Annotated in this window: 119 protein-coding genes (2 of these 119 only partly in view); 53 read left to right on the plus strand and 66 right to left on the minus strand. The window is 56.1% G+C overall.

Going from position 1 to position 112,533, the window contains the following annotated elements; genetic code table 11:
- Nucleotides 1-732 carry the 5' end (the start) of a phosphoketolase family protein gene (locus SB719_RS08205; protein ID WP_314689489.1) on the minus strand. The gene continues 1,653 nt to the left of window position 1, outside the view, so the window shows 732 of its 2,385 coding nt (coding positions 1-732); the start codon lies at nucleotides 730-732; its stop codon lies beyond the left edge, outside the window.
- A 326-nt stretch (nucleotides 733-1,058) separates the two neighbouring features.
- Between SB719_RS08205 and SB719_RS08210 the strand changes: the two genes are divergently transcribed.
- The 4 genes from SB719_RS08210 (at nucleotide 1,059) to SB719_RS08225 (ending at nucleotide 3,466) form a co-directional block, all read left to right on the plus strand.
- Complete coding sequence (locus tag SB719_RS08210; protein ID WP_304232675.1) at nucleotides 1,059-1,247, plus strand: general stress protein; 189 nt, start codon at nucleotides 1,059-1,061, stop codon at nucleotides 1,245-1,247.
- A gap of 148 nt (nucleotides 1,248-1,395) precedes the next feature.
- On the plus strand, nucleotides 1,396-1,869 hold the full coding sequence (locus SB719_RS08215) for a ferritin-like domain-containing protein (RefSeq protein WP_304232673.1): 474 nt from the start codon (nucleotides 1,396-1,398) through the stop codon (nucleotides 1,867-1,869).
- Nucleotides 1,870-1,923: 54 nt separating this feature from the next.
- Nucleotides 1,924-2,796: a manganese catalase family protein gene (locus tag SB719_RS08220; RefSeq protein ID WP_065649528.1), complete on the plus strand. Its 873-nt coding sequence runs from the start codon at nucleotides 1,924-1,926 to the stop codon at nucleotides 2,794-2,796.
- Nucleotides 2,797-3,172: 376 nt separating this feature from the next.
- Nucleotides 3,173-3,466 (plus strand): hypothetical protein, encoded by a 294-nt coding sequence (locus tag SB719_RS08225; RefSeq protein WP_292971955.1) that lies wholly within the window; start codon nucleotides 3,173-3,175, stop codon nucleotides 3,464-3,466.
- Nucleotides 3,467-3,663: 197 nt separating this feature from the next.
- On the opposite strand, the gene SB719_RS08230 is transcribed toward SB719_RS08225, so the two are convergent.
- The 4 genes from SB719_RS08230 to SB719_RS08245 form a co-directional block, all read right to left on the minus strand.
- Entirely contained in the window at nucleotides 3,664-3,930 is a 267-nt protein-coding gene (locus SB719_RS08230) for a biofilm development regulator YmgB/AriR family protein (protein WP_065650482.1), read from the minus strand.
- 53 nt (nucleotides 3,931-3,983) lie between these two features.
- A complete protein-coding gene (locus SB719_RS08235; RefSeq protein WP_065649530.1) occupies nucleotides 3,984-4,271 on the minus strand; it encodes a hypothetical protein in 288 nt (95 codons plus the stop codon).
- Between the two features lie 156 nt (nucleotides 4,272-4,427).
- A complete protein-coding gene (ycgZ, locus tag SB719_RS08240; protein ID WP_065649531.1) occupies nucleotides 4,428-4,673 on the minus strand; it encodes a regulatory protein YcgZ in 246 nt (81 codons plus the stop codon).
- Nucleotides 4,674-4,885: 212 nt separating this feature from the next.
- Nucleotides 4,886-5,167 (minus strand): hypothetical protein, encoded by a 282-nt coding sequence (locus tag SB719_RS08245; RefSeq protein WP_065649532.1) that lies wholly within the window; start codon nucleotides 5,165-5,167, stop codon nucleotides 4,886-4,888.
- 389 nt (nucleotides 5,168-5,556) lie between these two features.
- Here SB719_RS08245 and SB719_RS08250 point away from each other — a divergent pair, with 389 nt between their 5' ends.
- The 4 genes from SB719_RS08250 (at nucleotide 5,557) to dcuR (ending at nucleotide 9,164) form a co-directional block, all read left to right on the plus strand.
- Nucleotides 5,557-6,072, plus strand: a complete 516-nt coding sequence (locus SB719_RS08250; RefSeq protein WP_304232665.1) for a CinA family protein — start codon at nucleotides 5,557-5,559, stop codon at nucleotides 6,070-6,072.
- 102 nt (nucleotides 6,073-6,174) lie between these two features.
- The gene (gene msrA, locus SB719_RS08255) at nucleotides 6,175-6,711 is read left to right on the plus strand and encodes a peptide-methionine (S)-S-oxide reductase MsrA (RefSeq protein WP_065649534.1); all 537 of its coding nucleotides are present in this window, start codon (nucleotides 6,175-6,177) and stop codon (nucleotides 6,709-6,711) included.
- Between the two features lie 102 nt (nucleotides 6,712-6,813).
- Entirely contained in the window at nucleotides 6,814-8,439 is a 1,626-nt protein-coding gene (locus SB719_RS08260) for a sensor histidine kinase (protein ID WP_304232661.1), read from the plus strand.
- A gap of 5 nt (nucleotides 8,440-8,444) precedes the next feature.
- Nucleotides 8,445-9,164 carry a two-component system response regulator DcuR gene (gene dcuR, locus SB719_RS08265; protein ID WP_065649536.1) on the plus strand — a complete coding sequence of 240 codons (720 nt, stop codon included), beginning with the start codon at nucleotides 8,445-8,447 and terminating at the stop codon, nucleotides 9,162-9,164.
- Here dcuR and SB719_RS08270 read toward each other — a convergent pair.
- Together SB719_RS08270 and SB719_RS08275 are read right to left on the minus strand one after the other, a co-directional pair.
- Nucleotides 9,158-10,123, minus strand: a complete 966-nt coding sequence (locus tag SB719_RS08270; protein ID WP_304232656.1) for an FAD:protein FMN transferase — start codon at nucleotides 10,121-10,123, stop codon at nucleotides 9,158-9,160. The two genes, dcuR and SB719_RS08270, sit on opposite strands and share 7 nt — an antisense overlap.
- A gap of 48 nt (nucleotides 10,124-10,171) precedes the next feature.
- Nucleotides 10,172-12,952: a flavocytochrome c gene (locus SB719_RS08275; RefSeq protein ID WP_412159123.1), complete on the minus strand. Its 2,781-nt coding sequence runs from the start codon at nucleotides 12,950-12,952 to the stop codon at nucleotides 10,172-10,174.
- Between the two features lie 589 nt (nucleotides 12,953-13,541).
- On the opposite strand from SB719_RS08275, the gene SB719_RS08280 reads away from it, so the two are divergent.
- Entirely contained in the window at nucleotides 13,542-15,053 is a 1,512-nt protein-coding gene (locus SB719_RS08280; protein WP_065649540.1) for an anion permease, read from the plus strand.
- Nucleotides 15,054-15,218: 165 nt separating this feature from the next.
- A complete protein-coding gene (gene fumA, locus SB719_RS08285) occupies nucleotides 15,219-16,862 on the plus strand; it encodes a class I fumarate hydratase FumA (RefSeq protein WP_412159124.1) in 1,644 nt (547 codons plus the stop codon).
- A 74-nt stretch (nucleotides 16,863-16,936) separates the two neighbouring features.
- Here fumA and SB719_RS08290 read toward each other — a convergent pair whose 3' ends face one another.
- Complete coding sequence (locus SB719_RS08290; protein ID WP_167350678.1) at nucleotides 16,937-17,086, minus strand: hypothetical protein; 150 nt, start codon at nucleotides 17,084-17,086, stop codon at nucleotides 16,937-16,939.
- 97 nt (nucleotides 17,087-17,183) lie between these two features.
- On the minus strand, nucleotides 17,184-18,704 hold the full coding sequence (locus SB719_RS08295) for an aldehyde dehydrogenase family protein (RefSeq protein WP_412159125.1): 1,521 nt from the start codon (nucleotides 18,702-18,704) through the stop codon (nucleotides 17,184-17,186).
- 247 nt (nucleotides 18,705-18,951) lie between these two features.
- Between SB719_RS08295 and SB719_RS08300 the strand changes: the two genes are divergently transcribed.
- Nucleotides 18,952-19,515: a class I SAM-dependent methyltransferase gene (locus SB719_RS08300; protein ID WP_065649543.1), complete on the plus strand. Its 564-nt coding sequence runs from the start codon at nucleotides 18,952-18,954 to the stop codon at nucleotides 19,513-19,515.
- On the opposite strand, the gene SB719_RS08305 is transcribed toward SB719_RS08300, so the two are convergent.
- The gene (locus SB719_RS08305) at nucleotides 19,494-20,213 is read right to left on the minus strand and encodes a glutamine amidotransferase (RefSeq protein WP_314688210.1); all 720 of its coding nucleotides are present in this window, start codon (nucleotides 20,211-20,213) and stop codon (nucleotides 19,494-19,496) included. The two genes, SB719_RS08300 and SB719_RS08305, sit on opposite strands and share 22 nt — an antisense overlap.
- Nucleotides 20,214-20,464: 251 nt before the next feature.
- Between SB719_RS08305 and SB719_RS08310 the strand changes: the two genes are divergently transcribed.
- Nucleotides 20,465-21,349 (plus strand): DMT family transporter, encoded by an 885-nt coding sequence (locus SB719_RS08310; RefSeq protein ID WP_065649545.1) that lies wholly within the window; start codon nucleotides 20,465-20,467, stop codon nucleotides 21,347-21,349.
- Nucleotides 21,350-21,478: 129 nt separating this feature from the next.
- Here SB719_RS08310 and SB719_RS08315 read toward each other — a convergent pair whose 3' ends face one another.
- The 3 genes from SB719_RS08315 to ghrA are packed head-to-tail and all read right to left on the minus strand — an operon-like array spanning nucleotide 21,479 to nucleotide 23,761.
- Nucleotides 21,479-22,039, minus strand: a complete 561-nt coding sequence (locus SB719_RS08315; RefSeq protein WP_065649546.1) for a molecular chaperone — start codon at nucleotides 22,037-22,039, stop codon at nucleotides 21,479-21,481.
- Between the two features lie 24 nt (nucleotides 22,040-22,063).
- Nucleotides 22,064-22,801, minus strand: a complete 738-nt coding sequence (locus tag SB719_RS08320; RefSeq protein ID WP_065649547.1) for a phosphatase — start codon at nucleotides 22,799-22,801, stop codon at nucleotides 22,064-22,066.
- Nucleotides 22,802-22,822: 21 nt separating this feature from the next.
- Nucleotides 22,823-23,761: a glyoxylate/hydroxypyruvate reductase GhrA gene (gene ghrA, locus SB719_RS08325; RefSeq protein WP_304232549.1), complete on the minus strand. Its 939-nt coding sequence runs from the start codon at nucleotides 23,759-23,761 to the stop codon at nucleotides 22,823-22,825.
- A 204-nt stretch (nucleotides 23,762-23,965) separates the two neighbouring features.
- Between ghrA and treA the strand changes: the two genes are divergently transcribed.
- Entirely contained in the window at nucleotides 23,966-25,645 is a 1,680-nt protein-coding gene (gene treA / locus SB719_RS08330; RefSeq protein WP_065649549.1) for an alpha,alpha-trehalase TreA, read from the plus strand.
- A 67-nt stretch (nucleotides 25,646-25,712) separates the two neighbouring features.
- On the opposite strand, the gene SB719_RS08335 is transcribed toward treA, so the two are convergent.
- Nucleotides 25,713-25,961 carry a GlsB/YeaQ/YmgE family stress response membrane protein gene (locus SB719_RS08335; protein ID WP_039383925.1) on the minus strand — a complete coding sequence of 83 codons (249 nt, stop codon included), beginning with the start codon at nucleotides 25,959-25,961 and terminating at the stop codon, nucleotides 25,713-25,715.
- Between the two features lie 171 nt (nucleotides 25,962-26,132).
- Here SB719_RS08335 and SB719_RS08340 point away from each other — a divergent pair, with 171 nt between their 5' ends.
- Both SB719_RS08340 and SB719_RS08345 read left to right on the plus strand, forming a co-directional pair.
- On the plus strand, nucleotides 26,133-26,864 hold the full coding sequence (locus tag SB719_RS08340; RefSeq protein WP_065649550.1) for a flagellar brake protein: 732 nt from the start codon (nucleotides 26,133-26,135) through the stop codon (nucleotides 26,862-26,864).
- A gap of 89 nt (nucleotides 26,865-26,953) precedes the next feature.
- Nucleotides 26,954-28,081, plus strand: a complete 1,128-nt coding sequence (locus SB719_RS08345) for a mechanosensitive ion channel family protein (RefSeq protein ID WP_065649551.1) — start codon at nucleotides 26,954-26,956, stop codon at nucleotides 28,079-28,081.
- 15 nt (nucleotides 28,082-28,096) lie between these two features.
- On the opposite strand, the gene emtA is transcribed toward SB719_RS08345, so the two are convergent.
- Entirely contained in the window at nucleotides 28,097-28,726 is a 630-nt protein-coding gene (gene emtA / locus SB719_RS08350; protein ID WP_075050745.1) for a membrane-bound lytic murein transglycosylase EmtA, read from the minus strand.
- 164 nt (nucleotides 28,727-28,890) lie between these two features.
- On the opposite strand from emtA, the gene ldcA reads away from it, so the two are divergent.
- Nucleotides 28,891-29,814 (plus strand): muramoyltetrapeptide carboxypeptidase, encoded by a 924-nt coding sequence (gene ldcA, locus SB719_RS08355; protein WP_065649553.1) that lies wholly within the window; start codon nucleotides 28,891-28,893, stop codon nucleotides 29,812-29,814.
- Between the two features lie 23 nt (nucleotides 29,815-29,837).
- Nucleotides 29,838-30,500, plus strand: a complete 663-nt coding sequence (locus SB719_RS08360; RefSeq protein ID WP_065650483.1) for an MBL fold metallo-hydrolase — start codon at nucleotides 29,838-29,840, stop codon at nucleotides 30,498-30,500.
- Here SB719_RS08360 and SB719_RS08365 read toward each other — a convergent pair whose 3' ends face one another.
- From SB719_RS08365 to SB719_RS08375, 3 genes are all read right to left on the minus strand, one after another.
- A complete protein-coding gene (locus SB719_RS08365) occupies nucleotides 30,501-30,914 on the minus strand; it encodes a GNAT family N-acetyltransferase (RefSeq protein WP_304232543.1) in 414 nt (137 codons plus the stop codon).
- Nucleotides 30,915-30,934: 20 nt separating this feature from the next.
- Nucleotides 30,935-31,318, minus strand: coding sequence for a hypothetical protein (locus SB719_RS08370; protein ID WP_065649555.1), 384 nt, complete (start codon nucleotides 31,316-31,318; stop codon nucleotides 30,935-30,937).
- 152 nt (nucleotides 31,319-31,470) lie between these two features.
- Complete coding sequence (locus SB719_RS08375; RefSeq protein WP_065649556.1) at nucleotides 31,471-31,650, minus strand: hypothetical protein; 180 nt, start codon at nucleotides 31,648-31,650, stop codon at nucleotides 31,471-31,473.
- 205 nt (nucleotides 31,651-31,855) lie between these two features.
- On the opposite strand from SB719_RS08375, the gene SB719_RS08380 reads away from it, so the two are divergent.
- From SB719_RS08380 to SB719_RS08390, 3 genes are all read left to right on the plus strand, one after another.
- Nucleotides 31,856-32,185 (plus strand): hypothetical protein, encoded by a 330-nt coding sequence (locus SB719_RS08380; RefSeq protein WP_292972003.1) that lies wholly within the window; start codon nucleotides 31,856-31,858, stop codon nucleotides 32,183-32,185.
- Between the two features lie 62 nt (nucleotides 32,186-32,247).
- Nucleotides 32,248-32,799 carry a hypothetical protein gene (locus SB719_RS08385; protein WP_304232538.1) on the plus strand — a complete coding sequence of 184 codons (552 nt, stop codon included), beginning with the start codon at nucleotides 32,248-32,250 and terminating at the stop codon, nucleotides 32,797-32,799.
- A gap of 122 nt (nucleotides 32,800-32,921) precedes the next feature.
- The gene (locus SB719_RS08390) at nucleotides 32,922-33,170 is read left to right on the plus strand and encodes a CsbD family protein (protein ID WP_412159126.1); all 249 of its coding nucleotides are present in this window, start codon (nucleotides 32,922-32,924) and stop codon (nucleotides 33,168-33,170) included.
- A 37-nt stretch (nucleotides 33,171-33,207) separates the two neighbouring features.
- On the opposite strand, the gene SB719_RS08395 is transcribed toward SB719_RS08390, so the two are convergent.
- Nucleotides 33,208-33,405, minus strand: a complete 198-nt coding sequence (locus SB719_RS08395) for a DUF6404 family protein (protein ID WP_065649560.1) — start codon at nucleotides 33,403-33,405, stop codon at nucleotides 33,208-33,210.
- Between the two features lie 293 nt (nucleotides 33,406-33,698).
- Here SB719_RS08395 and SB719_RS08400 point away from each other — a divergent pair, with 293 nt between their 5' ends.
- Nucleotides 33,699-34,955, plus strand: a complete 1,257-nt coding sequence (locus SB719_RS08400; protein ID WP_412159127.1) for a mechanosensitive ion channel family protein — start codon at nucleotides 33,699-33,701, stop codon at nucleotides 34,953-34,955.
- A 48-nt stretch (nucleotides 34,956-35,003) separates the two neighbouring features.
- Here SB719_RS08400 and icd read toward each other — a convergent pair whose 3' ends face one another.
- Nucleotides 35,004-36,254: an NADP-dependent isocitrate dehydrogenase gene (gene icd / locus SB719_RS08405; RefSeq protein ID WP_039383903.1), complete on the minus strand. Its 1,251-nt coding sequence runs from the start codon at nucleotides 36,252-36,254 to the stop codon at nucleotides 35,004-35,006.
- Nucleotides 36,255-36,385: 131 nt separating this feature from the next.
- Between icd and rluE the strand changes: the two genes are divergently transcribed.
- From rluE to SB719_RS08445, 8 genes are all read left to right on the plus strand, one after another.
- On the plus strand, nucleotides 36,386-37,024 hold the full coding sequence (gene rluE / locus SB719_RS08410) for a 23S rRNA pseudouridine(2457) synthase RluE (protein ID WP_412159128.1): 639 nt from the start codon (nucleotides 36,386-36,388) through the stop codon (nucleotides 37,022-37,024).
- Between the two features lie 27 nt (nucleotides 37,025-37,051).
- Entirely contained in the window at nucleotides 37,052-37,525 is a 474-nt protein-coding gene (locus tag SB719_RS08415; RefSeq protein ID WP_065649563.1) for an NUDIX domain-containing protein, read from the plus strand.
- A 40-nt stretch (nucleotides 37,526-37,565) separates the two neighbouring features.
- The gene (gene mnmA / locus SB719_RS08420) at nucleotides 37,566-38,678 is read left to right on the plus strand and encodes a tRNA 2-thiouridine(34) synthase MnmA (protein WP_292972011.1); all 1,113 of its coding nucleotides are present in this window, start codon (nucleotides 37,566-37,568) and stop codon (nucleotides 38,676-38,678) included.
- 34 nt (nucleotides 38,679-38,712) lie between these two features.
- Nucleotides 38,713-39,354, plus strand: coding sequence for a high frequency lysogenization protein HflD (gene hflD / locus SB719_RS08425; RefSeq protein WP_065649565.1), 642 nt, complete (start codon nucleotides 38,713-38,715; stop codon nucleotides 39,352-39,354).
- Between the two features lie 44 nt (nucleotides 39,355-39,398).
- Nucleotides 39,399-40,769 carry an adenylosuccinate lyase gene (purB, locus tag SB719_RS08430; RefSeq protein ID WP_065649566.1) on the plus strand — a complete coding sequence of 457 codons (1,371 nt, stop codon included), beginning with the start codon at nucleotides 39,399-39,401 and terminating at the stop codon, nucleotides 40,767-40,769.
- A 108-nt stretch (nucleotides 40,770-40,877) separates the two neighbouring features.
- Nucleotides 40,878-41,546: a two-component system response regulator PhoP gene (gene phoP, locus SB719_RS08435; protein WP_065649567.1), complete on the plus strand. Its 669-nt coding sequence runs from the start codon at nucleotides 40,878-40,880 to the stop codon at nucleotides 41,544-41,546.
- A 4-nt stretch (nucleotides 41,547-41,550) separates the two neighbouring features.
- Nucleotides 41,551-43,011 (plus strand): two-component system sensor histidine kinase PhoQ, encoded by a 1,461-nt coding sequence (phoQ, locus tag SB719_RS08440; RefSeq protein WP_065649568.1) that lies wholly within the window; start codon nucleotides 41,551-41,553, stop codon nucleotides 43,009-43,011.
- A 58-nt stretch (nucleotides 43,012-43,069) separates the two neighbouring features.
- The gene (locus SB719_RS08445; protein ID WP_412159129.1) at nucleotides 43,070-44,191 is read left to right on the plus strand and encodes a JmjC domain-containing protein; all 1,122 of its coding nucleotides are present in this window, start codon (nucleotides 43,070-43,072) and stop codon (nucleotides 44,189-44,191) included.
- Between the two features lie 51 nt (nucleotides 44,192-44,242).
- Here SB719_RS08445 and pepT read toward each other — a convergent pair whose 3' ends face one another.
- Nucleotides 44,243-45,472, minus strand: a complete 1,230-nt coding sequence (gene pepT / locus SB719_RS08450; RefSeq protein ID WP_065649570.1) for a peptidase T — start codon at nucleotides 45,470-45,472, stop codon at nucleotides 44,243-44,245.
- Nucleotides 45,473-45,758: 286 nt separating this feature from the next.
- Between pepT and potA the strand changes: the two genes are divergently transcribed.
- The 4 genes from potA to potD are packed head-to-tail and all read left to right on the plus strand — an operon-like array spanning nucleotide 45,759 to nucleotide 49,539.
- On the plus strand, nucleotides 45,759-46,874 hold the full coding sequence (gene potA / locus SB719_RS08455; RefSeq protein WP_412159130.1) for a spermidine/putrescine ABC transporter ATP-binding protein PotA: 1,116 nt from the start codon (nucleotides 45,759-45,761) through the stop codon (nucleotides 46,872-46,874).
- A complete protein-coding gene (gene potB, locus SB719_RS08460) occupies nucleotides 46,867-47,718 on the plus strand; it encodes a spermidine/putrescine ABC transporter permease PotB (protein ID WP_167350687.1) in 852 nt (283 codons plus the stop codon). Before potA ends, potB begins: the two co-directional genes overlap by 8 nt.
- Nucleotides 47,715-48,488 carry a spermidine/putrescine ABC transporter permease PotC gene (gene potC, locus SB719_RS08465; protein ID WP_065649573.1) on the plus strand — a complete coding sequence of 258 codons (774 nt, stop codon included), beginning with the start codon at nucleotides 47,715-47,717 and terminating at the stop codon, nucleotides 48,486-48,488. The genes potB and potC overlap by 4 nt, the downstream gene beginning before the upstream one ends.
- Nucleotides 48,489-48,498: 10 nt before the next feature.
- Entirely contained in the window at nucleotides 48,499-49,539 is a 1,041-nt protein-coding gene (gene potD / locus SB719_RS08470) for a spermidine/putrescine ABC transporter substrate-binding protein PotD (protein WP_065649574.1), read from the plus strand.
- Between the two features lie 32 nt (nucleotides 49,540-49,571).
- On the opposite strand, the gene cobB is transcribed toward potD, so the two are convergent.
- From cobB to lolC, 4 genes are all read right to left on the minus strand, one after another.
- Nucleotides 49,572-50,405 carry a Sir2 family NAD+-dependent deacetylase gene (gene cobB, locus SB719_RS08475; protein WP_314688648.1) on the minus strand — a complete coding sequence of 278 codons (834 nt, stop codon included), beginning with the start codon at nucleotides 50,403-50,405 and terminating at the stop codon, nucleotides 49,572-49,574.
- Nucleotides 50,406-50,550: 145 nt separating this feature from the next.
- Nucleotides 50,551-51,795 (minus strand): lipoprotein-releasing ABC transporter permease subunit LolE, encoded by a 1,245-nt coding sequence (lolE, locus tag SB719_RS08480; protein ID WP_065649576.1) that lies wholly within the window; start codon nucleotides 51,793-51,795, stop codon nucleotides 50,551-50,553.
- Nucleotides 51,792-52,496: a lipoprotein-releasing ABC transporter ATP-binding protein LolD gene (gene lolD / locus SB719_RS08485; RefSeq protein ID WP_412159131.1), complete on the minus strand. Its 705-nt coding sequence runs from the start codon at nucleotides 52,494-52,496 to the stop codon at nucleotides 51,792-51,794. The genes lolE and lolD overlap by 4 nt, the downstream gene beginning before the upstream one ends.
- Nucleotides 52,489-53,688 (minus strand): lipoprotein-releasing ABC transporter permease subunit LolC, encoded by a 1,200-nt coding sequence (gene lolC / locus SB719_RS08490; RefSeq protein WP_293004644.1) that lies wholly within the window; start codon nucleotides 53,686-53,688, stop codon nucleotides 52,489-52,491. Before lolC ends, lolD begins: the two co-directional genes overlap by 8 nt.
- Nucleotides 53,689-54,066: 378 nt before the next feature.
- Between lolC and mfd the strand changes: the two genes are divergently transcribed.
- Nucleotides 54,067-57,519, plus strand: coding sequence for a transcription-repair coupling factor (gene mfd / locus SB719_RS08495; protein ID WP_412159132.1), 3,453 nt, complete (start codon nucleotides 54,067-54,069; stop codon nucleotides 57,517-57,519).
- Between the two features lie 66 nt (nucleotides 57,520-57,585).
- Here the strand turns inward: mfd and SB719_RS08500 are convergent, their stop codons facing one another.
- From SB719_RS08500 to yceD, 21 genes are all read right to left on the minus strand, one after another.
- On the minus strand, nucleotides 57,586-58,128 hold the full coding sequence (locus tag SB719_RS08500; protein WP_039383872.1) for a glycine zipper 2TM domain-containing protein: 543 nt from the start codon (nucleotides 58,126-58,128) through the stop codon (nucleotides 57,586-57,588).
- 289 nt (nucleotides 58,129-58,417) lie between these two features.
- Nucleotides 58,418-59,722, minus strand: coding sequence for an NAD(P)/FAD-dependent oxidoreductase (locus SB719_RS08505; RefSeq protein ID WP_304232504.1), 1,305 nt, complete (start codon nucleotides 59,720-59,722; stop codon nucleotides 58,418-58,420).
- A gap of 243 nt (nucleotides 59,723-59,965) precedes the next feature.
- Nucleotides 59,966-61,006 (minus strand): beta-N-acetylhexosaminidase, encoded by a 1,041-nt coding sequence (gene nagZ, locus SB719_RS08510; protein ID WP_293004642.1) that lies wholly within the window; start codon nucleotides 61,004-61,006, stop codon nucleotides 59,966-59,968.
- 15 nt (nucleotides 61,007-61,021) lie between these two features.
- A complete protein-coding gene (gene thiK / locus SB719_RS08515) occupies nucleotides 61,022-61,843 on the minus strand; it encodes a thiamine kinase (protein WP_304232498.1) in 822 nt (273 codons plus the stop codon).
- The gene (lpoB, locus tag SB719_RS08520; RefSeq protein ID WP_065649583.1) at nucleotides 61,824-62,423 is read right to left on the minus strand and encodes a penicillin-binding protein activator LpoB; all 600 of its coding nucleotides are present in this window, start codon (nucleotides 62,421-62,423) and stop codon (nucleotides 61,824-61,826) included. The genes thiK and lpoB overlap by 20 nt, the downstream gene beginning before the upstream one ends.
- Before the next feature lie 11 nt (nucleotides 62,424-62,434).
- Nucleotides 62,435-62,800, minus strand: coding sequence for a YcfL family protein (locus tag SB719_RS08525; RefSeq protein ID WP_065649584.1), 366 nt, complete (start codon nucleotides 62,798-62,800; stop codon nucleotides 62,435-62,437).
- Between the two features lie 17 nt (nucleotides 62,801-62,817).
- On the minus strand, nucleotides 62,818-63,168 hold the full coding sequence (gene hinT / locus SB719_RS08530) for a purine nucleoside phosphoramidase (RefSeq protein ID WP_065649585.1): 351 nt from the start codon (nucleotides 63,166-63,168) through the stop codon (nucleotides 62,818-62,820).
- A gap of 179 nt (nucleotides 63,169-63,347) precedes the next feature.
- Nucleotides 63,348-64,781, minus strand: coding sequence for a PTS glucose transporter subunit IIBC (ptsG, locus tag SB719_RS08535; protein WP_065649586.1), 1,434 nt, complete (start codon nucleotides 64,779-64,781; stop codon nucleotides 63,348-63,350).
- 281 nt (nucleotides 64,782-65,062) lie between these two features.
- Complete coding sequence (locus SB719_RS08540) at nucleotides 65,063-65,854, minus strand: metal-dependent hydrolase (protein WP_065649587.1); 792 nt, start codon at nucleotides 65,852-65,854, stop codon at nucleotides 65,063-65,065.
- 15 nt (nucleotides 65,855-65,869) lie between these two features.
- Nucleotides 65,870-66,862, minus strand: a complete 993-nt coding sequence (gene holB / locus SB719_RS08545) for a DNA polymerase III subunit delta' (protein WP_412159133.1) — start codon at nucleotides 66,860-66,862, stop codon at nucleotides 65,870-65,872.
- On the minus strand, nucleotides 66,859-67,494 hold the full coding sequence (gene tmk, locus SB719_RS08550; RefSeq protein WP_065649589.1) for a dTMP kinase: 636 nt from the start codon (nucleotides 67,492-67,494) through the stop codon (nucleotides 66,859-66,861). The genes holB and tmk overlap by 4 nt, the downstream gene beginning before the upstream one ends.
- Entirely contained in the window at nucleotides 67,484-68,503 is a 1,020-nt protein-coding gene (gene mltG, locus SB719_RS08555; protein WP_065649590.1) for an endolytic transglycosylase MltG, read from the minus strand. The genes tmk and mltG overlap by 11 nt, the downstream gene beginning before the upstream one ends.
- Nucleotides 68,500-69,312: an aminodeoxychorismate lyase gene (pabC, locus tag SB719_RS08560; RefSeq protein WP_314688578.1), complete on the minus strand. Its 813-nt coding sequence runs from the start codon at nucleotides 69,310-69,312 to the stop codon at nucleotides 68,500-68,502. The genes mltG and pabC overlap by 4 nt, the downstream gene beginning before the upstream one ends.
- 115 nt (nucleotides 69,313-69,427) lie before the next feature.
- The gene (gene fabF, locus SB719_RS08565) at nucleotides 69,428-70,669 is read right to left on the minus strand and encodes a beta-ketoacyl-ACP synthase II (RefSeq protein WP_412159134.1); all 1,242 of its coding nucleotides are present in this window, start codon (nucleotides 70,667-70,669) and stop codon (nucleotides 69,428-69,430) included.
- Nucleotides 70,670-70,753: 84 nt separating this feature from the next.
- Nucleotides 70,754-70,990, minus strand: coding sequence for an acyl carrier protein (gene acpP, locus SB719_RS08570; RefSeq protein ID WP_039383843.1), 237 nt, complete (start codon nucleotides 70,988-70,990; stop codon nucleotides 70,754-70,756).
- 153 nt (nucleotides 70,991-71,143) lie between these two features.
- Entirely contained in the window at nucleotides 71,144-71,878 is a 735-nt protein-coding gene (gene fabG, locus SB719_RS08575) for a 3-oxoacyl-ACP reductase FabG (protein ID WP_065649593.1), read from the minus strand.
- A gap of 10 nt (nucleotides 71,879-71,888) precedes the next feature.
- A complete protein-coding gene (gene fabD / locus SB719_RS08580; protein WP_412159135.1) occupies nucleotides 71,889-72,821 on the minus strand; it encodes an ACP S-malonyltransferase in 933 nt (310 codons plus the stop codon).
- Nucleotides 72,822-72,837: 16 nt separating this feature from the next.
- Nucleotides 72,838-73,791, minus strand: coding sequence for a beta-ketoacyl-ACP synthase III (locus tag SB719_RS08585; RefSeq protein WP_292972055.1), 954 nt, complete (start codon nucleotides 73,789-73,791; stop codon nucleotides 72,838-72,840).
- Nucleotides 73,792-74,832 (minus strand): phosphate acyltransferase PlsX, encoded by a 1,041-nt coding sequence (gene plsX, locus SB719_RS08590; protein WP_065649596.1) that lies wholly within the window; start codon nucleotides 74,830-74,832, stop codon nucleotides 73,792-73,794.
- A gap of 27 nt (nucleotides 74,833-74,859) precedes the next feature.
- A complete protein-coding gene (gene rpmF, locus SB719_RS08595; RefSeq protein ID WP_017348070.1) occupies nucleotides 74,860-75,030 on the minus strand; it encodes a 50S ribosomal protein L32 in 171 nt (56 codons plus the stop codon).
- 14 nt (nucleotides 75,031-75,044) lie between these two features.
- On the minus strand, nucleotides 75,045-75,566 hold the full coding sequence (gene yceD / locus SB719_RS08600; RefSeq protein ID WP_065649597.1) for a 23S rRNA accumulation protein YceD: 522 nt from the start codon (nucleotides 75,564-75,566) through the stop codon (nucleotides 75,045-75,047).
- Between the two features lie 140 nt (nucleotides 75,567-75,706).
- Here yceD and SB719_RS08605 point away from each other — a divergent pair, with 140 nt between their 5' ends.
- Nucleotides 75,707-76,291: a Maf family protein gene (locus tag SB719_RS08605; protein WP_065649598.1), complete on the plus strand. Its 585-nt coding sequence runs from the start codon at nucleotides 75,707-75,709 to the stop codon at nucleotides 76,289-76,291.
- 11 nt (nucleotides 76,292-76,302) lie between these two features.
- Here SB719_RS08605 and rluC read toward each other — a convergent pair whose 3' ends face one another.
- Nucleotides 76,303-77,259, minus strand: coding sequence for a 23S rRNA pseudouridine(955/2504/2580) synthase RluC (rluC, locus tag SB719_RS08610; protein ID WP_412159136.1), 957 nt, complete (start codon nucleotides 77,257-77,259; stop codon nucleotides 76,303-76,305).
- Between the two features lie 299 nt (nucleotides 77,260-77,558).
- Here rluC and SB719_RS08615 point away from each other — a divergent pair, with 299 nt between their 5' ends.
- The gene (locus SB719_RS08615; protein WP_139074200.1) at nucleotides 77,559-77,768 is read left to right on the plus strand and encodes a hypothetical protein; all 210 of its coding nucleotides are present in this window, start codon (nucleotides 77,559-77,561) and stop codon (nucleotides 77,766-77,768) included.
- 64 nt (nucleotides 77,769-77,832) lie between these two features.
- Nucleotides 77,833-81,162, plus strand: a complete 3,330-nt coding sequence (gene rne / locus SB719_RS08620; RefSeq protein WP_412159137.1) for a ribonuclease E — start codon at nucleotides 77,833-77,835, stop codon at nucleotides 81,160-81,162.
- A gap of 176 nt (nucleotides 81,163-81,338) precedes the next feature.
- On the opposite strand, the gene flgL is transcribed toward rne, so the two are convergent.
- From flgL to flgB, 11 genes are all read right to left on the minus strand, one after another.
- The gene (flgL, locus tag SB719_RS08625) at nucleotides 81,339-82,301 is read right to left on the minus strand and encodes a flagellar hook-associated protein FlgL (RefSeq protein ID WP_304232472.1); all 963 of its coding nucleotides are present in this window, start codon (nucleotides 82,299-82,301) and stop codon (nucleotides 81,339-81,341) included.
- 17 nt (nucleotides 82,302-82,318) lie between these two features.
- The gene (gene flgK, locus SB719_RS08630) at nucleotides 82,319-83,953 is read right to left on the minus strand and encodes a flagellar hook-associated protein FlgK (protein WP_314688339.1); all 1,635 of its coding nucleotides are present in this window, start codon (nucleotides 83,951-83,953) and stop codon (nucleotides 82,319-82,321) included.
- A 120-nt stretch (nucleotides 83,954-84,073) separates the two neighbouring features.
- Complete coding sequence (gene flgJ, locus SB719_RS08635; RefSeq protein WP_314688342.1) at nucleotides 84,074-85,021, minus strand: flagellar assembly peptidoglycan hydrolase FlgJ; 948 nt, start codon at nucleotides 85,019-85,021, stop codon at nucleotides 84,074-84,076.
- The gene (locus SB719_RS08640; RefSeq protein WP_065649604.1) at nucleotides 85,021-86,130 is read right to left on the minus strand and encodes a flagellar basal body P-ring protein FlgI; all 1,110 of its coding nucleotides are present in this window, start codon (nucleotides 86,128-86,130) and stop codon (nucleotides 85,021-85,023) included. The genes flgJ and SB719_RS08640 overlap by 1 nt, the downstream gene beginning before the upstream one ends.
- A gap of 9 nt (nucleotides 86,131-86,139) precedes the next feature.
- Complete coding sequence (locus tag SB719_RS08645; RefSeq protein WP_065649605.1) at nucleotides 86,140-86,850, minus strand: flagellar basal body L-ring protein FlgH; 711 nt, start codon at nucleotides 86,848-86,850, stop codon at nucleotides 86,140-86,142.
- Nucleotides 86,851-86,911: 61 nt separating this feature from the next.
- Nucleotides 86,912-87,694: a flagellar basal-body rod protein FlgG gene (gene flgG / locus SB719_RS08650; protein ID WP_039383803.1), complete on the minus strand. Its 783-nt coding sequence runs from the start codon at nucleotides 87,692-87,694 to the stop codon at nucleotides 86,912-86,914.
- 17 nt (nucleotides 87,695-87,711) lie between these two features.
- Nucleotides 87,712-88,470, minus strand: coding sequence for a flagellar basal body rod protein FlgF (locus tag SB719_RS08655; RefSeq protein WP_065649606.1), 759 nt, complete (start codon nucleotides 88,468-88,470; stop codon nucleotides 87,712-87,714).
- A 20-nt stretch (nucleotides 88,471-88,490) separates the two neighbouring features.
- Nucleotides 88,491-89,693, minus strand: a complete 1,203-nt coding sequence (flgE, locus tag SB719_RS08660) for a flagellar hook protein FlgE (protein WP_304232463.1) — start codon at nucleotides 89,691-89,693, stop codon at nucleotides 88,491-88,493.
- Nucleotides 89,694-89,718: 25 nt separating this feature from the next.
- On the minus strand, nucleotides 89,719-90,390 hold the full coding sequence (gene flgD / locus SB719_RS08665; RefSeq protein WP_065649608.1) for a flagellar hook assembly protein FlgD: 672 nt from the start codon (nucleotides 90,388-90,390) through the stop codon (nucleotides 89,719-89,721).
- A 12-nt stretch (nucleotides 90,391-90,402) separates the two neighbouring features.
- Nucleotides 90,403-90,807, minus strand: coding sequence for a flagellar basal body rod protein FlgC (gene flgC, locus SB719_RS08670; RefSeq protein WP_039383794.1), 405 nt, complete (start codon nucleotides 90,805-90,807; stop codon nucleotides 90,403-90,405).
- Nucleotides 90,808-90,809: 2 nt separating this feature from the next.
- Nucleotides 90,810-91,223, minus strand: a complete 414-nt coding sequence (gene flgB, locus SB719_RS08675) for a flagellar basal body rod protein FlgB (RefSeq protein ID WP_039383791.1) — start codon at nucleotides 91,221-91,223, stop codon at nucleotides 90,810-90,812.
- A 153-nt stretch (nucleotides 91,224-91,376) separates the two neighbouring features.
- On the opposite strand from flgB, the gene flgA reads away from it, so the two are divergent.
- The 3 genes from flgA (at nucleotide 91,377) to flgN (ending at nucleotide 92,882) form a co-directional block, all read left to right on the plus strand.
- Nucleotides 91,377-92,036: a flagellar basal body P-ring formation chaperone FlgA gene (gene flgA, locus SB719_RS08680; protein WP_065649609.1), complete on the plus strand. Its 660-nt coding sequence runs from the start codon at nucleotides 91,377-91,379 to the stop codon at nucleotides 92,034-92,036.
- Nucleotides 92,037-92,139: 103 nt separating this feature from the next.
- Nucleotides 92,140-92,445, plus strand: a complete 306-nt coding sequence (gene flgM / locus SB719_RS08685) for a flagellar biosynthesis anti-sigma factor FlgM (protein ID WP_065649610.1) — start codon at nucleotides 92,140-92,142, stop codon at nucleotides 92,443-92,445.
- A gap of 5 nt (nucleotides 92,446-92,450) precedes the next feature.
- A complete protein-coding gene (gene flgN / locus SB719_RS08690) occupies nucleotides 92,451-92,882 on the plus strand; it encodes a flagellar export chaperone FlgN (RefSeq protein ID WP_304232458.1) in 432 nt (143 codons plus the stop codon).
- Between the two features lie 41 nt (nucleotides 92,883-92,923).
- Here flgN and murJ read toward each other — a convergent pair whose 3' ends face one another.
- The 4 genes from murJ to rimJ form a co-directional block, all read right to left on the minus strand.
- Complete coding sequence (gene murJ, locus SB719_RS08695; RefSeq protein ID WP_293004634.1) at nucleotides 92,924-94,462, minus strand: murein biosynthesis integral membrane protein MurJ; 1,539 nt, start codon at nucleotides 94,460-94,462, stop codon at nucleotides 92,924-92,926.
- Between the two features lie 118 nt (nucleotides 94,463-94,580).
- Nucleotides 94,581-95,501, minus strand: a complete 921-nt coding sequence (locus tag SB719_RS08700) for a Gfo/Idh/MocA family protein (RefSeq protein ID WP_065649613.1) — start codon at nucleotides 95,499-95,501, stop codon at nucleotides 94,581-94,583.
- Nucleotide 95,502: 1 nt separating this feature from the next.
- The gene (locus SB719_RS08705) at nucleotides 95,503-96,138 is read right to left on the minus strand and encodes a DUF480 domain-containing protein (RefSeq protein ID WP_304232453.1); all 636 of its coding nucleotides are present in this window, start codon (nucleotides 96,136-96,138) and stop codon (nucleotides 95,503-95,505) included.
- A 14-nt stretch (nucleotides 96,139-96,152) separates the two neighbouring features.
- Nucleotides 96,153-96,749: a ribosomal protein S5-alanine N-acetyltransferase gene (rimJ, locus tag SB719_RS08710; RefSeq protein ID WP_065649615.1), complete on the minus strand. Its 597-nt coding sequence runs from the start codon at nucleotides 96,747-96,749 to the stop codon at nucleotides 96,153-96,155.
- 194 nt (nucleotides 96,750-96,943) lie between these two features.
- Here rimJ and grxB point away from each other — a divergent pair, with 194 nt between their 5' ends.
- The 9 genes from grxB (at nucleotide 96,944) to SB719_RS08755 (ending at nucleotide 103,353) form a co-directional block, all read left to right on the plus strand.
- Nucleotides 96,944-97,591: a glutaredoxin 2 gene (gene grxB, locus SB719_RS08715; protein WP_292972107.1), complete on the plus strand. Its 648-nt coding sequence runs from the start codon at nucleotides 96,944-96,946 to the stop codon at nucleotides 97,589-97,591.
- Nucleotides 97,592-97,699: 108 nt separating this feature from the next.
- Complete coding sequence (locus SB719_RS08720) at nucleotides 97,700-98,263, plus strand: lipoprotein (RefSeq protein ID WP_304232446.1); 564 nt, start codon at nucleotides 97,700-97,702, stop codon at nucleotides 98,261-98,263.
- Nucleotides 98,264-98,410: 147 nt separating this feature from the next.
- Nucleotides 98,411-99,457 carry a dihydroorotase gene (pyrC, locus tag SB719_RS08725; RefSeq protein WP_065649618.1) on the plus strand — a complete coding sequence of 349 codons (1,047 nt, stop codon included), beginning with the start codon at nucleotides 98,411-98,413 and terminating at the stop codon, nucleotides 99,455-99,457.
- Nucleotides 99,458-99,525: 68 nt separating this feature from the next.
- A complete protein-coding gene (gene dinI, locus SB719_RS08730; RefSeq protein WP_065649619.1) occupies nucleotides 99,526-99,771 on the plus strand; it encodes a DNA damage-inducible protein I in 246 nt (81 codons plus the stop codon).
- Between the two features lie 142 nt (nucleotides 99,772-99,913).
- Nucleotides 99,914-100,183: a hypothetical protein gene (locus SB719_RS08735; protein WP_065649620.1), complete on the plus strand. Its 270-nt coding sequence runs from the start codon at nucleotides 99,914-99,916 to the stop codon at nucleotides 100,181-100,183.
- 282 nt (nucleotides 100,184-100,465) lie between these two features.
- Nucleotides 100,466-100,720 (plus strand): biofilm formation regulator BssS, encoded by a 255-nt coding sequence (gene bssS, locus SB719_RS08740; RefSeq protein ID WP_039383762.1) that lies wholly within the window; start codon nucleotides 100,466-100,468, stop codon nucleotides 100,718-100,720.
- Nucleotides 100,721-100,826: 106 nt separating this feature from the next.
- The gene (gene solA / locus SB719_RS08745) at nucleotides 100,827-101,942 is read left to right on the plus strand and encodes an N-methyl-L-tryptophan oxidase (protein ID WP_314688372.1); all 1,116 of its coding nucleotides are present in this window, start codon (nucleotides 100,827-100,829) and stop codon (nucleotides 101,940-101,942) included.
- 263 nt (nucleotides 101,943-102,205) lie between these two features.
- Nucleotides 102,206-102,781: a cytochrome b gene (locus SB719_RS08750; protein ID WP_065649622.1), complete on the plus strand. Its 576-nt coding sequence runs from the start codon at nucleotides 102,206-102,208 to the stop codon at nucleotides 102,779-102,781.
- Entirely contained in the window at nucleotides 102,778-103,353 is a 576-nt protein-coding gene (locus SB719_RS08755) for a YceI family protein (protein WP_292972124.1), read from the plus strand. Before SB719_RS08750 ends, SB719_RS08755 begins: the two co-directional genes overlap by 4 nt.
- A 43-nt stretch (nucleotides 103,354-103,396) precedes the next feature.
- Here the strand turns inward: SB719_RS08755 and SB719_RS08760 are convergent, their stop codons facing one another.
- Nucleotides 103,397-104,452 (minus strand): rhodanese-related sulfurtransferase, encoded by a 1,056-nt coding sequence (locus tag SB719_RS08760; protein WP_412159138.1) that lies wholly within the window; start codon nucleotides 104,450-104,452, stop codon nucleotides 103,397-103,399.
- A 260-nt stretch (nucleotides 104,453-104,712) separates the two neighbouring features.
- Here SB719_RS08760 and SB719_RS08765 point away from each other — a divergent pair, with 260 nt between their 5' ends.
- From SB719_RS08765 to SB719_RS08775, 3 genes are all read left to right on the plus strand, one after another.
- Complete coding sequence (locus SB719_RS08765; protein WP_065649625.1) at nucleotides 104,713-105,636, plus strand: Kdo(2)-lipid IV(A) acyltransferase; 924 nt, start codon at nucleotides 104,713-104,715, stop codon at nucleotides 105,634-105,636.
- Between the two features lie 501 nt (nucleotides 105,637-106,137).
- Nucleotides 106,138-106,404, plus strand: a complete 267-nt coding sequence (locus SB719_RS08770; RefSeq protein WP_065649626.1) for a hypothetical protein — start codon at nucleotides 106,138-106,140, stop codon at nucleotides 106,402-106,404.
- Nucleotides 106,405-106,523: 119 nt separating this feature from the next.
- Entirely contained in the window at nucleotides 106,524-106,922 is a 399-nt protein-coding gene (locus tag SB719_RS08775) for a MysB family protein (RefSeq protein ID WP_065649627.1), read from the plus strand.
- A 2-nt stretch (nucleotides 106,923-106,924) separates the two neighbouring features.
- Here the strand turns inward: SB719_RS08775 and SB719_RS08780 are convergent, their stop codons facing one another.
- The 3 genes from SB719_RS08780 to SB719_RS08790 form a co-directional block, all read right to left on the minus strand.
- On the minus strand, nucleotides 106,925-107,161 hold the full coding sequence (locus tag SB719_RS08780; RefSeq protein ID WP_065649628.1) for a YceK/YidQ family lipoprotein: 237 nt from the start codon (nucleotides 107,159-107,161) through the stop codon (nucleotides 106,925-106,927).
- A gap of 106 nt (nucleotides 107,162-107,267) precedes the next feature.
- Nucleotides 107,268-109,820, minus strand: coding sequence for a glucans biosynthesis glucosyltransferase MdoH (gene mdoH, locus SB719_RS08785; protein WP_065649629.1), 2,553 nt, complete (start codon nucleotides 109,818-109,820; stop codon nucleotides 107,268-107,270).
- The gene (locus SB719_RS08790; protein ID WP_206099914.1) at nucleotides 109,813-111,348 is read right to left on the minus strand and encodes a glucan biosynthesis protein G; all 1,536 of its coding nucleotides are present in this window, start codon (nucleotides 111,346-111,348) and stop codon (nucleotides 109,813-109,815) included. The genes mdoH and SB719_RS08790 overlap by 8 nt, the downstream gene beginning before the upstream one ends.
- Nucleotides 111,349-111,626: 278 nt before the next feature.
- Here SB719_RS08790 and mdoC point away from each other — a divergent pair, with 278 nt between their 5' ends.
- A protein-coding gene (mdoC, locus tag SB719_RS08795) for a glucans biosynthesis protein MdoC (RefSeq protein ID WP_292972131.1) crosses the window boundary here: on the plus strand, nucleotides 111,627-112,533 show its 5' portion. The gene runs 224 nt beyond the window's last position; the window shows 907 of its 1,131 coding nt (coding positions 1-907); it begins with the start codon at nucleotides 111,627-111,629; its stop codon lies beyond the right edge, outside the window.

Here is a 112,533-nt window from a genome sequence, read left to right on the forward strand (position 1 = left end):
ATGCATTAGCTGTGGATCGTCACCACAGACAAAAAGCGGTTCATAACCATACCCGCTGAAAAGCTGCTGTAAGTCCTCGTCGCTGGTGCGTCCCAGCAGCGTTGGGTTAGCGATCTTATAGCCATTGAGGTGAAGAACAGGCAGCACAGCCCCATCACGCTGCGGATTAAGGAAATGGATACCGTGCCAGCTGGCAGCCAGGGGGCCAGTCTCTGCTTCACCGTCACCAATAACGCAGGGCACAATCAGGTTCGGGTGATCAAATACGGCACCAAAAGCGTGAGAAAGCGAATAGCCCAGCTCTCCCCCTTCGTTAATTGAGCCAGGCGTTTCAGGCGCCGCATGGCTCGGTATCCCGCCGGGAAAAGAGAACTGTTTGAACAGACGCTGCATACCCTGCTCATCTTCACTGACCTGCGGGTAAATTTCACTATAGGTCCCTTCCAGCCAGCTGTTAGCCACCATGCCGGGGCCGCCATGACCGGGTCCGCAGACATACAGCAGGTCAGCATTGCGCTGGCGAATAATGCGGTTAAGGTGGGCATAGATAAAATTGAGTCCGGGGGTGGTGCCCCAGTGTCCCAGCAATCGTGGCTTGATATGCTCAGGCAGCAATGTTTCACGCAGCAGCGGGTTCGCCATCAGGTAGATTTGGCCCACTGACAGATAGTTAGCGGCGCGCCAGTAGCGATCAAGCAGTTCCAGTTCAGCCGTTGCGGCAGCGTCGGTCATCAGCTCGTCTCCTCATTTTTAGGGTAATAACTAACCTTAACTGAGAAAGCAGCATGCCGCGAATCAGCGCGCCAAAGATATTACGCTGACGCTTCAATAAATTAATTAATAACCGAAGCGCATACGTATATTTAAGCGATGCGGTAATTGTCGCTGCGCTTAAATATAAAAATATTGCAAAATCAAACTCTACAGATAAATCTTATAAGCAAGTATTTAAACCGCCCCGCTTGCAGAACATAGAAACACGATTACTATTAAATACGCAGCTCGCTTATAACTGGTTAGTTAGATCAGGTCATTATCATCTTATGAAGAGACAATATATGTTGACTCAGCATCAAGGCGGTGCAGGTAATTTCGCAGAGGAAACACGGCGAATATCTGAAGCGGGTAAAAAAGGCGGACAGAATAGCGGCATAGGCCTGAACAATGACCGCGAAAAGTATCTGACGCTGGCAAAAAAAGGACTCAGAATGGCAATTATGGCGCCTGACAACAGGTTTTACGGATGAATCCTGCTGCACAGGGATTGCGCATCTGATTCCTGTTCCGCACCAGAGCACAATAAGCTCTGCTGCCTTAAAAACCTCATCTTAATGAATAAACTGCATACGTCATATGACGCCTGCTTTGCTGTTTATTATTGCACGGAGAACGCTTATGAAAGTTGAATCTCTGCTCGACCTTTTTATTCACGACCTCTCAGATGTTTATAGTGCAGAAAAACAGATAACCCGTGCGCTCCCCAAAATGGCGCGTGCCGCATCTGATGAAAGTTTAAAAGCAGCTTTTAAACAACATCTGGAGGAGACCCAGGGGCAAATTGAGCGTCTGGATCAGGTAGTGGAAGCCCACGACGAATTACGTATCAAACGCATGAAGTGCCATGCAATGGAAGGTCTGGTGGAAGAAGCGCAGGAACTTATCGATGCGACTGAAGCCGGCCCGGTGCGCGATGCAGGCCTGATAGGTGCGGCGCAAAAAGTTGAACACTACGAAATTGCTACCTACGGCACGCTGGTTGCTATGGCCAAAAAACTTGGTCTTGACCAGGCCGCCAGTTTACTGGCAGACACGCTGGCTGAAGAAAAATCTACCGATGAAAAACTCACAAGCATTGCAGAACAGCAATAACACATGATTAAAAAGGCCAGCCCATCGGTCTGACTGTTAACACTGAGGTGAGCTATGTTTCGACACGTTAAAAAATTGCAGTACACCGTCAGGGTAAGCGAACCTAATCCCGGACTGGCTAATCTGCTGCTTGAACAGTTTGGAGGCCCGCAGGGCGAACTGGCAGCAGCCATGCGCTATTTTACGCAGGGATTAGGTGATGACGATCTCGGACGTCGTGACATGCTGATGGACATTGCGACCGAAGAACTGAGTCACCTTGAAATCATCGGTTCGCTGGTAGGAATGCTCAACAAAGGGGCGAAAGGTAAACTGGCTGAAGGCACGGAAGCAGAGGGCGATCTGTATCGCTCTATTACCGGTGCTGGTAATGACAGTCATCTTACCTCTATTCTCTACGGCGGTGGCCCGGCGCTGACTAATTCAGGTGGCGTACCCTGGACGGCTGCCTATATTGATACTATCGGAGAGGTGACGGCTGATTTGCGTTCCAATATTGCCGCGGAGTCCCGCGCCAAAATTATTTATGAACGCCTGATCAACGTTACTGACGACGTGGGTGTAAAAGATGCGCTGGGCTTTCTGATGACGCGTGAAGCCGCTCATCAGCTCTCCTTTGAAAAAGCGCTCTACTCTATCCGCAATAACTTCCCGCCGGGTAAACTGCCGCCGATCGAAGAGTATGCGCATACTTATTTCAGTATGTCCGACGGGGATGATGTGCGTGGTAGCTGGAATTCCGATGAGAACTTCAACTACGTCGCCGATCCTCAGCCAGCCGTTGATGGAGGTGATGGCCATGCATCAGTGGTTCTTGCCGAAGATGAAGCGGCAGCGCTGAAAGCCATGGCTGTCAGAACCGCCTCGAATCCTGATATTAATCCGGAAACAGGTGCTGAACTGGGCAGTGAAAAGCCACAGACGTAAATCCCAAGGAGAGATCAATGCATCTTAAACCTGTACAGCGTGCTCACGCAGGTCATCAGCCTGACAAAGATGAGCCTGATTTACCTGACGATGATACTGGCAGTGCGCCAGAATCGGGTGATAAGCAACCTGAATAAGCTCCCCTTCTTCTGACCGCCTTCGGGCGGTTTTTTCATCATAAGGGAAATTTTTTTAATGACGGGCACCAGCTTCAGCTTCTGCATAAATAAGCCAGACGGCAAAAGCCCGTGAATTAATGCAGCAAACTCAGAAAGTTATAATTTTTGTTTTTTATTCTGGCGTTTTTCTGATTCTGGTCTATGTTCCTTTAGTCAGGTTAGTACCAATAATCACTATAAGAAGTTAAGGAACTTTTATGGATTTCGCTCGTTTTAAAACACGTTTACAGCAATGGGAGCATTTGCACTTTACCAGCGTAGAATTACAGCAGCGCGATGGCAGATATGAAATCTATGCTACTGCAGCAGAGCACCAGACGCTGAGCCAGCTTTTTATCTGTAATGTCAGCAATGAATCTGCTGCGCAGGAAGAGATAAAACAGCTGCAAAGCTGGCTACAAAAGATTAAGTCCGGCCGAAGCAAACGTCTTAATGCGCGCCCGGCTCGTCAGGTAACGGTAAATGTCCCTGGCATGAGCATAAGCCGTTAAACCACGATTCAGACTCTTCAGCGCAAATAGCAGCATGTACAACTTTATCCTGAAATCTTTTAATAACGTAGAATTTCCCTGGTTAGCTGTACATGCCTGCAACTCATGTACAGAAATAAGGGCTGTTTCTTACCGGCAGAAGCGGAGCGGAAGCACAGGAATAAAAGCTCTTCACAGTGGAAGAGCAGAAGGTGTGGTCATGCGTCGTCTGGCGTGTAGCCAACCACTATTTCCAGTGTACGACGTAAAATGTCAGCCTCAGCGCTGTCACTGGTCGACTCCAGCGCCATGATAAGGTAAAGGATAATCGACTTATTGGTTACCCGTCCCTCGGTAGCAAGGATGCTACGTATCACCCCATCCAGCACCCGGGACTCATCGTTTAATGTGTGGCCAGCATCGCGAAAATGCGCAGCCAGTTCATTGTCAGGCAGCACATTGTATAGGTTTTGAAAATCTGCCATTTTGCGTCTCAAGCTGTTGTTGATAAGGCCGTCGTATGCAATACCTGGCTGCATCAATGTTTACGGCTGTTGCCCGATGATCGTTCGTTACCGAACAGGGGGTGGACATTATCCTTTTCCGGTTCATTTCGTTGTTGCTGACCAAGAGAAATGCTGGAGCGGACCTCTTTCAGGGCCATGCTGATTGCTGTGCGATATTCTTCATCGGTAGCCTGCATCTGCATATTCTGTAGCTCTGCCATCAGTGCATGCGTATTGACAGGCCCGGCGCGCTGAAGCAGCGTCAGGGCAGCTTCACCGATGATTTCGTCTATACTCTTCTGGTGTTTGCTCATCTTCATAGTGAATCTCTGTTTGCCGCCGCTTCCAGAGGAAGCGCGACAGTAAAACAGCGCCACGCAATGCGTGGCGCGATACAGCTCGTCACAGGTTATACATGAGATCGTGCACTCTTCCTGTTTGCTTAGACTGAATATAACCTGAACGTAAATCTGGTATTAACTTTCCCGCTCAAAAAGCAATCCAATAAGCTGATGATAATGCTGCTCTTCTTCTGCTTCTGTTGCCAGCTCAAGGCGACGCAGTAGCTTAGTACAGATTGATTTGCGATTCAGGTTGCGGCCTTCACGCAGGATCTCCACAACAACCTGTCCCAGCGTTTCCTGCTGAGAAGGCAGCGATGCTTTACTGAAATAGTTGGCAATCGCCTCAACTGAGTTCGGAGCATATCCGTTCTGGCGCATAAGTGACTCCCGTAAATGTCAAAATTAACAATAAAAAGTGGAAATCTAACCTGTTGTACAGTATTTCCAAAAAAGTTGTACAGAGCATAATGAATGGGAGGGGCAGCTTTTTTTGCAAAAAGTGCTATCGTGGAGGGATTGAGATAACTTTACGCGCAATTTCAGACGGGTAATTGCTCATCGCCGCTACAGAGTGACGATGAGCAGGAAGCTTAATGACGGCGGGTGTCGTTACCAGAGCCGGTGACAGTGACGCTATCTGAACGCTGTAACATCTCTTTTAACGGCGAATCAGAGCGCCGATCGGCCTGTTCTGTCGAGCGATGATCCAACAGCCACTGCTGCGCCTCATGGATCTGACTATCACGTTCCGCATCTGTTTCGCGGCAAGCCATATGTTGCAGTTCAGCCGTGAGTGATGCCAGAGTGACATCTGCGCGTCGCATCATTAGCGCCCAGGCCGCTTCCCCAATAACCGGATACTCATTCTTCATGCTTTACCTCCTGAGAATGTGAGCTTACGCCAGGTTCTCACATTTCAGTATAGACCAGTACTGGCAAATTTCGTTCGCTTTGGCTACCCTCCTTAGCCGCTTTTTACAGTATGATATTTACTATTCTGCCGGCGCTATATTCATCGCCCTGCTCTTACTCCGCTGCGCTTATATTTCTGGTGATTTTCTTAGTAATGCTGACAGAAAACCTTATACCTGCTGTTTAATTCTGCATACCATTCAAACCAGGATTTATTAATACCCGGCGTTGCTGCGCTTATATTAATCAGATAAAAAATATTCACCATCTATAATAAGCATAATCAGGTAGCGCTTATTTAAGCGAAGCATGACTAACTGACCCTCAAATAATATATCGGGATACTTTTATGGATCGGGAATTAATCGAAACGGCAAATACTCTGGGCGCTATTCTGCTTGACCGAAAACTGACTGTCACCACCGCAGAATCCTGTACGTCAGGCTGGGTCGGATCGACCCTGGCCGCCGTCAGCGACAGCAGCCAGTTTTACAGCAGCGGCTTTATTACGTATACCAATCAGGCGAAACAACGGGTACTGAACGTAAGTGAAGAGACGCTGGCTCGTGATAGCGCGGTCAGTGAAGCCGCCGTACGTGAAATGGCTGCAGGCGCTAAAGCGCTTTCAGGCGACGATAGCAGCATTGCCGTTAGCGGTTATGCCGGGCCGGATGGCGGCGAGGATGGTACACCCGCCGGCACCGTCTGGTTTGCCTGGGGCCTGCCTGATGGCAGTATCCAGGCCTGTCGTCAGCATTTCTCCGGTGAAAGCGAAGAGGTTGTCCGGCAGGCAACAAAATACAGTATTGAGCAGCTGACGGCCCGACTCAACGCCCTGTTGAGCCAGTCCGCTCCGGACAGATAAATCCGCTCTGGCTGAACAGGCTGTGCGGTCTGCGATTATCGGGTTGAATTCCGCCCCGTTCGCCCGCACTCTTAAGGTTTCGACCTGACAGGAGTAAATGTAATGGCAACCGAATATGCGATCGTTGCGGGCGGCTGTTTCTGGTGTACTGAAGCCGTTTTTAAAGATGTAATAGGTGTTGAATCGGTTGAAAGTGGTTATACCGGTGGCCAGCGGCCTGATCCGACCTATGAGCAGGTATGCAGCGGGGCAACCGGTCATGCTGAAGCTATTCGTATCGGGTTTGATCCGCAGCAGGTAAGCTACGGCGATCTGCTGGATATCAGCTTTGCCACGCATGATCCTACCCAGCTTAACCGTCAGGGAAATGATATCGGCACACAGTACCGCTCAGCGATTTTCCCTGCTAATGCTGAACAGGAAGCAGAAGCGATCGCAGCCATTGCGCGCGCGCAGGAAGATCATGATGTACCGGTGGTCACGACCGTTGAACCGCTGAAAGCCTGGTATCCGGCTGAAGCCTATCATCAGGACTACTGGGAAGGTGCGGGTCAGCGCAACGGCTACTGCATGGCAGTGATCCCACCTAAACTGCAGAAGCTGCGTAAAAGCTTCGCCAGTCGTGTAAAAACCGCGTAAGTTCTCTATCAGGCCATTATTCAGAATGGCCTGTTAATTTTCCGTAACCCTGTCGCCATTATCCGTCATAATAGGTCCCCTTTCCGCTAAGTGAGCGCCACCATGACGCCTTCAGTCCCTGCCACGCCGATGCGCCGGCGGACAATGAAACTTAATACGCTGGTCACGCTGATGCTGAGCGCCGTCATTGTGCTGGTACTGTTCACCGTACATATGTTCTATTTCTTTCAGATTGGCGCCTCCACCCGATCCCAGCTGGAAGATAAAGCGATGGCGGTGGCCCGTACGCTGGCCACCTCGCCAGATGTTCAGCGAGCGCTGCTGTTATCCCCTGCGGATGCCCATTTACAACCCGTCGCGAAAGCGGTGGAGACCAGCAACAATCTGCTGTTTATTACTATCACCAACATGGCAGGCATACGCTATTCCCATCGTAATCCGGAACTGGTTGGCCAGCATTTCATCGGCAGTGATATCCAGCCCGCCCTGCGCGGTCAGGAAAATGTTTCCGTGAATCAGGGCTCACTGGTTCGGGCGCTGCGCGTTTTCACCCCGGTTTTCAACGCACAGCATCAGCAGATCGGGGTAGTCGCTATTGGGATTTCGCTGGATGCTGTCACCGATCAGATTAACCAGAGTCGCTGGATCATTCTGTGGACTATCCTGATCGGCGCGCTGGCGGGCGCGCTGGGAACGCTGATCCTGGTGCGTGTGCTGAAACGCATCCTGTTTGGGCTGGAGCCCTATGAGATTTCCACGCTGTTTGAGCAGCGACAGGCCATCCTTAATTCGGTAAAAGAGGGCGTGGTGGCGATGGACGATCGGCATGACGTGACGCTGATCAATCAGGCCGCCTGCCATCTGCTGAGCGATGCGGCACAGGCGCATTATGCGGCTGATGAAACCTGGCGCGTTGACACCGCCGCGGTCGAACCGCAGCTGCGCAGCGTGTTGCAGAGCGGTCGGGCGCGGCGTGATGAAGAGATTAACGTTAATGGCCGGCTGCTGCTGACCAATACCGTTCCGGTACGTACAGCGGAACGTATTATTGGCGCGGTCTGTACTTTCAGGGATAAAACGGAAATCAGCCAGCTGATGCAGCGCTTAAGCGGCATGGTAAACTACGTCGACGCCCTGCGAGAACGCTCGCACGAGTTTATGAACAAGCTGCATGTGATCCTTGGCCTGCTGCATATGAAAAATTATGCTCAGGTCGAAGCGTACATCCTGAAAACCGCCAATAACTATCAGACAGAGATCGGCTTTTTGCTGGACAAGATTAAATCGCCTGTGATTGCGGGGATCCTGTTAAGTAAAATCAATCGCGCCTCAGACTGCGGGCATCGGCTTACTATCAGCGACGCCAGCTATCTGCCAGACAGCGGCAGCGAAGCGCAGATGGCCGCGCTGATTACCGTCACTGGCAATCTGGTAGAGAATGCGCTTGATGCGCTGCGCGATCAGACCGAAGGAGAGATCCACCTGATGCTCCATTATCAAAACGGCTGGCTGACCTGCGAAGTGAGCGATGATGGGCCGGGCATTGATGCTGCGCATCTTGCGACCATTTTTGATAAAGGGTTCTCCACCAAAGGCGAGAACCGCGGGGTCGGACTGTTTCTGCTTAAGCAGCAGGTGGAAAGCCTTGGCGGCAGCGTCAGCGCAGAGTCTGAACCCGGCGTATTTACGCAATTTTTAGTCCAGCTTCCCTGGAATAAAGGAAATTAAACCGCATGATTAATGTATTAGTGGTTGACGATGATGCCATGGTTGCCGAACTCAACCGCAGTTTTATCGGTCAGGTGCCTGGTTTTCACTGCTGCGGCACTGCGGCAACGCTGCAGCAGGCGCGCGATTTTTTATTCAACAGCGACACGCCGATCGATCTGCTGCTGCTGGATATCTATATGCAGCAGGAGAATGGCCTGGATCTGCTGCCAGAGCTGCGTAAAGCGCAAAGCCCGACAGAAGTGATCATCATCTCCTCTGCGGCTGATGCCGAAAATATTAAAACCTCGCTGCACTACGGCGTGGTTGATTACCTTATCAAGCCGTTCCAGTTCCCGCGTTTTGAAGAGGCGCTGACCAGCTGGCAGCAGAAAAAATCGCTGATGGATAACCACCAGCACTATCAGCAGTCTGACGTTGACCTGCTGATCCACGGCAATCCGGCAACGCATCACGATAACAAGCGTCTGCCTAAAGGGCTGACGCCACAAACGCTGCGCACGCTCTGTCAGTGGATAGATGCGCATCCGGGACAGGAGTTTTCAACCGATGAACTGGCCGCAGAGGTTAATATTTCGCGCGTCTCCTGCCGCAAATATTTAATCTGGCTGGCGCAGATTAATATCCTGTTTACCAGCATTCATTACGGCGCCACCGGCCGCCCGGTCTATCGCTATCGTCTGCAGCCGGAATATCGCTCGCTGCTGCAGCAGTATTGTCAGTAGCGCAGGTTCCACGTCGTATCGGTGAGCTGAAACCTGTAGTGGCGCGGAGAAGAGCAGATGATCTGCCGATCGCGGGTAACAAAGATGGCGTCAATGTCGGACTGGCTGGCGAGCCAGTTCAGTCCCTGCTCTGTTCCCATGCCATACAGCAGCGTGGTATAGATGTCGCCATCCAGCGAGCGATCGCTAATGACCGTCACGCTTAACAGCTCGTTATCCAGCGGATAGCCGGTACGCGGATCAAAAATATGGTGCCAGCAGCGCCCCTGCTGTTCAAAGTAACGCTCATAGATCCCGGACGTGACGACTGACTTCTCCTGCACCGCTATTACGCCGAGCAAAGCGTTATCATCAGCGAAAGGCTTTTTCAGCCCAATATGCCACCCCTGCGGTTCATGCGGGGGCGAACCCAGCGTCTGCACGTTGCCGCCCAGATTGATTAACGCCTGTGTGATCCCCTGCTGACGCAGCCACTGCTGTACCCGATCGGCAATATAGCCTTTAGCAATGGCACCCAGATCAATCTCCATACTGCGCTGCGGCAGATAGACCGTCTGCGCTGCTGCGTCCAGCACGACCTGATGCGGGTTGGTGAGGGGTAAGAGTGCGGTAATGTCAGCGGCAGGCGGCACGCTATTACCCTGAAAACCAATTTTCCAGCGTTTAACGATGGGACCAATGGCGAAGTTGAACGCGCTATCCGGCAGCGTGCTGACCGTATGGGCTATCTGGATCAGGTTAAAAACCGTCGGGCTGACCGCCACTGGCTGCTCGCCGGCGGCATGGTTAATCGCCATCACTTCTGACTGCGCCCGGTTAACGGTAAAGATCGTCTCCAGCTGCGCAATCAGACGAAACACCTGCCGGGCAAGTCCGGGATTATTTTCAAAGAGTTTAAGCAGAACAGGCGATCCCATCTGAACTGCAGAATAGCTGTAGACACCTGCCTCATTAGCCATAATTGCCTCATCACTGCCGGTGCCCGTACACACGGACACCGGTACAGGTTAGTTACCTAAGGCGAGTTTAGCGGCGTTACGCCCCGCTTTAATCCCGAAGATGATGATATCCGCTACGGCATTCCCGCCGATGCGGTTGGCACCGTGAATACCGCCGACCACTTCTCCGGCAGCCCAGGCGCCGGTGATCACCTGATTCTGTGCATCCAGGACTGCCGTATCCGTGTTGATGGTCACGCCACCCATGGTGTGATGAACGCCAGGTGCCACGCGAATAGCGTAATAAGGCCCCTGATTAAGCGGATGGCGCAGCGCGGTTTTCCGGCCAAAATCTTCGTCATGCTGGTTAATTACGCACTCATTGTAGCGACCCAGCGTACTCTGCAGTGACTCCTGATCCATATTGAGCTTAACAGCCAGCTCGTGCGGCGAAGGTGCGCTGATGACAAACCCTTTGGCAATGTATTCGTCAGCCGCTTTGTTATTGCGCCGTACCTGCTCATCAAAGATGATCCAGGCGCTCTTCTCCGGCAGTGCAATAATCTCCGCAGAGACTTTATCGCGCGTTTCCATTTCGTTATAGAAACGCTTGCCCGCCTGACTCACCAGAATCGCCCCGCCGCCGCGCATCGCTTCTGAAATCAGGTAGGAGGTCGTCTGTTCAACCGTGGGATGGATCTGAATTTCACCCATATCAACCGTACCGGCACCAATATGCTGCAGCATGGCGATACCGCTTCCGGTGGCGCCGGCGTGGTTGGTCGTAACAAAACCATCCAGCTCCGGCCGGTATTTCACCACCATTTCCCGATTGGCGCTGAAGCCGCCGGTCGCAACAATCACACTTTTTGCGTTGAGAATGCGGCTGTCGTTATATTCATCCACGACTTTAACCCCGGTAACCACGCCGTTTTCACACAGGATTTCAGCAACCGAGGTTTCGAGCAGTACCTCAATGTTGCGCTGATTCACGTTTTTCACCAGCCCGCTGATCAGAAAGCCCCCTACCGCCGAGCGATCTTCCGGCCGATGGGTGCGGTCAATGCTCATCCCGCCCGTGATGGTGATATCGCTGAGCTCTATCTGCTTCGCGGCCAGCCACTCAATCGCTTCGGGCGCGTGTTCGACAAACTCATGCAGCAGTTGCGGATTGTTTTTACCTTTACCGCCTTTCAGCGTCTCTCCATAAAACAGCGCCTTGCTGTCCTCAATACCTTTTAACTTCTGATAGCGCGTCTCAGCAGCGTTCATCCCCACTGACGCTTTAATGGTATTTCCGCCAATCGTGGGCATTTTCTCGATCAGCACCACGCGTGCGCCATCGTCATGCGCCTGAATAGCAGCAGCGAGACCGGCACCGCCGGTACCAATTACCACCACATCGTAATTGACCGGTGCATTCGGGTTGCCCCCTTCCTCAATCACATACTCTTTGCTGGAGGTCGCCAGCGCACGCGACACCGCTTTTTTCAGCGCCTCGCTTTGCGTAGTGGCCCCGGTAACCGCATCCACGTGCGGACTGTTTGCAACCAGAATGCGCTCGCGCAGGCTGTCAAACGTGCTGGTGAAGTCAACATCCAGCGCCGGATCCGGCACCAGTTCAATGTCAGTGATACGATCGGTATCCAGCGTGACGTTGATTTTCAGCTTCAGCGCTTCCGCCTCTACCTTCGCCTGATACACCCCGGCTTTATATTTACGATGGCCGTCGCTGACGTCGCGGATCATGGCGTCCACCAGCGAGAAGCGCCAGAGCGGTTCCGGAATTGTCAGCGCCTCACGTTTGGTGCTGTCGATGTAGAGTTCAAGGTGTTCATTATTAATAATGCGATCGGCCCAGTTGGGCCAGGCGATACAGGCTTTCCCGACGGCAACCAGATCGAAGCCCGATTCCAGCGCCAGCTCGGCATCCTCTTTATTCACCACGCCGCCGACGCCAATAACCGGAATGCGCGCCAGCTGAGCCGAGCGCTGCGCAATATATTTGGTAATCAGCGGCGTAGGGTCGCTGGTGTCGACAATGGAAGGACGCAGCAGCTGACCAACGGAGAAGTGCACGTAATCAAGGCCACGCGCGGCCAGTTTCTCCAGCAGATAAAGTGTGTCATCCCAGCGGATACCGGGCACCTCAATCTCTTCCGGTGAAAAGCGATAGCCGATAATAAAGTCTGCAGCAGCAAAGCGATCGGCCATCTGATGCGCGATCTCAAGGACTTCCAGCGGAAAGCGCGCCCGGTTATCGCGACTGCCGCCCCATTTGTCATCGCGCTGGTTAGAGTTGGGCGAATAGAACTGCTGGATAAGATAGGTATTGGCGCCGTGAATCTCCACGCCATCAAAACCCGCTTTAATGGCGCGGTTCACCGCATCACCAAATTTTTTGATCATGACATCGACTTCATCCGCGGTCAGCGCCCGGGGCGTGGTGGCCCCTTCGCGCGGCGCGGCGATGGCGCTGGGTGCGACAGGCGTTTTCCCGCCAATCAGCGCCGGCTCAACCATACGACCACCGTGGTAAATCTGCAGGATAGCTTTTGAACCCTGAGATTTGATCGCGTGCGCTATTCTGGCCAGGCCTGGGATTTTGTTATCACTATCAATAGCGATGGCACCAGGAAATGCCGGACCACGATTATCGATAAACGCACACTCTACAATAACGGTGCCGATTGTGCCGGCACGTACCCGGTAGTACTCAACCAGATCGCTGGTGACGCCACCGTCGTAATAGCCGGTACAGGTTGTCATGGGTGCCATTACCAGACGATTTTTCAGCACGGCACCTTTCGGCAAGGTAAGGGGTTTTAACAGCGGGGTAAGCGTGTTCATGATAAGTGACTCCGAAAATCAAAAATGAAATTCAATTCCTGGCAGTGCGACCCGTTTAATAATTAAAGTGGTCCGACTTCATGCTGTAAATATAACATTTAATTTAGTTACATAACTTAAATTATTAGTTTTAAAAATTAAAAGTGAAAGAAGCGAAGTTTCAAAAAGAAGGCGCTAAATGCGTCATGCTAAGTTTCGTTCAAAAGTTGATTAAAATCAAAGATAATCTAAATAGCTTTAATAAATCATATTTTTCAGTAAGTTAAAAACCACACCCTGCCCGAAACCCTGAGAAAATCTTGCCAAATCCTGCTCAGCGCCTTTTCTCTTGTCTTGAAAAATCTGTCATAACACTCTGAAAGAAGCGCAGATAAAAATAAGCAAAATATTTTATTGATCTGGATCAAAATAGATATTTTAATTAATCGCATCATAGCGGCATAAATTAGATAATTCGCGAAACAAAATTGCTTTCTTTCTTTAGCAAAAGCGTCATGGAATTCCTGTACTGATGCCGCCATCAGGATCGCCCGGATAAAACGGCCGTCAGTACTGATATCGCATTCTTCTCAACGTGCAGACAAAAACTATGAAACTTTCAACGCAATCGCATGACCCTGCTAAAGCGCCGCCTGCGGCGCCGGGTAAAAAAAATCGCCTGCTGATGCTCTGCCTGCCGGTGCTGGTTTCACTCCTGCTGCTGCTGGTGCCTGCACCTGCCGGACTGGAGCCTTACGCCTGGCACTTTTTTGCTATCTTTGTCGGCGTGATTGTTGGTCTGATTTTTGAGCCATTGCCGGGCGCGGTGATAGGGCTGACCGGCGTGGTGGTCATCGCGCTATTTAGCCAGTGGGTGCTGTTTAGCCCGGCAGAGCTGGCCGACCCGGCATTTAAAACGGCAGCGCAGTCGTTCAAATGGGCAGTCAGCGGCTTTGGAAACTCTACGGTCTGGCTGATTTTTGGCGCCTTTATGTTTGCAGCCGGCTACGATAAAACGCAGTTTGGCCGCCGGCTGGCGCTGATTCTGGTGAAATATCTGGGTCGCCGCAGCCTGACGCTGGGCTACGCCATTACGTTCGCTGACCTGCTGCTGGCTCCGTTTACGCCGTCTAACACCGCACGCAGCGGCGGGACCATCTATCCGATTATTGCCAACCTGCCGCCGCTCTATGGCTCTAAGCCCAATGACCCCAGCGCCCGCAAAATCGGCTCTTATCTGATGTGGGTTGCTATTACCGCAGCCTGTATCACCAGCTCGATGTTTCTCTCCGCGCTGGCCCCTAACCTGCTCGCTCTGGCCCTGGTTAAAAGCGTTACTGGCTTCGATATCAGCTGGGGTATGTGGTTCCTCGCTTTCCTGCCGCTGGGGATCCTGCTGATTCTCACCATGCCACTGCTGGCTTACTGGCTCTATCCGCCGGAAGTCAAAGTAAACGACGAGGTACCGCGCTGGGCTACCGCCGAGCTGGAAAAACTGGGCCGCCTGTCACGCAATGAGATCCTGCTGCTGCTGTTTGTCGTCGCGGCCCTGATGATGTGGATTTTCGCAACCGCCTGGATAGAACCGGCCATGGCCGCGCTGCTGGTGATTGTGCTGATGCTCTGGACAGGCGTACTCAACTGGAACGATATCACCAGCAATAAAGCCGCATGGAATACCTTTGCGTGGTTTGCCACACTGGTTGCGCTGGCGGATGGCCTGGCACGTGTCGGCTTTATTGCCTGGCTGGGCAAAGAGGGTGCGGTGCTGCTGCAGGGTTACGATCCTCAGGTCTCCGCGGTGGTGCTGCTGGTTGCCTTTTATCTGCTGCACTATCTGTTTGCCAGCACCACAGCGCATACCACCGCCCTGCTGCCTGCCATGCTGACCATCGCCGCCTCAATCCCGGGCATCAATATGCCGGTGTTCTGTCTGATGATGTGTACCTCGCTGGGCGTGATGGGCATCATTACTCCTTATGGCACCGGTCCAAGCCCTATCTATTACGGCAGCGGCTATCTGCCGACGAAAGATTACTGGCGCCTTGGCACCATCTTCGGCGCCCTGTTCCTGGTGGCGCTGATGGTTATCGCTTACCCCTGGATGGTAATGATGTTCTGATGATGTTGCCTTGATGTTAAAAAACGCAGCCGCGTCAGCCTGTTTCAGTGTTACTATGCTCGCCAGTCAGCTCCTGTTACGGGCTGGCGAGAGAAAATTGCACTACAGATCGCCTAATTTGCCGCCCGCCGCGCAGGCGGGCAACACGAAGCTAAGTGAGCCAACATGTCGAACAAACCCTTCTATTACCAGAATCCCTTTCCTCTCGCCAAAGATGATACTGAATATTACCTGCTGAGCCGCGAGCACGTTTCGGTTGCCAGTTTTGAGGGCGAAGAGGTGCTGAAGGTTGCGCCGGAAGCACTGACGCTGCTGGCACAGCAGGCGTTTCATGACGCCTCTTTTATGCTGCGCGCCTCACACCAGCAGCAGGTTGCCGCCATCCTTGCGGATGATGAAGCGAGTCAGAATGATAAATATGTCGCGCTGCAGTTTCTGCGTAACTCAGAAATTGCCGCCAAGGGCGTATTACCGACCTGCCAGGATACCGGCACCGCCATTATCATGGGTAAAAAAGGCCAGCGTGTCTGGACCGGCGGCGGCGATGAAGCGGCGCTGTCGCAGGGTGTCTATAACACTTATATCGAAGATAACCTGCGCTATTCGCAGAACGCCCCGCTGGATATGTATAAAGAGGTTAATACCGGCACTAACCTGCCGGCTCAGATCGATCTCTATAGCGTGGATGGCGATGAGTATAAGTTTCTCTGCATCGCTAAAGGCGGCGGTTCAGCGAATAAGACTTACCTCTATCAGGAAACCAAGGCGTTAATCACGCCGGCAAAATTAAAAAACTATCTGATTGATAAGATGATGTCGCTCGGCACCGCTGCCTGCCCGCCCTACCATATTGCGTTTGTCATCGGCGGCACCTCTGCAGAAAGCACGCTGAAAACGGTTAAGCTCGCCTCAACGCACTACTATGACTCACTGCCAACCGAAGGCAATGAGCACGGGCAGGCGTTTCGCGATACGGAACTGGAGCAGGAACTGCTGGAAGCGTCGCAGAAGCTCGGCCTTGGCGCGCAGTTTGGCGGTAAGTACTTTGCCCACGATATTCGCGTGGTCAGGCTGCCGCGTCACGGTGCCTCCTGTCCGGTAGGCATGGGCGTCTCCTGTTCTGCTGACCGTAACATCAAAGCTAAAATCAACCGTGATGGCATCTGGATTGAGAAGCTGGAAGATAATCCGGGCCGCTATATTCCGGAAGCGCTGCGCCAGCAGGGCGAAAGCGAGGTCGTCCAGGTCGATCTTAATCGCCCGATGCAGGATATTCTGGCGCAGCTCTCCGCTTATCCGGTGGCAACCCGCCTGTCGCTGAACGGCACCATTATTGTGGCGCGCGACATTGCTCATGCCAAACTGAAAGAGCGTATTGATAATGGCGAAGGGCTGCCACAGTACATTAAAGATCATCCGGTCTACTATGCCGGTCCGGCAAAAACGCCGGAAGGGCATGCGTCGGGTTCACTGGGTCCGACCACTGCGGGTCGTATGGACTCTTATGTCGATCTGCTGCAGTCGCACGGCGGCAGCATGGTAATGCTGGCTAAAGGTAACCGCAGCAAACAGGTCACTGACGCCTGCCATAAGCATGGCGGCTTTTATCTGGGCAGTATTGGCGGTCCGGCTGCGGTACTGGCGCAGCAGAGCATCAGAAGCCTTGAGTGCGTGGAGTATGCTGAACTGGGGATGGAAGCGATCTGGAAGATTGAAGTGGAAGATTTCCCGGCGTTTATTCTGGTGGATGACAAGGGTAACGACTTCTTCCAGCAGATCCACAATCAGTGCTCTGCCTGCGTAAAATAGCGCGCTGAAGCAGACCCTGTAAAAAATCCGCGGCGATATGCTGCGGATTTTTTTATTTTACAGAGAGTTGTTTGTTACGCGCGCAGCGGCATTTCCCGCGCGGCTTCGCGCTCGGTGCCATACTGTGACGCATCATAAGCGGGCAGATTGACGCTGATAATGTCCTGTTCGACCGCATCCAGCACCTCATCGTGCTGCTCCATAAAGTCATATCCTGCGTTCATGATCTCTCCTTTGCGCAGAGGCGTTTCTCATATCCTGCCCTGCAAAGATGACAGGTTTATGAAAATATAGCCTCTGCAGCGACTGCCGGCACGAAAATCAGAAGAACCCGAGCGGCTCCGTGCTGTAGCTCACCAGCAGATTTTTGGTTTGCTGATAGTGATCCAGCATCATTTTATGCGTCTCCCGCCCGATGCCCGATTTCTTATAGCCGCCAAATGCCGCATGAGCCGGATAGAGGTGGTAGCAGTTAGTCCAGACGCGTCCGGCTTTAATTGCCCTTCCCATGCGGTAAGCGCGGTTGATATCACGCGTCCAGACGCCAGCGCCAAGTCCGTAAATCGAGTCATTAGCAATGGCCAGCGCCTCTGCTTCATCTTTGAAGGTCAGTATGCCTACCACCGGCCCGAAAATTTCTTCCTGAAATACGCGCATGCTGTTATTGCCTTTCAGCAGCGTTGGCTGAATGTAGTAGCCGCCGCTCAAGGCTTCACCAATCTGCTCAACGTTACCGCCGTGCAGCACTTCTGCCCCCTCCTGCTGTGCAATCTCAAGGTAAGAGAGGATCTTATCAAACTGCTGCTGCGATGCCTGGGCACCAATCATGGTTTCCGTATCCAGCGGATCGCCGCGTTTAATGGTTTTGATGCGCTTCATAACGGCCGCCATGAAGGGTTCAAAGATCGATTCCTGCACCAGCGCGCGCGACGGACAGGTACAGACTTCGCCCTGGTTCAGGAAGCCAAGCACAACGCCCTCCGCCGCTTTTTCAATAAAGCTCTCCTCCGCCTGCATGATATCTTCGAAAAAGATATTCGGCGATTTCCCGCCCAGCTCCACCGTCGACGGGATCAGGCTTTTTGCTGCCAGCTCCAGAATATGGCCGCCGGTCGCTGTTGAGCCGGTAAAGGCAATTTTGGCAATGCCCGGATGTGATGCCAGCGCTTCGCCCGCCTCTTTGCCATAGCCGTGCACCACGTTAATGACGCCTGGCGGGACCAGGTCTTTAATCAACTCAACAAACAGCGTGATGGAAAGCGGGGTCTGCTCGGCGGGTTTCAGCACCACACAGTTACCTGCGCCCAGCGCCGGCGCCAGCTTCCAGGCCGCCATCAACAGCGGGAAGTTCCAGGGAATGATCTGTCCCACTACGCCCAGCGGTTCATGAAAGTGATAGGCGGCCGTAAATTCATCAATCTCGGCGGCGCTGCCCTCCTGCGCCCGGACACAGCCGGCAAAATAGCGAAAATGATCTACCGCCAGTGGCAGGTCAGCGGCCAGCGTTTCGCGTACCGGCTTGCCGTTATCCCAGGTTTCGTTGACGGCAATATATTCCAGGTTCTGCTCAAGGCGATCGGCAATTTTCAGCAGCACCAGGGAGCGCGCCTGTGGCGAGGTCTTGCCCCACTGCTCTGCCGCCGCCTGAGCCGCCGCGACCGCGTTATCAATATCTGCCCGGTCGGAACGCGGAAATTCGCCAATTGCACTGCCGTTAACCGGTGAGGTGTTGGTAAAATAGTGACCGTTGACCGGCGCGGCAAACTCGCCGTTGATAAAGTTGCCATACTGCGATTGCAGAGTGATCAGAGAACCCTGTTCTCCCGGAGCAGCGTAACGCATGATATTTCCCCTTACAGAGCGAATGAAATTTAACAACTTTTAAACCGTTAATTAACATTGCGCGATCGTGTCCAGCCTGTCAGGTATACAGGCAGGAAACTGTGAGCGGACGCGGGAAATGGTGTGATGGCAATGCACGATCGCACAGGCCGGAAAAGTCTGAGTTTGGCTTTTCTGCAGCGCAAAAGCGAAACCTGAACGTGATATGTGGTCAATACCCTGCAGACCACAGATTCAGGAGAGAAAGATGCTGGCTTCAGCCCTAACGGCAATGCGGTCCAAAGCAAACTTTGTGCAGCAGTTTATTCGCGATCCGCGCAGAATCGGCAGCGTTACCCCGTCATCAGCGGCACTATGTCGCTGTATGTGTAATGCAGTAGCGTGGGAAAAGAGCCTGCGCGTAGCTGAACTGGGCGCCGGTGATGGCGTGCTGACGCGCCATGTGCTGTCGCATATGGTACCGGCCGCGCAGCTTGACGTGTTTGAAATCAATCCGCAGCTGGCAGCAGAACTCCGTCAGTGGCACGATCCGCGCATGCGGGTTCAGGCACACTCAGCGGAGCTGCTGCAGGGGGAATACGACGCCATTTTTTCCGGCCTGCCGCTGCTGTCGCTGCCTGCAGCTACCCGTCATGCCATCCTGAGCGCGGTGCATAATGCACTGGCTCCCGGCGGGGTATTTGTCCAGTTTCAGTACACCTCGCTCACCCGGCACGATCTGTCGCGCTATTTTGTCTGGCAGCGGCAGCGCGTGCTGAAAAATATGCCGCCCGCCTGGGTCTATCGCTGTCAGCGCTGCGACGTTTCCTGAGCCTGATCCTGAAGCCGTACCTGCTGCCAGAAGCGATGCAGCAGCGTACGTGCCCAGTCAGTATCACCCATTACCGCGCTATCTGGCTCTACGCCAGCCGGTGTACACGCCGTCATGATCTCGCGACTGAACTCCGGGTGAAACTGAACAGAAAATGCCTGCGGTGAATAGCGTAATACCTGACAATCATCCTGCGCTGAGCAGGCCAGAATAGTGGCCTGTGGCGGCGGTGCCAGTACCGACTGACGGTGCGACAGCCACGCGGAAAAGTGCGCCGGTAACCCGTCCAGCCAGGGATCAGAAGCCGTGCGCGTGACGGTCTGCAGTCCGCGCTCCCAGCCGCGAGGATTATCGCCGACCTCACCCCCCAGCGCATAGGCCATCAGCTGATGACCATAGCAGACGCCAAGCAGCGGCAGCTGCGCCTCCATTGCGCCGCGTATCCAGGCCGCAGTGCGCTCACTCCAGCCGGCGTGGTCAGTGACCATCGCCCATGAGCCGCTGAGTATAGCGCCGCCAATCTCCTGCCAGCCCGGCAGCGCCTCACCGCGGTGCGGGCGCACAATAATATAGTCGTCCGGCTGCAGCTGCAGCGCATCAATAAACCACGCAGGCTGTTCGCCAGTTTTTGCCACCACATGCGGGGGCGGGACTTCAAGCTGTATTAACGCCAGGGGTAAAGCATAACGCTCCGTCATCGCCGGCAGGCTCCTCTGCTGCGTTCACTGTGAAGCGTTACTGTGACAGTAAATGCCCGCCCTGTCTTATGTTTTTCCGCACCATGCTTATGCAAAGCGGAGGGCCGGAACAATATATAGTTATTAGTATGTTGTAATTATAAAGCAGCGCTTTTGCGGATGAGTGCTAAACCGTCGGGTTCAGGTGTCCTGTGCCGCAGGCTTCATGCCATTATTAAGCGTAAGTTCATTTTTCTGGTAAGGATAACCGCGTGGCCGTACGGCATTTTTTTCTGATTCTGTTTGTAGTATCCATCTGGGCGTTTAACAACGTGGCGGTTAAATGGGGGCTGCTGGAGCTGCCGCCGCTGTTTCTGACGTGGATGCGCTTTGTTGTGGTCGCCCTGCTGCTGGTGCCCTTTTGCCGCATCACGCGCGCGCAGCTGCCCTGGCTTATTACGCTCGCGTTTACCTTTGGCTTTATGCACTTCTCTTTGCTGTTTGTCGGCATGCGCTACACCGATGCCGGCACGGCGGCTATCGTCGTGCAGCTGGGCACCCCTATTGCGATGCTGCTGGCGATGGCCATTCTGAAAGAGAAGCTGCGGCTGGTGCAGCTGTGCGGCATCGCTATCTCTCTGAGCGGCGTGGCCGTGCTCTCCGGCAGCCCGACTATTCCCGCCTGGTGGGTACTCTGTATCCTGCTGTGCAGCGCGTTTGGCTGGGCGGTCAGCAACATGATTGTCAAAAAGTCGCCGCCTATCAGTCCGCTGACGCTGACCGGCTGGATCTCATTTCTCGCCGTGCCGCTGGTCGGCGCCGCCTCATGGCTGACGGAATCACATCAGTTCAGCGCCCTTAAAGCGGCGGGCTGGCACGGCTGGTTCGGCATCCTTTATAGCGCTATCGCCTCTTCGATTGTTGCCTATACGCTGTGGTACGCCCTGCTGAAAAAATATAATGTCAATCTGATCATGCCCTACTCGCTGCTGACGCCGGTGCTGGCTGTGATCATGGGCGTGACGGTGCTGGGTGACAGTATGAACAGCTTTAAAGTGTTTGGCGCATCGCTGGTGGTGCTGGGCACCGCTATTGCCGTGCTTAACCTGCGCAATCTGCGTATGCACGCGCGTTTCCCGCGGCTGCGCCGGCGTTAGTGCTCTCTGCTGAGCCTGTAGCCGTCAGTATCTGCAGGCGTCGCCCAGGTTTCAGCAATGCATCAGCGCGTCTGCCGGAGACGCGGCTTATCTGCACGAGCCTCCGGCAGCAGCGATCCCTGCCAGCGATTACGCCTGCGGCGTATCGTCTTCGCTCAGCTCGTCATACATCGCCTGAATCGCCTCGCGACTCAGCTCAGCCAGCGTGCGATAAAATGCCGTGGTGGCGTGCGCTTCAACTTTGCCAAGGAATGCGCCGCACCACGGCAGCAGATAAGATTCAAACAGCGCGCGCTGCGCGTCAGATTCATCTTCTGCAGACTGATCTTCAAGCCACGACGCCGCCAGCAGCAGTACGCCAAAGTGATCGGCGGGTGCGTCACTGAGCGGCATGCCGCGCGCGCTGAGAAATGCCCGGATCTCCGCTTCCGGTGCGCCTTCCGGCCACTGAGACGCATAAGGCGGCACGCTGCACTCCTGACCGACAAACAGCGCGTTGTAATCCGCTGCCAGCGCCTGCGGATCGCTGCTCTGCTGCAGACGCGTCAGCAGCGCATCCTGCTCCAGCGGCCACTGTGCCTGCATTTTGCCTTCGCGCAGCAGCGTAAACAGCGGCATCAGCAGCGGATCCTGGGGCTGACGGTTAAACAGGGAGCCGATCACCCGGCAAAGCATAGAAAATTCATTCATCTGGCAGCATTCCTCACTACAACATTAAAAATCCAGTAATTCCGCGATCCGTTTACCGCTGCGCTGCTCCAGAAAGTCGAGCAGGCGGCGCGGCGTGACATTTAACACCCGATCTTCAGGGAAATCCACCTCGCGCGTAATGCGCAGGCAGTGCTCAAAATGCCCCAGCGTAAAGGCGGTATGGGAATCGGAGCCGAAGGCCAGCTGCCCGCCCGCGTCACGCACCGCCTCCGCAATCGCACGGCAGTTGGGTTCGCTGCCCGGACGCGAATGGGTAAACGAGGAGTTATTGATCTCCAGCGCCACGTTGTAGTGGGCTGCGGCTTCGGCAATCGCGCGAATATCTACCGGGAATTTGGGATTGCCCGGATGGCTGATGATATGCACCAGCCCGCCTGCCATCGCGGCGATCATCGCCTCAGTATGGTGCGCTTTGTCGCGCGGCGTGTAGACCGGCTCGTGAAAGCCCGCGACGATCAGATCCAGGGCATCCAGCATCGGCCCGCTGCAGTCGATCTCGCCCTGCTGGTTTTTAATGTTCGCTTCAATTCCGCGCAGGATCCCCACGCCGTCAATAACCCGCGGCCAGATGCGCATATTGATGAAATGCCAGTGGTGCGGCGCATCTGCCATATCAGGGCCGTGGTCGGTAATGGCAAAGAGCTTCAGGCCAGTCTGTTTCGCCTGGGCGACATAGTCATGCAGCGTACTGTAGGCGTGCGTACTGGCTACGGTGTGCATATGCAGGTCAACGGGATACATATTTTGCTCCTTTGAGATAAATTAATAGCCGCGCTGGCGATCCACGCGCCCCGGGGGCTGCTGCCCTTTTTCCAGCTGCTGAATGGCGCTGGCAATAGCGTCCATTGCCTGCTCCGGCAGCGTAATAGCGGCACTGTGGGGCGTGATGGTGACGTGCGGATGCTGCCAGAGCGCATCGTCCGCTGGCAGCGGCTCCTGCTGAAAGACATCCAGCGCGGCGGCGGCAAGTTGCCCGCTGTTAAGCGCTGCCAGCAGGTCCGCTTCAACCACGTGCGCGCCGCGCGCCAGGTTGAGAAAGTGTGCGCCGTGCGGCAACGCGCGCAGGAAATCCGCGTTAATAAGATCGGTGGTTTCCGGCGTGGCGGGCAGCAGATCAATCACGACCTGGCAGCCGGCAAGAAAGTCGTGCAGCGCGGCGTCACCGTGGAAGGCGTGCACGCCAGGCAGGGTTTTCGGCGTGCGACTCCAGCAGCGCAGCGGAAACCCCCATTGCTGCAGGCTTTCCAGCACGCTGCGGCCCAGCACGCCCGCCCCGAGAACACCAATGGTGAAGGTGTCGCGCGCCGGCAGCGGCAGCGGCTGCCAGCAGCGCGCCTGCTGCTGGCGCTGATAGTCAGCAAAGCGACGATACCAGCCCAGCACGCACCAGTTCGCGTACTCCTGCATCTGTTGTGCCATGCCGGTATCTTCCAGGCGGTACAGCGGCACCTGGTCACTCAGCCTGTCAGGATGCTGACGCTGCTGCTGCAGAAGTTCGTCGACGCCCGCTCCCATCGCGAACAGTCCCTTCAGGCTTCGCCCCGCCAGCATTTCCACCGGCGGCGAACGCACAATGGCATAATCTGCGCAGGCATCATCGCCTGGCTGCCACAGCCGGATTTCCGCGTCCGGCAGTCGACGGGCAACTCCCGTAAGCCAGCACTGCGCGTCCATTGACGGGTGATACCAGATAATCTTCATACGCTTCCTCATTTTCTTTCAGCCTCCGGGAAACCACGCGGCGGAGCAAGTAAAAAACGCCAGCGGCAACAATTTCCTGCGCAATTACCCGGCAGCGCTTCACATTTCCATCGCCCTGCAGCGCCGGGCGGCGCGATAGCGACTAAAGTTGGTTGAGTGGTCAATACGTTAGCGAACCACGTTTTCGGACAAGGAGAAAAACCGATGAGAAAAAATGTCATATTTATGCCCGCGCGTCTCTCTCTGCTGCTTACCACTGCCCTGCTGGCAACCAGCACGCTGGCGCATGCCGAAACCGGGAGCCGGATGCTGAGCCAGCCGCCGCAGCCGCCCGATGTACGCCTGGGTCCGCTCTTCAGCGCCGTGCAGAAAGCGCAGTTCTATCCCGATCAGAAAACCTTTGCTGACGCGATCCCGAAATATGATCCTGCCTCGATTCTTGCTGACTGGCAGATGCAAAAAAAGCAGCGCAATTTCGATCTCAAACGCTTTGTTGATATGAATTTCACCCTGCCCAAAGCGCAGGATAAATATGTACCGCCTGCCGGGCAGAGCCTGCGTGAGCACATCAACGGCTTGTGGCCGGTGCTGACGCGCAGTACGCCGGATGCCGGCCAGTATGATTCGCTGCTGCCGCTGCCAAAACCCTACGTCGTGCCAGGCGGACGTTTCCGCGAGGTCTATTACTGGGACAGCTATTTTACCATGCTGGGCCTGGCAGAGAGCGGCAACTGGGATCGCGTACAGGACATGGTCGATAACTTTGCCACTGAGCTCGATCGCTACGGGCATATCCCTAACGGCAACCGCAGTTATTATCTCAGCCGGTCGCAGCCGCCGTTCTTCAGCCTGATGGTGGACCTGCTGGCAACGCATAAAGGCGATGAGGTTTACCGGCATTACCAGCCGCAGCTGCAGAAGGAGTATGACTACTGGATGGCGGACAGCGACAGCGTGGCGGCCGGTCATGCCAGCAAGCGGGTGGTGAAATTGTCCGATGGTACCCTGCTCAATCGCTACTGGGACGCACGCGACGTGCCGCGTACCGAATCCTGGCTGGATGATGTAAAGACAGCTGAAAAAACACCGGAACGTGACAAGCCGCAGCTCTGGCGCAACCTGCGCGCCGGCGCGGCGTCAGGCTGGGATTTCAGCTCGCGCTGGTTTACCGATGCGCATCATCTCGCCTCTATCCGTACCACAGAGCTGGTGCCGGTTGATCTCAACAGCCTGCTGTTCCATCTGGAACAGACGCTGTCAAAATCAGCCAGACTGGCAAAACAGGATGACAAAGCGAAAGCGTTTGCCGCGGCAGCCGAAAAACGCCAGGCAGCGATTAATCGTTACCTGTGGGATGAGAAACAGGGCTGGTATGCCGATTACGATTTCAGTAAAAAACAGGTTCATAACCAGCTGACGGCTGCTTCTCTTTTCCCGCTCTATATGCAGCTGGCCGGGGATAAACAGGCTGAGCGTACCGCTTCTGCTGTGGAAAAACAGTTGCTTAAACCCGGTGGTCTGGTGACAACCACGGTCAATAATGGCCAGCAGTGGGATGCACCCAATGGCTGGGCACCGCTGCAGTGGGTAGCAGTAGAAGGGCTGGAGCATTACAATCAGCCACAGCTGGCACGCCAGATTGGCCAGCGCTTCCTGCAAAACGTTCAGCAGACCTATGACAAAGAGCATAAGCTGGTGGAAAAATATGTGGTTGAGGGCGCGCAGCTGGGCGGCGGCGGTGGCGGTGAATACCCGCTGCAGGATGGCTTCGGCTGGACCAACGGCGTGACGCTGATGCTGCTGGATAAATATTGCCCGAAAGAAAAAACCTGTAACAGCGCCAGCGACATACCTGATATGCCGGCGCTGCAGCGCGCGAATTGATTTCGCGCTGGCTATAGCCGAAAAAAAACCGCGGCCCGGAGGCCGCGGTTTTTTTATACGGGCAGAGTTAACTGCGCACTTTGCGGTAGATAAACAGCACCACAATGGCACCGATCACCGCCACAACAAAGCTGCCGAAGTTAAACCCGTCAACTCTGCCGAAACCAAACAGGGTACTGATCCAGCCGCCGACAACCGCACCGATGATACCCAGTACCACGGTCAGGATGAAGCCGCCGCCATCTTTACCTGGCATAATCCACTTAGCGAGAATACCGGCGATCAGACCAAAAATAATCCATGAAAGAATACCCATTTGTTGCTCCTTACGTTATGAATCAAGGTGTTCACTGCGATAAGTATAGACGGGTTTTTTTTACCTGCAGCGCAACTGCCGCTTTAATCAGCAGCCAGCCGCTAAAGCTTCAGCGCGTAACGCCGATAATCGTTACATAACGACGATAAGCGCAGCAGCGGGGAGCAGGATGTGAAAGACGCCGATAACGAACAGTATCTCAAACGAGGTACGTTAGCGGTTTTGAATGTGATGAGGGATCTGTCGCGCTATCAAACTCCCCTGATGGTAACGTTTAATCGCGGACAGTTTATCAGCCGTCTGCTGGTTGCCGATGAAGAGTGCATTATTTTCGATCTGGGCAGCAATGCATTGAGCAATGAGTGGGTGCTGGAGAGTCCCGACTTCAACGTTTGTGCAGAGACCTACGGTGCCAAAATTGAGTTCACCCTGGCCGCCCTGTCGCTGGTTGAATATGAAGGATTGCCCGCGTTCAGTGCCCCGCTGCCGGCGTGCGCCTGGCAAATCCAGCGCCGCGAATTTTTCCGCATTAACGCCCCGCTGGAGCCGGCTTTCTGGTGTTATACCCACTGGCCGGATGGCAGCCCGGCGCGCTTTCGCCTGCAGGATCTTTCGCTGGGCGGGGTCGGGGTATTACCGGAAGGGACACTGCCGGAAGACCTTGCCCGTGGTGATACGTTCCGCCAGCTGCGGGTCGAGCTGGGCGAGTTTGGTCAGTTTGAGGTCACCGCAGAGCTGCTGCATATTGGCGAGCGCAGCGTAGTACGCAAAGGCGAAGCCTGCGTCATACCGCGGCTGAGCTTTCGTTTCACGGCAATTGAACCGGTGCAGGAACGCCAGCTGCAGCAGGTGATCTTTGCCCTTGAACGCCTGGCACGCGATAAAGTGAGTCGCTTTCAGTAACTGCCGCTGCGCCTGCAGGATATCTCAGCCAGGCTATGCTTCTCCTTGCCCTTTATTTTAACCAGCGCCCGGCAAGGAGAACCTCCCCCATGGAAAACTGGCTTTCAGCCTCTGGCTGGCAACGCATTTTTCTTAATCAAACCATCTGGATCAACAGCGCCATCATCCTCTTTGGCACCCTTATCGTCTGGTGGCTGTTGCGCACCGCTATCCGCTTTGTTTCTAACCGTATTGCGCACTACAGCGAACAGCGCCACGTGCGCTTCACCGCCATTCTGGTTGAGATCCTGCGCAGCACCAGCCAGTCGCTGCTGCTGATCTTTTCTCTGCTGATTTCGCTGAAATTTGCTGACCTGCCGGCAAACTGGAGCGTGGCAATTGCCCACAGCTGGTTCCTCGCCCTGATTCTGCAGTTCACGCTGTGGATTGACTGCGGCATCCGTCTATGGCTGAAAAGCATGCTGCGCGATCCGCTGCACGTGCGCAATCCGGTCACCACCGTGATCCTCGGCATTCTGCTGCGGGTGGTGGTATGGGTGATGATGCTGCTGGCGATCCTCTCCAACATGGGGATCGACATTACTGCCCTGGTGGCCAGTTTAGGCGTCGGCGGTATTGCCATTGCGCTGGCGATTCAGACCGTGCTGAGCGATGTGTTTGCGTCGCTGGCGATCGGCTTTGACAAACCGTTTGAGCACGGTGATTTTATTGTGTTTGGCGATATCGCGGGCTCCATTGAGCATATCGGTCTGAAAACCACGCGTCTGCGCAGCCTCGGCGGCGAGCAGATTGTCTGCTCAAACACCATTCTGTTACAGCAGACGATCCACAACTATAAACGTATGCAGCAGCGACGCATCGTGTTTAAGTTTGGTATTAACTACGGTACGCCGGCGGAGAAAGTGCGGCAGATTGGCGGCATGGTGAAAACCATCATTGAAGGCGTGCCGGATACCCGTTTTGACCGCGCGCATTTTCTCTCGTTTGATGAGTCGCAGCTTACGTTTGAAGTGGTCTACTTTGTGCTGAGTGCGGATTACAATGTCTATATGGATATTCAGCAGGAAATTAACCTGCAGCTGATGGCGCAGCTGGAGCAGAAGCAGATCCGCTTCGCCTTCCCGATGCGGCGCGTAGAGTTTACCGGTGGCGTGCTGCCGCGTATCAATCTCAGCGATGCGTCAAACGAAGCACCGGCACAGGGTGCGCAGCGTTAAGCTGCGCACCGCGCGCTAGCCAATCGTGCGGTAGGCCGTGGTCACTTTCCACAGATAGCGCGGTGCCTGCGCTGCCGGATGGTTGTTTTGTACATGCTGATAAAACTCATCCGGCGACATCGCGTTAATCATCGCAATGGCGCGCTCGCGATCGCGTGAGAACGTGCGCAGCAGCGCGCCGGCACCGTTGGCATAGGAGACAATGGTGGCGTAGCGCAGCGTCAGCGGATCGCGGATACCGGCCAGCGCAGACTCCTGCAAAATGCGCAGATAGGCGACACCAATATCGATGTTTCTGGCCGGATCGCGCAGCTCAGCTGTTGAGGGCTGCCCGTGACGTCCCTGCACGCGATAGACTTCGCGCCCCGCCGTCGAGGCTTTGATCTGCATCAGTCCTACCGCGTTAGAGCGGCTGACTGCCGCAGGATTGCCGCCCGATTCGACACTGATAATGGCGCTGATTAACTTCTCATCAACGCCATAATGAGTGGCAGCATCTTCTGTAAACAGCGCCCAGGCATCATTAATTTTCGAGGGCGGAGCCTGAGTGAGAGGCGTATTGCGCTCAGGCACTCTGGGTTTTTCCGGTTCACTGGCGCAGCCTGCCAGCAGTAAAGCAGAGAGCATAAGTAGTCGAAATTTCACTGTTTTTCAGGTTCCGCTATAAGAGAGGCGCAGGCTATCATAGCCATGACGGCCAGCAGTAAAATTACCGTTAATCTGAAAATAGCAAAATTCATTATGCTGTCGTGACGCTGTTCACGCAGTTTGTCACTATGAACCCTTCAGTACAGAGCAGGAAAAGCGCGATGCACCCAGCCCGTTCCTTTCGTTTGATCGCCCCTTCTGGCTATTGCCACAACCAGGACGCCGCCCGGCGCGGCATTGAGCGGCTTCAGCACGCAGGCCACCGGGTAGAGAATAGCGCAGTCGTTACCCGCCGCTTTCAGCGCTTTGCCGGTACGGACGCGGAACGGCTGGCGGATATCAATGCACTGGCCGCGCCAGACACGCTGCCGGATATTATTCTGGCGGTGCGCGGCGGCTACGGTGCCACCCGCCTGCTGGATAAGCTGGATTATAGTGGTATTGCGCAGCGCCTGAGCGGTGAGCCAGTCGCGCTGTGCGGCCACAGTGACTTTACCGCTATTCAGCTGGCCCTGCTGGCTCAGACCGGTCTGATGAGCTTCAGCGGCCCGATGCTGGCCGGTAATTTTGGTGCGGATGACGTCTCAGCGTTTACCGACCATCATTTCTGGCAGGCAATCTCCGCCCCGGAACTGATGCTGAACTGGCGGAGTGAAAGCCCGGACCGCGGCCGCTGGCAGGGCCGCCTGTGGGGCGGCAATCTGGCGATGATCTGCACGCTGATTGGCACGCCCTGGCTGCCACAGATCGAAGGAGGCATTCTGGTAATTGAAGATGTTAATGAACACCCGTTTCGCATTGAACGCATGCTGCTGCAGCTGCAGCAGTGCGGTATTCTCGCGCGGCAGCAGGCAATTGTTACCGGTAGTTTTACCAGTACGTCACTCAGCGCCTATGATAACGGCTTCGGTTTCGACACTGTCTGGCAGCGTCTGCGCGATGAGTATCAGCTGCCGGTAATAAGCGATCTGGCGTTTGGTCATGCGCCCGATACCGTCACGCTGCCGCTGGGTGCACATGCTACGCTTGATATTGATGCCGGCGACGCGCGGCTCAGCATCACCGGACATCCGGTGCTGCGATAATATTGTCTGCAGGAGATCGCCCTCTGAAGCCGCTTTATGAAGACTTATGGATCTCCACGCCGGAATTCCCTGCCGAAGAGACCGCTAATGACCTGATGATGCATGGCTTTATGCTACGGCATCCGCGCGGCAACCTGCTGATTGGCCGGGTGGAAAATCCGCTCGATCATGAGTTTCTGGCGGAGGCAGGCGGCGTTATACGCCATTACCTTACGCACTGGCATGAAGCAGCACCCGGTGCACGGCTGATTCAGCAGCGCTTCAGCAGCGCGCTTTACTGCCACAGCCGATCGCTGGGACCCGTTAGCCTGGTGGTTGAACCGGATGAAACCTTTACCCGGCGGGAGGTGCATTTTGGTGATTTTCATCTGCTGCCCACGCCAGGTCACACGCCGGGCAGCAGCAGCTATCTCTATCACTCCCCGCTCGGACAGACCTATCTGTTTGTCGGCGATACCCTTACCTGCGACTACAACCGCTGGATCAGCGTATTAAAGCCTGACAGTAACCCGGCCGAGCTGCGGCAGTCGCTGGAACTTTACCGTACGCTGCGACCCGATGTGGTGCTGATGAGCACTACGCGCGGCCACCTCTCGTGGGTAAAAACGGATCTGTCCGGCTGGCTGGCGGCGATTGACGAAGCGGAGCAGTCGCCGCTGGATCTGCGACAGCAGCCGCTGCTGTAATCAGAGAACTTTGGTCAGGTAGTGGCGCTGGTGATGACGCGGATAGTTATCCAGGCTGAACCGGAGCTGATAACCCTGTTTTTCGTAGAACGGGCGCGCCTGAAAGCTTGCCGTATCCACCTGCGCATAGAGACAACCCCGCGCCCGCGCTTCGTTCTCTGCCGCCGTTATCAGCCGGGTGCCGGCGCCCTGCCCGCGCAGCGCGTCACTGACCCACAGCATGTCGATACGCAGCCAGTTACCACAGGTTGATCCTGTCAAACCTGCTATTTTCCCGCCGCCTGCATCATGAATAAACACGCCCAGCGCTTTGATCTCGCTGACATCAATAAAGCGGCTGTTGAAAGCATTGAGGCCCAGTCTGATGTCGTCGAGATCCTGCGCAGTAACGCTGTCGGTAACGCTGAGTGACATGGTGTTGTTCCTGTGCGGTGTTAAGAAGAGGCGTGCTGACGATCGTCATAACGATCGAGAGAGACGATGGCGGCATCACGCTTCACTGAACGCTGACAGGGAACCAGTTTGTCGCTCTGCGCATAAACGAAAAAGGTTTCACCGCTCTCTTTATTGATGACCAGTCGATCCCCGTTGCGGAACCGCGTGATGGCCACGCTGTCGCCACCCTCAAGGTGGAGACGCTGTTGTCCGGCGGCCACCTGAAAATGTCGCTGCGGCCACATCAGCGTGCTGAGTCCGTAACTGGCGCGGGATACCGTCATGGTGGCCCGCCCCGCACAGGTGATCTGAAATTCACTTTCGCTCCAGGCCGGAGCAATCTGACAGGCCATCAGGCCCGCGGCTATGACCAGAATTTTCATGCTGTTTTTCGCCTGAGTGTGATGTAGTGGTTCGCAGGGTAACACAGCGGGAAGCAGATTAATGCGTGGCGTGCTGCGACTCAGGGCTGGCGCGCTGAGTCGCAGCATAGCCATAAAGCAGGAGTAAAGCCGATATCGCATCGGCCTGACGTTTACTCAGCGGCCACCTGAGCCGCCACCAGCATCAATGCCAGTCCGGCATCTTCTGGATCGAATTTATGCATAACATCGTGGATCGCCGTGACACAGTTCATGACCTGTTTTTTCTTATCGGCATCCAGCTGATCTATCGCCTGCTGAAGAATCATTAAGCTGGCTTCTTCTTCTCTCATTAATTTACCCTATCTTATACTTGCCTGGTGCACTGCGCTGGCAAGAATACCGTTTATCTGCTACCAAAGTCACCCCCTTAACTTGCCTACCGCTTAACACTTAAACAAATCCCAAATGGGAAGTGCAGCCAGACCTGCTATGCTCATAGCAGCGTTAGGCATTGTCGGGCCACTGTCAGACAGGGAAAGAACCAGGATCAGGACCATGTTAAGACTGACTTATTGCATCATTATTATTGCGCTGACGGGCTGCAGTTCGACCCCGAAAGGAATCGATTGTCCCGGTGAAGTGACCACGATTTATGGTCAGTCACTGGGCAATACGCACGCCTGGATCTTCGACCTGGCTAACGCCTTTTCTGTTCAGCGTGACAACGTCACGGTCAGCAGCGGCCCTCTTCGCTCCACTGACCGCTTTCGCTATGTCCCCTCTGCGATTACTGCTGAAGGTTTTTACGCACAGCGCCTGAGCGACAAACAGTTCCGCCTTATTAATCCCTATGAAAACACGATGATCACCTGGCAGTGTCCATAGCCCGTGCACCCCGCAGCGGGATAGTTTATTGTCAGGGTTTATGCTTCCGGCAGATACCGAAAATGGAAAAGAGTCTCGATAACAACGGCTACATCGATTTCCCCTTCCCGGCCACAACCAATGAAGATGGCTCAGTTAACCCCAGCGGCTTTGATCTGACGCAGCAGCCTGAGCGGATTGATGAAATCAAAGCGGGTAAAGATTCTGAAAATATGCGCCGGCTGCTGGAAGAGGTGAACCTGCAGGAAGGGCTTTTTATGTCGCTCGCCTGCGATCGTCAGCAGCGTCCGGACCGCGTATGCGGATTTATCGACATCGCCTTTCGTCCGGATGTGGTGCATGCGCATGACGAAGCAGAAGAGCTGGAAGCGCGGTTTGAGCACTACCTCGGCTGTCAGGAGAACCAGCATGAGATGCCTGCCGGCACGCTGGTTAACTATGCGCGCGCCGTGCTGGACTGGGGCTGGTCACCGCTGCATCTGCGCCAGCAACACTATGAGAAAATCACCGTCCGGTTTTACTGTCAGCAACCCGAGGATGCTGAGTGGTGTTTCGACCATTTGCGCCATTTTCTGGTGAGCTGGTATCCCGCCTGGCGCTGCCGTCAGAGATAAACTGTACCTAAACAAAAGCCTCGCCACAGAGATTGTTACATAACCTTTACCGCTGTCAGGTTGCCGGTCCGTCATTCTCTGACTACGCTGAAAGTGACATTCACCACTATCAGGGAGTCAACATGACTGACAAAGCGGAAGCAAAATTGAATGAAGCAGCAGGTGCAGTTCAGGAAAAATTTGGCGAACTGACGGGTTCCTCCCGTCATCAGGCAAAAGGTGCAGCACGGCGCTATCCGGCGCAGGCCAGCTATGCCGTACAGGATGCAGCTGACGGCGTGGTGAGGTCGGTCCGTGATAACCCGACTACGGGTCTGGCGGTGGCTGCCAGCATCGGCGTGATCGTCGGTTTCCTGCTGGGCCGCAAATAATCTGGTCAGCGGGGTCCCGGCCCCGCTGCTCCTGCCGTCACGCGGCCGCGCGCCGCGCTTTAAAACGGGCAACCATCGTACGCAGCGCCTGATAAATCAATCCCGCATACAGACTCATCACCACCGCCATACCGGGCTCTTTTCCCTGCGCCTGCCATGAGACAAACCACATAAATACGCCCCACAGCAGTGAAAAAATCAGCCAGCCTTTAACAAACTTCACAATACCCTGCATAGTGTCTCCCCCGAAACTGAGCGCTGACGATAGCGGCTTCTTCGGCAAAAGGCACGGCCATCAGGCTCAGGATGTTAACTGCTTCAAACTATGCGACTGGCTGACACCAATGTTGCCCGGGTAATTACCTGATGCCGCTCGTCAGTCAGGCGGGCTTAGTGGTATAACTGCAGCCGGCAGTCAGCGGTACTGAACTATTTTCTGACTGACACCGCAATTGCGCACGCGTCGCTTATCGCCCCGTACGGCTTTATGCTTGAATTCCCGCCACCCCGGACCGGCTACTGATTAACATGAGCTACTTCTATACATTCCAGAATTTTCTTGCCGGTGACACGGCGCTTGCGGCCACGGTCAGTCTGCTACTGTTGATAGCGTCGGCGATGATTGCGCACTTTATCTGCAAATTCTTTATCGTAAAGATGGTGCGTAACGTCTTTTTCAGCGCGCATAAAAACCAGGTGCCGCTGGATAAAGATGTCCGCCTGTCGGAAAAACTCTCAAATTTTATCCCGGTTATCATTGTTTACTATCTGCTGCAGTTTATGCCGGGCCTGCCGCAGCATCTGCAGATTGCAGTCAAAACCATCTGCGGCATTCTGTTTTTTATCTATCTCTCGCTGTTCTTTACAGAAATACTGGAGATCATCAACATCTCCTATACCAAAAAGTCGCGGCGTAAAAATCACTCGATCAAGGGCTATATTCAGGTCGGTAAAATCCTGGTGCATATCCTCTCGGCGATCATGATCCTGGCGATTATGTCGAATAAGTCGCCTGTGATTATTATCTCCAGTCTGGGTGCAGTGGCAGCCGTACTGATGCTGGTATTTCAGCACACGCTGCTGTCGCTGGTGGCCAATATTCAGGTGTCATCAAATGATGTGTTGCAGCTGGGCGACTGGATTGAAATGCCGGATAACGGTATCAGCGGGGAAGTCATCGACATTGCGCTGCACACCATTACTATCCGCAACTGGGATAACACGCTGTCGCGCATTCCCACGAAGAATTTCCTGACCGAGACGTATACCAACTGGCAGGCGATGTTCTCCTCCGGCGCGCGGCGCATCATGCGCAGCTTCTATCTCGATCAGACCTCAATTCGCTTTCTGGACCATGAGCTGATACAGCAGATGATGCAGATACGCGGTGTCAGTGAGCAGCTTTCTGTGCTGATGGATGGACGTGAACCCAGCGCACCCGGCGACCGCTGGTTTGCCGAAAATGGCCTGACAAACCTCACCATTTTTCGTAAGTATCTGACCGCCTGGCTGACGCAGCGCGATGATATTAAGAAAGATATGTATATTGTGGTCCGGGCACTTAAACCCTCGCCGGAAGGGTTACCGGTTGAGGTCTACTGCTTTACCTCTTCCGTCATGTGGGCTGATTATGAGGATTCACAGTCAGCGATATTTGAATATATTTATGCCATTGTCGGACAGTTCGCACTGCGGATTTACCAGCATCCGGGCGGCCACGATTTCTGGCGACTGTCGCAGGCGCGTGATGAGACGCTGCGTCCGGGCGATGCTGCAGGCGAATAAAAAAAACGGGAGCCAGTGGCTCCCGTTTTATGCTCTGCCTGAAGCAGATTACATGTTGCTGATGATCGCGTCACCAAACTCTGAACATTTCAGCAGTTTAGCGCCATCCATCAGACGCTCGAAGTCGTAGGTCACGGTTTTAGCCGCGATTGCGCCTTCCATACCTTTGACAATCAGGTCTGCGGCTTCAAACCATTCCATATGACGCAGCATCATTTCTGCCGACAGGATCACTGAACCCGGGTTCACTTTATCCTGACCCGCATATTTTGGTGCGGTCCCGTGCGTGGCTTCAAACAGCGCGCACTCGTCACCGATGTTTGCGCCAGGGGCGATACCGATACCGCCAACCTGTGCCGCCAGGGCGTCAGAGATGTAGTCACCGTTCAGGTTCATACAGGCAATAACATCATATTCGGCCGGACGCAGCAGGATCTGCTGCAGGAAGGCATCTGCAATCACATCTTTAACAATGATCTCTTTGCCGGTGTTTGGATTGTTGAATTTCATCCACGGACCACCGTCGATCAGCTCACCACCAAACTCCTCTTTCACCAGCTGGTAGCCCCAGTCTTTGAAAGAACCTTCGGTGAACTTCATGATGTTGCCTTTGTGGACCAGCGTCAGCGAATCACGATCGTTAGTGATGGTGTATTCAAGCGCGGCACGCACCAGGCGTTTGGTACCCTCTTCTGAGCACGGCTTCACGCCGATACCACACTGCTGCGGGAAGCGAATTTTCTTCACGCCCATCTCTTCGCGCAGGAATTTGATCACTTTGTCCGCTTCCGGCGTACCCGCTTTCCATTCGATACCCGCGTAGATATCTTCGGAGTTCTCGCGGAAGATCACCATATCGGTCTCTTCCGGGCGTTTAACCGGGCTTGGCGTGCCTTTGTAGTAGCGTACCGGACGCAGGCAGACGTAGAGATCCAGCTCCTGACGCAGCGCTACGTTCAGCGAGCGAATACCGCCGCCAACTGGCGTGGTCAGCGGGCCTTTGATGGCTACGCGATACTCTTTGATTAAATCCAGAGTTTCCTGCGGCAGCCAGACATCCTGGCCGTAAAGTTCTGTTGATTTCTCACCAGTAAAGATTTCCATCCAGGAAATTTTACGCTCGCCGTTGTAGGCTTTCTTCACGGCAGCATCAACCACTTTCAGCATGACCGGGGAAACGTCAACGCCGATACCATCACCCTCGATATAAGGAATGATTGGGTTATGCGGGACATTCAGTTTGCCCTGATCAAGGGTGATTTTCTGACCTTCTGCCGGAACAACTACTTTGCTTTCCATTAACCTCTCCTTCGAGCGATTTTTTGTTAATGATTTGTAAGATGCGGGTCAATACTACTTGAATATTTCCCCTACGCCAATCACCGTAGTTTCGCGTTATAATGCGCCGATTGTTACTTACTGCAAAGCTCATGCGAAAAACATCTCAGAAAATTCACCCACCTAAACGCACCGCGGTCTCCCGCCATGCTACACGCCGCCCGACACGTGCGGCTGGCCCGCGCCGTGTAATTTTATTTAACAAACCCTTTGATGTGCTGCCACAATTCAGCGATGACGCCGGGCGCCGCACGCTAAAAGACTTTATTCCGGTCAGTGACGTCTACGCTGCAGGCCGTCTGGATCGTGACAGCGAGGGGCTGATGCTGCTGACCAACGATGGCGCGCTGCAGGCGCAGCTCACCCAGCCCGGCAGACGTACGGGTAAAATCTACTTTGTTCAGGTCGAGGGCGTGCCGCAGGAATCAGATTTATCCCTGCTGCGCAGCGGCGTTGTGCTTAACGACGGCACAACGCTGCCAGCAGGTATTGAGCAGGTCAGCGAGCCGGACTGGCTCTGGCCGCGCACGCCACCAGTGCGCGAGCGCAAAACGATCCCGACCAGCTGGCTGAAAATCACCCTGTACGAAGGGCGTAACCGGCAGGTACGACGCATGACGGCGCATATCGGTTTCCCGACCCTGCGCCTGATCCGCTTTGCGCTGGGAGACCATCAGCTTAACGGTCTTGCTCCCGGCGAGTGGCGCGATATCAGCGCTGAATTTCAATAACCGCAGGTTAATCAAAGCGAGTGAACGATGTTTAAACCTCATGTAACCGTTGCCTGTCTGGTGCAGGCGCAGGGTAAACTGCTGGTAGTCGAGGAGCGTGTCGCCGGACGCATTACCTGGAATCAGCCAGCGGGTCATCTGGAAGCGGATGAGACGCTGCAGGAAGCGGCACGGCGTGAGCTGTATGAAGAGACCGGCATCCGCGCGGAGCTGGACTATTTTCTCGGCGTGCAGCAGTGGATTGCGCCGGACAAGACACCTTTTGTGCGTTTTCTCTTTGGCATTGATTTGCCAGTACCCTGCGTGACCACGCCACTCGACAGCGATATCGATTGCTGCTGGTGGCTGGCTCCGGAGCAAATTCTTACGTCCGATCAGTTACGTTCGCCGCTGGTCGCGGAGAGCATACGGCTGTGGCAACAGGGTGCGCGCTACCCGCTGCAGCTGGTGGCGCCGTTCAACTGGCCGTTTCACAAGGGTGCGCATACCGTGACTCCATGATAGAATGCGCCGCCTGTTTTACTGTAATTAAGAGTGCGTCATGTCTGACAACAGCCAGAAAAAAGTAATCGTCGGAATGTCCGGCGGCGTCGATTCTTCCGTTTCCGCGTGGCTACTGCAGCAGCAGGGCTATCAGGTTGAAGGCCTGTTCATGAAGAACTGGGAGGAGGATGACGGCGAGGAGTATTGCACCGCCGCAGACGATCTGGCTGACGCACAAGCCGTGTGTGACAAGCTCGGCATAAAACTGCACAAAATTAACTTTGCGGCTGAATACTGGGACAATGTGTTTGAGCATTTTCTCGACGAATACAAAGCGGGGCGCACGCCCAATCCCGATATTCTCTGCAACAAAGAGATCAAATTTAAGGCGTTTCTTGAATTCGCTGCCGACGACCTTGGCGCAGATTATATCGCTACCGGCCACTATGTGCGTCGGGCCGATGTGGCAGGCAAAAGTCAGCTGCTGCGCGGACTTGATGGCAACAAAGACCAGAGCTATTTCCTCTACACCCTGAGCCACCAGCAGATCGCCCAGAGCCTGTTCCCGGTCGGGGAACTGGAAAAACCGGAAGTGCGCCGCATTGCCGAACAGCTGGATCTGATTACCGCGAAGAAAAAAGATTCGACCGGTATCTGCTTTATCGGTGAGCGTAAATTCCGCGATTTCCTCGGGCGTTATCTGCCTGCGCAACCAGGCGAGATTGAGACAGTTGACGGTGACATTGTCGGTGAGCATCAGGGGCTGATGTATCATACGCTCGGCCAGCGTAAAGGTCTGGGCATTGGCGGCCGTAAAGAGAGCAATGACGATCCCTGGTATGTGGTGGACAAAGATGTCGCGCGCAACCGGCTGATTGTCGCGCAGGGTGGTGACCATCCGCGCCTGATGTCAGTCGGCCTGATTGCCCAGCAGCTGCACTGGGTCGATCGTCAGCCTGTAACCGCCCCGCTGCGCTGCACGGTTAAAACCCGCTACCGCCAGAGCGATATCCCGTGTGAAATCCTGCCGCTTGGCGACGATCGCATTGAGGTGCGTTTTGATGAAGCGGTTGCTGCGGTGACGCCGGGCCAGTCTGCGGTGTTCTATCTGGACGACGTCTGCCTCGGTGGCGGTATTATTGAGCAGCGCCTGCCGCTGCCAGACGCCTGAAACGGCGCCGCTGATTTTTCTGCAGGAGTAGAGCGTGGCTAAAAATTTTTATGATATTACGCTGGCGCTGGCGGGCATTTGCCAGGCCGCACAGCTGACGCAGCAGCTGGCACATCAGGGTCAGTGCGACAGCGCAGCGCTGCAGGTGTCCATGCGCAGCCTGCTTGATCTCAATCCCGCTTCCACGCTGGCGGTGTATGGTAATGACGAAGCCAATCTGCGCCTGGGTCTGGAGACGTTAATGGCGGTGCTGAACAGCGGCAGCCGCCAGGGTGCCAGTGCTGAAATGACGCGCTACACGCTGGGTCTGATGGTGCTGGAGCGCAAGCTCAGCGGCAACAAAACAGCGCTGGCGACGCTGGCACAGCGCATTAGCCAGCTCGATCGCCAGCTGGCGCACTACGGCCCCGAATCCGATACCATCACCAGCGCCATGGCGGGTATCTATGTCGATGTTATCAGCCCGCTGGGTCCGCGCATACAGGTTACCGGCTCACCGCAGGTGCTGCAGAATACTCAGGTACAGAACAAAGTACGCGCTGCGCTGCTGGCGGGGATCCGTTCAGCGGTGCTCTGGCAGCAGTGTGGCGGTGGCCGCCTGCAGCTGATGTTCTCACGCCAGCGTCTGCTGAATGAAGCCAACGCTATTTTATCCCGGCTGGGTCCGGCGTATTAAGCGCCGCCCTGCCCTCATCTGTTAACGTTTCAGGAGTTGCACTGATGGAATTATCCTCTCTGACCGCCGTCTCACCCGTTGATGGCCGTTACGGCGATAAAGTCAGCCCGCTGCGCGCCATTTTCAGTGAGTTTGGTTTACTGAAATTCCGCGTGGAAGTGGAAGTTCGCTGGTTACAGAAACTGGCTGCGACCGCAGAGATCAGGGAAGTTCCTGCATTTGATGCCGACGCAAACGCTTTCCTTGATGCGATTGTCAGCAATTTTAACGAAACTGACGCCGCACGCATCAAAACGATAGAGCGCACCACCAATCATGATGTGAAAGCGGTTGAGTACTTTCTGAAAGAGAAAGTGGCTGATGTCCCTGCGCTGCAGGCGGTCTCTGAGTTCATCCACTTTGCCTGCACCTCTGAAGATATCAACAACCTCTCCCATGCGCTGATGCTGGAAACCGCCCGCCGCGACGTCATCATGCCTTACTGGCAGAAGATCATCACTGCGGTGAAAGGACTGGCGCAGGAGTATCGCGACATCCCGCTGCTTTCCCGTACGCATGGCCAGCCTGCTACGCCGTCAACCATGGGCAAAGAGATGGCCAACGTGGCCTACCGCATGGAGCGTCAGCTGCGTCAGCTGGGCAACATTGAGGTGCTGGGCAAAATCAACGGCGCCGTCGGCAACTACAATGCGCACATTGCGGCTTATCCGGAAGCGGACTGGCATCAGATCAGCGAAGACTTTGTGACCTCGCTTGGCATCACCTGGAACCCTTACACCACGCAGATTGAGCCGCACGACTACATTGCAGAGCTGTTTGACTGTATGGCGCGTTTCAACACTATCCTGATCGATTTTGATCGCGATATCTGGGGCTATGTTGCGCTGAACCACTTTAAACAGAAAACCATTGCCGGCGAAATTGGCTCCTCGACGATGCCGCACAAGGTCAACCCCATCGATTTTGAAAACTCTGAAGGTAATCTGGGTCTGGCAAACGCGGTGATGCAGCACCTCGCCAGCAAGCTGCCGGTTTCGCGGTGGCAGCGCGATCTCACCGACTCAACCGTTCTGCGCAACCTCGGCGTCGGCGTCGGCTATGCGCTGATCGCCTATCAGTCCACGCTGAAAGGCATCTCCAAACTGGAGGTGAATCGCGATCGCCTGCTGGATGAGCTGGATCACAACTGGGAAGTGCTTGCCGAACCGATTCAGACCGTGATGCGCCGTTACGGCATCGAAAAACCTTATGAAAAGCTAAAAGAGCTGACGCGCGGCAAGCGCGTGGACGCGGCGGGCATGCAGGCCTTTATCGACAGCCTGGCGCTGCCGGAAGAAGAGAAAGTGCGCCTGAAGCAGATGACGCCGGCTAACTATCTGGGCCGCGCGGTACAGATGGTCGATGATCTGAAGTAATCCCGTCCGCACAGGCGCGCGCCGCGCGCCTGTTGCGTTGTTCTCTGGTTTAGCTCCCTTCACGTATACTCACTTTATTATCACTGAGTTTGCAGGTAAGGAAAAAGTATGCGTGTTCTGGTTGTGGAAGATAATGCTCTGCTGCGCCATCATCTCGCCGTTCAGCTGCGTGATATGGGGCATCAGGTTGATGCCGCTGAAGATGCGAAAGAAGCTGACTACTTTCTTCAGGAACATCTGCCTGACATTGCGCTGGTTGATCTTGGCCTGCCAGACGAAGATGGCATGTCGCTGATTCGCCGCTGGCGCAGTGACGCGGTACGCCAGCCAATTCTGGTGCTGACGGCGCGCGAAGGCTGGCAGGCAAAAGTTGAAGCCCTGGAAGCAGGCGCGGACGACTACGTTACCAAGCCCTTTCATATTGAAGAGGTTGCTGCCCGCCTGCAGGCGCTGATGCGGCGCAATAGCGGACACGCTTCGCAGATCATCTCCCTGCCGCCGTTTCAGGTCGATCTCTCCCGTCGCGAGCTCTCGGTGAATGAGGTGCCGGTAAAGCTGACGGCGTTTGAATACACGATTGCGGAAACGCTGATCCGCAACGCGGGAAAAGTGGTCAGCAAAGATTCGCTGATGCTGCAGCTCTATCCCGATGCCGAACTGCGCGAGAGCCATACCATTGATGTGCTGATGGGCCGCCTGCGTAAGAAAATCCTTGCACTGCATCCGACCGAAGTGATCAACACGGTACGCGGTCAGGGCTACCGCTTCGATCTCTGACTGCATGAACTGGTTTCGCCGGCTGCGCCCGCTCTCGCTCCGTACCCGCTTTCTGCTGGCGACGGCCGCCGTAGTGCTGGTTATCTCACTCTCTTATGGCATGGTCGCGGTTATCGGCTACGTCGTGAGTTTTGATAAAAATACCTACCGCGTGCTGCGCGGCGAGAGCAATCTCTTTTTTACCCTGGCGCAGTGGCAGGACAACAAACTCACCATCGCGCAGCCAGAGCGCATGACGCTGAATTTCCCGACGCTGGTCTTTATCTATGATGAGCGCGGCAAGCTGCTGTGGCAGCAGCGCGACGTGCCGGAGATCCGGGATAAAATTCAGCCAGAGTGGCTGCTTAAACCTGACTTTTACGAAATTGACACCAGCAACCGCACCAGCCTGACGGCATTAGGCGATAACATACAGGCGCAGCAGCAGCTGCACGCGCTGGACAGTAACAGTAACGACACCTTTACCCATTCAGTGGCGGTGAATCGCTACGACGCGACGGTGAACCTGCCGGCGCTGACCATTGTGGTGGTTGACTCCATTCCGCAGGAGCTGCAGCACTCAGACGTGGTGTGGTCATGGTTCAGCTATGTGCTGGCAGCCAATCTGCTGCTGGTGATCCCGCTGCTCTGGCTGGCCGCACACTGGAGCCTGCGCCCGATTGGCGATCTCACCGCGCAGGTGCGCGAGCTGGAAACCGGTCAGCGGGAAAACCTGGGCGACAACCCGCCGCAGGAGCTGAAAAGCCTGGTGCGCAATCTTAACCTGCTGCTGACCAATGAACGCCAGCGCTACACCCGCTACCGCACCACGCTCTCTGATTTAACCCACAGCCTGAAAACGCCGCTGGCGGTGCTGCAGAGTACGCTGCGCTCGCTGCGCAACGGTAAATCGCTGACGATTGAACAGGCAGAGCCGGTGATGCTGGAGCAGATCAGCCGTATTTCACAGCAGACGGGTTACTATCTGCATCGCGCCAGTATGCAGGCCGATCACAACCCGCTGCAGCGCGATTTTCATTCGGTTTCGGCCCTGCTGGACAGCCTCTGCTCTGCGCTCAACAAGGTTTACCAGCGCAAGGGGGTGGAGATCACCCTCGACATTCCGCCCGAGCTGGTTTTTGTCGGCGATCAGAATGATTTTATGGAAGTGCTGGGCAACGTACTGGATAACGCCTGTAAATATTGCCTGGAGTTTATTGAAGTGAGCACGCGCCAGACTGACCAGGCGCTGCATCTGTTTATCGACGATGACGGGCCGGGTATTCCTGAAAGCAAGCGCGACCTGATTTTTGTACGCGGCCAGCGGGCCGATACGCTGCGGCCGGGACAGGGACTGGGGCTTGCGGTCGTGCGGGATATTCTTGAACAGTATGCCGGAACCGTGATCGCCTCTGCCAGCCCGCTGGGCGGCACGCGCATGGAAGTGGTGTTCCGGCGGCAGGAAGTTACACATCACCGCGAGTAGAACCGGCTGCAGACTGTTATACTTGCCAGCAATTATTGCTCCAACCGGAATGCTTCGTATGGATTATCAGCTCGATATCAACCAGGCCGACTTTATTCAGCGCTACTGGCAGAAACGCCCGGTCGTGCTTAAACGCGGCTTTAAAAATTTTGTGGATCCCCTCTCTCCGGATGAGCTGGCGGGTCTGGCGATGGAAAACGAGGTGGACAGCCGCCTCGTCAGCCATCAAAACGACAAATGGCAGGTCAGCCACGGCCCGTTTGAAAGCTACGACCATCTGGGTGAAAACAACTGGTCACTGCTGGTTCAGGCGGTTAACCACTGGCATGAGGGCTCTGCTGCCCTGATGCGCCCGTTCCGCTTTCTGCCCGACTGGCGCATCGACGATCTGATGATCTCGTTTTCAGTACCGGGCGGTGGCGTGGGGCCGCATTTCGATCAATATGATGTCTTTATCATTCAGGGCACCGGCCGCCGGCGCTGGCGCGTGGGTGAAAAGGTGCCGATGAAGCAGCACTGCCCGCATCCCGATCTGCTTCAGGTTGCGCCGTTTGACGCCATCATTGATGAAGAGCTGGAGCCGGGCGATATCCTCTATATTCCGCCGGGTTTCCCGCATGAGGGCTACTCACTGGACAATGCGCTCAACTATTCAGTCGGGTTCCGGGCGCCTAATGGCCGTGAATTAATCAGCGGCTTTGCGGACTATATGCTGGCCCATGAGCTGGGCAGCTATCGCTATAGCGATCCGGAGGTGCCTCCGCGCAGCTGTCCGTCGCAGATCCTGCCTTCTGAAGTGGAAGGCATTCGCCAGGTCATGCTGGACGTGATCAATCAGCCGGAGCAGTTCAGCCAGTGGTTTGGCGAATTTATTTCGCAGTCGCGCCATGAGCTGGACGTTGCGCCACCGGAGCCGCCTTATCAGCCGGATGAAATTTATGATGCGCTGCAGCAGGGCGATACGCTGACGCGGCTTGGCGGCCTGCGTGTACTGACGCTGGGTGATGCCGTCTATGTTAATGGCGAGCAGATCACCAGTCAGCATCCGCAGGTGCTGGCCGCGCTGGCGCACCGGCACGAACTCGCTCTGGCAGATTTCGGTGACGCGCTGGATGACCCGTCACTGCTGGCCCAGCTGGCCGGCCTGGTGAACAGCGGCTACTGGTTCTTTGCTGATTAAGATCTTTTCCCGCGCCTCTCCTGCGAGCAGGAGAGGCGCGATGCGCCACCGTTACGCCTTCTTCTCTGCCGCCAGCGCAGAGAGCCGCACAATCACTTCTGTCGCTTTTTGCATCACATTCAGTGAAGCAAACTCATGTTTGCCGTGGTAGTTATAGCCACCGGTAAAGATATTCGGACAGGGCAGCCCTTTCCACGACAGCGCAGAACCGTCAGTGCCGCCGCGAATCGGCTTCACGTCAGGCTCAATGCCGCAGTCGCGCATCGCCTGCAGCGCCAGCTCAATAATATGCGGATGCGGCTCCACTTTTTCGCGCATATTGCGATAGCTGTCGCTGATCTCTACTTTAACCGAACATTCGCTCTGCAGCCCTTTGCCCACCCGCTGTCCGATATTCTCCAGCAGCTGTTTGCGCTGTTCATAGCTGTCTGCATCAAAATCGCGGATCAGGTACATCAGCTCAGCGTGCTCCACCGTGCCTTTGATGGAGTGCAGATGGAAAAAGCCTTCGTAGCCATCAGTGAACTGCGGCTTCTCTTTAGCAGGCAGCTCGGCATGAAAGCGCATCGCCAGATCCAGCGCATTCACCATGACGTTCTTTGCGCTGCCCGGATGCACATTATTACCGGTGATATAGACCATTGCGGTTGCGGCGTTGAAATTCTCAAACTCAAACTCACCCAGCCCGCTGCCATCCATCGTATAGGCCCAGTCGGCCGCAAACCCTTCCACGTCGAAGTGCGACGTGCCGCGGCCGATCTCTTCATCCGGCGTAAAGGCAACCCGGATAGCGCCGTGCGGCACGTCGCCCTTCGCCAGCTCCGCCATTGCCGTCATAATTTCTGCAATGCCCGCTTTATCATCCGCGCCCAGCAGCGTTTTGCCATCGGTGGTAATCAGCGTATGTCCGGTCAGCTTATGCAGCACCGGGAACATCACCGGCGACAGCACTTCGTCACCGTTCCCCAGGGCAATGTCACCACCGCGATAGTTTTCCACAATCTGCGGATTAACATTTTTCGCCGTGTAGTCTGGTGAGGTATCCATATGAGAGATAAAGCCGATAACCGGCACCGGCCAGTCGACGTTGGCCGGCAGCGTACCCATTACGCAGCAGTGGTCACTCAGTGATACATCAACAAAGCCCAGCGCAATCAGCTCTTCCTGTAACTGACGCGCCAGGATCCACTGCCCCTCACTGCTGGGCACCTGCCGCGCCTGCGGTTTAGCCTGCGTCTCTATCGCTACATAGCGCAGAAAACGCTCCAGTAACTGTTCCATCTGTTATCCCCCTGTTTAAGCCGGTGTTATTATGGTGGCGGCAACTGTACGCCGCGTTGCGTTATATCACTCTTCTTTAGGTTAGCCTGCCTGCCGGGTACTGTACCAGGTAAATTATTGCCGGCTGACGTGCCATGCATAGTTCGGTAATTTGCCCTCTTTTCCGGGTAATTCAGCGGTAAACCATGGCATTACATAAATTTTCAGGTATTATCCCGCCTTCACTACGGCTCGCTGTCGCCGGCAGCGAGGCGGTATCCTGCTCCCTTCAGACTGAGTGACTAAAATGACGCAAACATGCGCACAACAGGCGCTGGTTACGCTTTCTGGCATCAGTAAAGCTTTCGATGGGAAAACCATCATCTCAGATTTCGACCTGCATATCGGACACGGGGAGTTTATTACCCTGCTCGGTCCGTCAGGCTGCGGGAAAACCACCATTTTGCGCCTGCTTGCCGGACTGGAAAACACCGACAGCGGCCGTATCACACTGGATGGCAGCGATATTACCGATACGCCCGCCGAACAGCGTCATATCAATACCGTGTTTCAGAGCTACGCGCTGTTTCCGCATATGTCCGTGTTTGAAAACGTCGCATTTGGTCTGCGCATGCAGAAGCGCCCCGCCGGTGAAATCGTGCAGCGTGTTGATGAAGTGCTGGCTATGGTGCAGCTGGAGCGTTTTGCCGACCGGCGCCCGCACCAGCTCTCAGGGGGACAGCAGCAGCGGGTGGCTATTGCCCGCGCCGTGGTCAACCGGCCAAAAGTGCTGCTGCTGGATGAGTCTCTCTCGGCACTGGATTATAAGCTGCGTCGTCAGATGCAGAACGAGCTGAAAGCGCTGCAGCGCAAACTGGGTATCACCTTTGTCTTTGTCACCCACGATCAGGAAGAGGCGCTCTCCATGTCAGACCGCATCGTGGTGATGCGCGATGGTCGCATTGAGCAGGATGGCACGCCGCGTGAAATTTATGAAGAGCCGGGCAATCTGTTTGTGGCGCGTTTTATCGGTGAAATCAACGTCTTTGACGCCGAGGTGATCGCGTGCGACCGCGCGCCCAGGATCCGCGCGCGCGTTGAAGGCATCGCCTGCGATCTGCACTGCCCGTTCCCGGTGGCACCCGGTGATAAACTGCACGTACTGCTGCGCCCGGAAGATCTGCGCGTTGAAGAGATTGCCCATGACAGCCGCAGCGAGTATCTGACCGGTTTTGTTCGCGACCGCAGCTATAAAGGCATGACCCTGGAGTCCTCGGTGGAACTGGAGAACGGCAAGCTGCTGACGGTCAGCGAGTTCTTTAACGAAGATGACCCCGATTTTGACCACTCGCTGAATCAAAAAATGGCCATCCGCTGGGTGCCGGACTGGGAGGTGGTACTGCCCTATGAAACTGATGCGTAATCGTCTGCAGAAAGCGATTGTTGCCCTGATTGTCAGCTGGCTGGCGCTGTTTGTGCTGTTACCTAATCTGATGATTATCGCCACCAGCTTTCTGACGCGCGATGATGCGCATTTTGTCAGCATGGTATGGACCTTTGATAACTATCGCCGCCTGCTCGACCCGCTCTACGCCAGCGTGCTGCTGCATTCGCTGAATATGGCGTTTATCGCCACCCTGTGCTGTCTGCTGCTGGGCTATCCGTTTGCCTGGTGCCTGACCCGGCTCTCGCCGCGGCTGCGTCCGCTGATGCTTTTTTTGCTGATTGTACCCTTCTGGACCAACTCGCTGATCCGCATCTATGGGCTGAAGATCTTTCTCAGCACCCGCGGCTGGCTGAACGACGTTCTGCTCTGGCTTGGCGTGACAGACAAACCCTTTCGTATCATGTTCACCTCTGAAGCGGTGATCCTGGGTTTAATCTATATTCTGCTGCCGTTCATGGTGCTGCCGCTCTACTCCAGCCTGGAGAAGCTCGACCGATCGTATCTTGAAGCAGCGCGCGATCTCGGTGCCAGTAAGCTACAGACGGTTGTACGCATTATTCTGCCGCTGACCCTGCCTGGCATTGTCGCCGGCTGCCTGCTGGTGTTTATCCCGGCGATGGGTATGTTTTACGTGGCGGATCTTATGGGCGGTGCCAGAAATCTGCTGATTGGTAACATTATCAAGAGCCAGTTTCTGAACATCCGCGACTGGCCGTTTGGTGCAGCAACCAGCGTGGTGATGACGCTGCTGATGGGCATTATGCTGCTGTTCTACTGGCGTGCGGCGCGGCTGCTGAATAACCGGGTGGATCTCTCATGATGACGCGTCTGCTACGCGGTGGCTTTATGACCGCGATTTACGCCTGGCTCTATATTCCGATGATTATCCTGATCGTGAACTCTTTTAATGCTTCGCGCTTCGGCATTAACTGGCAGGGATTCAGCATGCGCTGGTATCAGCTGCTGCTGAATAACGACAGTCTGATTCAGGCAGCACAGCACTCGCTTATCATGGGTGTGCTATCCGCAACCTGCGCCACGCTGATCGGGGCGCTGACGGCAGTCGCGCTCTACCGCTACCGTTTTCGCGGTAAACCTTTCGTCAGCGGCATGCTGTTTGTGGTGATGATGTCGCCGGATATTGTCATGGCAATCTCCCTGCTGGTGCTGTTTATGCTGCTGGGTATCTCGCTCGGCTTCTGGTCGCTGCTGTTTTCGCATATCACCTTCTGCCTGCCTTTTGTGGTGATTACCGTTTACTCGCGCCTGAAAGGATTTGATGTCCGTATGCTGGAGGCGGCAAAAGATCTCGGTGCCAGCGAAATGACCATTTTGCGTAAAATCCTGCTGCCGCTGGCGATGCCGGCCGTAGCGGCGGGCTGGCTGCTGAGTTTTACCCTCTCTATGGATGACGTGGTGGTCTCGTCATTCGTTACCGGACCGGGGTTTGAGATCCTGCCGCTGAAGATCTACTCCATGGTGAAGGTCGGTGTTTCACCCGAAGTGAACGCGCTGGCGACGATCCTGCTGCTGCTGTCGCTGCTGCTGGTGGCGGTGAGTCAGCTACTGCTCCGTGATAAAACCCAATAGAGGATACCCCATGAAAAGACAATCTTGCTGGCTGGTAGCCGGAGCGCTGGCGCTGTGTATGCAGAGCGCGCAGGCTGATGACAAGACGCTCTACTTCTACAACTGGACGGAATATGTGCCGCCGGGTCTGCTGGAGCAGTTTACCAAAGAGACCGGGATCAAAGTGATCTACTCCACCTATGAGTCCAATGAGAGCATGTACGCCAAGCTGAAAACCTGGAAAGATGGCGCTTACGATCTGGTGGTGCCCTCAACCTATTTTGTGGCCAAAATGCGTAATGAGGGGATGCTGCAGAAGATCGACAAAGCGCAGCTGAGCAACTTTAAAAATCTCGATCCCGACCTGCTTAACAAGCCGTTTGATCCCGGTAACGACTACTCTGTTCCCTATATCTGGGGCGCGACCGCCATCGGTGTCAACAGCGATGAGATCGATCCCAAAACGATCACCCGCTGGGCTGATCTCTGGAAACCGGAGTATAAGCAGAGTCTGCTGCTGACGGATGATGCGCGTGAAGTGTTCCAGATGGCGCTGCGCAAGCTCGGGTATTCCGGCAATACGCAGGACCCGGCGCAGATCACTGCCGCCTGGGAGGAGCTGAAAAAGCTGATGCCCAACGTACTGGCGTTTAACTCCGATAATCCGGGCAACCCGTTTATGGAGGGCGAAGTGAACGTCGGGATGATCTGGAACGGCTCCGCTTATGTGGCGCGTCAGGCGGGCACCCCGCTGAGCATAGTCTGGCCGGCAGAAGGCGGCATTTTCTGGATGGATAATCTGGCGATCCCGGCCAACGCGAAAAACCGGGAGGGGGCGCTGAAGTTGATCAACTTCCTGCTGCGCCCTGAGGTGGCAGCTCAGGTGGCAGAAACCATTGGCTACCCGACGCCTAATCTGGCAGCAAAGAAGCTGCTGCCTGCGGCCGTAGCGCAGGATCCGTCACTCTACCCGCCAGCTGATGTGATCAGAAAAGGCGAATGGCAGAATGACGTCGGGGCCGCCAGCGTACAGTATGAAACGCTGTTTCAGAAGCTGAAAGCCGGCCGCTGATGGCTCAGCCGGGCGCCGCACGGGCGCCCGGTTCAGTGCGCCAGGCTCTCCAGCAGGCGCTGCACAAATGCCGGTACCACTTCGCTTGCCAGACCATACTTTCCTTCAGCAAACTCATTGCCCACCTGACTCGGCTCCAGGTTCAGCTCAACCGTGTGCGCACCCTGCAGCGTGGCTTCATGCACAAAGCCGGCGGCGGGATAGACATGCCCTGAGGTGCCGATGGCGATAAACAGATCGACCTGCTGCATCGCCTCATAGATCTCTTCCATGCCGAGCGGCATTTCGCCAAACCATACTACATGCGGCCGCAGCCGGGCCGGAAACTGACAGCAGGTGCAGCGATCGTCTGCAGTGACGTCGCTATACCACGTCACCACCTGGCCGCTCTCTTCACAGCGTACTTTCAGCAGTTCACCATGCATATGCAGCACGCGCTGGCTGCCGGCACGCTCGTGCAGATTGTCGATGTTCTGTGTGACCAGCAGAAAATTATCGCCCAGTGCCTGCTCCAGTTCTGCCAGCGCCAGGTGCGCGGCGTTAGGCTGGATCTCCGGCTGCTGCAGCTGCTGGCGGCGAATATTATAAAAGCGCTGAACCAGCGCCGGATCGCGACGGAATCCTTCCGGGGTGGCGACATCTTCAATGCGATGCTCTTCCCACAGGCCGTCAGAGGCGCGAAAAGTCCGGATACCTGATTCGGCCGAAATGCCGGCACCGGTCAGCACCACAACGCGCGGCAGCGGATGCGCGGCGAGTTCAGCGCTGCGATCGCGCTCAAAGATGCGCTGACGAAAGCGCTGATGCACTTTACGGCGGTTTTTCCTGTCGCGGGCGAGTCGTAGGCGGCGGCGCTGTATGCGCATAAAAACTCCTTGATCTGCGGCGCGGTACGCCGTGTTTCGGGTGTTGTAGTGGGCAATGGTGTCCCGATAATAACGACTGCGCGGCGATACCGCCCTGCGCAGACGCTGAATCTGTACGCAGCTGCCGGAGCGGCTGCCGGGGTGGCTACTGACCGCTCAGCACACGGGCCGGGTCGAGGCGGCTGGCGCGCCGGGCCGGATACCAGCTGGCAATCAGGCTCAGCACGATAGCAGTTGCCAGTACAGTGACAACATCAAGCCAGTGCAGTTCCGATGGCAGGAAGTCGATAAAGTAGATATCGCCTGCCAGCAGCGTATGCCCGGTCAGATGTTCGATGCCGCGCATCACCGGCGTCAGGTTCAGCGCCACCAGCACGCCGGTGACCACACCGCTGACGCTGCCCAGCAGACCCGCCAGCAGCCCGTACCAGATAAAGATAGCGCGGATAAGCCCATCTTTCGCCCCCAGGGTACGCAGCACGGCGATATCTGCACTCTTATCTTTGACCGCCATCACCAGGGTGGAAACGATATTGAAACAGGCGACGCCAATCACCAGCACCATCGCCAGATACATAATGGCGCGGATCATCTGGATATCGCGATACATGTAGCCGTAGGTGCCAATCCAGCTTTTGATGTAAACATAGGCGTGGGCTACCTCACCGGCCGAGCGCACCAGCTTTTGCGCCTGAAACGGATCGTGCATCTTCAGCGCGATACCGCTGACGCTGTCGCCCAGACCCAGATAACGCTGCGCATCCGCCAGCGGCACCAGCGCCAGGCTGTGATCGAGCATACCGCTCAGCTGCAGAATACCGCTGACCTGCAGCCGGATGCGCTTCGGCTGCTGCAGCTTATTGTCTGCGCTGCTGTTCGGGATCATGATGGTGATCCAGCTGCCCTGCTTCACGTTCAGCGATTTGGCAATGCCGCCGCCTAAAATAATCTGCTGTTTGCCGGCAGCAAACTGTGACCAGGCGTCGCCAGCGACAAACTGCGGCAGTGCGCTGAGTCGCGACTCCTGCTGCGGATCAACCCCTTTTACCTGCAGCGCCTGCAGCCTGGCCCCGCTCTCGATCAAGCCGGTAAAGTTAACATAGGGCGCCGCCGCCGCGATGCCGGGCACCTGCTCCATCGGAGCTATCAGGGATTGCCAGTCGCGCAGCGGTCCGTCGACCGGCTCAATTTCACCGTGCGGAACGACGGCCAGAATGCGGTTATTCAGCTCACGCTCAAAACCGTTCATCGCACTGAGGCCGATGATCAGTACGGCCACGCCCAGCGCGATCCCCACGGTGGAGATCACTGAAATCAGCGATACCATGCCGCCACGCCGCCGGCCCCGGCTGAAACGCAGCCCCAGCAACAGTGAGAGAGAAGAGGTCATGCCTCAGCTCCCGGCGTCAGGCGATCGCTCAGCTGTCCGTCACGCATTTCCATCTGCCGCGTCAGGCGTTTTGCCAGCTGCAGATCGTGTGTTACCACCAGAAAAGCGGTGCCCTGACGCACGTTAAGCTCGCCCAGCAGTTCAAATATTGCATCGGCGTTGCGCGCGTCGAGGTTACCGGTTGGCTCATCCGCCATCACCAGACGCGGACGGTTGACCAGCGCCCGGGCTATCGCCACACGCTGCCGCTCGCCGCCTGACAACTCAGAGGGACGATGCGCGGCGCGCTTCTCCAGTCCGACCGCCGCCAGCATTTCACGTGCGCGGCTCTCTGCTTCCGCTTTGGCCGTTTTGCCAATCAGCAGCGGCATCGCCACGTTTTCCAGCGCGCTGAAGTCAGGCAACAGGTGGTGGAACTGATAGATAAAGCCCAGCTCGCGGTTGCGCAGCTCTGCTTTCGCGGAAGCGCTCATGGCATTCAGCGAGCGGCCATCAAACACCACGTCGCCCGAGGTAGGCGCATCCAGCCCGCCCAGCAGATGCAGGAGCGTACTTTTACCTGAGCCGGAGCTGCCGACAATCGCCGTCAGCTCACCGGGCTGCAGGCTGAAAGCCACGTTGCGCAGCACATCGGTCTGCACGCTGCCTTCCTGATAGCGTTTGCACAGGTCGCGACACTGCAACAAAGGGGTATTACTCATAACGTAGAGCCTCAGCGGGTTGAACGGCGGCAGCGCGCCAGGAGGGATAAAGGGTTGAGAGCAGCGCAACCGTCATGGAGACCAGAGCGATAATCACCACCTGCCAGGGATTAATGTCCACCGGCAGCGCCGCGCCCTCAAGAAACAAACCGATGACCGGCATCAGCGTATTCAGCTGGCTGGCCAGCAGCACGCCCAGCAGCGCACCCAGCAGCGCACCAATGATCCCGGCACTCGCGCCCTGCACCATAAAGACCGCGACGATCTGCCGCCGGGTCAGGCCCTGCGTCTGCAGTATCGCCACTTCGCCCTGCTTCTCCATAATCAGCAGACCCAGCGAGGTAATGATATTGAACGCCGCTACGGCAATAATCAGACTCAGCAGCAGCCCCATCATATTTTTTTCCATGCGTACCGCCTGGAAAAGATCGCCTTTGCGCTCGCGCCAGTCTTTCCACACCGTGCCAGACGGCAGTGGCTGGGTACTCAGCGTATCCACGCTCAGCGGCTTTTCCAGCCAGAGCCGCCAGCCGGTGATGTTGCCTGCCGGATAGCGCATAACGCGCGATGCATCCTGCTGATTAACGAGGATCTGATAGCCATCTACTTCACTATTTGCCGCATAAGTGCCGGCAACGGTAAAGATGCGCTGGCTGGGCAGGCGCCCGACCGGAGTAAACTGGCTCACCGACGGCACCATCAGACGCAGCGCGTCGCCCCGCTTCACGCCAAGCTGTGAAGCGAGCTGCTCACCGAGGATCACATTATAGTGGCCCGCCTGCAGCACCTGCTGCTGCGTGTTGACCAGGTAAGGCGTGAGCGGATCGGGTTCGTCCGGGTTTATCCCCAGCATCACGCCAACCGACACATTGTGCGCACTCTGCAGCACCACATCAGCGGTGGTCAGGGGCGCAACGCGCGTGACGCCCTGCAGCTTCAGGCTGTCAGCCGGCAGCTGCTGCGGATCGATACTGCCTTTGTCGCTGGTGATGAGCGCCTGCGGCATCAGCCCCAGGATATTTCCCTCCAGCTCACGCTCAAAGCCGTTCATCACCGACAGCACGGTCACCAGCGCCATCACGCCCAGGGTAATGCCGATAGTGGAAAGCCAGGAGACGAAGCGACCAAAGCGGTCTGAAGCCCGTCCACGCATGTAGCGTAAACCGATAAATAGCGCAACTGGTTGATACATGAGTTCCGTTCTGGCCATTGCCTGATAATAAGGTAGAGGGATGATAATGGAGCCGCCTGCTTTATGAAACCTCTAACCCACTGAGTGATGAGCGAAGTTGCATCAAAATGCGTCCCTGCCGCGTCGCAGGCCAGATTTCTCTCGCAGCGGCCGGCGCGGCCGGTCACACGGGCGAACAAAAGCTGTACGAACGGCTGCAGCGGGCGGCGCGCGCATACCATCACTGGCATATCGGGACTATTATATCTGTCAGGCTGATAGCGCGGAGTCGCTGTCGCTCCCTTCCGGCCTGCCTGCGGGCACAATGGAGAGATGATCATCAGGGCGGTTTATGGAATGATGACGCCCTGAAATACAAGGAGAGCACGTCGAGACCCTATGTCGGAACAGCATCGTTATACCCTGCCTGTCAAAGCAGGAGACCATCGTCAGCTCGGCCAGCTGGTCGGCGCCGCGCAGGCGGTTGAGTGCGCCAGTATCACCGAACGCCATCAGGGTCCGGTGTTGATGATCACCCCGGATATGCAATCCGCGCTGCGGCTGCAGGAGGAGATCCGTCAGTTTACCGACCTGCCGGTGATTAATCTGCCGGACTGGGAAACGCTGCCCTACGACAGCTTTTCGCCCCATCAGGATATTATTTCAGCGCGCCTCTCTACGCTTTACCAGCTGCCGATGCTGGCTCGCGGCATGCTGATTCTGCCGGTCAATACGCTGATGCAGCGCGTCTGCCCGCACAGCTTCCTGCACGGGCACGCGCTGGTGATGCAGCAGGGACAAAAACTGTCCCGCGACGCGCTGCGCGATCAGCTGGAACAGGCGGGTTACCGCCACGTCGATCAGGTGATGGAGCATGGCGAATACGCCACGCGCGGTGCCCTGCTCGATCTCTTCCCGATGGGCAGCGACCAGCCCTATCGCATCGACTTTTTTGATGATGAAATTGACAGCCTGCGCCTGTTCGACGTCGACAGCCAGCGCACGCTGGAGTCAGTGGATGCGATTAATCTCCTGCCGGCGCACGAATTTCCCACTGATAAAGCGGCGATTGAGCTGTTTCGCACCCGCTGGCGCGAGATTTTCGACGTCCGCCGCGAGCCGGAGCATATCTATCAGCAGGTCAGTAAAGGCACGCTGCCCTCCGGCATCGAATACTGGCAGCCGCTGTTTTTTGAGCAGCCGCTGCCCACGCTGTTCAGCTACCTGCCCGCCAGCACGCTGGTGCTGAACTGCGGCGATCTGCCTGGCAGCGCGGATCGCTTCTGGCAGGATGCGCACGCCCGCTTTGAAAACCGGCGCATCGACCCGATGCGCCCGCTGCTGGAGCCGGCCACGCTCTGGCTGCGGCCCGATGCGCTGCTCAGCGAACTGAAAGCCTGGCCGCGCATGCAGCTCACGGCAGAAACGCTGCCGGAAAAAGCGGCCAATACCAACCTGGCCTATGAACCGCTGCCGGAGCTTACCGTGCAGGCCCAGGCGAAAGCCCCACTCGACCTGCTGCGCCAGTTTCTGGAGCAGTTCAGCGGCCAGGTGATTTTCTCGGTAGAGAGCGAAGGCCGGCGGGAAAGCCTGCAGGAGCTGCTGGCGCGCATTAAGCTACGCCCTCAGCCGGTTGAACACTTCAGCGAAGCGGCGGCTCAGCCTTACAGCCTGATGATTGGCGCCAGCGAGCGTGGCTTTATTGATACGCTGCGCAATCGCGCGCTGATCTGTGAAAGCGATCTGCTGGGCGAGCGCGTCAGCCGTCGGCGGCAGGATAACCGCCGCACCATCAATCCGGACGTGCTGATCCGCAACCTGGCGGAGCTGCATCCCGGGCAGCCGGTGGTGCACCTGGAGCACGGCGTCGGACGCTATATCGGACTCACCACGCTTGAGGCCGGCGGGATTGTGGCGGAGTACCTGATGCTCTCCTACGCCGGCGACGCCAAACTTTATGTGCCGGTCTCCTCACTGCATCTGATCAGCCGCTACGCCGGCGGCGCCGATGACAATGCGCCACTGCACAAGCTTGGCAGTGATGCCTGGTCACGCGCGCGGCAGAAAGCGGCAGAAAAAGTGCGCGATGTGGCGGCGGAACTGCTGGATATCTACGCCCAGCGTGCCGCGAAGAGCGGCTACGCCTTTAAGCACGATCGCGAACAGTACCGGCTGTTCTGCGAAGGCTTTCCGTTTGAAACCACGCCGGATCAGGCGCAGGCGATTAACGCCGTGTTGAGTGATATGTGCCAGCCGCTGGCGATGGATCGCCTGGTGTGTGGCGACGTCGGCTTTGGTAAAACGGAAGTGGCGATGCGTGCGGCGTTTCTGGCCGTGGAGAACACCAAGCAGGTGGCGGTGCTGGTTCCCACCACCCTGCTGGCGCAGCAGCACTATGATAACTTCCGCGATCGCTTTGCCAACTGGCCGGTGCGTATCGAGATGCTGTCACGCTTCCGCAGTGCTAAAGAGCAGGCGCAGGTACTGGAGCAGGCGAGCGAAGGCAAAATCGATATTCTGATCGGCACGCACAAACTGCTGATGAGCGATCTCAAATGGCGCGACCTCGGGCTGCTGATTGTGGATGAAGAGCACCGCTTTGGCGTGCGGCATAAAGAGCGCATCAAGGCGATGCGCGCCGACGTCGATATCCTGACGCTGACCGCCACACCGATTCCGCGTACGCTGAATATGGCGATGAGCGGAATGCGCGATCTGTCGATTATCGCCACACCGCCCGCCCGCCGCCTGGCGGTAAAAACCTTTGTGCGTGAATTTGACAGTCTGGTGGTGCGCGAAGCGATTCTGCGCGAAGTGCTGCGCGGTGGCCAGGTTTACTACCTCTATAATGACGTGGAAAACATTGAGAAAGCGGCGCAGCGGCTGGCGGATCTGGTGCCGGAAGCGCGTATCGCAATTGGTCACGGCCAGATGCGCGAGCGCGATCTGGAGCGGGTGATGAACGATTTCCATCACCAGCGTTTTAATGTGCTGGTCTGTACCACCATTATTGAAACCGGTATTGATGTACCCAGCGCCAACACCATTATCATTGAGCGTGCCGATCACTTTGGTCTGGCACAGCTGCATCAGCTGCGTGGCCGCGTGGGTCGTTCGCACCACCAGGCCTACGCCTGGCTGCTGACACCCCACCCCAAAGCGATGACCACCGATGCCCAGAAGCGGCTGGAAGCGATCGCCTCGCTGGAAGATCTTGGCGCCGGCTTTGCGCTGGCAACGCACGATCTTGAAATTCGCGGCGCCGGTGAGCTGCTGGGTGAAGATCAAAGCGGTCAGATGGAGAGCATCGGCTTTACGCTCTATATGGAGCTGCTGGAAAACGCGGTGGATGCGCTGAAAGCGGGACGCGAGCCGTCGCTGGAAGATCTCACCAGCAATCAGACCGAGATAGAACTGCGGATGCCGGCGCTGCTGCCGGATGATTTCATTCCCGATGTCAGCACCCGTCTTTCACTCTATAAACGGATTGCCAGCGCCGCCGACGAGCAGGACCTGGCTGAACTGCGGGTAGAGATGATTGACCGCTTCGGTAAACTGCCTGACGCCGCGCGCAATCTGCTGGATATTGCCGCGCTGCGCCTCGCCGCGCGCGAGCTGGGCGTGCGCAAAATTGAAGCCAGTGACAAAGGCGGCTTCTTTGAGTTTGCCCCACAGAACCAGATCGATCCCGGCTGGCTGATTAGCCTGCTGCAGAAAGATCCGGCACAGTGGAAGCTGGATGGCCCGACGCGGCTGCGCTTCACGCGCGATCTGGCTGAACGCAAGCTGCGCATGGAGTGGGTTCAGGAGTTCATTACCGAACTGGCAAAGCACCGGCTGCCGGCAGGCTGATACACAATAAAAAAGCGCCTTACGGCGCTTTTTTTATCTGGTTTGCTGTGAAATAGCTTTGCCCAATCAGGCCTGATTCGAATTCAGGATGAGCTGACCATTACGGTCAAGCGGGATGCGGGTGCCAGGGTCATTCTCCATGCGGATTTTGCCCTGCTGGTCGCCTATTTTATAGGTCACATCATAACCCAGCATCTTTTCCTGTTTACTGTATACCGTTCTGCAGCGCTGTTCGCTGGTGGTGTAGGTATCCCGCTCCTGCAGCGCGCCCTGCACCTGATTACCGCCGTAGCCGCCGGCCAGCGCACCCGCTACGGTAGCCACATCGCGACCGCGACCGCCGCCGAACTGATGACCCAGCACGCCGCCAGCGACGGCACCCAGCACAGAACCGGCAATGCGGTTCTCATCCTGTACCGGACGACGGTGCGTCAGCGTAACGTTACGGCACTCCTGACGCGGCTGTTTAATACTCTCTTTAATCGGGGTGGCTGACAGCACCTGAGCAAATTGCGGACCGCGATCAAACACGTTCATGCTGGCGACCGCCGCCACGCCCAGCGCTGCTGCTACGCCGATTCCGATACCCGCAAGCATTGATTTATTCACAGGAATATCCTCCTGACAGTGTTACCGCGCATTCCCGTCGCTACAGGCTGTAGCGGAGGCATAACCGGCGTGCGCGCCGCGCCGTGTTCCTGAAGATAAGTTTTGCAGATGGTCCGGAATTGCAACATCAGATTAATGGAGGAAACGCAGCATAAGCGCAGCAGGGCCAGCTTTTAGGAGAGTTCCGAGCAGCAGGCTGAAGGCAGATATTCTTACGGTGAACTAATGATTTGCAGCGATGCAATGACGGTAAAACAGGCGCGGGCGACATCATGTCGCCCGCGATTAATTAGTGCAGTTTAAGTCGCGGACGCAGTACGCGGTTCAGACTGCCGACCAGCATCATTAACCCGGTCTTGAAGTATCCATGGAGCGCAATCTGATGCATACGATACAAAGAGATATAGACAAAGCGCGCAATGCGCCCTTCCACCATCATTGAGCCGCGCATCAGGTTACCCATCAGGCTGCCTACCGTGGTAAAGCGCGACAGCGAAACCAGCGAGCCGTGATCTTTATAAACATACGCTTTCAGCGGCTTACCTTTACGCTGCGCCAGGATGTTATCCAGCACGCGCGACGCCATCTGATGTGCCGACTGCGCGCGCGGCGGTACGAAGCCACCATTAGGCAGCGCACAGGAGGCGCAGTCGCCAAGCGCATAGATATTTTCATCGCGCGTGGTCTGCAGCGTCTCTTTTACCACCAGCTGGTTAATGCGGTTGGTCTCCAGACCGCCAATCTCTTTCATAAAGTCAGGCGCTTTGATGCCTGCTGCCCACACCATCAGATCGGCAGCAATATACTCACCCTCTTTGGTGTTAAGCCCTTTAGCATCGGCGCTGGTCACCATGGTCTGCGTCAGAACGCGCACGCCCAGTTTGGTCAGCTCCTGATGCGCCGCTGCAGAGATACGCGGCGGCAGCGCGGGCAGAATGCGTTCACCCGCTTCCACCAGCGTGACGTTGAGCGCGCTGCTGTCGAGGCCTTTGTAGCCGTAGCTGTGCAGCTGCTTCACCGCATTGTAGAGTTCAGCGGAGAGCTCCACGCCGGTGGCGCCGCCGCCAACAATGGCGATATTCACTTTCCGCAATTCGCCTTCGCTGGCGGAAAAACGCAGGAACTGATTCAGCATCTCATTATGGAAGCGACGCGCCTGATGCGGATTGTCGAGGAAGATGCAGTGATCTTTCACGCCCGGCGTACCAAAATCGTTGGACGTACTGCCCAGCGCCACCACCAGACGGTCCCACGCCAGCTCACGCTGTGGCACCAGAATCTCACCCTGAGCGTCGCGGATTTCTGCCAGTTCAATGGTTTTGCGGTCGCGGTGGATCTGCGTCAGCGATCCCAGCTGAAACTGAAAGCCGTGGTTACGGGCATGGGCCAGATAGCTCAGCGCATCGATGCCCTCATCCATAGAACCGGTCGCCACCTCATGCAGCAGCGGTTTCCAGAGATGACTGTGGTTACGGTCAACCAGAATAATCTCCGCTTTTTTGCTGCGGCCCAGCTTATGCCCCAGCTGCGTTGCCAGCTCCAGGCCGCCGGCACCTCCGCCAATAATGACGATCTTTTCCACGGTTGTAGTCAATGCAGACCCCTCAAAGTTGTAAACCAAAGGTTAATTAATGGTTAAATAAAACCTTAATAAACATAGGGTTGGCGATAGTTAATCGCGTGCTGAGGGCAGAATATCACGCCGGCAGAACCAGATCATAAGGAAATTGATGCAGATCAATCTTTCACGGGGATTATCAGAATGTTACACATTTTGTGAATAGCATCACACGACAAACGCCGCATTCACAGAGCGGAACGCGGCGTTTCGACATGCTTACGGCTGCGCGTTATGTGCCAGCCAGCGCGTCTGCAGATCGCTGAGCTGACGCTGATTCTGGCGCCAGCGCGCGCTGCCCTGTAGCGCATCCAGCGTGTGCCGGCCGCGATGCCAGAGCCGCGCAATACGCTCTGCCGGACCCGCCTGCAGATTATCCAGTACGCTGATTGCGCCCGCCCGCTGGTTGCAGACCAGGATCATATCGCACCCGGCATCCAGCGACTGCTGCGCCCTTTCGGCATAGCTGCCCATCACGGCAGCCCCCTCCATCGACAGATCGTCGGAGAATATCACGCCGTCAAAGGCGAGCTCCTGACGCAGCACCTGCTGCAGCCAGTAAGGCGAGCCGCTGGCGGGCAGCGGATCCACATCGGTATAGATAACGTGGGCTGGCATCACCGCATCCAGCAGCTGTTCACTGATGAGCTGCTGAAAAATAGCCATATCGTGCTGGCGCAGCGTGGCTGCATCGCGCGTGTCGCGCGGTGTCTCTTTATGCGAATCCGCGCTGACCGCGCCGTGGCCGGGAAAATGTTTACCGGTGGTTTTCATACCGGCTTCGCGCATGCCATTAATAAAGCGCCGTGCGATCTGCAGCGCAATGGCAGGGTCAGCATGAAACGCCCGATCGCCTATCGCAGCGCTGATGTGTCCGATATCCAGTACCGGAGCAAAACTGATATCAATATCAAGCCCGGTCATTTCTGCCGCCATCTGCCAGCCCGCCTGCTGCGCCAGTTCGCCTGCCGTAGTCAGATCGTGCAGGGCAGCAAAGGATTGCATTGCCGGCAGCTGTGTAAAGCCTTCACGGAAACGCTGCACGCGTCCGCCTTCCTGATCAACCGCCACCACCAGCCGGTTGCGGGAAGCAGCGCGGATCTGACGCACCAGCTCGCGGAGCTGAGCAACGTCATGAAAGTTGCGCGTAAACAGAATAAGTCCGCCCACCAGCGGGTGCTGCAGTATCTCGCGCTCTTCGGCGTCCAGCGTGTAGCCGGCAACGTCCAGCATCAGCGGGCCGGGTGCATTGATTGTCATAGCTCTGTTCCTGAGTTAAATATCCTGCCAGCTGGCCTGCGCCAGCTGCTGTAAAGTTGCCTCTCCGCTCTGCTCGGCGCGCAGCTGATACCAGCTCGCCATCAGCAGCTGCAGCCACGGCTGCCAGCGCGCTATCTGACGCGCCAGCACGGCGCCATCCATTTGCGTCAGTGCGGCATACTCTTCTGTCCACGCCGCGGCCTGCGCCGGTGCCCCTGCGCAGAGGGCAGCCAGTTCCAGCGCCACGTCGCCATCGGCCGCATACTCCCAGTCAATCAGCCTTAGTCCGGCCGGCGTGGCGATCACATTACCCGGGTGGACGTCCATATGCAGCGGCGCAAGGCGCAGCGGGCGCGGTTCACCCTGTCGCTGCAGCCGCTGCAGCCGCTTCAGCCAGCGCCAGTGCCGCTGACGGCAGCGCTGCCAGTAGTGCTGCAGCAGAGGCAGCAGCCGCAACGGATAGCCGGTCAGCGGCTGCCGGTGCAACGTACTGATCAGCGTCACTATTTCGCTGCGCTGCGCGTCAAAGCCGGCAGGCGTCAGCGCCTCGCCCGGTAGCCAGCGCTGCAGCAGCCAGGGAGTCTGCCAGCTGAGCGGTTCAGGCCCAAGGCCGGCCTCGCGCAGCTGGCGCAAAATACGGTACTCGCGCTGCCGGTTAACAAAGGGTATGGGCTGCAGGGGTATGCGCCGCGCCAGCAGCGTATCCTGCTCGCCCGTGATTTTAAAACTGTTGCCGCTCAGCCCGGGCAGCGCGAAAAAATAGCCGGCGGCGGATGCCGTCGGCCACTGTTGCTGCACCAGATGAACCAGCGCGGGATCAGGGTTGTGTTGCACCATTACCTGACCAGATGATTTCGCCGGTCTGTACCAGCATCAGCTGCATCTGCAGCGTGGGTGACTTCACCTCGCCTTTCGCATTGCTGTAAAGCACATACTGCGCGTTGACGATGCGCGCCAGGCCAATCGCTTTGCTGCGCGAATTCAGACTGTCTTCCGGTGAGAGGCCCAGCGTCTGCCGTGCCTGATTCAGCTGGTCATCAGACACCAGGGTGAATTTGCCGTTATTTGCCAGCGCGTTCTGAATCGCACTGGTGGCTTTTTCTGTCTGCAGCGCGCCATTGGTGCTGTTTTTAAGGCGATCAACCAGCAGCACGCTGCCCGGATTCACCCCGGCAGACTGTACCATGTTTGCCACCAGCGGCGAGACGCTGGCGCTCCAGTTAATGGTCTTTAGCTTAGGCGGCTGCGGCACATTTTGCGGCGGCGGCACGGGTTGCGGTTCCGGCTGCGGCTCCGGCTGAACCGGGGTCGTCGGCTGTGTCGGTTCGACCGGTGCCGGCGTCTGCTGTTTTACCACACAGCCGGTAAGCATCAGCGCAAACAGTAGCGCGCCAGAACGTTGAACACTGCGGATCACGGGGTTACTCCTTAGAGATAAAGATAAAGCCGCACTTTGCTGGCGGTGAGATTGCCCATTTGCGAAGCCACCACTACGCTGCCGTGTGCGGGAACAGTTTGCGTCTGTGCCGGCTCCTGTGGCTCAATTTCCAGTCCTTTATCGTCATACCAGTAAAAACGATAATGCACCGTCACAGGCGCTTCACGCAGATTTTGCAGCGTGCTGGCCGCCTGCAGCTGTCCGTCGCGGCTGGTAAGCTCTGGCTCGTCAGTAATGATCCCCGCAGACAGCACGGATGACTCCATCACCAGCGATTGCGAGGTATTGATCATCGGTTTATCACTACTGCAGCCTGCCAGAGTCAATAATAGCAGGCCACTCAGCCATTGACGCATATCAGGTCCGCCTGAGGTTATTGAGCAAGCATCGGGCCCAGGGGTTCACCACCCACCAGGTGCATGTGTATATGATAGACCTCCTGACCGCCGTGGCGATTGCAGTTCATGATCAGGCGGTAGCCATCTTCAGCAATACCTTCATCGCGGGCAATTTTCGCCGCCACGGTGATCATCCGTCCCAGCGCATGTTCATGTGCTGGTTTAACATCGTTTGCCGTGGGGATCAGCACATTAGGGATAATCAGTACGTGAACCGGCGCTTTCGGTGCAATATCGCGAAAAGCAGTGACCAGTTCATCCTGGTAGATAATATCGGCCGGAATTTCACGGCGAATGATTTTACTGAAAATAGTCTCTTCAGCCATGGTGCGGTTCCTTTTTACCTGAGTCAGTCTGGCAGTATGCGCGAGAAAATCCGTTTCGTTCAACCTTCTCCGGGCTTTTCTTCACTGACTGACTGCTTTTACAGCGTCATGCTGAAAAACAAAAACCCCCTCACGGGAGGGGGTTTTTAGTGACTGCACATACTGTCGCTGCAAAGGTGTTACATACTGCGGATGTAATCATCCATTTCTGTTTTCAGGTTATCTGATTTAGTGCCAAAGATAGCCTGTACACCGGAACCGGCCACCACCACGCCGCGGGCACCGAGGTTTTTCAGTTCAGCCTGATCAACCTTCGCCACATCGGCTACGCTGACGCGCAGACGGGTAATACAGGCGTCCAGGTTGGTAATGTTCTCTTTGCCGCCAAAGGCGCTGACCAGCTTGCCCGCCATTTCGCTGCCGGTAACGCTGCTCTGCTCAATCGCCGTATCTTCACGACCCGGCGTTTTCAGATTCAGTTTTGTAATCAGCACGCGGAAGACGGTGTAGTAAACCAGGCCGTAGATGATGCCAACAATCGGGAACAGCCAGATTTTGCTGCTGTTGCCGCTCAGGACGATAAAATCGATCAGGCCGTGTGAGAAGCTGGTACCGTCACGCATGCCCAGCAGGATACAGATAGGGAACGCCAGACCGGCCAGAATCGCGTGGATCACGTAGAGGATCGGTGCCACGAACATGAAAGAGAACTCAATCGGTTCGGTGATCCCGGTCAGGAACGAAGTCAGCGCGGCAGAGATCATGATACCGCCGACTTTGGCGCGGTTCTCAGGCTTCGCCGAATGCCAGATAGCGATAGCCGCAGCCGGCAGACCATACATTTTAAACAGGAAGCCACCAGAGAGTTTACCGGCAGTAGGATCTCCCGCCATATAGCGCGGAATATCACCGTGGAATACCTGGCCGGCCGCATTGGTGAACTCACCAATCTGCATCTGGAAAGGAACGTTCCAGATATGATGCAGGCCGAAAGGCACCAGCGCACGCTCAATCACACCGTAGATGCCGAAGGCCACAACCGGATTCTGATACGCCGCCCACTGCGAGAAGTCCTGAATTGCGGTGCCAACCGGCGGCCAGATAAACGACAGCACAATACCGGTAAAGATCGCGGTCAGACCCGAAATAATCGGGACAAAGCGTTTACCCGCAAAGAAGCCGAGGTACTCAGGCAGCTTGATACGGTAAAAACGGTTAAACATATAGGCAGCGATCGCACCGGCAATGATCCCGCCCAGTACGCCGGTGTCCGCCAGATGTTTCGCTTCTATCTCGGCAGCAGGAAGATGCAGCACCAGCGGTGCCACAACGGCCAGCGTTTTGACCATGATGCCGTAGGCGACAACCGCCGCCAGTGCTGACACGCCGTCGTTATTGGTAAAGCCCAGCGCCACACCAATCGCAAAAATCAGCGGCATGTTGGCAAAAACGGACCCGCCCGCCTCGGCCATGACGTGGGAGACCACTGCCGGCAGCCAGCTAAAGTTTGCAGAACCAACACCTAACAAAATACCGGCAATCGGCAGAACCGATACCGGCAACATCAGCGATTTACCTACTTTCTGCAGGTTCGCAAATGCGTTCTTGAACATAGAAGCTCCTGAGTATGAGTGCATAGTTGCGCGATGCGCGTGGCTGCGGGGGAGGTTCCGCAGCCGGATGACGCTGAGCGTCTTTTGATTTATTACGAAGAGTAAAATAAATGGGTGCGCGTTACTTTGACGGCTATCACGTTTCCTCAATGATAGCGCGCAGCTTTCAGCACTTTCTGACTGACCTGCCGGATAATAGCGCAATAAAACACTGCCTGTTTCGGGATTAACCTGATACAGGCAGTTCGTTACGGATTAATTACAGCGTTTGAAATAAAGGCTCAGGCACCCAGACGCGCCATAGGGATATGAAACAGGCGTGAGAAATTCTGCGTGGTAGCCGCCGCCAGGGTCTCAATATCCACCCCTTTCAGCACTGCCATATAATCGGCCACGTCACGCGTAAAGGCAGGCTGATTCTCTTTGCCGCGATGCGGCACCGGAGCCAGATAGGGCGAATCCGTCTCAACCAGCATACGATCCAGCGGCACAAAGCGCGCGGCGTCGCGGATCTGCTCTGCATTACGGAATGTCAGAATGCCGGAGAAAGAGATATAAAAACCGAGATCCAGAAGTTTTGCTGCGGTTGCACGATCTTCGGTAAAACAGTGCAGCACGCCGCCACACTTCTCAACCTGCTCTTCGCGCAGGATCGCCAGCGTATCGTCGCGGGCTTCCCGGGTGTGCACAATGATCGGCTTATTCAGTGCAATACCGGTGCGAATATGTTCGCGAAAAGCAGCCTGCTGCTGCGCTTTGGTCTCCTGCTGATAGAAGTAGTCGAGGCCGGTTTCCCCCAGCGCCACTACCTGCTCCTCTGCGGCCAGGCGGCGGAACTCCGCCACATCCCAGGGTTCCTCCTGGTTCAGCGGATGAACGCCGCAGGCCAGCGCAATATTCTGCCGCTCGCCCACCAGCGCTTTGATGCGATAGTAGTCCGGCAGCGTGGTGGCAATCGCCAGCATAAATTTTACGTCGCGCGCGGCGGCTTTGGCGATAACGTCATCCAGGTCGCGGTGTTGGTTTTCATAGTCAAGGCCATCGAGGTGGCAATGGGAATCAACAATAAACATAATTTTCTCAGATAATTACGGGCTGATGACAGGCGGTGCCAGTAAACGGCTCCAGGCCAGCAGCCGGTCGGTCAGAATAAGTTCGCGGTTAAGCGATGCAACGTGCAGCAGCTGTTCGCGACAGGCTATCCACTGCTGCACACTGCTGTTCAGGGCGTTGCTGTTCAGCTGACGGGCCAGCGCGGTCACAACATCAGGCCGATCGCCATTACTCAGCCACGCCGCTGCACCCTGCTGCATTTTCATGGCGTCCACCAGCAGCGAGATGAGCCAGCCCAGACGATTGGCCACGTCGTCACTGTTCAGCGCAGGCAGCAGCTGCAGAATGTCGTCATTCAGCGCCGTGAGCAGCGTATCGCATAGCGTCTGACGCATCTGCCAGCGGGCGGGCTGCAGCAGCGCCAGCGCTGCGGCAGGCGCCCCCCCGCTCAGTCGCAGCGCAGCGCGCAGCGCCGCTTCCGGCTGTGTCACCTCACGGCCCAGCCAGGCGAGGCTCTGCGACTCCTCCGGCGGGATCAGCGGCCAGCTGAGACAGCGGCTGCGCAGCGTGGCCAGCAGCCTGGATGACTCCCGCACGCTCAGGAAGAACCAGCAGTTTGCGGGTGGCTCTTCCAGCGTTTTCAGCAGCGCACTGGCAGCCGCTTCCGTCAGCTGGGCAGCATCCGGCAGCCAGACCACCTTCGCACCCCCCTGCTGCGCAAAATGATAGAGCTTTTCCGTCACGTCGCGCACGGCATCAACACCCAGCGACGCTTTTCCTTTTTCTGCTTCCAGCCGGTACCAGTCCGGATGCGTATGCGCCTGCATCAGTTCACAGCCGTGACATGCGCCGCAGCTTTTAGCCCCTTCACGCTGCTGGCACATCAGCCAGCGGCTGATGCCCCATACCAGCGCATCGTCTCCCATGCCCTCAGGTGCCTGCAGCAGCAGCGCATGATGCGCCACGCCCTCCTGATGGCGGGCAATAATCTGCCGGTAGGGCTGATTCAGCCACGGATACCAGTTCATGGGCGCTGCCCGGCCAGCCAGCGATGCAGGGCAGCTTTAAGTGACGTTGTCACCTCATCAATAGGCTGCGTTGCATCGACAGTCACGATGCTGGTGTCCGCCTGCGCCAGCGCCAGATAGCGTGCACGGGTGCGTTCGAAAAAGCGCAGCGACTCCTGCTCAATGCGATCCAGCGCGCCACGGGCCCGGGCGCGCTGCAGTCCGATTTCCGGCGTCACATCAAGGTAGAGCGTCAGGTCGGGACGAAAATCGCCCAGCACCGCATCACGCAGCGTGGTCATCAGCGCGGCATCCATTTCACGTCCGCCGCCCTGATAAGCCTGCGAGGAGAGATCGTGACGATCGCCCACTACCCACGCGCCGCGCGCCAGCGCCGGCTTGATCACGTTCTCTACCAGCTGCACCCGGGCAGCATAGAGCATCAGCAGCTCAGCTTTGTCGGTAACCTGTTCGCCTTCAATACCCTGCTTTACCAGCACCCGCAGCTGTTCGGCCAGCGGTGTGCCGCCCGGCTCGCGGGTGAATACGATGTCGCTGATGCCGTGCTGCTGTAAAACGTCCACTACCGCATCGCGCGCCGTGGTTTTACCCGCGCCTTCCAGTCCTTCAATGACAATAAACTTACTCTTCATTTTTTTCCTTCAGCGCCTGGCGGTAAGCCTGCACCGCCCGGTTATGGCTGGCGAGATTCGTGGTAAAAGTATGCCCGCCCTTGCCATCCGCGACAAAATAGAGATAGCTGCTCTTTTCCGGATGCGCAGCAGCTTCCAGCGAGGCGCGCCCCGGCATCGCAATCGGTCCGGGCGGCAGGCCGCTAATGCTGTAGGTATTATAGGCGGTCGGCGTATCGAGATCTTTGCGCGTCAGCGTGCCGGTATAGCGCTCGCCCATACCGTAGATCACGGTGGGATCGGTCTGGAGCTTCATCCCGGTGCGCAGACGATTAATAAACACAGACGCTACCCGCGCGCGCTCTTCGCTTACGCCCGTCTCTTTCTCGATAATTGACGCCATTGTCACCAGCTCCCGCGGATCTTTATAGGGCAGATTCGCCATACGCTTCTGCCAGACCTCATCGACCAGCTTGTTCATGCGGGTGTGTGCACGCGTCAGTACTGCAACGTCCGTGGTATTGGCAGTATAGAGATAAGTATCGGGATAGAAGCTGCCCTCGAGCTGTGCAGCCTCCAGCTTCAGCGCTGCCGCCACGCTGGCAAAACTGTCATCTGCGAGCGTATGCTTCAGATAAGGCGCTTTACGCAGCTCGCTCAGCCACTCACTGAGGCGTGAACCTTCGATAAAACGGAGCGGGAACTGCGCCTCTTTACCGCTGGCCAGAAGCTGCAGCAGCTGACGCACGGTCATGCCCTGCTCCAGCCGGTAAGTACCCGCTTTGAACTCTGCCAGCGCCGGATGCAGCTTCAGCAGCGGTCCAAACCAGATACTGCGCGGAATAATATGCTGACTCTCCAGCTGCGCTTCCAGCACTACACGTCCGCTACCCGCCGGCAGCGTATAAAGAGTTTCCTGGTGAATGGTCAGCGGCGCGTCTGCCAGGCGCTCTGTCTGCCAGTAGCTAAACGCGGCAGCGGCAGCAGCGATCGCTGCCACACCCGCAATAATTTTTTTGGTTCGACTCATGTTACGTCCATTTTCTGGCAACAGGTAAAAAGTTGCTGATACAGCGTGCGTTCAGTGAAAACGATGTCATCGATTTGCCGCACCGGCAGCACCGGCATCAGTGCATTACAGATCACGACTTCGTCAGCGCCGAGGACCGCTTCACGCGGCGCGCTGACTTCCTGGCAAGCCTGGCCGCTGGCCGCCAGCTGTGCCATCAGAAAACGTCGCATAATGCCGTTTACGCCCGCCTGATCCAGATGGGGAGTAAAAATCCGGGTGCCGCTGCGCCAGAACAGATTGGCAGCGCAGCATTCTACCACGCATCCCGCGGTGTCCAGTACCAGCGCCTCGTCTGCATCGGTTTCATCAAGGTGGTGGCGAATCATCACCTGCTCCAGCCGGTTGAGGTGTTTGATGCCTGCCAGCAGCGGATTACGGGCCAGGGGCACCGGACTGGTGACCAGGCTCGCACCCTGCTGCTGCAGTGTAGCGTAATGCTGTGGCCAGGGTGACAGTGAGAGGATGCGCACAGGAGCCTGACAGCCGCGCCGGCTGTAGCCCCGTCCGCCGGAGCCCGGCGTGAGGATGATCTTGAGCACCGCCCGGGCATGTCCCTGCGCAATGCGCCGCATTTCATCCGCCAGCAGCGACAGATCAGGCATCGGCAGCAGAAGCTGCCTGCACCCCTGTTCCAGACGCTGCAGGTGCGCCTCAGCCATCACGACTCTGCCGTTATGCACGGCGGCCGTGGTAAAACAGCCATCGCCAAACTGAACGGCACGATCGCTGGCCGGCAGCATTATTTGCGGAATACCGTTAATCCACACCGCGCTCTCCTCAGACAGTCAGCCCTGAAATAATCTCATCTGCCCGGATAGGTGCGCTGAAGAGCAGATCAGAAAAAAGGCCCGCATTGCGGGCCTCTGTTCGGCAGAATAGCGATTATACCTTGCGGAAAATCAGCGAGCCGTTTGTGCCGCCAAATCCAAAGGAGTTACACAGTGTATACTCCAGACCGTTAACCTGGCGCGCCGTATGCGGCACAAAATCCAGGTCACATCCCTCATCCGGATTATCCAGGTTGATGGTTGGCGGAACGACCTGATCGCGCAGTGCCAGAACCGAATAAATCGCTTCTACAGCACCGGCAGCACCTAACAGGTGACCGGTCATTGATTTGGTCGAGCTGACCATAACGCTGTGTGCTGACGCACCAAATACGGATTTCACCGCCTGCGCTTCTGCTTTATCACCGGCTGGCGTAGAGGTGCCGTGCGCGTTGACATAGCCGATCTGTGACGGATCGAGTCGCGCATCACGCAGCGCGTTGATCATCGCTGCAGCGGCGCCTGAGCCATCTTCCGGCGGTGATGTCATATGGTAAGCATCGCTGCTCATGCCAAAACCAATGATTTCAGCATAGATTTTCGCACCGCGCTTTTTGGCGTGTTCATACTCTTCCAGTACCACAATACCGGCACCGTCACCCAGTACAAACCCGTCACGATCTTTATCCCACGGACGGCTGGCCGCCTGCGGGTTGTCGTTTCGCGTTGAAAGCGCACGTGCCGCACCAAAACCGCCCACGCCCAGAGGCGTACTGGCTTTTTCCGCGCCACCCGCCAGCATCACATCAGCATCATCATAAGCGATAATACGTGCAGCGTGGCCGATGTTATGTACGCCTGAGGTGCAGGCCGTAGCGATCGAAATACTTGGGCCTTTCAGGCCGTACATAATAGTGAGATGACCGGCGACCATATTAACAATGGTAGAAGGTACAAAGAATGGACTGATTTTGCGCGGGCCGCCTTTAACCAGCGAGCTGTGGTTCTCTTCAATCAGACCCAGTCCGCCAATACCAGAACCAATAGCCGCGCCAATACGTCCGGCGTTCTCATCAGTTACGACCAGACCGGAGTCCGCCATAGCCTGAATGCCAGCCGCAATACCATACTGGATGAAATCGTCCATCTTGCGCTGATCTTTCCGCGAGATGTACTCATCACAATTAAAATCTTTCACCAGGCCCGCAAAACGCGTTGCATAAGCACTGGCATCAAAATGGTCGATCAGGGTAATGCCGCTCTGACCGGCAAGGAGAGCACTCCAGGTAGACTCTACGGTATTGCCGACAGGAGACAACATGCCAAGACCGGTCACAACTACACGACGCTTAGACACGTTCGTCCTCCAGGGAGGGAAAAATAACGCAATGTGGGGCAAACATAAAACTCAGGCGGTCATAAGACCGCCTGAAGATATTCATTAGCCTTGATGGCTAGTGACGTAATCGATCGCTGCCTGAACGGTAGTGATTTTCTCAGCTTCTTCGTCTGGAATTTCAGTATCAAACTCTTCTTCCAGAGCCATTACCAGCTCAACGGTGTCAAGAGAATCTGCACCCAGGTCTTCAACGAAAGAAGCAGTGTTAACCACTTCGTCTTCTTTAACGCCCAGCTGCTCAGCTACGATTTTCTTAACGCGTTGTTCGATATCGCTCATACTATTTAATTTCCTATCAAAACTCGCTTTCGCGATGGTTTTCGTAGTGTATAAAATGGTGAAAAAGATGCAACAAAATCCCGGCTGGTCGAACCACGATTTTGCGCTATTCTGCGGTGTTTACCGCAAATAATGCAAATGATTTCGTGATTATCAGACCATGTACATGCCGCCATTGACGTGCAGCGTTTCACCTGTAATGTAGGCTGCTTCGTCAGAGGCTAAGAATGCAACAGCATTAGCAATTTCCTGCGGGTCGCCTAAACGGCCTGCAGGCACTTCTGCCAGAATGCCCGAGCGCTGATCTTCATTCAGTGCACGCGTCATGTCCGTCTCAATAAAGCCCGGTGCCACGACGTTTACGGTAATGCCACGTGACGCGACTTCACGCGCCAGTGATTTGCTAAAGCCAATCAAACCCGCCTTTGCTGCAGCGTAGTTAGCCTGACCCGCGTTACCCATGGTTCCAACTACAGAACCGATGGTGATGATACGGCCCACACGTTTTTTCATCATGGCACGCATGACCGCCTTGGACAGACGGAAAACTGATGTCAGGTTGGTATTAAGAATATCATCCCACTCATCATCTTTCATGCGCATCAGCAGATTGTCACGCGTGATGCCTGCATTATTGACTAAAATGTCCACTTCGCCAAATTCAGCACGTACTTTTGCCAGCACTTCATCGATAGAGGCTGCATCCGTGACGTTCAGCGCCAGACCTTTGCCGTTGTCGCCGAGATAGGCGCTGATGGCTTCAGCACCGCTTTCGCTGGTCGCTGTACCAATAACTTTTGCACCGCGTGCCGCCAACGTCTCTGCAATGGCCCGGCCAATACCGCGGCTTGCGCCCGTTACCAGCGCAACTTTACCTTCAAAATTCATGATTATCCTCTTATTCCTGAGAGAGTGCTGCAGATAGCGATGCAGGATCGTTGACTGCAGCTGCCGTCAGGCTATCAGCAATACGCTTCGTCAGACCGGTCAGGACTTTGCCCGGACCCATCTCCAGCAGCTGGGTAACACCCTGTTCTGCTATAAATTGTACTGATTCGGTCCAGCGTACCGGGCTGTAAAGCTGACGCACCAGAGCATTACGGATAGCCACAGCATCACTTTCGCATTTAACGTCAACGTTATTCACGACCGGCACATCTGGCGCGTTAAAGGTAATCTCTTCAAGCGCTACGGCGAGCTTTACAGCGGCGGGCTTCATCAGCGCACAGTGCGAGGGCACGCTAACCGGCAGAGGCAGCGCACGTTTCGCACCGGCTGCTTTACAGGCCGCGCCAGCACGTTCAACCGCGTCTTTGTTACCGGCAATCACCACCTGGCCCGGCGAGTTAAAGTTCACCGGCGAGACCACTTCATCCTGTGCGCTCTCTTCACAGGCTTTGCGAATCGCTTCATCATCAAGACCGATAATCGCCTGCATGGCACCCGTGCCTTCCGGGACCGCCTCCTGCATCAGTTTGCCGCGCAGTTCGACCAGTTTAATGGCATCAGCAAACGCCAGCACGCCCGCACAAACCAGCGCCGAGTACTCACCCAGGCTGTGACCTGCCAGCAGCACCGGCTGAGCGCCCTGCTTCTGCTGCCAGACGCGGTAAATAGCGACTGAGGCCGCCAGCAATGCTGGCTGTGTCTGCCAGGTTTTGTTCAGCTCTTCAGCGGGTCCCTGCTGAACCAGCTGCCACAGATCGTAACCCAGCGCATCAGACGCTTCGCGAAAAGTCGCCTCAATCTGAGGGTTATCAGCAGCGAGCTCAGCCAGCATGCCAACGGTCTGAGATCCCTGTCCCGGGAAAACAAAAGCTAATTGCGTCATCTGTCCTTCCTGTCAATCAAAAGCGTACCAGTGCAGAACCCCAGGTAAAACCACCACCAAAGGCTTCCAGCAAAATCAGTTGTCCCGGCTTGATCCGGCCATCGCGCACCGCTTCATCCAGCGCGCTGGGGACCGAAGCCGCAGAGGTGTTGCCGTGTCGGTCAAGCGTCACTACCACTTTATCCATGCCCATGCCGAGCTTGCGAGCGGTTGCGCTGATAATGCGCAGATTTGCCTGATGCGGCACCAGCCAGTCAAGCGCGCTGCGATCGAGGTTATTCGCCTGCAGCGTCTCATCAACGATGTGTGCCAGCTCTGTTACCGCCACTTTAAACACTTCATTACCCGCCATGGTGAGATAGGCAGGTTCATCCTGCCGCGCGCGATCCTGATAAGGCAGGGTCAGCAGCTGGCCATAGCGGCCATCGGCGTGCAGATGAGTTGAGAGAATACCCGGCTCGCTGCTCTGTCCCAGCACCACCGCGCCCGCGCCGTCGCCAAACAGAATAATCGTTCCGCGATCGCTGGGATCAAGCGTGCGCGCCAGCACATCGGCACCAATTACCAGCGCATGCTTAACCGCACCGTTTTTAATGTATTGATCGGCAACGCTCAGCGCGTAGGTAAAACCGGCACAGGCGGCACCGAGGTCGAATGCCGCGCAGTCGTTGATCTCCAGCATCTGCTGGATCATGCATGCGGAGCTGGGGAACGCGTGGCTGGATGAGGTTGTGGCAACGATAATCAGGCCAATGTCGCTGGCGGCAACGCCTGCCATTTCCAGCGCGCGCTGTGCAGCGTTAAAGCCCATGCTGGCAACCGTTTCATCGGGTGCAGCAATACGACGTTCGCGAATGCCGGTACGGGTGACAATCCACTCGTCTGAGGTTTCCACCATTTTTTCCAGATCGGCATTGGTGCGGATCTGCTCAGGCAGATAGCTGCCTGTTCCGATAATTTTGGTATACATCTACGCTTTGTCACTCCTGGCTAATACAGCGTCAAGGCGCGCGGCAATTCTTTCGGGAACTTGCTTACGCACCGCCTGCTCTGCCTGTTCTATTGCCACAGCGAATGCCTGAATATTGGCAGCGCCATGGCTTTTGATCACTGTTCCGCGCAATCCTAACAGACAAGCGCCGTTATACTGGTCGGGGTTTAGATGACCGAAACGCCTGATCATACGCTTTTTCAGCCAGCGTCCCAGCAGTTTCAGCCACCACGTCCCTTTATTACTTTCGCCTGACGATTTCAGCAGCGACAAAAACAGCCGCACCACGCCTTCCATCGTTTTTAGCGTTACATTACCGGCAAAGCCATCACAGACCAGCACATCTGTTTTGCCGGTCAGCAGGTCATTACCTTCAAGATAACCAATATAGTTGATCTGAGGGCTTGCTCGCAGAACCGCAGATGCGGTGCGAATCGATTCAAGCCCTTTGGTCTCTTCCTGGCCAATATTGAGCAGCGCAACGCGTGGTTGCCGGATTTCCAGCACCTCTTCCGCCATGACAGCCCCCATGATGGCAAACTGCACCAGCATATCGCTGTCAGAATCGACGTTAGCCCCCAGATCAAGAATGACCGTTTTGCCCTGCTGTTGATGGGGCAGAACGGTCATCAGTGCCGGCCGCGCAATGCCGTCCAGCGGTTTTAACAGGAGTTTAGCCAGCCCCATCAGCGCACCCGTATTACCGGCACTGATGCAGGCCTGCGCTTTGCCATCCACAACCAGCTCCAGCGCCACGCGCATAGAACTGCCACGGCTCTGACGGATAGCCTGTGAAGGCTTCGCATCACTTGCAATAACCGATTCGGCAGGGATAACCTGCACACGCCTCAAAAGTGAGGAATCCGCTTTGGCAAGAAATGACGAGATTGTGTCGGGATCGCCGACCAGAAGAAGAACCAGCTGCGAATGAGAGGCCAGTGCCTGCAAGGCTGCAGGCACTGTCACGCAGGGACCGAAGTCCCCGCCCATGGCATCAACTGCCAGGGTCAAACGTGTCAAGGTATCGCCTTGCGTAACCGCAAAGAATTACTTGGTGATAACCTTGCGACCGCGGTAGTAACCATCCGCAGTGATATGGTGACGCAGATGAGTTTCACCAGAAACTTTATCTACTGACAGAGTGGCAGTGGTCAGGGCATCGTGCGAACGACGCATGCCACGCTTGGAACGGGTTGGTTTATTCTGTTGTACGGCCATGGACCTTACTCCTATTACTTACGCTTTAAACTGGCTAATACGGCAAATGGATTTGGTTTTTCTGCCTCTTCAGGCAGCTTACCAAAGACCATGTCCGCGTCGGACACTTCACAGTGTTCAGAATCATGCACCGGAACCACCGGCAGCGCGAGGATGAGCTCATCTTCTATCACTGCCAGCAGGTCGATCTCACCGAAATCGTTGACATCAACCGGCTCGTAGGCTTCCGGTAGTGCTTCAGCCTGATCGTCAGAAGAGACCGGACTAAAGCAATAGCTTACGTGTACAGCTTGCGGAAATGGCTGGTTGCAGCGTTGACACATTAACGTCACCTGCACATCCGCTGTTCCCTGAAGAACCGCGAGGCGCTGGTTGTCAACCGCAAACGACATGGCACATTCCACATCACTGTCCACACTCACGACCGTTTCGGCCAGGCGCGCCACCAATTCAGGTGCATAAACACCATGATAATCCAGGCGTTTTTGCGCGGCGCGGACCGGATCGAGCGTCAGGGGTAATTTTACCTTTTGCATAGGGCGCGCATATTAACTTTGTAACGTCTTAGAGTCAAAGAAAAAGGCCGTTTTACAGCATCTTTCACCAGCTAGTCGCATCCAGTGCGGCGCATAGTTTAAAATGCCCGTCATGTTTACGCTATCTATTCTGTAAAAAAATGATGATGCCACTGGTTTTAGCCTCAACGTCCCCGTTTCGTCAGGCGCTGCTCAGCAAGCTTGGCGTGCCTTTTATTACTGCCGCGCCTGCATGCGATGAGACCCCGCTGCCCGAAGAAACCGCGCCTGAACTGGTGCAGCGTCTCGCGCTGGCCAAAGCGCAGGCGCTGGCCGGGCAGTTCCCGGATCGCTGGATCATTGGCTCTGACCAGGTGTGCGTACTTAATGGCGCAATCGCCGGGAAGCCGCACACTCGCGAAAACGCCTGCCGGCAGCTGGCGCAGGCAAGCGGTAAAGCCATTGTGTTTTATACCGGACTGGCGCTGCTGCAGCCTGCCACCCGTCAGCAGTTTGTGCTCTGTGAGCCTTTTACGGTGCACTTCCGTACGCTGAGCAGCCAGGAGATTGCGCGCTACGTTGAGCGGGAGCAGCCGCTGGCGTGCGCCGGCAGTTTTAAAAGCGAAGGGTTGGGGATTTGTCTGTTTGATCGGCTCGAAGGACGCGACCCGAATACGCTGGTCGGGCTGCCGCTGATTGCGCTTAATCAGCTGCTGATTAAGGCCGGCATCAACCCGCTGGGCTGATGCCGGTATATTCAGCTTTTCTTCTGCCGCAGTCTGGTCAGGCAGTGTTTGAGTGCCGCATCCAGCGGCGCTTCCATGCGTAATGTTTCGCCGGTTGCGGGATGCGTAAATGTCAGCGCTGCCGCGTGCAGAAACAGGCGCGATAACCCTGTGCCGGCCAGCTGACGATCAAATTCGCGATCGCCATAGCGATCGTCAAAAGCAATCGGATGACCGCCATGCAGAGTATGCACGCGGATCTGATGCGTGCGTCCGGTCACCGGGCTGGCTTTAACCAGCGTCGCCAGCTCAAACCGCTCTTCCACTTTGAACCGGGTTTCTGAAGGCTTGCCTTCTGCACTGACGCGCACTATCCGCTCTCCGCTCTGCAGAATATTTTTCAGCAGCGGCGCCTGCACCACTTTCAGATGAGAGGGCCAGTCGCCGCGTACCAGCGCCAGATAATCTTTTTGCATCTCCTTCTCACGCAGCTGCTCATGCAGCGAACGCAGGGCCGAGCGCTTTTTAGCGACCAGCAACACGCCCGAGGTGTCGCGATCCAGCCGGTGCACCAGCTCCAGAAAGCGCGCCTCCGGACGCAGTGCCCGCAACCCTTCAATAACACCAAAACTCAGACCGCTGCCGCCATGTACCGCCGTGCCGGACGGCTTATTCAGCACCAGCAGATGGTCATCCTCATACAGAATGGCATCCGCTAACGCTGCAACTTTATCGAGTTTAGGCGACACCGCCTGCTCTTCGCGCTCTGCAACCCGTACCGGTGGCACGCGCACTTCGTCGCCATCCTCGAGTTTATATTCAGGCTTGACGCGTTTTTTATTTACCCGTACTTCGCCTTTACGCAGAATGCGATAAATCATGCTTTTTGGCACCCCTTTGAGCTGGGTACGCAAAAAGTTGTCTATACGTTGTCCGGCATTTTCAGCCGTGATGGCGACAAAATGTACGCCGGGATTCTCTGTTTTCATGCCGGCGATTCTAAATAGTGTCCCCTGATAGCGCCACCCCTTTTTCTGTGCTTAACTCACTCTTGTTTCAGGCGTCTGACCGCTTAAAACGGTGGCTTTTTCAGCAATCTGCTGATTAGCCCCGCAAATGAACAGGTTAAGGGCGTACAAACTTCACAGCTCGACAAAAGTCGCCTTGCTATATGCGGGTGAGCAGTGGAATAATGCTGCTGTTTCTGCATCGGAAAGATTCGGGCAGAAAAAGAGCGAAATTAAGGTAATTTGCCGGATAAAACGAGCACGCAGCAATGGCGTAAGACGTGATGCTTTATCAGGCACTTAGCGGGCTGCGGGTTGCGGCCTGGACAACAGACTGGGATGTGTGGATTTTCAAAAATTTTGTATTATTTCCACCTTCAGGCGCTGGTTTTCCTTATGAAAAGCAGGCCACCGACAAGATTTGCGCCCCTTTAGCCGCCGACAACCGTGAGGTTGACGTCAGTGCATGCAGACACGGGGCCATCGGTTGATTCTCGTCCAGGGTAACGATGCCCGCAGCTTTATCACTCATGTGAGAATAACGAGTAAGTCACGATGAAAAGAATGTTAATTAACGCAACTCAGCAGGAGGAGTTGCGCGTTGCCCTTGTTGACGGTCAGCGTCTGTACGATCTGGATATCGAAAGTCCCGGACACGAGCAGAAAAAAGCCAATATCTACAAAGGTAAAATCACCCGCGTTGAACCCAGCCTTGAAGCGGCATTTGTCGATTATGGCGCTGAGCGTCACGGTTTCCTCCCTCTGAAAGAAATTTCCCGCGAATACTTCCCAGCTAACTATAACGCGCATGGCCGTCCTAACATCAAAGATGTGCTGCGTGAAGGTCAGGAAGTGATCGTTCAGATTGATAAAGAAGAGCGCGGCAATAAAGGCGCTGCACTTACGACCTTTATCTCTCTTGCAGGCAGCTACCTGGTTCTGATGCCTAACAACCCGCGCGCCGGAGGCATTTCCCGCCGGATTGAGGGTGATGACCGCACTGAACTGAAAGAAGCCCTGTCGGCGCTGGAATTGCCGGAAGGCATGGGTCTGATTGTACGCACGGCAGGCGTGGGTAAATCAGCGGAGTCGTTGCAGTGGGATCTGAGCTTCCGTCTTAAGCACTGGGAAGCGATCAAAAAAGCTGCAGACAGCCGTTCCGCCCCGTTCCTGATCCATCAGGAGAGCAACGTTATTGTGCGTGCTTTCCGCGACTATCTGCGTCAGGACATTGGTGAAATTCTTATCGATAATCCTAAAGTTCTGGAGCTGGCGCGTCAGCATATCGCTGCGCTGGGCCGCCCTGACTTTAGCAGTAAGATCAAACTCTATACCGGTGAAATTCCGCTGTTCAGCCACTACCAGATTGAGTCGCAGATCGAGTCCGCCTTCCAGCGTGAAGTTCGTCTGCCTTCTGGCGGCTCAATTGTTATAGACAGCACCGAAGCGTTAACCGCGATCGACATTAACTCTGCCCGCGCAACCCGCGGCGGCGATATCGAAGAAACGGCATTCAATACCAACCTTGAAGCAGCCGATGAGATTGCCCGCCAGCTGCGCCTGCGTGACCTCGGTGGCCTGATCGTTATCGACTTTATCGATATGACGCCGGTACGTCACCAGCGCGCCGTAGAGAACCGGCTGCGCGAAGCGGTGCGTCAGGATCGTGCACGCATTCAGATTAGCCATATCTCCCGTTTTGGTCTGCTGGAGATGTCGCGTCAGCGTCTCAGCCCGTCACTGGGTGAGTCGAGCCACCACGTCTGCCCGCGCTGTAGCGGTACGGGTACCATCCGCGATAACGAATCACTGTCGCTCTCTATTCTGCGCCTGATTGAAGAAGAAGCGCTGAAAGACAACACCAAAGAAGTGCACGCCATTGTGCCGGTGCCGGTTGCCTCTTACCTGCTGAACGAAAAACGCGAAGCGGTCAGTGCAATTGAGAAGCGTCAGGGTGGCGTACGCGCCATTATCGTGCCTAACGATCAGATGGAAACGCCGCACTACTCCGTGCTGCGTGTGCGCAAAGGTGAAGAGACACAAACCCTCTCTTATCATCTGCCGAAGCTGCATGAAGCTGAAATGGCACTGCCATCAGAAGAAGAGCACGCTGAACGTCGTCGTCCGGAGCAGCCTGCGCTGGCAGCCTTTGTGATGCCGGATGCCCCGCCTGCACCGGTTGAAGTCGCTGCCGAAACACCTGCGGCGAAGAGCGAGACAAGCGCTCAGACCGCAGCACGTCCTGCGGCAGCGCCGGCCACGGTCAGCACGGGTCTGGTGGGTCGCCTGCTTAACGGTCTGAAAAAGCTGTTTGCGGGCGATACCCCGGCAGCAGCTCCTGCGGAAGCACCCTCTCAGCAGGAGAGTAAGCCAGCAGAAGAAGAAAACAACACGCAGCAGCGTGGCGAACGCCGTAATAACCGTCGCAACAATAATCGTCGTGAACGCACGCCGCGCAATGGTGAGCAGGTTCAGAACCGCGAAGCTCGTGAGCCGCGCGAACCGCGTGAACCACGCGAACCACGTGAAGCACGCGAGCCGCGTGAAAATCGTGAACCGCGTGATAACCGCGAACCGCGCAACGATCAGGACAATCGCCGCAACAAGCGTCAGAACGAGCCGCGTGCCGAGCGCCCGGTTCTGACTGAAGAGCAGCAGCAGCAGCGTGATGAACAGCAGCAGCAGCGCCGTGAACAGCGTGCCGAGCGTCAGCGTCGTCGTCAGGAAGAGAAGCGTGCTCAGCAGCAGGAAGAGAAAGCCGTTGAGACCGTCGCGACTGAAGAGATCCCTGCGGTGGACGCAGCGGTACAGGAAGAAGAACGCGTTCAGGTCATGCCCCGTCGCAAGCCGCGTCAGCTGACTCAGCGTATCCGCAGTGGCGAGACACCGGAAGCATCATCAGTTGCCGCGCAGCCAGAAGCAGCAGCGGACATCGCACAGCCGGTGAACGCCGCTGAACAGCCGGAAATGAGTGATGAGCAGGATGATAACGAGAACCGCGAAGGCGCGAACATGCCACGCCGTTCACGTCGCTCGCCGCGTCACCTGCGCGTAAGCGGTCAGCGCCGCCGTCGCTATCGCGATGAGCGCTATCCGCTGCAGTCGCCGATGCCGCTTGAAGCGGCAGCCGCCTCACCGGAGATGGCATCTGGTAAAGTCTGGGTATCCTATCCGGTTGCTCAGACGCACGAGCAGTTCACCTCTCAGGAGGCGCTGAACGAAATGCCAGACTACGGCTATCAGGATGCAGACGCGCTGCCGGCAGCTGCCGAAGCCGCCTCAGCGGTTGCGCCACAGCCAGAAACGTCAGAAGTGGTACATCAGGCTGAACCGCAGGCGCACACCGAGGTGCCCGTAGTAAACACCGATGATCTGACCCCTGTTGCCGCGCCGGTTAATCATGAGCCTGCGGTTATCTCTGCAGCCGATGAAGCGGTGGCGCAGGAGACGGCGGCGGAAGCCGGTCCTGCGACCGTGACAGAAGAGGCGCCACAGCCTGCTACGCAGGAAGAGGTACAGCCCGCGGTAACCGAAGCCGTTGCCACAGCAGAACAGGCACCAGCGGATGTTACCCCTGTTGTCGAAACGCAGGTTGAAAACGTGCTGTCAGCGCCGGTCGCGGCGGAAGCGCCTGTCGCGCCGGTCACTGAACCTCATGCGCCGGTTCCGGCTCGCGATGTGTCAGTCGAACAATCAGAGTCACGCTTTAAGCTGCACGCCACGGCACCGATGACCCGCGCCCCGGCACCAGCGTGGGAACCGGAGCCGGCACGTCACAGCGACTGGGTACGTCCGCCGTTCAGCTTTGATGGCCGCGGCTCTGCCGGTGGTCACAGCGCGACGCACCAGGCTACCGCTCCGGCCACCCGTCCGGACAGCGTGTAACCCTGCGCGGATAAAAAAAATAAAACCCCGGCTGGTCCGGGGTTTTTTATTGCCTGCTGTTTACCGTGGCCACCGCGCCGGCTGTGGCCTGAACCGCAGACAAAAAAAACCCACCGCCCGCGAAGGCGATGGGAAAAACAAGCATACCCGGTTAAGTACGCTGAACCTCTGGTCAGTTACGAATTCAGCTGGAACAGCGACATCTTCGACATATCACTAAAGGTTTTGTATGACGCCTGCAGCGCCGTCTGCTGCATGGTGTAGCTGGAGATTGCCTGGGTATAGTCCACCTGCACCAGATCGCTCATCTGCGTATTCATGATGGTTTTGCGATCGTCACCCTGCTGATTCAAGGTACCCACCTCTGCCATCTGGATCCCCACTGCAGAACGCACTGTCAGCACGTTATTGAGTGAGTTACTCAGTCCGCGGTTGGTTTTATCCATCGCAGCCTGAAACGCCTGCTTTGTGGCGTCGTCCGCGTTATCCTGCGGTGTTTTAAGCGCGGCAATTGCACTGTCGAGCATGCTGAACAGGCTGGTCTCGCTGGTGCCGTTATCAGGTTCTGGCTTTGCGTTGCTGGTGATCGCCATAAACACTGATTTACCGGTACTGCTCACCTGCATGGTACGGCTTTCGTCAACTTTCTGAGTGATCGGCTCATCCCCGCCCACATAGGCCACACCGGTACTGCTGTCGCTGAACGGCGGGGCGTCTGTCTTATAACCGGCAAAAATGTAGCGTCCGTTGCCATCCTGACTGTTCGCCTGGTTCAGCAGCTGCGCGCGCAGCCCTTCCAGCTGGGTCGCCAGCGAGGCGCGATCGTTATCGCTCAGCGTGCCGGTGGACGCATTGACAATGGTGGTCTGCGCATCCTGTATGGTGCCGATCACGCCGGAAAGCGCGTTCTCTTCCATTGACAGGCTCTGATTAGCAAAACTGCGCGCCGTGGCGTACTGGCTGCTTTTTACCTGCGACTGTGACAGCACGACCGCGCGTGAAGCCGCGATAGGATCGTCAGAGGGATTACTGACCCGCAGCCCGGTTGCCAGCTGCTGGCCTACCTTCAGCCAGGAGGATTGCGAATCGGTGATCCCGCGCACCTGCTGGTCAAAAATCATACTTGAGCTAAGACGCACTTTCTTCTCTCCTCTGCTTAGCTGCGAATGCCCATCAGCGCGTTGAATACCGCGCTGGCGGTCTGCAATACCTGCGCATTCGCCATATAAAACTGCTGATATTTCGTCAGGTTGGCGTACTCTTCATCAAGGTTGACGCCAGAGACAGACTGCTGCCGGTCACTCAGCTGCGTCACCACGTTTTTCTGCGTGGTGCTGGCCGTTTCCAGCGAGTTGGTTTTGTTGCCCACGCTGCTGACAAGGCTGGCATAAGCCTGCGCGATAGTTGCGTTTCCGTTAACCAGCTTGCTGTCCTGCAGATCGAGCAGCTTCTGCGCATTGCGGTTATCGCTCTCGCCGCTGCCTTTCACGGCTGCCGCTGCAATCTCTGATTCGCTGGTGATGGCAACCGACATGCCGCCAATCACATTCTGTACCGGCTTGACCAGAAAACTGTCACCGCTATTCACACTGCCGCTGACCGTCAGCTGCAGACCATCAAAATTCAGCGTGCCGTCAGCAGCCGGCGCAACGTCGAAGCGCACATTATCGGCAGCACGGGTAACGGACCATGTGCCGCTGTCATAGCTGACGGTGTAGTTTGAGGCTTTCAGCGCGCTGGCATCACTCCAGCTGGCGCTAACGGAAGCCGCAGAGCTGTTTTTCAGATTGCTGAGCACATCCGGAGTGCCGATAGTGAAAAAGTCCTCTCCCGGGTTGCCCTTACTGTCAAAGCCGCCTTTGTGCACGTCATTAAACGCGGTGGTAAACGCTGCGGCCAGCTGGCCCAGCTGGTTCTGTGCACCGTCCAGATCCTGACTGCGAAACGCCAGCAACCCTGCCAGCGAACCGGTGGTCAGCGTTTTTTCCGGGATTGCTACGTTACCGGCCTGTTTGTCGCTGTAGCCAACGGTAATGCGCGTGGGATCGGCGCTGGAAGGCATCGCCACCAGGCTGGTGGCATTGCGGCCATTGACCAGGGTAATGTTGCCTGCTGAGACGATATAGCTGCCATCCTGCTGCGCAACTTTCACGCCCACCACAGTGTTCAGACTGTTTACCAGCTGGTCGCGCTGATCCAGCAGGTCGTTAGGGGCTGCGCCGCCGCCGGTGGTCAGCTTCGCAATCTGCGTATTGAGATCGGCAATCTGGCGCGTAAAGGTATTGACCTGATCGACGCTGGCGGTGATATCGGTATTGACGCTGGTCTGCATGTTATTGAGATATTGCGCCGTGGTCTGGAACTGATTGACCAGCCCCTGGGCATAACTCAGCATCGACTGACGCGCGGACGGATCGTTAGCGTTACTGACCACGTTCTGTACGTTGGTAAAAAAGCTCTGAATGGACGTTGAGAGGCTGGTCGTAGAGGTCGAAAGCAGATCGTCAATATTGGAGATCTGATTATGCTGGGTATTGACCGCGCTGTAGCTGGCGCTGGATCCGCGCAGCTGCGTCGTGATGAACTCATCATATTCGCGCTGTACGCCGCTGACATTTACGCCGTTGCCATAATAGCTGTTGCCCTGCAGCGTACTGCCGGCCTGCGACAGCAGAGTAGTCTGCCGTGAATAGCCCGCCACAGTGTAGTTACTGATGTTATTACTGGTAGTGCTTAATGCGGCCTGTGCGGCGCTCAGCCCGCTCATTGCGGAGTTAATTATACTGGACATCTCGGTTCCTTTCTTTCCCGTTAACCGGGCTGGCAGTCATCAGTGCAGTTGTGCGGACGGCAGGCGCCCGCAACATATGAAGGTTATCGGCGTGCTTAAGGGAAACTTGAGGCTAAGACGTCAGAACAGATCGGTGATATCCTGGCCATAAGCTTTTACAACTTTTTCGCCCATGTTTTTGAATTGCTGGATCATTCCCACCAGTTTCTGCGCATATTTCGGATCGGTGGCGTAGCCCGCCGCCTGCAGCGCGCGCGCGCCCTGCTCGGCACTTGGCGCGCTGGTGACCGCCGCATAGCGCGGATTTTTCGACAGCAGGCGCACATAGTCAGTCAGCGCCTCAAGGTAGGAGCCATAGACACGGAAGCTGGCCCGCACTTTCTTCGCATCACCCGCCTCATATTCAGTGGTCATGATATCCGTGGTTTCGCCTTTCCAGTCGCCGCTCGCTTTAATGCCAAACACGTTATAGCTCGGCTTGCCGTCGCGGGTCAGGATTTGACGCTGGCCCCAGCCCGACTCCAGCGCCGCCTGCGCCAGAATCAGATGGTGCGGGATACCGCTCTGCTGGCTGGCGAGCTTCGCCGGCTGCGCCAGCTGGGCGATAAACTCACTGCTGTCAGAAGGAAGATTCACAGGCGTAACCGGCAGACGCGGTACCGCTTTGCGCACAATCTGTTCCAGCTGCATCGGCATGCTGTTGCTGCTGCTGTAGATAAAGCTGTTATCCAGCTTCATCGGAACCGTGCCGGCACGCTCATCGGGCTCCTGCGGGGGCTGCATCTGTTTGACAATGGTGTCAGCCAGACCCAGTCCGCGCTTGCCTATCTCCTGCGCAATCTGCTGATCGTAGAGCGAGGTGTAGAGTCGGGTCTGGTCGTTGCTCAGCGCGCCATCCTGCGGCAGCGCGTCGCGCATGCTTTTCAGCATCATCTGCACGAACATGCCCTCTACCTGTTTCGCCACCTGCAGCGCTTTTCCTTTGGGATCGGCAGCGGCCTGGCGTTTCAGCTCGTTCAGCGAGCGGCTGTCATACGCCGCATTATTCAGCGATTGCATATCGGTCATCAGATGATTTCCAGCTTCGCGCGCAGACAGCCTGCGCTCTCCATCGATTGCAGAATCGACATCAGCTCAATCGGCGTCGCACCCAGCGCATTCAGGGCGCGTACCACGTTGTTCAGGTTTGCACTGGCGTTAACGCGCTGCAGCGCACCACCGCTCTGCCGCAGATCGATCTGCGTCTGCGTTGTCGCCACCGTCTGCCCGCCGGCCAGCGGCGTATCAGGCTGACTGACGTTCTGCTGCTGATTCACCGTGACCGACAGGTTCCCCTGCGCAACGGCACAGGTGTTCAGCGTGACCTCACGGTTCATCACCACTGAGCCGGTGCGTGAGTTGATGATCACTTTTGCATCTTCCAGCGGTACAGAGACGTCAATGTTCTGGATCTCCGCCAGCGCCCGTACCTGAGAGCTGTTGTTTGGTGAAACGCGGATCTGTACGGTGCGCGCATCCAGCGGCAGTGCCGATCCAACGCCGCGGCTGTTGATGGCATCCGCGATACGCTGCGCCATGGTAAAATCTTCGCTGTTCAGCTGCAGGTTAATGGTGTTCTGGCTGCCAAAGTTGCTCTGCAGCTCGCGCTCCACGGTGGCGCCGCCGGTAATCCGGCCGCCGTTAAGCTGGTTGACCTGCACGCTGCTGCCGCCGGCCGAGGCGCCAGCGCCGCCGACCAGAATATTTCCCTGCGCCAGCGCGTATACCTGGTTATCCACCCCTTTCATCGGCGTCATCAGCAGCGTACCGCCGCGCAGGCTTTTGGCGTTACCCAGCGAAGAGACCACCACGTCCAGCGTCTGTCCCTGACGGGCAAACGAGGGCAGTTTTGCTGTCACCATAACCGCCGCCACGTTTTTCAGCTGCATATTGGTGCCAGCCGGGACAGTGATCCCCAGCTGAGAGAGCATGTTACTGACCGTCTGGGTGGTAAACGGTGTCTGGGTGGTCTGGTCGCCGGTGCCGTCCAGCCCCACGACCAGCCCATAGCCAATCAGCTGGTTTTCGCGCACGCCCTGGATGCTGGTTAAATCGCGAATGCGGTCCGCCTGCGCCATCAGGCTGCTGACGGCGAGCAGTAATCCCAGACCTGCCCGCAGCAAAGTACTTTTTTTCATAATATCCTCTTACATCGGCGAGATGTTCAGGAAGAAGCGCTGGAACCAGCCCATGGTCTGCGCCTCATTGATATAACCGTTACCGACGTACTCAATACGCGCATCGGCCACCTGGGTAGACAGCACCGCGTTGCTGGCACTGATGGTGCGCGGGTTCACCACGCCAGAGAAACGAATAAATTCGGTTCCCTGATTAATCTCAATCTGTTTCTCACCCACGACGCGCAGGTTGCCGTTAGAGAGCACCTGATTCACGGTCACGGTGATGGTCCCGGTAAAGGTATTGTTGGCGGTTGCGCCCCCTTTACCTGCAAAATCGTTTTTGCCGCCGGCGCTCAGTGCAGCTTTCTCACCGCCTGCGCCCAGCAATCCTTCCAGCCCGGTCGGCACACCGGTTACCCCAAAGCTGTTGCTGCCGTTGCGGTTGGCGCTGGCGGAAGAGCTTTTGCTCGCGCTGACGTTCTCCTGCAGCGTGATGGTCAGCGTGTCGCCGATATTACGTGGACGACGATCCTCAAACAGCGGCTGGTAGCCGTAGTTCAGCGGTGCCACGCCCTGAAAAATAGAGCCGTTCACCACCGGTGGTGCAGACGGCGTTGGCTCTGCCGTGGTTGCCCCCTGAACCAGTGGCGTGCGCGGCACCAGCGCACAACCGTTGAGCGTCAGTAGCAGCGTGGCTACCAACCAATGACCAGGCTTGAGAATCGCTTGCTTCGCCACGGAGTTCTGACCTTCTGTATGTTCTTAATCGGGCCAGCGGAGTGGCCCGGCGATCCCGGCGTTAAAGCTGGGTAAGTTTCTGCAGCATCTGATCGGACGTACTGATCGCTTTGCTGTTAATTTCATACGCGCGCTGCGTCTGGATCATGGTCACCAGCTCTTCCGCCACGTTGACGTTGGAGGTTTCCACATATCCCTGATAGAGCAGACCGGCGCCGTTCTGACCGGGCGTGCTCTCAGTGGGCGCACCGGAAGCCTGCGTCTCCTGATAGAGGTTCTCGCCCACGCTGTCGAGACCGGCATCGTTCATAAAGGTGCTCAGCGTTAGCTGGCCCACCTGCGCTGGCTGCGCCTGCCCCTGCTGCGTCACCGTGACCACACCGTCGCGGGCAATCGTGATGCTGGTGGCGTTTGCCGGGATGGTGATACCCGGCTGTACCGGGAAGCCGGCGTTGGTCACCAGCTGACCATTCTGGTCCACCTGGAAAGAGCCATCGCGCGTATAGGCCGAGGTGCCATCCGGCATCTGCACCTGGAAGTAACCCTGTCCGTTGACCGCCACATCTTTGGAGTTGCTGGTCTGCGACAGGTTGCCCTGGTTATGCAGACGCTCGGTAGTGACCGGGCGGACACCGGTACCGATCTGCAGACCAGACGGCAGCGTAGTCTGCTCAGACGATTGCGCGCCAGGCTGACGCAGCGTCTGATACATCAGATCTTCGAAGACCGCGCGCGAACGTTTAAAGCCGTTGGTGCTGACGTTTGCCAGGTTGTTGGCAATCACGTCCATATTGGTTTGCTGTGCGTCAAGACCGGTTTTCGCGATCCATAAAGAACGAATCATTCTGTTTTCCTTACGCTTTAGCTGTTCATATTGAGCAGCTGGTTAGCGCGCTGTTCGTTTTCATCAACGTTTGAGATCACTTTCATCTGCATCTCGAAACGTCGGGCGTTGGCGATCATATCGACCATGGTTTCAACCGGCTTAACGTTGCTGCCTTCCAGCACGCCCGGCATCACCTGTACCGTGGCGTCGTTAGCCAGCGCAGCACCGCGCTGCGCCTGCGTCGCCGCGCTGGGACGAAACATGCCGTCGTCACCGCGCGTCAGCTCCTGCCCGGTAGCGCGCACCAGCTTCAGGCGGCCCAGCTGAACCGTGGCGTTGGGCGCGTCACCCGCATTGAGCGCGGTGATCGAGCCATCTGCCGCGATGGTAAGTTGTGCCCCCTGCGGCACCGCGATCGGTCCGCCGTCGCCCATGACGGGATTGCCCTGAATGGTCAGCTGACCGGTCGGGCTGATCTGCATATTCCCGTTACGGGTATAGGCTTCACTGCCGTCGGCGGTGCGAACTGCCAGCCAGCCATCCTGCTGGACCGCCACATCCAGCGGACGCTCGGTATAGTCGAGCGACCCCTGTGTCATATCGGCACCCGGCGTTGAGGCGGCAACCAGCGTACGCGTTGGCAGAGACCAGCCGCTGACCGGCACCGCGCGCAGCGCGTTCAGCTGCGCCCGGAAGCCCGGTGTTGAAGCATTCGCGAGGTTGCTGGCGGTAACAGACTGCTGCTCCATCGTCTGACTGGCCGCGCCCATTGCGGTATATATTGCGTGATCCATAAAGCAATCCCGTTAGCGTATTAGCGAAGGTTAACCAGAGTGTTGAGGATCTGATCCTGGGTTTTAATGGTCTGGCTGTTCGCCTGATAGTTACGCTGTGCCACGATCATATTCACCAGCTCTTTACTCAGATCAACGTTGGAGGCTTCCAGCGCGCCTGAGGTCAGATTGCCGTAAGTACCGGTACCGGCAAGGCCGATAGCCGCCTGCCCGGATGAGCTTGAGGCTGACCAGACGTTATCCCCTTCCGACTTCAGCCCTTCCGGGTTAGAGAAGCTCGCCAGCACGATCTGACCCAGCAGCTGGGTTTTACGGTTGGAGTAAGTCCCGCTGATGGTGCCGTCATCGTTAATGGTGTAGCCGGTGAGATCGCCAGGCGAATAGCCATCCTGCGTCGGGTTACCAAAGTTGGTCGCGCCGGTGTTCTGCTGCAGGCTGCCCAGTACGCTCAGCGCAATCGGCTGGTTTGCTGCCGCGCCGTTGGAGCCGTCAATGGTCAGAGCGACGGTATTCGCAGAGGTCAGCTTGCCGCTGGTGTCAAACGTCATGGTGAAGTTACCGGCGGCCTTACCGGTGGTGGAGTCAATCGCGTGTACTGCCCAGGTATTATCCGCGCTCTTGGCGTAGTAGAGATCCAGCGCGTGATCGTTACCCTGCGAGTCATACACAGTCACGGTGCTTTTGGCGTTATAGCTGTCCACTTTGCTGGTATCGAACGGCGTGACGGTCGGGACCGCATCGGTTGAGTTCAGGTTTGACACCAGGGTCGCCGCGGTAGTGGCGCGCGCTGACATCTGCGTGGTAGGAATGCTCAGCGCAATCGGGTTCGCACCGTTCTGAATGGTCGGCGGAGTGCCGTTTGCCGGGTAACCGGTGACCTTCATCCCCTGGGTGTTCACCAGGTTACGGTTTTCATCCAGCGTAAACTGGCCGTTGCGTGAATAGAACACGCCGCCGCTGGCGTCGGTCATACGGAAGAAGCCGTTACCGCTCAGCGCCACATCCAGCCCGCGGCTGGTTGAGGTGGTGGTGCCGTCGTTGAAGTTCTGGATCACCGCCGCCACTTTGGTACCCATACCCACGTTAGAGCCCGCGAACATATCGGCAAACGCGATGGTGCTTGACTTAAAGCCCGCCGTGGCGGAGTTGGCGATGTTGTTACCAATGACATCAAGGTTGCTGGAAGCAGCACCCAGGCCGCTCACCGCTTGTGAAAAAGACATGTAATCTCTCCTGCTAAGGGGTTAGTCAGAGAATCTGACGAATTTCATCGAGGGTCGCGGAGCCCATGGTGCCGAGATCCAGTTTCGCGGTGTTGTTCACGGTGCTGACGCCATTGACATAGGCGTAGTTCAGCGGTTGTGCCACCAGCTGTGTGCTGCCATTGCTGGCGGCGAGTGCTACAGAATATTTGCCATCCGGCGCGACGCTGCCGTCATCCAGTTTGCCGTCCCAGGAGAAGGTGTGTACCCCTGCGGTCAGGCCGCCCAGATCGATGTTGCGTACCACGTTGCCGTTGGCATCTTTAACCGTCACGCTGGTGCCGGTTGACGCCGTGCCCAGCTCCACGCCAAACGGCGTCGTGGTGCCTTTGCCAACCAGAACCTGATCGCCTTTGACCATCACGCCATGCCCGATCAGCGTGGAGCTCTGCAGCGACTGGCTGGTGCTGATCTGGCCGGAAATCGATCCCAGCGTGGTGTTCAGCTTCTCAATACCGCTCAGGGTGTTGATCTGCGCCAGCTGCGTGGTGAGCTGGCTGTTATCCATCGGATTAGTAGGGTCCTGATTCTGCATCTGCGTCACCAGCATGTTCAGAAACTGATTCTGCAGCTCCTGCGCGCTGTTACCGGTGCCGGCCGAGCCGGAGCTCAGGATCGTCGGGTCGAGATTGTCTTTAATGCCTACGGTTAAGCTCATCGTGTCTCTCCGTTACTGCCCGATGGTGAGCGTTTTCATCATCATCGACTTCACTGTGTTCAGGACTTCGACGTTGGCCTGATAGCTGCGCGACGCAGACATGGTGTTGACCGTTTCAGCGACCACATCCACATTGGGCATTTTGACGTAGCCTTTCTGATCGGCCATCGGATTGCCCGGGTCATAAACCAGTTTTGCAGGCGTTGGGTCGTTGACCACGCCGGCCACTTTAACGCCGCCGGTAGCCGCGCCCTGGGCGGCATTGGTCTGGAAAATCACCTGCTTTGCCACGTAGGGCTGTCCATCCGGTCCGGTTACGCTGTCGGCGTTGGCCAGGTTACTGGCGCTGACGTTAAGCCGCTGCGACTGCGCCGTCATCGCCGAGCCGGCGATATCAAAAATATTCAGCAATGCCATGCTTATTGCCCCTGCAGTACGCTCATCATGCCTTTAATCTGGCTGCTGATGAGGGTGAGATCGGTTTGATACTTCAGGCTGTTATCTGCGAACTGCGTACGCTCACGATCCATATCAACCGTGTTGCCATCTGCAGCAGGCTGGTCGGGAATGCGATACAGCAGATCCATCGCGGGCTGCGCCTGCGTTTGTGCTTCAATATGGCGCGATGAGGTCACATTCAGCGCCAGACCGCTGCCCTGCGCGCGTCCGTTCTGCATCACTTTGTTCAGCTGGCTGGCAAAGTCGATATCGCGCGCCTGATACCCGGGGGTATCCGCATTGGCAATATTTGACGCCAGAATCTCCTGACGCTGTGCACGCAGGTTTAACGCTTCGGTACCGAATCGCAGTGCGGCATCGAGTTTGTCGAGCATGCTTCCTCCGCGAATGAAAATTTTGAGCTGACAGCTTAATCGGAGGATTGCAAGGGCGATCGTCTGAATAACAGCAAAAATCACAGCTATTTTTAGCCTTGATTTTTTTTTGCAGCGGGTAGACTCATCAGCAACTTTCAGTCAGGAGGCGTTATGCGCAGAGCAACACATGGGTTGATTCTGTCGGTACTGCTGCTGGCGCTGCCAGGCTATGCAGCCGATCTGAATGCGCAGCTGACATCCTATTTTAAAGCGCGCGATCCGCAGCACGCCGCTGGCATGGTGGTGATTGTTCGTACACCGCCCGCGCAGTGGCCCGACTGCGAGACGCCGCAGCTGCAGCTGCCCGGCAACAGCCGCCAGTGGGGCAATCTGAGCATTGCCGCCAGCTGCGGACAGAATCGTCGCTATCTGCAGGTGCAGGTACAGGTGACGGGTGACTATCTGGTGGCGAATCACCAGCTCACGCGCGGCACCGTTGTCAGCGCGGCGGATTTCAGAACGGAAACGGGCCGGCTCGATACGCTGCCGGCCCGCGCGCTGGTTGACGGCACGCCTCTGGCCGAGGCAATTGCCCTGCGGGATATCCCGCCCGGTCAGCCGGTTACGGCCTCAATGCTGCGCCAGCCATGGCGGGTTAAAACCGGTCAGTCGGTGATGGTCACGGCGAGCGGCGACGGCTTTAATGCCAGCAGCGAAGGCCGGGCGCTGAGCAACGCCGGCGTGGCACAGACGGTTCGGGTACGCATGGGAAATGGTCAGGTGGTAAGCGGTCGCGTCGGCGAGGATGGGAATATTCTGATATCACTCTAAAGCGCTAAAGAACAGAGGTGTTCAGCCGATAGAGATAACAGCTAAAATATAACCCTATGCCGATTCAGTGGGCGCATCCCACTGTACTTACAGGAGCCAAGCCATGAGCATCGACAAAACCCAACCGCTGAAACCGGTCAGCACGGTACAGCCCCGTGACGCCAGTGACAACGCAGGCAAAGTGCGTCAGAACCCTGCGCCGGCCGCCCCTGCCGCCAGCGAAAAGAGTGCCGAAGTCAGCCTGAGCTCGCTTAAGGCGCAGCTGAAGGAGTCAGGCAGCCACGATATCAATACCGCTCGCGTTGAGCAGTTAAAAACCGCCATCCGCAATGGCGATCTGAAAATGGATACCGGCAAAATTGCGGATGCATTAATCGCTGATACCCGGAAATATTTAGAAGGCAACTGATCCCGATGGATAATCTGCTGACCAACCTGGATAAAATGCAGGACGTACTGGCTTCACTGACTCAGATCATTGAGGAAGAGCAGCAGCAGCTCGCAGCCGGTCAGGTTAACGGCAACCTGCTGCAGCGTATTACTGAAGATAAAGCCGCGCTGCTGACAACCTTACATTATCTGGATGAAATGCGTCACAGCACGGAGAAAGCGCTCGGTACAGAGGCGCCCTATCGCGGTCAGCAGGATATCGCCCGGCGCTGGGCCAGTATTGCGCGCGTCACGCAGCAGCTGCGCGACGCCAATCAGCATAACGGACTGTTATTGCAGCATCAGGTCGCGTTTACCCGCGATGCGCTGCAGGTGCTGAAGCCGCATCAGACCCAGGCATTTTATGGCCCGGACGGACGCGGACTGGGCCAGGCCACGCTGCGCAGCAAAGGCTGACGCAGCGGCCAGGGCAGCCGGGCTGCCCTGGCAATGTGCACTCAGGCAACGGTGCGGCGGGCAAAATCGCGCGGCCGGAATCCCAGTGCGCCCAGCACCACAAAGTAGGCTCCCCCGCCCACGGCACAGACCGCTGCCAGGCGCACCAGCCGCCAGCCCATCTCGCCCTCTTCCCAGGCAGGCATCACCTGCAGCATGCCCAGCAGCGCGGCGGCCATGACCGCAACCGCGATAAACAGGCGTAACAAAAAGCCCATCCAGCCCGGCTGCGGCTGGAAAATATCCTGTTTGCGCAGCTGCCAGTAGAGCAGTGCGGCGTTCAGGCAGGCTGCCAGCCCAATTGAGAGCGACAGGCCCGCATGCTTCAGCGGACCGATAAACGCCAGATTCATCAGCTGCGTCATAATCAGCGTGACTATGGCTATCTTCACCGGCGTTTTAATATCCTGCCGCGAGTAGAAACCTGGCGCCAGCACCTTGACCACAATCAGCCCCATCAGCCCCACGGAATAGGCGATCAGCGCGCGCTGCGTCATTGCCGCATCAAAAGCAGTGAATTTTCCGTACTGAAACAGCGCAATCGTCAGCGGTCCGGCCAGAATGCCCAGCGCCACCGCGCAGGGCAGCGCCAGCAGAAAACAGAGGCGCAATCCCCAGTCCATCAGCCGCGAATACTCGGCCTGATTACCGCTGGAGAAACTCTTCGCCAGCGACGGCAGCAGAATGGTCCCCAGCGCCACGCCCAGCACGCCGGAGGGAAACTCCATCAGGCGGTCAGCGTAGTACATCCACGAGACGGAACCTGACACCAGAAAGGAGGCGAAAATGGTATTGATGATGAGTGAGATCTGGCTCACCGATACGCCGAGGATCGCCGGACCCATCTGGCGCATCACGCGCCAGACGCCGGCATCGCGCAGATTGATGCGCGGCAGCACCAGCATGCCAATCTTTTTCAGATGCGGCAGCTGATAACCAAGCTGCAGCACGCCGCCCACGACTACCGCCCACGCCAGCGCCATAATCGGCGGATTAAAGTGCGGCGCGGCAAACAGCGCAAAGCCGAGCATGCTGATATTCAGCAGCGTGGGCGCAAACGCCGGAACCGAAAAGCGATTCCAGGTGTTGAGGATCGCGCCCGCCAGCGACGCCAGCGAGATCAGCATAATATAGGGGAACGTCACCCGCAGCAGCGCGCTGGTGAGTGCAAATTTATCGGCGGTATCCGCAAAGCCGGGGGCCGTAAGCATAATCACCCAGGGCGCGGCAAACATGCCCAGCACCGTGACCACAGCCAGCGCCAGCGTCAGTAAACCTGACACATACGCCACAAAAACCCGGGTGGCCTCTTCGCCCTGCTTCGCTTTGTACTCAGCCAGAATCGGGACAAACGCCTGCGAGAACGCGCCTTCGGCAAAAATACGGCGCAGCAGATTCGGCAGTTTAAACGCCACAAAAAACGCATCCGTCGCCATCCCGGCGCCAAATACGCGCGCCACAATGGCATCGCGGGCAAAGCCCAGCACGCGGGAAAACAGGGTCATCGAACTGACCGCAGCCAGCGATTTTAACAAATTCATAATGAAGGGTGCGTCCTGAAAAGTCGGGAAAAAGCGTCACACAGCACGGGCATCCGCGATGCCCGGCGTTAGTCTACTGAGGTCGCGGCAAATGACCAGCACGGAGTGTTACAAGGCGTTATTCCCGCTCCACCTCGCGGATCAGTTTTTCCGTGATACGCTGCGCCACCAGCGCCTGCTCGCCGCTGGTTTCAGGCATAGTCTGATTTTCCACACAGCGGATAAAGTGATGCGCCGCACCGGTAAAACCGCGCTGGGTCAGATGACTCTGCCACGCAGGCGGCACCTCGCGCAGCAGCCCGCGGCTGTTCTCCTGCTGCCAGTCGCGCATCTCCTCAATCTGGTAGTAATCTCCGTCACAGACCGCGGTGACCACCTCACGCTGCGTGCCGGCGCGCCGGTGCATACTGGTAGAAATCTGCAGCGCACCGGCGCTGAAATGGTGCTCTGCGTAGAGCAGAGCCCCCTCATCGGTGGTGCGGATATGGCCCTCACCCGGCTGCAGTTTGCCCCCGGCCAGCCACAGGGCGGTATCCACCACGTGCAGGTAATCATCCAGCAGCGTAAAGCGCACTCCCTGCGGCCCGACGCTATCCATACGATGCTTTTCGATCCGCAGCGAAGCGGCGCGCGGCATTTCCTGCTTCAGCTGCTGATAACGCGGGGCAAAGCGCCGGTTAAATGCCACCATGAGTTTGCGCTGGCGTTTTTCTGCCAGTGCAACCAGCGCTTCCGCCTGCTGCAGCGTCTCTGCCAGCGGTTTATCCACGCAGACATCTTTACCCGCCAGCAGCAGCGCCTGCACCACGTCAAAGTGCGAGGCGGTGCTGCTGTGGACAAACACGGCGTCGCAGGCCGCGGCCAGCGCGTCAAGCCGGTCAAAACAGGGAATGCGATAGCGGGCGCATAGCGCCTGCGCCTTAACCTGGTTGGGTGAAAACGCGCCCGCCAGCTGCCAGTTATCTGCCTGTGAGAGCACCGGCAGCCAGGCTTTCTGCGCAATCCCGCCTAACCCGGCAATACCAATTCGCAGCGTCATCTTAAGGCTCCTGTGCCAGCAGCTGAGTCAGCTGTATTTGTAGTTCGGCCACCTGCTGCTCCAGCACGGCAACGCGATCGCTGAGTTCCGCTTCGCCGGCGGCAGGTGCCGGAGAGAACGTCGCCTCCTCTGCGGCAAGCAGATGCCGGTAACGGCTTTCGCGACGGCCCGGCTCTCGCGCCATTTTCGCGACTACAGGCCCGTCCGTCCGGCTCAGCAGCCTCTCCAGCGTCTGCTCAACTTCATTGACATCGCTGAATTCATACAGCCTGCCGCTGCGGGTGCGCAGCTCGCCTGGCGTTTGCGCTCCGCGCAGCAGCAGCAGCGTCATTACGGCGACTTCGGCGGCGCTGAGTTGCAGATGGCCAAACGCAGAGTTACAGAAGCGCTGCGCATATTTGCTGACCCGCTGGCTGGCACCGCTGCTGGCGGTAACCAGATGCTTTTTAACCAGCTCATCCAGCTGTGTCTGCACCTCCTCTTCGCTGAGCGTCATAACCGGCTCACGATTTGATTTCTGATTACAGGCGGCCACCACGCCGTTCAGCGATAGCGGATAATATTCAGGCGTAGTGATCTGCTTTTCCAGCAGCGCACCCAGCACGCGCAGCGCCTGGGAAGAGAGCGCAATTTTCATAAGTCCGTTTCCTTTTAAAAGGGTGTGCGCTTATCCGGCGTCCACGCATGCCACGTCAGCGCGGTCAGTACGTGATCCTGCCAGCGGCCATCAATGAGCAGATAGTTTTTTGCATAGCCTTCCTGCTCAAAACCGAGACGCGCCAGCAGGTCACCGCTGCGCTGATTGTGGGGCATATAGTTAGCCATAATGCGGTGCATCCGTTGCTGTCGCTGCATATAGCGGATTGCCGACTGCAGCGCTTCAAACATCATGCCCTGCCCCTGCCACTTTTCGCCCAGCGAATAGCCGAGATAGCAGGCGTGAAAGGAGCCACGCAGAACATTGCTGAAATTTGCCACGCCGCGGATCTCATGTTCATCGGGATCCATCAGCACAAAATAGAAAGCGGAGCCCTGCTTATGCAGATCGCCAATCAGGCCCAGTCGCGCCTGCCAGCCGGAGGGGTAGCAGTGGCTGTCATCGCGCACCGGCTCCCACGGCTTGAGAAACGCGCGGTTTTCCGCGTAATAGTCTGCCAGCCGCCAGGCGTCACGTTCATGCACCAGACGCACCACCAGACGATCGGTTGTAAGCCGCACGCGCGGGCCTGCAGAGCGATAGCCAAACATCAAATCTCCTGAAATCCTTAGCGAAAGAGCGCGGAATGCCGCTGACATTTTCTTCACTATAACCGCCCCGCAGGCTGCGACACAACGTTGCTGAATAAGCGCGTGGTTTGCCCCTTCCACGGTTCTCTTCCATACTTCCGGCAGGATCGGAAAAAGGGTGAATACCTCACCCGGAAAACCACAGGAGAAACGGGATGAAACTTTACATCTACGATCACTGCCCCTTCTGCGTAAAAGCGCGCATGATTTTCGGCTTAAAGAATCTGCCGATAGAACTGGTGGTTATGCTGAATGATGACGAAGCGACGCCGGTAAAACTGATTGGCCAGAAAATGGCACCGGTATTACAAAAAGCAGACGGCAGCGCCATGCCGGAGAGTATGGAGATTGTGCACTGGGTAGACAGGCAGGATGGCGAACCGCTGCTGACCGGCAAAACTAATCCGGCCATCTCTGACTGGCTGCGCCACGTCAACAGCTATATCAACAAGCTTTTAATTCCCCGTATCGCCGACGCCGCGTTTGCCGAATTTGCCACTCCGGAGGCGCGACGCTATTTTCACGACAAAAAAGAGGCAAGCCTTGGTGATTTCACCGAGCTGCGCAAGCATGCCCCCGGCCTGATCAAAAAGATCAGTGACGATCTGCGCCAGCTGGATCGGCTGATCGTGAAGCCTAACGCCGTTAACGGTGAGCTCTCAGAGGATGATATTCACCTGTTCCCGCTGCTGCGCTCGCTGACGCTGGTATCAGGCATCGACTGGCCAAGCCGTGTCACCGATTACCGCGATAACATGGCGAAACAGACGCAGGTCAATCTGCTCTCTTCTATTGCCGCCTGAATGCTAAACAGAGAGAAACCCGGCCCCGGGTTTCTCATCTTATCTGATGACACCTCGCGCCGATTCAGGCAGGCTTAGCGCTGTTTGCCACACCGGAATGAGGATCCAATGAAAAAGAAATTCTGTGGAATCGCGGCGCTGCTTGGCATGCTGCTGCTCAGCGGCTGTAATCAGCTGACGCAATACACCATCACGGAACAGGAAGTGAATCAGGCGCTGCAAAAGCGCAACAATTTTGAAAAAGAGATTGGCGTCTCCGGCCTTATCAATGCGCATATCGTGCTTAGCGATCTCAGCAGCGAAATCGGGCGTGAAGAACCTGATCGCATAACCCTTTCCGGTAAAGCGAAAATTGATGTGACCTCACTGTTTGGTCCGCAGCAGGCTGAGATGCTGCTGAAAATGAAGGCGCAGCCGGTTTATAACGCACAGGAAGGTGCTATCTACCTGCACAACCTCTCGATTGTTGATGCACAGGTGGTGCCGGAAAAAATGGCGTCGATTGTAAAAACACTGACGCCCTACCTTAATCAGTCTCTGCAGCACTATTTCAACGAGCGTCCGGCCTATCTGCTGAGCGCGGACCGCAGTAAAGGCGAAGCGCTGGCGAAAAAGCTGGCGAAAGGACTGGAAGTCAAACCGGGCCAGCTGGTGATCCCTTTTACCGACTGATGTAATCCCATGCGGCCAGCGTTTGCCTGGCCGCCTGCATCACCGCTCTCCGGCGATAAAAAGCCGTGCAAACGGTTGCCTGCCCGCTTAAGATATCGCCCCGGCCTGAATGCGCCATTCTGTTTTCACTTAAGCCGGAGCCTGACCATGACCTCTCAACCACAGCACATCACTATTCGCCGCCCTGATGACTGGCATATTCACCTGCGCGACGGCGTGATGCTTGAAAGCGTTCTGCCCTATACCAGCGCTGTAAATGGCCGGGCAATTGTCATGCCTAATCTGGTGCCGCCGGTTACCAGCGTGGCGGCGGCCAGCGCATATCGCGCGCGCATTCTTGCCGCCCTGCCCGCCGCGCACAACTTTACGCCACTGATGACCTGCTATCTGACCGATTCACTCGATCCGGATGAAATTGAAGCGGGTTTTCGCGCCGGCGTATTTACGGCTGCTAAGCTCTATCCGGCGCATGCCACCACTAACTCAAGCCACGGCGTAACGAATACCGCAGCGATTGCCAGCGTGCTGGAACGCATGCAGGAGATAGGCATGCCGATGCTGGTGCATGGCGAAGTCACTGATTCCCACATTGATATTTTTGATCGCGAAGCGCGCTTTATTGAAACCGTGCTGCATCCGCTGCGCCAGCAGTTTCCCGGCCTGAAAGTGGTCATGGAGCACATCACCACAAAAGAGGCGGCTGACTATGTGGCTGACGGTAACGCGCTGCTGGCAGCCACCATTACCCCGCAGCATCTGATGTTCAACCGTAACCATATGCTGGTGGGCGGGATCCGGCCTCACCTCTACTGCCTGCCTGTTCTGAAGCGCAATACGCACCAGCAGGCGCTGCGTCAGCTGGTAGCCAGCGGCCATCCGCGCGTTTTTCTCGGCACGGATACTGCGCCCCATCTGCGGCATGCCAAAGAAGCAAGCTGCGGCTGTGCAGGCGTCTTCAATGCGCCGACCTCTCTGCCCGCTTACCTTACCGTGTTTGAAGAGCTCAACGCACTGCACCACTTTGAAGCGTTCTGCTCAGAAAATGGTCCGAATTTTTATGGACTGCCGCTTAACGAGGAAACGCTGACGCTGGTCCGCGAGCCCTGGCAGGTTGCTGAAAGCGTCACCGCAGGCGACGATACGCTGGTGCCCTTCCTCGCGGGTGAAACGCTTAACTGGCGCATCAAAGAATAAGCGATTACTGCTTGCCTTCGGCATGACTATACTGTACAAATAACCAGTATATTAAACCGGAGGCGTCTATGCGTATCGATATTACCGTAGCGAAAAATCGCCCGCTGCCTGCAGGTGCCCTGGATGCGCTTGGCGCAGAGCTTTCACGTCGTATTGCGCAGGATTTCCCGGAGGGCGAACATCACGTTAATGTGCGTTATGCCACCGGTAACCAGCTGAGCGTAACCGGCGGCTGTAAAACCTCGCGCGATCGCATTACCGATATTTTACAGGAAACCTGGGAAAGCGCCGACGACTGGTTTACGCACGATTAACCGCCAATGTGCCGTTTTTGCCGGGTTTCGCCCCGGCTTTTTTTGTTTCATTTTCCCTCGCCAGAAAAACAGCCGCCATCTAGACTCAGGTTTACCGATCCCCTATTCTTGCCTCGCCATGCTTACAGGAGGTGTTTGACAGATGATCACAGATAAACCCGAAGAGGCGATGACCTTTGGCGAACTGCTGGCGCTCATTGGCGAGCAGCAGCGCCGTTTAACCGTACTTGAAAGTGCCTTTACCAGCCTGACGCTCTCGCTTGACGCGTCCGCTGTCCAGCAACTTGCACAGAACCTGACGCTTGAAGCGCAAAACCAGCAACACGATGCGTCGCTGCAGCAGCAATTCTTCCGCATGGCGGAAACACTCCGGCAGCGCACAGTTCCGCTTTCTGCTGAAGCACAGCCCTGATATAACAGGACAGCGTCCGGCATGTTACGCTAAAGTTTCGGCCATTTTTGCCGATAAAACAGATAACGTGCCGGACCGGCTGCATCAGTCATAATAAGTAAACCCGCCGTCTGACGGCGCTTTTACAGCATTTTCTGGTGCTTTTCGCAGTTATATAGCTGCATTTCCATACTGTTCGCCTGTCTGACCGCTATTTCATGTTATAATTAGCTCGCTAGTGCATGTAGCAGCCGCATTGAACCTCAAGAAGCACTTCGTTTAACGAGTAATAAGGAGGTTATAATGGACAGTAATAAAGACGTCATCCAGACTCATCCCCTGATTGGATGGGACATCAGCACCGTAGACAGCTATGACGCCATGATGATACGCCTGCACTCGCTCTCCTCGCAGGATCAAAAAGAAGAAGAAGCTGACGTCGGTTTGACCTACTGGTTAACCACTGACGTTGCCAGACAGTTTATTTCTATACTGGAAGCTGGCATCGCTAAAATAGAATCTACTGAGCAAAACCTGCGCGATAGTCGCAAGCACTGATTATCCTGTTGCGCGAAAAAGGCACCCGTCGGGTGCCTTTTTCATATCGCTCCCGCTTTTGGTATGCTGTTGAAAAATTTCGCCGTTTTGCAGGAGTGTTCGTGTCATGGTTTACGATCTGATTATCGTGGGCAGTGGTTCAGTCGGGGCCGCTGCGGGTTTCTACGCTACGCAGGCTGGCTTATCAGTGCTAATGATCGACAGCGCTCATCCCCCTCATCAGCAGGGAACACACCACGGAGAGACCCGACTGATTCGCCATGCCTATGGTGAAGGAGAGCGTTATGTGCCGCTGATATTGCGGGCCCAGTCGCTGTGGGATGCGCTGGAACAGCAGAGCGGCGAGCGTATCATGCATCGCAGCGGTATCCTCAACCTCGCACCCGTTAACTCACCCTTTATTCAGAATGTTATTCACAGCGCAAAAACCTGGCAGCTGGATGTTCAGCTGCTGCAGGCAGATGAGGTACGACAGCGCTGGCCACAGTTTACCGTGCCGGATGACTATATCGGGGTCTTTGAGCCGGCGTCGGGCTATCTGAAATGTGAAGAAGCGGTGCGCAGCTGGATAAAACTGGCTGAACAGGCTGGCTGTGCCCAGCTGTTCAATTGTCCGGTCAGCGATATCGGCCGCGACGGTGAACTGCAGCAGGTCACCACGCTTGATGGGATTTATCGCGCGCGCAAGCTGCTGGTCAGCGCCGGTACCTGGGTCAGCGAGCTGATAGCCGATCTGCCGGTTACACCAGTACGCAAAGTGTTTGCCTGGCATCAGGCTGACGGCCGCTACAGTGAAAACAATCAGTTTCCTGGCTTTGCCGTTGAGATGCCGGATGGCAGTCAGTTTTACGGATTCCCGGCGGATAATAACGCGCTTAAAGTGGGACGACACGATGGAGGTCAGGTCATGCAGCGCCCGCAGGATCGCAAACCTTTTGGGGCTATTGCCTCAGATGGCAGCGAAGCATTTGGTTTTCTGCGGCAGTTTTTGCCTGGCGTTGGCGTCTGTTTACACGGCGAAGCGTGCAGTTATGACAACACTCCCGATGAAGATTTTATCATCGATACCCTGCCGGATGACCCTGATCGCTTAATCATTACCGGCCTCAGCGGTCATGGCTTTAAATTTGCCAGCGTTCTGGGAGAACTCGCCAGCGAATTTGCTCAGGATAAACCCTTTAGCTTTGATCTTACGCCCTTTTCTCTGCGTCGCTTTTCATAATGTTCAGGCTGGCAGCGTCACTGCCAGCCCTCCCTTTACATTTGTTTACGCCTGATGCGCATTAATGACTCATCACGTGTAGCAATGATATTTATTCCCTGGACGCTGATAACTTTCAGTCAATATTACTGAAGCAGTAGCGCTCTGCTATTTTAATATTTTGATAGCGTCCTGCTTTTTTTATAGAAAAGTAAGGCATATTGCTTTTAGTTAACAAATTAAGGATGCTTGCAGCACTTATTTCATGGACAGGAATAAAAGTTATGTGGCGCAATACGGCAGATCGCTTCGGTCTGCTCTCTATTATTATTCACTGGAGTATGGCGGTCGCCCTCTACGCGATGTTTGCCCTGGGATTATGGATGACAGGGCTGGGCTATTATGACAGCTGGTACCATACTGCGCCGGACATTCATAAAAGCGTCGGAATAATACTGTTCATCCTGCTGCTGGTGCGCCTGCTCTGGCGCTGGCATTCCCCTGTACCGGCCCCACTTACCAGCTATTCTGTCGCGGTACGCCGTACCGCCCGTGGGGCGCATGCCCTGCTTTATCTGCTGTTGCTTCTGCTGCTTGTTAGCGGCTATCTGATTTCTACTGCTGACGGCAAACCCGTCTCTGTGTTTGGCTGGTTTAGCCTGCCTGTCCTCGCTGCTGGCGGGCCACAGCAGGCAGACCTGGCCGGCACGCTGCATTTATGGCTGGCCTGGAGCCTGGTTCTGCTTTCAGCGCTGCATGCCCTGGGTGCGGTTAAGCATCATATTATCGATCGGGACGCGACGCTCAGGCGCATGCTCGGTTTACGCTCACGTTTACTCTCTCAAAAGGATGTCTCATGATCAGGAAAACATTTCTGGCCGTCAGTGCCGCCGCGCTGTTTGCCACCAGCCTCCACGCCAGCGCCGCAGAGTATAAAATTGATAAAGAGGGGCAGCATGCGTTTGTACAGTTTCGCATTCAGCACCTCGGTTACAGCTGGTTATATGGCACATTCAAAGATTTCGACGGCGGATTCACGTTTGATGAGGCTAATCCGTCTGCCGATAAAGTGACTGTCACGATCGATACCGGAAGTCTGGATACCAACCATGCCGAGCGCGACAAGCACCTGCGCAGCGCGGACTTCCTTAACAGCAGTAAATATCCTCAGGCGACATTTACTTCTACTGAGATTAAAAAAGAGGGCGAGCGTTATAAAGTCACCGGCGATCTGACGCTGAACGGCGTAACAAAACCGGTTACGCTGGATGCGCGCCTGATGGGTGAAGGGAAAGATCCCTGGGGTGGTTACCGGGCAGGTTTTGAAGCCAGCGGTGAAGTGGTCCTGAAAGAGTTTAATATCAGCAAGGATCTTGGCCCTGCTTCACAGAAGGCTGAGCTGATTATCTCTGTAGAGGGAGTACGTCAGTAAGCTGCAAGCCGCCTGAGATGACTCTCTCAGGCGGCGCCTGCCATTATGACTTATCGGGTGCAGGGATAGTCATGGTCATATTCAGCAGACCACGCGATTTGTTAAACACCTTATTGCCGTTTTCGCGTCCGGCACGCCGTGCGCGCTGCTCTTCAGGCGACAGTTTTGCTTCTTCCATGCAGATTGGGCTACAGCAATTCTGGTATTTTTCAGCGCAGGCGGGACACTGAATAAACAGCAGATGGCAGCCATCATTAACACAGTTAGTATGGCTGTCGCACGGTGTACCGCACTGGTGGCAGCTGGAAAGGATATCATCAGAAATACGCTCGCCCATACGCTCATCAAAGACAAAATTTTTGCCTTTGAAACGTACCGGTAATCCCTGCTCGCGCGCACGACGCGTATATTCAATGATGCCGCCTTCAATGTGATAGACATCATCAAAACCGTTATGCTTCATCCAGGCACTCGCTTTTTCACAGCGAATACCGCCGGTGCAGTACATCACAATTTTTTTATCTTTCTTATCCTGCAGCATATCAACCGCCATAGGCAGCTGATCGCGGAAAGTATCCGCAGGCACTTCCAGCGCATTGTCAAAATGGCCCACTTCAAACTCATAGTGGTTACGCATGTCGACAAACACGGCATCAGGATCGTCCAGCATCGCATTCACGTCTGCTGCTTTCAGATAGCTGCCTACATCGCTGGCATCAAAAGTGCCATCGTCGATGCCATCGGCAACAATACGGTCGCGCACTTTCAGGCGCAGCACCCAGAATGATTTACCGTCATCATCCAGTGCAATATTCATGCGCAGATTATTCAGCGCCGGTTCAAAAGCGTACAGCATCGCTTTCATCGCTTCATATTTCCCGGCCGGCACGCTGATCTGCGCGTTAATTCCTTCCCGGGCCACATAGACACGACCAAATACGCTGAGCGCCGTCAGCGCAATATAGAGGCGATCGCGGAACGCCTTAGGATCGTTGATCTGGAAATATTTATAAAAAGAGACTGTCGTACGCGGCTCGGTTTCCGCCAGCATGCGATCTTTCAGCTCTTTATTGGAAACGAGGTTATGTAACACTGGCATGGTGAACACCTGTTAGCAATGAGAGAATTTCAGGGCGCACATGATACCTGAATTCACAGCTGTGCCTAGTCCCCGGACCAAATTGACGGGACGCATTTGTACTGGCTCTCTCTGCTGAACTGTCTGTTATTCCGGCAAACGCCAGCCTGACAGCCGCTGTGAACGCGGTGTGATTACAGTTAACGACAAAAAATGGCATAATTGCGTTATATAACAGAAACCGGACTCTCTGGTACAGAACGCAGGATACTGATTCTTCCATGACCCAACTTCCGCAATTTACCCGTGAACTGCTTCATCCGCGCTACTGGCTCACCTGGCTGGGCATTGGATTTTTATACGTGCTGGTCTTACTTCCCTACCCGCTTTTGTATGCATTTGGCTGCAGTCTGGGACGTATTGCTATGCGTTTTATGAAACGACGCACAGAGGTTGCCCGACGCAATCTGGCGCTCTGCTTTCCTGATATGCCCGCCAGCGACCGCGAGGCGATGGTTAAACACAACTTTGAATCAGTGGGAATGGGGCTGATTGAAACCGGTATGGCCTGGTTCTGGCCCGACTGGCGTATTCGCAAATGGGTTAAGCCGGAAGGACTGGAGAATGTGACGCAGGCGCTGGCAGAAAAGCGCGGAATTCTGCTGATCGGCATGCATTTTCTGACCCTTGAGCTGGGGGCTCGCGTGTTTGGCATGTACAACCCGGGTATTGGTGTTTATCGTCCGAACGATAACCGACTGCTTGACTGGCTGCAGACCTGGGGCCGGATGCGCTCCAATAAAAGTATGCTGGATCGCAAAGATCTCAAAGGCATGATCCGGGCGCTCAAAAATAATGACATCATCTGGTACGCGCCGGATCACGATTACGGCCCGCGCAGCAGCGTGTTTGCGCCTTTCTTTGCCGTCAAAGAGGCCGCCACAACGACCGGAACCCATATGCTGATTCGCCTGGCTAATCCCAGCGTGGTGCCTTTCCTGGCGCGTCGTCTGCCGGACGGACGCGGCTACGAGCTGAAACTGATGCCGGATATTCGCCATCAGTTCTCACTGGAGAGTGAGCTGGATACGGCAACGGTAATGAACCGCGTGGTTGAAGAGACCGTGTTGCTCGCGCCTGAGCAATATATGTGGCTGCACCGCCGCTTTAAAACCCGCCCGGAAGGCCAGCCGTCGCGTTACTGAAGCAGCATAGCGTTCAGGCTATCAGCCCTGTCTCTGATAGCCTGAACCGCACCTGATATGTCCAACAGATCCAGCGTTATATCCGGTTTTGTCTTAAAAGCATTAACTCCGGTTACAGGTCACGTGGCCGAACCGGGCTGCTTTAACGCGCCTTACCAGCCAGGCTCCCGCCCCATCTCTGGTTTCTGCGCCAGACTTATCAATTAAAAGAGTGCAATCTGGTCCTGATCATCTATAATTCCAGGCCTAATCCTATTTATTTTTTTCAAAATCGTTTGACTTACTTATCAATGCAGAAAAATTGACTTATTTTACAATGCGTTGTCGATAAAACAGGCTGCTTATTCCATATCATTACTTTAAAAAGATTTTTAATTACTTTATTACACTGGTTCACTCTGCTGATTCCGGTTAATTTCGTTTGCAACAGTTAACCAATTAACTGTTCTCAGAAAAATAAAAAAGATTACACACAGCAAATCTCATGCAGGACAAAATAATATGAACAAAGGTCATTATTATTACGTTACGATCGGTACCGATCAGGAAGGCTATCATCTGCTGCATCGCAAAGAGTGCAAACGGATGCCGCTTAAAGAAGATATGGTGTTTATCGGCACCCTTTATAATCTGAATCAGGCGCTGGCCACCGCGCGTATTAACTTCAAGAAAGTGAAACCGTGTATCAAATGCTGTATTCGTTACTCTGCACCGGTGATGCGCGAAACTGTCCGGCCGGTCCTGCACTTCCCGCAAAAAATGCTCTGATGCGTACGGGCAGGTGATTTTTCCCTCACCTGCCCGTACTGCTCGCCTCCCTGACTGCGTTCTGCAAATTTTCGTCTATCCTTCTGTAAAATCCCCTTTTTACAGTCAAGGAGTCATTGATGGATCTGTTCAGCACCTTAGAAGAAGCAATTGAAGCCGCACGCGAAGAGTTTATGACCAGCCAGCAGGGTGTGTCTGAAGAGGATGTCAACGTCAGCCAGTTTGGTCTGCAGAAATATGTTATGCAGGATGGCGACATCATGTGGCAGGCAGAGTTCTTTGCAAACGAAGATGAACAGGGTGACTGCCTGCCGCTGCTGAGTGGTGAAGCAGCACAGGCGGTATTTGACGGCAATTTTGATGAAATTGAGATGCGTCAGGAGTGGCAGTCTGAAAACACCCTGCACGAGTGGGATGATGGTGAATTTCAGCTGGCACCACAGCGCGATCTCGAAGAGGGCGAAGTGGCCGCAGAAGAGTGGGAAGACGACAACACGGATTCAGATAATCTGGCGTAATCTCACTCATAAGGCCCATGCTGCGCGTCAACCGGCAACAGCAGCGTGTCCACTATCAGCGACAGCGGCAGATCGAGAATGGTGACGATGCGCCACGGGCCGTCGCGGACATCCCACTGCACGCCGGGATAATAGTGGTTGCCGTGCCCCTGTCCGGGCACGGTACGGCTGATGATGCTGCCGCACCCGCTCAGTATCAGCACACTGCCTGAGAGTACGACTGCCAGAACGCTTTTCACATCGCTTATCCTCACTGATTGAACTGCCACTATACCTGCCCTGCCCGGCTTTAGCACCGGCAATAAAAAAGCGGCATGGCTGCCGCTTTTCTTATTTTACTGCTGTTCAGACACGCGGTGGCAGTGCCTGCGGATTCAGCGTCAGCTTCTGATAACTCTCCAGCCACTGATGATACTTATCCGCGTTTTCCCACAGCCGGGTATGCACACGCGCCAGAACCACAGGATCGCTAATCAGCTGCAAACGCTGTTCACGATTCAGTTTTTCCGGTGCATCGCTCAGCGCCTGATCCACGTGCCGATCGCGCGCGTGATCCAGCAGCGTACTCTGTTTATGACGCGACGTGGCCAGCGCGGTCGCCAGCGCATTGAACGCCGGGTTAAACAGCGCATGCATAAAGCCATGCTTCAGCGCCCGCTCGCGGTTGATCTGCAGATAGTGGTCTGTATCAACCAGCTCTTTTGGCGGCTCATACTCTTCCGGGATCAGGAACAGTTTCGCACGCCGGCTTTTCAGCCCCACGGTTGCACGACTCGACATCACTGAAACAAACGGCGACAGGATCAGCGAGAAGACAATCGGTGCCAGCCACCACAGGAAGTTAAGGTCCAGCACGCCCATGCCTGCGGCCCAGACAATGCCAAGCAGCATCTGCGAGCCGTGGCGGCGAAACGCTTCACTCCAGGGAGTGGCATCATCATCACGCTGCGGCGAATTCCAGACCACTTCCCAGCCCAGGAACGCGCTGACCACAAACACGGTGTGGAACAGCATACGCACCGGCGCCAGCAGCACCGAGAACAGCATTTCCAGCATCAGCGAAATGAACAGACGCAGCGCGCCGCCATAAGCCTTAGCTCCTTTGCACCAGATTAGCACCACGCTCAGCAGCTTTGGCAGGAACAGCAGCACCAGCGTGGTGGAAAAGAGCGCAATGGCCAGATCGGGACGCCATTGCGGCCAGACCGGGAAGAGCTGACGAGGTTGCAGGAAGTAGGTCGGCTCCATCAGGGTATGGACCACCTGCAGGGCGGTGGAAAGCGCAAGGAACATAAACCAGAGCGGCGCTGAAAGATAAGACATCACGCCGGTCAGGAAGACGGCACGGTGCACCGGGTGCATACCTTTGACCAGGAACAGACGGAAGTTCATCAGGTTACCGTGACACCAGCGACGGTCGCGCTTCAGCTCATCCAGCAGGTTAGGCGGCAGCTCTTCATAAGAACCCGGCAGATCGTAAGCGATCCAGACGCCCCAGCCGGCACGGCGCATCAGCGCAGCTTCAACAAAGTCATGCGACAGAATTGATCCGGCAAATGAGCCTTCGCCCGGCAGCGGCGCCAGCGCACAGTGCTCAATAAAGGGCTGCACGCGAATAATGGCGTTATGCCCCCAGTAGTGCGATTCGCCCAGCTGCCAGAAGTGCAGCCCTGCGGTAAACAGTGGCCCGTAAACGCGGGTGGCAAACTGCTGGCAGCGCGCATAGAGCGTATCCATACCCGATGCTTTTGGCGAAGACTGGATAATCCCGGCATTCGGGTTCGCTTCCATCATGCGCACAAGACCGGTCAGACACTCACCGCTCATTACGCTGTCAGCATCCAGCACCACCATGTAGCTGTAGTTGCTGCCCCAGCGGCGACAGAAGTCATCGATGTTACCGCTTTTACGCTTCACGCGGCGGCGGCGGCGACGATAAAAAATCTTGCCCGCTCCGCCCACGTCGCGAACCAGCTCCATCCACGCTTTTTGCTCGGCAATCGCAATATCCGCATCGTAGCTGTCGCTGAGAATGTAAACATCAAAATGCTCAGCATTCCCGGTGCGCTTTACCGATTCCCAGGTCGCGCGCAGTCCGGCAAAGACACGCTCCACATCCTCGTTACAGATAGGCATGATAAGCGCGGTACGGTGCGCAGGATCCAGCGGCTCATCACCCGTGGTGGAGTAAGAGATACTGTATTTATCGCGTCCGATCAGCAGCTGCAGGAAGCCCATCAGCGCTGTCCAGAAGCCGGCTGATACCCAGCAGAACAGAATCGCAAACAGAAACAGAATACCGGTTTGCAGAATATAAGGCAGGACCAGCTTAACCGACTCGACCCAGTTCTGCTGAAACTGCCCGACAGGATCGAGCAGGGTCCAGCCCTGATAAGGCAGAATGGTTTTCATATACCAGGTCGCCACCACGGTCTGCGCGATGGTCAGGATCAGCAGCGTATAGCGGCGCATTGAACCGACATGACGCCACTTATCCTCAGCGCGCTGCTCTTCCGCCGTGGCGTAACGCGGGTGCGTTTTCTGCCCGCGCAGAGAGTTCCATGCGCGCGCCAGCGGATTGGTACGCCAGGCTTCCGGGAACATCAGCGAGCGCTTAACCGGCGGCATCGCTTTTAACGTCGTGCGATCGAGATAATCTTTACTGAACTGCTGGCCATCCGCAACCGCATCCGGCCACGTCATCGCTATGCGTGATGAAACGGACTTCAGCGGTGCGTCGTCAGGCCGGTCGCTGGCGGCATTATCCTGCCCCAGCACTGTGTGAATAGCGTGGAAAGCGGGCGCATTTTGCAGCGATGTGCTGAGTCGCGCGCGACCTGCCGCATCAAGCGGCAGCGCCTCCACATAAGATTGAGGTAAAAAAGTCGATTTATTCATTGGCAGGTAACTGATAGCTCCAGGTTTCCGTCAATGTCTTGTCACCGCTTACCAGCGCGGCGCGCATTTCGGTTGATTGCTTGCTGTCTTTCACGCGCAGACGCAGCACCAGACGCCAGCCTTTGGTCACCGGATTGTAGCGTACGCTCTGCTCAACCACTTCGGCGTTATCACCAACGCTGACCTGCGGCGCGACCTGCGTATCCTCCGGCAGCATGCTCATCGCTTTACCGGTGAAATCAACGGTAAAGGCGATAGAACCGTCAGGCTGGCGAACCAGATTAGACTGTTTCACATCACCCGCAGAACGCAGAGTATCTTTAACCCAGGCAACGTCATCCTGGTGCAGCTGGTTTTCATCACGGGTGAAGTGCAGACGATAGTTGAAATGCATCTCTTTGCCCGCGTCAGGCAGTTTTTCTGGTGTCCAGAAGGCAACGATGTTGTCATTGGTCTCATCTGCGGTCGGGATCTCAACCAGCTCAACGCGACCTTTACCCCAGTCACCCTGCGGTTCAACCCAGGCGCTTGGGCGCATGTCATAGCGATCGTCCAGATCCTGGTAGTGGCTGAAATCGCGTCCGCGCTGCAGCAGACCAAAACCTTTCGGGTTTTCAATGGTAAACGTGCTGACCGCCAGATGACGTGGATTGTTCAGCGGACGCCAGATCCACTCGCCGTTTCCGGCGTGAATCGAGAGACCACTGGAGTCGTGCAGCTCCTGACGGAAGTTGCTGACCGGGGAAGGCTGATTCGCACCAAACAGGAACATACTGGTCAGCGGTGCCACGCCCAGTTTACCCACGTTGTCGCGCAGATAGACTTTAGACTGCACATCGACCACCGAGGCTTTGCCTGGTTTCAGTACAAAACGGTACGCGCCCGCAGCGCGAGGTGAATCAAGCAGTGCGTAAATGACCAGCTGCTTCGCCTGAGGTTTCGGGCGTTCGATCCAGAACTCTTTAAAGCGCGGGAACTCTTCGCCAGAGGGCAGCGCGGTGTCAATCGCCAGACCGCGCGCTGAAAGACCATATACCTGGTCTTGCCCGATTACGCGGAAGTAGCTGGCACCAAGGAAGCTGCTGATCTCATCCTGCTTGCCTTTGTTATTCAGCGGATAGAGCACCTTGAATCCGGCAAAGCCGAGATTTTTTACTGCGTCAGCGTCATGTTTGACGTTGCCGAAATTGAAATAGGCCGGATCGTATTTGATTTCACGCACCGAGGAGGCAGTGACTTCATTGATCTTCACCGGTGTGTCGAAATACATCCCCTGATGGTAAAACTCGAGCTTAAACGGCGTACGCAGTTTGCCCCAGTATGCCTTGTCGTGGTTAAACTGGATCTGCTGATAATCCGCAAATTTCATTTCACGAAATTGAGAGGGTAAATTACTTTTTGGCGCTTCAAAACCTTTGTCTGCCAGTGCCTTAGCCTGTTTTGCCACATCATCAATGTTAAACGCCCAGCTATTATTTGCGTACAGCGCCAGCAGTACTGCTGCGCTGGTCCAGCGCATCTTCACCAGCCCGCTATTATTTTTCACTTTATTTAGCACATCCCCCCCCTTTCGTGTGCTCAGATCAAACCCACTCATCTTAATGGATTATTCGGTTTTCCGACAGCTTATGTAAAACATTGTTCCGCGCAGCGCCAAGCCTCCAGAGCACTTTTCGGAATATTAAACCCGGCGGTTTAAGAAACAGAATCAACTGATAGTATAGGCTGTTAACCGGCAACAGAATGTTCTGCTGCACGATCTGGTTTCAGGGTGAAACCAGCCTGTATAGGATGAACCGGAAGCTTATGAGCGCTGTAAAACCTGAACGCGAATATTTTCTCGACTCGATTCGAGCTTACCTGATGCTACTGGGGGTGCCGTTTCACGTCTCGCTGATCTACTCGACACAGCGCTGGTCCGTAAACAGTCAGGATGCCACGCTGTGGCTGACCCTTTTCAACGATTTCATCCATGCATTTCGCATGCAGGTGTTTTTTGTTATCTCCGGCTATTTTTCCTACATGCTTTACCTGCGCTATCAGCCGGCTCGCTGGCTCAGGGTCAGGCTGGAACGCGTGGGTATTCCGCTGCTCGCGGCTGTGCCGCTGATTACGCTGCCGCAGTTCTTCTTACTGAAATATCTCACTCATAAACTTGATGGCTGGGATCGCTTTTCAGCGTATGACAAATATAACGCCCTGGTATGGGATCTGATCTCGCACCTCTGGTTTCTGCTGGTGCTGGTGATCCTGACGGCGCTGGGGATGCTGACGTTTCGCTGGCTGCACAACCAGCGAAGCACGCGTGACTATCAGCAGACCGGCTGGGGCAGCGTGACGCTGGCACTGCTGGGCTATGCGTTACTGTGGTGCGTACTGCGCCGCACGCTGCTGCTGCTGACGCCGGGCATCATGATGGATGGACTCTTTACTATTGCGGTCATGCAGACGCTGACGTATCTGCCGTTCTTTATGCTGGGCGCGCTGAGCTGGAAACATCCGCCGCTGAAGGCGCTGTTTGTGCGGTTCAACCCGCTGGTCTGCTTTGGCACCGTGCCGGTCTTTATCGCCTATTACCTGAACCAGCGTTATGGCAACGGCGACGGCTGGCTTTATGAGACCGATATGCTGCTCTCAACGCTGATGGGCGTATGCATGCTGAATGTCTGCTATAGCGTCGGGCACCGCCTGCTGAACAGCCACTCTCCCCGCA

This window comes from Pantoea sp. SIMBA_079 (assembly GCF_046940275.1).
Classification (GTDB): domain Bacteria; phylum Pseudomonadota; class Gammaproteobacteria; order Enterobacterales; family Enterobacteriaceae; genus Pantoea; species Pantoea borealis.

Bases quoted from the DNA above. Each gene is read 5' to 3' on its own strand.
- SB719_RS08210 (WP_304232675.1), top strand. From the start codon at position 1,059: ATGTTGACTCAGCATCAAGGCGGTGCAGGTAATTTCGCAGAGGAAACA.
- SB719_RS08215 (WP_304232673.1), top strand. From the start codon at position 1,396: ATGAAAGTTGAATCTCTGCTCGACCTTTTTATTCACGACCTCTCAGAT.
- SB719_RS08220 (WP_065649528.1), top strand. From the start codon at position 1,924: ATGTTTCGACACGTTAAAAAATTGCAGTACACCGTCAGGGTAAGCGAA.
- SB719_RS08225 (WP_292971955.1), top strand. From the start codon at position 3,173: ATGGATTTCGCTCGTTTTAAAACACGTTTACAGCAATGGGAGCATTTG.
- SB719_RS08230 (WP_065650482.1), bottom strand. From the start codon at position 3,930: ATGGCAGATTTTCAAAACCTATACAATGTGCTGCCTGACAATGAACTG.
- SB719_RS08235 (WP_065649530.1), bottom strand. From the start codon at position 4,271: ATGAAGATGAGCAAACACCAGAAGAGTATAGACGAAATCATCGGTGAA.
- ycgZ (WP_065649531.1), bottom strand. From the start codon at position 4,673: ATGCGCCAGAACGGATATGCTCCGAACTCAGTTGAGGCGATTGCCAAC.
- SB719_RS08245 (WP_065649532.1), bottom strand. From the start codon at position 5,167: ATGAAGAATGAGTATCCGGTTATTGGGGAAGCGGCCTGGGCGCTAATG.
- SB719_RS08250 (WP_304232665.1), top strand. From the start codon at position 5,557: ATGGATCGGGAATTAATCGAAACGGCAAATACTCTGGGCGCTATTCTG.
- msrA (WP_065649534.1), top strand. From the start codon at position 6,175: ATGGCAACCGAATATGCGATCGTTGCGGGCGGCTGTTTCTGGTGTACT.
- SB719_RS08260 (WP_304232661.1), top strand. From the start codon at position 6,814: ATGACGCCTTCAGTCCCTGCCACGCCGATGCGCCGGCGGACAATGAAA.
- dcuR (WP_065649536.1), top strand. From the start codon at position 8,445: ATGATTAATGTATTAGTGGTTGACGATGATGCCATGGTTGCCGAACTC.
- SB719_RS08270 (WP_304232656.1), bottom strand. From the start codon at position 10,123: ATGGCTAATGAGGCAGGTGTCTACAGCTATTCTGCAGTTCAGATGGGA.
- SB719_RS08275 (WP_412159123.1), bottom strand. From the start codon at position 12,952: ATGAACACGCTTACCCCGCTGTTAAAACCCCTTACCTTGCCGAAAGGT.
- SB719_RS08280 (WP_065649540.1), top strand. From the start codon at position 13,542: ATGAAACTTTCAACGCAATCGCATGACCCTGCTAAAGCGCCGCCTGCG.
- fumA (WP_412159124.1), top strand. From the start codon at position 15,219: ATGTCGAACAAACCCTTCTATTACCAGAATCCCTTTCCTCTCGCCAAA.
- SB719_RS08290 (WP_167350678.1), bottom strand. From the start codon at position 17,086: ATGAACGCAGGATATGACTTTATGGAGCAGCACGATGAGGTGCTGGAT.
- SB719_RS08295 (WP_412159125.1), bottom strand. From the start codon at position 18,704: ATGCGTTACGCTGCTCCGGGAGAACAGGGTTCTCTGATCACTCTGCAA.
- SB719_RS08300 (WP_065649543.1), top strand. From the start codon at position 18,952: ATGCTGGCTTCAGCCCTAACGGCAATGCGGTCCAAAGCAAACTTTGTG.
- SB719_RS08305 (WP_314688210.1), bottom strand. From the start codon at position 20,213: ATGACGGAGCGTTATGCTTTACCCCTGGCGTTAATACAGCTTGAAGTC.
- SB719_RS08315 (WP_065649546.1), bottom strand. From the start codon at position 22,039: ATGAATGAATTTTCTATGCTTTGCCGGGTGATCGGCTCCCTGTTTAAC.
- SB719_RS08320 (WP_065649547.1), bottom strand. From the start codon at position 22,801: ATGTATCCCGTTGACCTGCATATGCACACCGTAGCCAGTACGCACGCC.
- ghrA (WP_304232549.1), bottom strand. From the start codon at position 23,761: ATGAAGATTATCTGGTATCACCCGTCAATGGACGCGCAGTGCTGGCTT.
- treA (WP_065649549.1), top strand. From the start codon at position 23,966: ATGAGAAAAAATGTCATATTTATGCCCGCGCGTCTCTCTCTGCTGCTT.
- SB719_RS08335 (WP_039383925.1), bottom strand. From the start codon at position 25,961: ATGGGTATTCTTTCATGGATTATTTTTGGTCTGATCGCCGGTATTCTC.
- SB719_RS08345 (WP_065649551.1), top strand. From the start codon at position 26,954: ATGGAAAACTGGCTTTCAGCCTCTGGCTGGCAACGCATTTTTCTTAAT.
- ldcA (WP_065649553.1), top strand. From the start codon at position 28,891: ATGCACCCAGCCCGTTCCTTTCGTTTGATCGCCCCTTCTGGCTATTGC.
- SB719_RS08365 (WP_304232543.1), bottom strand. From the start codon at position 30,914: ATGTCACTCAGCGTTACCGACAGCGTTACTGCGCAGGATCTCGACGAC.
- SB719_RS08370 (WP_065649555.1), bottom strand. From the start codon at position 31,318: ATGAAAATTCTGGTCATAGCCGCGGGCCTGATGGCCTGTCAGATTGCT.
- SB719_RS08375 (WP_065649556.1), bottom strand. From the start codon at position 31,650: ATGAGAGAAGAAGAAGCCAGCTTAATGATTCTTCAGCAGGCGATAGAT.
- SB719_RS08380 (WP_292972003.1), top strand. From the start codon at position 31,856: ATGTTAAGACTGACTTATTGCATCATTATTATTGCGCTGACGGGCTGC.
- SB719_RS08385 (WP_304232538.1), top strand. From the start codon at position 32,248: ATGGAAAAGAGTCTCGATAACAACGGCTACATCGATTTCCCCTTCCCG.
- SB719_RS08390 (WP_412159126.1), top strand. From the start codon at position 32,922: ATGACTGACAAAGCGGAAGCAAAATTGAATGAAGCAGCAGGTGCAGTT.
- SB719_RS08395 (WP_065649560.1), bottom strand. From the start codon at position 33,405: ATGCAGGGTATTGTGAAGTTTGTTAAAGGCTGGCTGATTTTTTCACTG.
- SB719_RS08400 (WP_412159127.1), top strand. From the start codon at position 33,699: ATGAGCTACTTCTATACATTCCAGAATTTTCTTGCCGGTGACACGGCG.
- icd (WP_039383903.1), bottom strand. From the start codon at position 36,254: ATGGAAAGCAAAGTAGTTGTTCCGGCAGAAGGTCAGAAAATCACCCTT.
- rluE (WP_412159128.1), top strand. From the start codon at position 36,386: ATGCGAAAAACATCTCAGAAAATTCACCCACCTAAACGCACCGCGGTC.
- SB719_RS08415 (WP_065649563.1), top strand. From the start codon at position 37,052: ATGTTTAAACCTCATGTAACCGTTGCCTGTCTGGTGCAGGCGCAGGGT.
- mnmA (WP_292972011.1), top strand. From the start codon at position 37,566: ATGTCTGACAACAGCCAGAAAAAAGTAATCGTCGGAATGTCCGGCGGC.
- purB (WP_065649566.1), top strand. From the start codon at position 39,399: ATGGAATTATCCTCTCTGACCGCCGTCTCACCCGTTGATGGCCGTTAC.
- phoP (WP_065649567.1), top strand. From the start codon at position 40,878: ATGCGTGTTCTGGTTGTGGAAGATAATGCTCTGCTGCGCCATCATCTC.
- phoQ (WP_065649568.1), top strand. From the start codon at position 41,551: ATGAACTGGTTTCGCCGGCTGCGCCCGCTCTCGCTCCGTACCCGCTTT.
- SB719_RS08445 (WP_412159129.1), top strand. From the start codon at position 43,070: ATGGATTATCAGCTCGATATCAACCAGGCCGACTTTATTCAGCGCTAC.
- pepT (WP_065649570.1), bottom strand. From the start codon at position 45,472: ATGGAACAGTTACTGGAGCGTTTTCTGCGCTATGTAGCGATAGAGACG.
- potA (WP_412159130.1), top strand. From the start codon at position 45,759: ATGACGCAAACATGCGCACAACAGGCGCTGGTTACGCTTTCTGGCATC.
- potB (WP_167350687.1), top strand. From the start codon at position 46,867: ATGCGTAATCGTCTGCAGAAAGCGATTGTTGCCCTGATTGTCAGCTGG.
- potC (WP_065649573.1), top strand. From the start codon at position 47,715: ATGATGACGCGTCTGCTACGCGGTGGCTTTATGACCGCGATTTACGCC.
- potD (WP_065649574.1), top strand. From the start codon at position 48,499: ATGAAAAGACAATCTTGCTGGCTGGTAGCCGGAGCGCTGGCGCTGTGT.
- cobB (WP_314688648.1), bottom strand. From the start codon at position 50,405: ATGCGCATACAGCGCCGCCGCCTACGACTCGCCCGCGACAGGAAAAAC.
- lolE (WP_065649576.1), bottom strand. From the start codon at position 51,795: ATGACCTCTTCTCTCTCACTGTTGCTGGGGCTGCGTTTCAGCCGGGGC.
- lolD (WP_412159131.1), bottom strand. From the start codon at position 52,496: ATGAGTAATACCCCTTTGTTGCAGTGTCGCGACCTGTGCAAACGCTAT.
- lolC (WP_293004644.1), bottom strand. From the start codon at position 53,688: ATGTATCAACCAGTTGCGCTATTTATCGGTTTACGCTACATGCGTGGA.
- mfd (WP_412159132.1), top strand. From the start codon at position 54,067: ATGTCGGAACAGCATCGTTATACCCTGCCTGTCAAAGCAGGAGACCAT.
- nagZ (WP_293004642.1), bottom strand. From the start codon at position 61,006: ATGACAATCAATGCACCCGGCCCGCTGATGCTGGACGTTGCCGGCTAC.
- thiK (WP_304232498.1), bottom strand. From the start codon at position 61,843: ATGGTGCAACACAACCCTGATCCCGCGCTGGTTCATCTGGTGCAGCAA.
- SB719_RS08525 (WP_065649584.1), bottom strand. From the start codon at position 62,800: ATGCGTCAATGGCTGAGTGGCCTGCTATTATTGACTCTGGCAGGCTGC.
- hinT (WP_065649585.1), bottom strand. From the start codon at position 63,168: ATGGCTGAAGAGACTATTTTCAGTAAAATCATTCGCCGTGAAATTCCG.
- ptsG (WP_065649586.1), bottom strand. From the start codon at position 64,781: ATGTTCAAGAACGCATTTGCGAACCTGCAGAAAGTAGGTAAATCGCTG.
- SB719_RS08540 (WP_065649587.1), bottom strand. From the start codon at position 65,854: ATGTTTATTGTTGATTCCCATTGCCACCTCGATGGCCTTGACTATGAA.
- holB (WP_412159133.1), bottom strand. From the start codon at position 66,862: ATGAACTGGTATCCGTGGCTGAATCAGCCCTACCGGCAGATTATTGCC.
- tmk (WP_065649589.1), bottom strand. From the start codon at position 67,494: ATGAAGAGTAAGTTTATTGTCATTGAAGGACTGGAAGGCGCGGGTAAA.
- mltG (WP_065649590.1), bottom strand. From the start codon at position 68,503: ATGAGTCGAACCAAAAAAATTATTGCGGGTGTGGCAGCGATCGCTGCT.
- acpP (WP_039383843.1), bottom strand. From the start codon at position 70,990: ATGAGCGATATCGAACAACGCGTTAAGAAAATCGTAGCTGAGCAGCTG.
- fabG (WP_065649593.1), bottom strand. From the start codon at position 71,878: ATGAATTTTGAAGGTAAAGTTGCGCTGGTAACGGGCGCAAGCCGCGGT.
- fabD (WP_412159135.1), bottom strand. From the start codon at position 72,821: ATGACGCAATTAGCTTTTGTTTTCCCGGGACAGGGATCTCAGACCGTT.
- SB719_RS08585 (WP_292972055.1), bottom strand. From the start codon at position 73,791: ATGTATACCAAAATTATCGGAACAGGCAGCTATCTGCCTGAGCAGATC.
- rpmF (WP_017348070.1), bottom strand. From the start codon at position 75,030: ATGGCCGTACAACAGAATAAACCAACCCGTTCCAAGCGTGGCATGCGT.
- yceD (WP_065649597.1), bottom strand. From the start codon at position 75,566: ATGCAAAAGGTAAAATTACCCCTGACGCTCGATCCGGTCCGCGCCGCG.
- SB719_RS08605 (WP_065649598.1), top strand. From the start codon at position 75,707: ATGATGATGCCACTGGTTTTAGCCTCAACGTCCCCGTTTCGTCAGGCG.
- rluC (WP_412159136.1), bottom strand. From the start codon at position 77,259: ATGAAAACAGAGAATCCCGGCGTACATTTTGTCGCCATCACGGCTGAA.
- rne (WP_412159137.1), top strand. From the start codon at position 77,833: ATGAAAAGAATGTTAATTAACGCAACTCAGCAGGAGGAGTTGCGCGTT.
- flgK (WP_314688339.1), bottom strand. From the start codon at position 83,953: ATGTCCAGTATAATTAACTCCGCAATGAGCGGGCTGAGCGCCGCACAG.
- flgJ (WP_314688342.1), bottom strand. From the start codon at position 85,021: ATGACCGATATGCAATCGCTGAATAATGCGGCGTATGACAGCCGCTCG.
- SB719_RS08640 (WP_065649604.1), bottom strand. From the start codon at position 86,130: ATGAAAAAAAGTACTTTGCTGCGGGCAGGTCTGGGATTACTGCTCGCC.
- flgG (WP_039383803.1), bottom strand. From the start codon at position 87,694: ATGATTCGTTCTTTATGGATCGCGAAAACCGGTCTTGACGCACAGCAA.
- SB719_RS08655 (WP_065649606.1), bottom strand. From the start codon at position 88,470: ATGGATCACGCAATATATACCGCAATGGGCGCGGCCAGTCAGACGATG.
- flgE (WP_304232463.1), bottom strand. From the start codon at position 89,693: ATGTCTTTTTCACAAGCGGTGAGCGGCCTGGGTGCTGCTTCCAGCAAC.
- flgD (WP_065649608.1), bottom strand. From the start codon at position 90,390: ATGAGCTTAACCGTAGGCATTAAAGACAATCTCGACCCGACGATCCTG.
- flgC (WP_039383794.1), bottom strand. From the start codon at position 90,807: ATGGCATTGCTGAATATTTTTGATATCGCCGGCTCGGCGATGACGGCG.
- flgB (WP_039383791.1), bottom strand. From the start codon at position 91,223: ATGCTCGACAAACTCGATGCCGCACTGCGATTCGGTACCGAAGCGTTA.
- flgA (WP_065649609.1), top strand. From the start codon at position 91,377: ATGCGCAGAGCAACACATGGGTTGATTCTGTCGGTACTGCTGCTGGCG.
- flgM (WP_065649610.1), top strand. From the start codon at position 92,140: ATGAGCATCGACAAAACCCAACCGCTGAAACCGGTCAGCACGGTACAG.
- flgN (WP_304232458.1), top strand. From the start codon at position 92,451: ATGGATAATCTGCTGACCAACCTGGATAAAATGCAGGACGTACTGGCT.
- murJ (WP_293004634.1), bottom strand. From the start codon at position 94,462: ATGAATTTGTTAAAATCGCTGGCTGCGGTCAGTTCGATGACCCTGTTT.
- SB719_RS08700 (WP_065649613.1), bottom strand. From the start codon at position 95,501: ATGACGCTGCGAATTGGTATTGCCGGGTTAGGCGGGATTGCGCAGAAA.
- SB719_RS08705 (WP_304232453.1), bottom strand. From the start codon at position 96,138: ATGAAAATTGCGCTCTCTTCCCAGGCGCTGCGCGTGCTGGGTGCGCTG.
- rimJ (WP_065649615.1), bottom strand. From the start codon at position 96,749: ATGTTTGGCTATCGCTCTGCAGGCCCGCGCGTGCGGCTTACAACCGAT.
- grxB (WP_292972107.1), top strand. From the start codon at position 96,944: ATGAAACTTTACATCTACGATCACTGCCCCTTCTGCGTAAAAGCGCGC.
- SB719_RS08720 (WP_304232446.1), top strand. From the start codon at position 97,700: ATGAAAAAGAAATTCTGTGGAATCGCGGCGCTGCTTGGCATGCTGCTG.
- pyrC (WP_065649618.1), top strand. From the start codon at position 98,411: ATGACCTCTCAACCACAGCACATCACTATTCGCCGCCCTGATGACTGG.
- dinI (WP_065649619.1), top strand. From the start codon at position 99,526: ATGCGTATCGATATTACCGTAGCGAAAAATCGCCCGCTGCCTGCAGGT.
- SB719_RS08735 (WP_065649620.1), top strand. From the start codon at position 99,914: ATGATCACAGATAAACCCGAAGAGGCGATGACCTTTGGCGAACTGCTG.
- bssS (WP_039383762.1), top strand. From the start codon at position 100,466: ATGGACAGTAATAAAGACGTCATCCAGACTCATCCCCTGATTGGATGG.
- solA (WP_314688372.1), top strand. From the start codon at position 100,827: ATGGTTTACGATCTGATTATCGTGGGCAGTGGTTCAGTCGGGGCCGCT.
- SB719_RS08750 (WP_065649622.1), top strand. From the start codon at position 102,206: ATGTGGCGCAATACGGCAGATCGCTTCGGTCTGCTCTCTATTATTATT.
- SB719_RS08755 (WP_292972124.1), top strand. From the start codon at position 102,778: ATGATCAGGAAAACATTTCTGGCCGTCAGTGCCGCCGCGCTGTTTGCC.
- SB719_RS08760 (WP_412159138.1), bottom strand. From the start codon at position 104,452: ATGCCAGTGTTACATAACCTCGTTTCCAATAAAGAGCTGAAAGATCGC.
- SB719_RS08765 (WP_065649625.1), top strand. From the start codon at position 104,713: ATGACCCAACTTCCGCAATTTACCCGTGAACTGCTTCATCCGCGCTAC.
- SB719_RS08770 (WP_065649626.1), top strand. From the start codon at position 106,138: ATGAACAAAGGTCATTATTATTACGTTACGATCGGTACCGATCAGGAA.
- SB719_RS08775 (WP_065649627.1), top strand. From the start codon at position 106,524: ATGGATCTGTTCAGCACCTTAGAAGAAGCAATTGAAGCCGCACGCGAA.
- mdoH (WP_065649629.1), bottom strand. From the start codon at position 109,820: ATGAATAAATCGACTTTTTTACCTCAATCTTATGTGGAGGCGCTGCCG.